This window comes from Pseudomonas fluorescens (genome assembly GCF_019212185.1).
Taxonomy (GTDB): Bacteria; Pseudomonadota; Gammaproteobacteria; order Pseudomonadales; family Pseudomonadaceae; genus Aquipseudomonas.
Map to the genome: position 1 here is coordinate 3,659,282 of NZ_CP078138.1, position 115,343 is coordinate 3,774,624.

The following is a 115,343-nucleotide window of genomic DNA, read 5'->3' on the forward strand; positions in this document are numbered from 1 at the left end:
CGCCCCCAGCTGAGTCCAGTCACCCCCTCAAGATATTTGCAAAATATAATGAGGGAATTTCTCATTCTCGCTCGACCTGTAAGGAAGGCCGGAATACAGGCCAGTCAGCCAACACCCTTCCTCGGAGCGAGAAAATGCGTTTGTCCCCGGTTCCACAGCGCCATCCATTGAGTCGAGCCCTGCAGGCGGCGATCCTCGGTCTGTTCGTCGGCAGCTACATGCTGCCGTCACTGGCGCAACCTTCGAGCGCCGGGCACAGCCGCCAGGTCCAACAGTGGAACATCGCGCCCGGCCCACTGGCGCCGGCGCTTGACCGCTTTGCCCGCGAGGCCGGCATCAGCCTGTCCTACGATGCGGCGAGCGTGGCCAACCGCACCACTCAAGGGGTCAACGGCGGCCTCGACACCTCGGCCGCCCTGTCCTCGTTGCTGCAGGGCAGCGAATTGCAGTTCGAGCAGCAAGGCCCGAACGCCTACCTGCTGACCCCGCGCCCCGCCACTGCCGGCCCGCTGGAACTGGACGCCACCGACGTCGAGGACTACCGCCTCGCGCCCGTGATCATCAACGCCAAGGTCCGCTCCGGCGCCGATGACGACGACCAATCGGTGGTCGCCAAGGAGCTCTGGGTCGGCGGCAAAGTCGCCACCAGCATCCTCAACACCCCCGCCTCGGTGTCGGTGGTGACCAACAAGGAAATGCAGCAGCGCAGCGTCAGCACCACCGAAGAGGCGCTGCAATACACCCCCGGCGTGGTCAGCGACTTCTACGGTTCGGACGATCGCAACGACTACTTCCAGATTCGCGGCTTCCAGGCCACCACCTACCGTGACGGCCTGACCCTGAGCTCGATGCGCGGCGTCCGCGAAGACCCGTTCGCCTACGAGCGCATCGAAATTCTGCGGGGCGCCAACTCCACTTTGTTTGGCCCGGCCGATCCCGGCGGCTCGGTGAACTTCGTCACCAAGCAGCCGCGCTTCGAGCAGTTTGGCCAAGGCTATGTGACCTACGGTTCCTTCAACCATGTCGAGACCGGCATCGATGTCGGCGACGCCCTGAACGACGAGAAAACCGTGGCCGGGCGCTTTACCGCCAAAGGCCAGAACAGCGACCGCGAGTACGACCACTCCCAGGACGACAACCAGTTGTTCATGGGCGGCCTGACCTGGGCGCCGACCGATTACACCTCGGCAACCCTGGTCCTCGACTACCTGAAAACCCAGAGCTCGCCCAACAGCGGTGGCTACCCGCTGGACAAGGAATACGACCGCAGCGATTTCTTCGGCGAGCCCAGCTACAACTTCCACGATGTAGAACGCACCAACCTCAGCGGCAACGTCACCCACGACTTCGACAACGGCTTCGTGCTGCGCAGCAACATGCGCTACAGCACCCTGACCGATGATTTCGGCTACGTGTACCTGAGCGATAGCCCGACGCGTGTCGGCACCACGGTTGACCGTTATCTGTTCGGAACGGACAGCGAAGCCGACCAGTTCAACGGCAACCTGATGCTGCAATACGATGCCCGCTTCGAAAACATCGACAGCAGCAGCCTGGTGGGCGTCGAGTACCTCGATTCGTCGACCAAAGAAAGCTCGTTCTACGCCCTCACCGCCCCGATCGACATCGCCAACCCGGTGTTCACCGGGGTTTCACGGGATCTCACGCCCTATGCCGTGAACAAGCGCGACGCGACCACCAAGGCGGTATTCCTGCAGCAGAACCTGTCGTTCTACGAGCGTTTCATCGTCACCGGCGGCATGCGCAACGACTCCATGGACCTGACCAGCAAGGGTCTGCAATCCAAGGAAAAAGACAACTTCTCGGAAACCTCCTACCGCGGTGCGCTGACCTACATCGTCAACGATGAAGTCTCGACCTACGTCAGCATGGTCGAATCCGTCTCCCCACCCCAGGTCGGCGTCACCCCACAGACCGGCCGTCAATACGAAGTCGGCGTGAAATACTCGCCGATGAGCACGGACGCCCTGTTCTCCGCCGCCGTCTACGACCTGACCCAGGAAAACGTCACCATCGCCGTGGTCCTGCCCAGCGGCATCATCGAACAGCAAACCGTCGGCGAATCCCGCGTCCGCGGCCTCGACCTCGAAGCCAAGGCGCAAATCACCCAGGACCTCAGCCTGATCGGCGGCTACTCCTACATGGAATCCGAAGTCCTGCGCGGCACCCTGTACGACGGCAGCTCCCTTAAAGGCAACGAATTCACCACCGCACCCAAGCACTCGGCTTCGCTGTGGAGCTACTACGACGTGCCGGGCACTGACGTCAGTGTTGGCCTGGGGGCGCGTTATGTTGGGGCTTATTACATGAATGCGGAGAACACCAGCAAGAGTAATGGGACTACCCTTTTTGATGCTGCCTTTAATTATCAGATTGCCAAGGGGACTGACCTGGCGGTGAACGTGAGTAATTTGCTGGATGAGCAGCATGTGGTGGGGTCGGGGACGGCGAACTACTACAACCCGGGGCGGGAGATTACGGCGAAGGTTAGTTATAACTGGTAGGTTTTTTACGATCAGGGTGGTGCCCGTTGTTTGGCGGGCACTGCGAGTTAGAAAGGGATCTCGCCCCCTTGACAACTTGGGTCGGTTTCAGCCTTTCAAGATAGGCTGAAATCGGCCAAATCGGTCGTTTGTTGTGCGGGGAAATCCAATGATTCACGACCTTTTGAGCTCACCAAAGGTTACGACAACACGATGTAGTCATTGCACTGAATAATGCCATTGTGTGCCCCCTCGACCAGATGAACATATCGTCCGTCTATGGCATCAATCGGCAAACAGTCGTCCACATTCAGCACGCCATCAGTATGGGGCTGGGCCCAGTGCTTTAATATCTGACGCTTACCGAGCCTCGCCGCTTCCCGCTTATCTTTCGCAACTATCAGCGCATAGTGATGCGCTTCGCCAAAGGTTCTACTCTCATAACCTCCCAAATTTATGAAGTACAGCCCCATAGAGCCCGGACGTGGAGCTACAGCGCTCAGCTCCAACTTCCACCCTTCAACCCCATCAATGGCCATCCATGCATCTATATGAAGGCCCGTAGGGGATCCAAACCAATGCTGTTTAAGTTGCGGGTACGCTTCCTCCAAGCTGTCAGCTATTACGAAGGCAATATCATGGACTTCAATTTTGGCTCTTGGATGTTTTCCGCCCAACATTACGACAAAAAGCATTATCCGCCCTTCTTTTACTAAAAAATGACACCACACATAAGATCGCAATCCCTGTTATCAATGGCCGAGAGGTTCACTGGTCGTTTGACATGGCGCTTCTCCCACTCTCTCGCTTTGAGCTGACAGTCCTCAAGGACCTGTGTAGGTGTGTCTGCGAGATTAGCGCCTTCGGTGATTGACTACTATGGGTCGAAAACGGGTGGTCTATAACACTGATTGGAACACCCTCCTCACAACCCAATATACCCTGCTATCCAATCCATCCACTCAGCAACGCTGCGCCCAACGCGACTAACGCGGTATTGAGACAGACCAGCATGAAGCCAAACCTGACCAGCTCGCCTTCCTCCCTGGCCTGGGTTTTGGCCAGTCCCAGGATCAGCATGACAATCGACAGCGAGCCCAGCGCTGCATGCCCTGCCGCGCTGTTCTGGACGGCAGCCAACAATAGGCGAGAGGATTCGGGCAGCATCGCGATGGCCGGCATGAAGATCGCGTTGCCGCCAACATTCGACCCGGTCATGTAGCCTGACAGCCCGCCAAACATGGCCACCAGCGACGTCGCGGCGATGGGCGACAGGCCTGCCAGCAGTTGCATCAAACCCGCGAGGAAGCCCGCCTTCACCATCATCTGCGACATCGCGAGAAAGAAGAAAATGGTCAACAACGGCCGCTTCGCCCGCGCCAGCAGCGCAGCAGGCATGCTGACGTCGAGTGCTGTCTGGCGTTGTGCGTTGCGCGTGTGAAATCCTAGCCCGATCAACACCAGAACCAGTGCCAGACCAGGTGAGGCGAGTGGCTTCCAGGTGACCTGGGCGCCCTGTACAACCCAGTGATCCTGCCAGGAGGTGATCGTCCACACCACTTTCAACGCGACGATGCAGGCAATCAGCACCAGATACGGCCATGCCTGACGCGGCCATTGCACCGCTCCGCGCTCGCTATCGTTGCGGCGCAGGCGCCACAGCCCGGCAGAGAGTACCGCGGCTGCCGTCACCAGGCCCGCGGCAACGCCGGCCATTTCCGGGCCCAGCCACCGACTGGCACAGTAAAGCACGCCCACAAACAGCAGCCAGAAAGCGCCCAACGCCCTCCATTCCCGCGCGTCACGAACGCCTGCAAGATAGAGCGCGATTGCACTGAGGGTGAAAAAAACCGGTGCGCTGGTCAGTGCCGAGGTCGATGCCAGCGCGGGGGCGTCCAGGTGAACCAACGAAGCACCAATGACCGATGCCAGGCCCAGCGTTCCCCAGGGCATGATTGCCATGCCGGTCAGTGCGATTCGTAGCGCGACCCGCCGTTCGAAAAGACTGAGCAGCAAAGGCACCGTAGCGATCAACGACACGCCGAAGCCGGTCATCGCTTCGAGCAACGGTGCCAGTCCAAGGACGATAAACACGACTTGATCGCCGCGTCCAAGCCCCAGTGACCGCACCCATTGGCTAAGCGCCAGATTGACGCCCATGCGCTCGATAAAAATCACGAAAAGCAGACCTGGAACGATCACGAAAGCCGTACTTGCAAACAGCACGGCCGTATCTTCAGCGGCGGCCACCATACTGCCCAGGCGCCACGCGTCGGCAGCGCCGGCGAACCAGAGCACCATGACCAATAGAGTGCCTGCAAGGGCGGCGTGAACAGGTGGCCGGCGCAGCACGACGAGCATGGCTGTCACCAACAGGACGGGGGAAAGATGGAACAGTGCGAGCATGCCAATAATATCCTGAGTGTGTTTGCGACTAAGGCTGCGTACGCAGACTGCCGGCAAAATAATATTTCGCTTGGCTAGATAAAGGGCCGCAGTTTTCTGATAGTTTTCGAGAAAATTTCTCACGGGTTGACCATGGCCAAAAACGACGCTGCACCTCAATCCTTGGACAAATTCGACCGTGCCATCCTCGACCTCGTCCAGCGCGACAACACCCTGCCGCTGCGCCTTATGGCCGAGCAGGTCAATCTTTCCACGGCCGCCGTTCAACGCCGCATCAAGCGAATGGAAGAAGTGGGCGTCATCACCGGCAACGTCGCCATCGTCGATCCCACCGCTGTCGGACGGCCGATCACGATCATTGTCGAAGTGATGGCAGAGCGCACCAGCATCGAGGCGCTGGAGGCGATGAAGGCACACTTCGCGGTGCCCGAAGTTCAGCAGTGCTACTACGTCACTGGCGAAGTGGATTTCGTCCTGGTGTTAACCGTTGCCAGCATGCAGGAATACCAGGCTTTGGCGCGGCGATTGTTTGCCGAAAACGCCAACGTGACCTGGTTCAAGACCATCGTGGCGCTGGACCGTGTGAAAGTCGGGCTTGGTGTGCCGAGTGTGCCGGGGTGATTGCTCATCGCTCATTGAAGAGCGTCTTGCGGATCGAACCGCTTGGAATGAGCCGAGACAGTCGTCTTGATAACGGAAGGGAACGGTACTATTTCGTGGTTGATTTTGGACGCTCTGGGTGTCCGCTATTGGCCGATTGTGTTGAAAACGTCGGTCTGCACAAACTGCCTGACCATTGACGGGTGAAAACGCCTTTTTCTGCACGCTGCTACGTGAAATCCGCGCCGGGAAGCCTCTGCCAAAAGTAAATATTTCAATCTCGGACGCATACTTTTCTACCGTGGAAACCATGGCCGACTTTTTCAACAGAATCGGCCGATTACTGCCCTTTGCGAGAGGCAGAAATCGGCCAGGAGCGGTCGCTCCCAAGCGGCGGCTTTCGACCCGGAGCTGCCTTTCGAGAAAGGTAGCTAACGGCCAGAAGCAGGCATAACTCAGTGGCGTAGTCAATCAACCGTCCTGTATTCGAGTGGTAGTCTAAATGTTTCTTGTAAGTACTCGATGTACGAAGACTCCTCCGAAGTCGCCACCGCAGAGCCGACGATAACTAATTTTGCGGCGCGCTGATGACCAGGCCAGAAAGAATATTCCATTATCTGTCCAAGTGCTTGTCGAATGCAGGCTCTGGCAGTAGATGCTGTCTTGATTTCGTAAAACCAATAACTTTCACCCTGTTTGACTACCAAATCTATGCTTAAGCCGTTAGCATATATTTCTGTACCAACATTATCCTCTCCGTGCAAGGCTGATAGTTCTTTATAGAGGCTGCTTTGATAGTCATTATGTCTCAGCCGAATATCCAATTCTCTTTGGGTAAGTAGGCCTGAAGTTTGCGATAGTTTTTTTGTACAGCCCGCAATAAATCTAAAATCGTGTAGCTTTTCCTCCAAAGCCATCTCAGGGAAATCTCCCTCTATGAACAAATAGATTGGAAGTAGTCGATCAAGAATTTCCAGTATCTTATCATAGTCGATAGTGCTCTTTCCTGACCTCGCGCCAAGGAATATAAAAACACCTTCTTTGACTCGTTCCTGAGGAATTGAGGAGGGCATGTATTCGGAGCTTCGGACACCATTTTCGTAATGCCACATACGCAAGTCAGAAAAGTTTTCGCAGAACTCGCTTAGGTACTCATTAAACCGCGATATCTTGGGAACGAGCATATCGATATTAGGAAGCGATTGACTGCATTCTAGGGAAAAGGCGACACCGTACCTTACGAACTCTCCCTCAATTCCGATGTTAAACTGAAGCTCTTTTCGTCCCCCGTAGTGCCACCCCCAATCTTCAAATACAGTTCTATGATCGAACAATTGGCTGGAGGGGATTTTTGAGAATTTATGGATTTTTTTTCGTACGCTTTGTAGTTTTCCGACTTTATATAATTTTGACTTTTTATTAATTTCTGCCGCTACTTGTGCCAAGAAGCTCATTAAAAGTGTTCCTTTGTTTTGTTGAATCGGCCTAGGTCAGTTTTATTCATGGTTCCACCTGCGCCGACGGCAGCACCTTATTTACTAAATAATTGCCCACAGTCGCGACTGTATACCTTCGGATTGTGGTTCGCCAACGTGCGGGGACTCTTGAGGTTCTGACCTCAGTTAGCGGTCTCCATCTGATCAGTTGAATGACCGCTATTGGCCGAAAGTAGCCCTTCCTCCACGGACACGATTCGCTCAAAACAAAGGCGTTAAAGTTAATCAGGATCTGAATTCACCAATCCAGCCCCCTGCTTCCCCTACCCATCCCCCGCAACAACAACTCCTCCACCTCCCCCTCAACCCCCATCACCCTAAACGCACTCACCCCCGCGCCCTCCCCGTATTCCCCACCGGCACCCAAATCCGCGAAAACACCAGCGCCGCGAAAATCCTCGGCACCTGCCCCGCCACTTCCCGCCAATCCCGATCCAACCACCCCACCCGCAACATCCACCAATGCGCCTTCGCGTGCGCCAACGGCATGCGCTGGGTCAACACATGCGCCCGTTCCAGCCAGCGATAGGCAACCGCAATATCGCGCAGTTGCATGGCAGTCCGGGCCTCGGCGAACGCTTGATCGATGGCCTGTTGCAGGCGTGTGTTCATGTTCACCTCAACGTAGTTATCGTGGCGCGCTTATTTCGCTGCGGATCAGGTCGTACAGCGGTTGGGCGCCGAAGTTGGTCAGGGGTTTGCCGTTGACGAAGAAGCTTGGGGTGCGGGTGACGCCGAGGGTTTTCGCGTCGGTGGCGCGTCGCGGGCGATGGTCGCGGTGATTTCCGCGGACATGAGGATTTCCCGGGCCTTGGCTTCGTCGAGGCCGGCCTGGATGGCGGCGGTCCAGGCGGCGGTGGCGTTGGCGTCGTCGTGCCATTGCGGCTGGGATTCGAGGACAGCTTCCAGGACTTGCGGGTAGACGCCTTGTTTGCGTGCGGTTTCCAGCAGGCGGATGGCTTGTTCGGAGCCGACGTGCAGGGGCACATCGCGCAGCACCAGGCGAATGTCGTCCGGGTGCTTGGCCATCATTTGTTTGACGATGGGGTAGAAGGCGCGGCAGCTTTCGCAGGACGGGTCGAAGAATTCGACCACGGTCACCGAGGCTTTGGCCGGGCCGAAGCTTGGCGAGTTGAAGCGTACCAGGGCGCTGCTGTCCTGCACGGGCGCAGTGACTTGTACCGGGGTGGTGGCGCGGTTGTAGTAGAACGCGGCGGCGCTGAAGCCGATCACCGCGACGGCGGTGATGGCGATGACGAGGGTGCGACGACTCATGGGGTGACTCTCCGGCGGAGGATTTCGAGAAGGATGAGCAACAGGCTGAAGACGCCCAGTGACAGCAACGGCAATGGCAGACCGCTGATGGTCATGTCGGCGCCCGAACAGGACGGGCCGGCGCCGCAGGGTTGCAGGCTTTCGGTGACAAAGCCGAAATACAGCAGGTTGTGAAACAAGGCGAGCAACCAGCCGGCGCCGGCCAAGGGCAGGCCGTAGCGCCAGACGCTGGTGTCGGAGACCCAGCAGGCGACGCCCAGCACACCACCACCAGCGGGAACATGAATGCCCGCTGGAACCAGCACAATACGCAGGGCGCCTGGCCCATGACTTCGCCAACGAACAACACGACCAGGCTGGACACCAGGGCCAGCAGCCAGGCAATCAGCAGCAGCGACCAGCCCTTGGGGAGAGGCTGTGAAGGGGACGGGGGCATCCGGTGAAATCCTTTTTCAAGAGGTAGGCGGACGCCATTCAACAGCCTGAAGCCACTACAGGGTCAAGGGTTGTTGGCGGTTTTTTGCGCCCACAGGCGGATCTGCTCCAGCGACGCCGTCGCCCCGCCGCCGCAGACCACCACCAACACATTGCTGAAGGACTTGAGCGCCGCCCCCTTGTAGACCACCGCCAATGCCGCGCCGCAAGCAGGTTCCACCAGGATCCGGTGATCGAACAGGAAGCGCTCGCAAGCGTCCAGCGCCTGCTGATCGCTGACCAATTCGCTGTGGATGCTATGGCTGGCGAGGTAGTTCACCGCCTGATCGCACACGCGTTTGGCGCCCAGTGAGGTGGCGATCGAAGTGATCTGATCCAACTGCACCGGCTTGCCCACCAGGGTCGCCGCGTGGAACGAGGCCGCACCTTGGGTTTCGACGGCGATCACCGGCACGTCGTGCCAGCCATTACGCTGCAAGCCCTCGACGACACCGCAGAGCAAACCACCGCCGCCGACCGAGAGCACCACCGCATCGGGTTTTTGTCCGCTGGCGGCGACTTCATCGATCAGGCTGGCGTGGCCGGTCCACAGCAGCGGGTCGTCGAACGGATGGATAAAGGCGTCGCTGCCCTTGATCAGCCCTTGCGCCAGTTGGTTGGCTTCCTGCCAGGAACTGCCGTGGACGATCACTTCGGCGCCTTCCAGCGCCAGCAGTTCCTTGGCCCGTTCGGTGGTGGTTTCCGGGACGACCACCACCACCGGCACGCCCATTTTGCGCCCGGCGTAGGCCACCGCCAGCCCGGCGTTGCCGCCCGACGACGAGATAAACCGCTGAGCACCGTTGGCCCGATGGATTTCGCAGGCGTGGCCGACACCGCGCAGTTTGAATGAGCCGCAGGGTTGCAGCGCGTCGAGCTTGAGGTTGACCGTGCAATGGGCGGCGATGCTTAAGGGGCGGGATTCGATCAGCGGGGTGTTGATGTGCAGGGGCATGAGGGTCGGGTCCAAAATAATGAAAAAGGATTCAGCGCTGCGCTGCGTTATCGCCGCGCAACTGATCGAGGTAGTTGTAAATGGTGAAGCGGGTCACCCCGAGGGGCGGTGGCAGCTTTTTCCACGCCGCCCTTGACGATGAACAGGCCGCGCTCCTGCATCACTCGCACGGCTTCGACCTTGGCTTTTTTGTTCATCTTGCCCAGGCCGAGGGTGGCCAGTGAGTCCTGGATGATCTGCGCCATCAGCACTTCCATATCCCCCGGTTCCGCAGCCGGTTCACCGGTGGGTTGGAGCATCGGTTGCAGCTGTTCGAGGAAGGCTTGGGCGACGCTCAGGCCGGTGAGGTCGGCGTTGATGCAGAGGCTGGCGAAGGGGGTTGCGTTGCGGTCGCGAAAAACCACGGTGGCGCTGCGCAGATGGCGGCCGTTGACCAGGGTCGGGTAGTCGGGAATGACCACCGGATCGCAGCCGTCGCTGGCGCAGTGGCTGCGGTGACGGCGGCAAAGCCCTTGTCCTGCTCCGGCCCGCCGAGGATCGGGCTGCCGACCTTGCGCCCGGAAATATGCCCGTTGGCAATCGCCAGCACGGACTGCTGCGGGCGCTCAAGGTCGTGCAGGAGGATTTCGGTGTTGCGCCCGATCACACTGGACAAGGCGCTGATGGCGGCGCGCAACACTTGCAGGGTGGTGTGGCGTTCTTGGGTGGTATCAAGCAGCATGTGAAGGCGACCAATAATTCAACATTATGTTGAAATATAGTCGCGCCGTTGATTTTCCGCAACCCTGGCCAGCCCCCAATTCCCCCCCATATCCCCCCCAATACCCGGCTTATGGCCAGTATTGATTGGATCCACTTTAGGGGGCTGCAACCCACGGACGTAAGGGCTCCGCAGTGCCGCAGAACAGGCCGAAAACCACGCTGGCACGGACTTTGCCCCATGCCCATTTAAAGGGCAAAGTGCCATCGACCCGGTAATGCCCTGTAGGAGCGAGCCTGCTCGCGAAGAACGTCAACGATTACGCGGACATTCAGAATGAACGCGGTGTCCGGAAGTTTTTCGCGAGCAGGCTCGCTCCTACAGGAAGTCATGCATTGCCATCGACACGAAGTATGCCCGGTACACACCCACGCAGGCAGTGAGGCGAACCGGATGAAAAGCAAACCCACCCCAACGTCCCCGTTCATGGAGCGTTCGCGCATTGCGTCAGCCATGTTCTATGCGCTGTACCTGATGGACGCCGGCGCATCGCCGATGGACGACGAGAGCCAGCCCTCTCCCACCGATCCGTCCTACTATCGGCCGCAGCCCGCCGACCCGGCCGCCGCGCTGCTGGAAATCAGGACCATGCCCGAGGCCAACCACGGCTCGCTGTCCTTGCCCAATGGCGGCCAGGGCGACCGCAACACGCCGCGCACCGACAACGTCTTGCCGCCGGCGCTGCAGACTTCGTTCAACTTCCCCACCAACGGCAAGCCCAGCCCGTTGTTCGGCGCCGAGCCGTTCACCCAGCAGATTCTGTTGTTCGAGGAATTCGGTCCGGAAAAACTCGACCCGCAAACCCCGCCGGCAACTATGACCTTCCCGGTGCCAACCCTGGGGCCAATGCCGGGCCAAGACCCCAACAGCATCGCCCGCAGCGGGCCGGCGGGCACTGCGCTGGAAGCCTTCCTGCGGCAACCGGGCCTGACCCCCTACCCCACCCAGTATTCCAACGTGCTGGATCGCAACCCGTGGAAGGCGCAGATCGAAGCCTTCCTCAACCGCGCCCCGGTCGGCTCGCCCGCCGAAGGCCGGCCCGGTGGCAAGGGCTGGTCGCACCAGCGCTGGAACGAGTTCTACCCGCAGGCCGCGTTCAAGACTGTGCAAGCCGGTGCGCGGCAGAACCTCGGCCTGCGCGACAACAAACAGATGCATGGCTATGCCAAGGGTGAGTTCGGCCCGGGCGGGCTCTACTACCAGACCTCGGATATCCCCACCACCAAGGGCACGACCAAGGGCATCGACATTCGTATCCATCCGAAGATGCCGATCCAGAACCACAACTCGGTGTGGACCTTCGACGGCACCCTGCCGCCGAAACTGTTGATGGTGCGCTACGGCCAGCCGCTGCTGATGCGGCACTACAATGCCCTGCCGATCGACCCAGCCGCCAACAACGGCTTCGGCCTGCACACCATCAGCACCCACGAACACAACGGCCATAACCCGGCCGAAAGTGACGGCTATGCCAACGCCTTCTTCTTCCCCGGCCAGTACTACGACTACCGCTGGCCGGTGCAGCTGGCCGGCTACGACACCATCAACACCAAGGCCGAAGACCCGCGCGCGGCGTTCCCCTGCTCGCCCGGCGAGACCCTGTGGGTCAACGACATGGCGCCGTCGAAGAAGACCTGCGAGAACGGCAGCATCAAGATTCGTGGCGACTGGCGCGAAACCATGAGCACCCACTGGTTCCACGACCACATGCTCGATTTCACCGCGCAGAACGTCTACAAGGGCAATGCGGTGATGATGAACTACTACAGCGCCATCGATCGCGGCAACGAGACCTTCGAAGACGGCGTCAACCTGCGCTTTCCCAGCGGCAGCGCCATGCCCTGGGGCAACCGCGACTACGACGTCAACCTGGTACTCGGCGACAAGGCCTGGGATGCCAACGGCCAGTTGTGGTTCAACCCGTTCAACACCGATGGCTTCCTCGGCGACCAGATGCTGGTCAACTGGCAGTACCAGCCATTTCTCAACGTGCGCGCGCGCAGCTACCGTTTCCGGATTCTCAACGGCTCGGTGTCGCGCTACTTCAAGCTGGCGGTGGTCCGCGAAATCAAGGGCACCAGCGGTGAATTCCAGGGGCCGTCCGGCTCGGGCGTGTCCTATGCGCGGGTGCCGTTCCACATGATCGGCAACGACGGCAACATCATGGAGCACGCGGTGCCGTTCGACGGCACCCTGGACCTCGATGGCGACGGCGACCTGAAGAACAACAACGCGATCCTGCCGACCCAGGCCATCGCCGAGCGCTATGACATCATCATCAATTTCGCCAAACACGGGATCAAGACCGGCGACAAGCTGTACTTCGTCAACGTGATGGAGCACAAGACCGGCAAGGGTCCGGAGAAAGACGCGGTGCCCTTGGGCGACGTGCTGTCCGGCAAGTACAAAGCCGAACTCAAGGACAGCAGCAAGGGCCCGAAATGGGACAAGGGTGACCCGGTGGTGGGCAAGTTCCTGCAACTGATCGTTAACGCCTACTCCGGCCAGGACCAGAGTATGGACCCGGTCGCCTACGAGCCCGCCAAACCCGGCAAGCCCGAAGGCAAGAAAATGATCCCGCTGACCATCAACCGCGACGATGCGGCCGACAAGGCCAAGCTCGAACTGGCGCGCCATCGCAGCTTCACCTTCGGCCGCTCCGACGGCACCGACCTGGCGCCCTGGACCATCAAGACCGATGACGGTTTCGGCTACAGCATGGACCCACGCCAACTCACCGCAGCACCGGCGCTGTCCACCGGGCCGACCGATGCCGGTTTCAGCGGCGACGGCACCCTGGAAGTGTGGAAGATCAAGAACGGTGGCAACGGTTGGAGCCATCCGGTGCACGTGCACTTCGAGGAAGGGGTGATTCTCGACCGTGACGGCAAGGCGCCGCCGGACTGGGAAAAATGGGCGCGCAAGGACGTGTTCCGCATCGGCCCGGAAGTCGACAGCTCGGTGGAAGTGACCATGGCCATTCGTTTCCGTGAGTTTGCCGGGACCTACATGGAGCACTGCCACAATACCCAGCATGAGGATTCGTCGATGTTGCTGCGCTGGGACATCGAGCACCCCGGCCAGTTCGAGCTGATGCCGACTCCGCTGCCCAGCTGGGACGGTGTCGAGTACGTCGCCACCGCTGCGCTGCCGACTTTCCGCAGCGGCGGCAAGGGCAGCGGCAACCCTGACGATGAAGAAGAAGGCGAAGGGGGCGATGACGGCAGCGAGAACAAAAAACCGATTGCCGGCGCCGACAATGCCAGCACTGCAGCGGGCGCACCGGTGACCCTCAACGTCCTGGCCAACGACAGCGATCCGGACAACAACCTGCCGCTGTCGGTGGTCGGTTTGAGTCAGCCGGACTCCGGCAAGGGCGTCGTCACCACCAACGGCACGACCATCACTTACACCCCACCGGCCACGGTCACCGAAGGCTTCACCGCGGTGTTCACCTATGACCTGCGCGATGCCAAGGGCGGTATTTCGGCAACGCCGGGCACGGTCACCGTCAACGTGCCGGCCGCCGTCACCAGCAACGAAGACCTGCAGGTGACCAGCGCCAGCGTCACGGCGCGCAGCAACAGCCGCTACACCTGGGACCTGGCCGGTACGACGTCGAAGACCGACTCGGTGTTGACAGTGACTGCCGCGACCACCGGTGGGCCGGTCAGCCTCGGCACCGCGCCCCTGTCGTCAGCCCCGACCGGCGCGCGCTGGCGGGTTTCGATCACCACCACCGGCAATGCCCCGGCGGCAGGTGCGAGCGTGACGATCAAGTCGTCTTCCGGCAAGACCATCACCGCCCCGGTCTCGGTGCGCTGAACGCGACGCTCTTGCACCCCGGCCCGGACGGTCGGGGTGCAAGGTTTTTTATCCGTAACCTGCACAGGACGCCCATCATGAGCACGTTATCCTGGACTGCACCGAACCCGCTGATCCGCCTGCTGCTGTTGTTCCTGCTCGGCCTTGCGCGCTGGGTCAGCGCCGCCGAGGACGGCGACCCGGGCACGCCCTGGGGCAAGGATTATTTCCCCAACACCGCGCTGATCAATCAGGACGGCCAGACCCTGCACTTCTTCGATGACATGATCAAAGACAAGGTGGTCGCAATCAATTTCATCTTTACCTCCTGCACCGACTCCTGTCCGCTGGAAACCGCGCGCCTGCTGCAGGTGCAGAAGATCCTCGGTGACCGGGTCGGCAAAGACGTGTTCCTCTACTCCATCAGCATCGACCCGGAAACCGACACCCCGGAAGTATTGAAAAAATACGCCGAGAAATTCCGCATCGGCCCGGGCTGGCAGTTCCTGACTGGCAACAAGGACGACATCACCGCCCTGCGCAAAAACCTCGGGCTGTTCATCGACGGCATCGACAACGGACGCAACAAGGACCACAACCTGAGCCTGATCATCGGCAACCAGAGCACCGGCCGCTGGATGAAATCCTCACCGATGGAGAACCCCTACATCCTCGCCGACCGCTTGAGCAAGACCCTGCAGAACTGGAAGCAACCGAGCACCAATACCCAGGATTACGCCAGCGCGCCGACCCTGCGTCCACCGAGTGCCGGCGAGCAGATCTACCGCACCCGCTGCTCGTCCTGCCACACCCTGGGCGACACGGCCAACGCCGGCCTGCGCGGCATCGGCCCGGACCTGATCGGCGTCACCCGCCAGCGCGACCCGCAGTGGCTCAAGCGCTGGATCCGCGAACCGGACCAGATGCTCAGTGAAAAAGACCCGTTGGCGATGCAGCTGTACGCGCAATACAACAACCTGGCGATGCCCAACCTGCGCCTTGGCGACATCGAGATCAACGCCCTGCTGACCTTCCTCGCCGAAGAAACCGAACGCGTGCAGCCGGAGCCGCCGGTGGCGGTGGAGAACCACGAGGACCACATGCAACACGCCGGGCACAAGATGGCGCCGCAAGGCGGTTGAGGTCCATCCCACGCCAGGCACGATCAATCAGTAGACGCTCCCCCTCGCCGATGGGGGGGGCAATGGTTTGGCAAGCGCCCCGCTCTCACCTGCGCGCCACCTTATACCTCACACAATCCCCATAAAAAATCTCACGCACTGAGGCCGGTTTCATACGCGATTTACTGTCATAGGTCTGCTCGGTAATCCCCAACGCCATCATGCGCATCCAAGGCTTGCTGAACTTGTAGGCCTGAATTTTCTGCCGCGCGGCATACAGCGACACTCCCGACAATTTCAGCTCCTGCGCCCGGGCCGCCGTGCCTGCGCCCCAACTGCAGACATAGCGGTCATTGGCCGCAAGCTCCTTGGCCTGGGCAGAAACCGCAACGCCGGCCAAGGCAAACGGGATCAATGCACTCATTACATTTCGCATTACCAGTTCCGTCTAACCGCCTGAATTTCGGCGATTTTGGCGAAATGTTTCAAGGACAGGGGCCAGCAATTTGCCTTATCGCTGGTTTTCCTGCTGCCACAAGGTCGGGAACAGCGGATGCTCCATCGGCACGTCTGCAGCCAGGGCTTCACGCAGCCCAGGAAACTCCGGCGAGGTGCTCCAGGGGCGTGGCGCGTGACGTACGTCATCACCCATCACCCGCACCGAAAACGCCCGACGACGGTTCTGCCCGCCGACCCCGGACGAAGCATGCAAGGTCAGCATGTTGAAGCACACCATGTCCCCGGGTGCCAATTCCCAGCCGAGAATCGGAAAATCCTCACGGTGATTTTCGATGTCCGGCAACTCTCCCAGCGAACCTTCGGCAAACCACTTGGCCTGGCTGTCGAGGAAGGAGCGCGGCATCAGCCATGGGCCTTTGTGCGAGCCGCCGATAAATTCCAGGGTCGAGGCCCGGGGCACCGGGTCCACCGGGATCCAGAAGCTGACCGTGTCCGAGCCGCTGATGTTGTAGTACGGCTGGTCCTGGTGCCAGGGCGTGCGCTGTCGGGTGTTGGGCTCCTTGACCAGCAGATGGTCGTGATACAGGCGCACCTGGCGGCTGCCGAGCAAGGCTGCGGCGATGGGGGCCAAGGCTGAGTTGAAGATGAAATCCCGATAGTCGGCGTTTTCCTGCCAGTTGCAGAAGTCCTCGAAGAACCAGCCCGGATCGCTGGCGCTGCTCGCCACTTTCGCCCGCGGACTGGGACTGGCCAGGTTGCTTTCGATGCCACGGGTCAACAGGCTGATCTGCTCGGGGCTGAAGGCATTGCGGATGCACACTGCGCCGTGGGTCTGGAAGGCACGCACCGCCTCGTCATCGATCGGGCAGGCGAAGCCAAGGTCATCGAGTCGGCTCATGTCACTCTCCATAGATGTCAAAGTTGAAGTATTTCTTCGCAATCTGGTCGTACTCGCCGGACTGACGAATGCTCGCCAGCGCCGTGTTCAGTTGCTCCTTCAACTGCGGTTCGTTCTTGCGAATGCCGATGGCCACGCCGTCGCCAATGATGCTCTTGTCGGTAATCGGCTCGCCGGCAAAGGCGAAGCCCTGGCCCTGGGGTGTTTGCAGCAAGCCGGCATCGGCCTGCACGGAAGCCTGGAAGCTGGCATCGAGACGGCCATTGATCAGGTCGGAGAACACCTGGTCCTGGGTCTGGTAGGTGTGAATGTTCACGCCTTTATTGCCCCACTGCGCCCGGGCGAAGCTCTCATGCAGGGTGCCCTGCACCACACCCACCGATTTCCCGGCCAGCGATTCGGCCGTCGGCAGCAGGCCGCTGTCCTTTTTCGCCACGAGGGACGACGGCGCGGTGTAGATCTTGTCGCTGAAATCCACCTGTTGACGGCGCACCGCAGTGGCGCTGAAGGCCGAGAGGATGGCGTCGAACTTGCGCGCCTTGAGGGCCGGAACCATGCCATCGAAATTCTGCTCGACCCAGATGCACTTGACCTGCAACTCGGCGCACAGCGCATTGCCCAGGTCGATGTCGAAACCGCTCAGCGATCCGTCCGGCTGTTTCTGCTCGAACGGTGGGTAGCTGGGGTCGACACCGAACTTGATCACCGGTTGTGCCTGGGCCAGCGGAGTGATGATCAGCCCCAGCAACAGGGCGCGAAAGGAGAGTCTGGATAGCTGCATGATGACCTCATTGTTATTGGTTTTTCGCGGTTTTCGGGTCGTTATTCAAGGGTTCAGCGGCAGGAAGGCTTCGGTCAACTTGACCCAGAAACCGGCGCCGCGCATCAGGATGTCGTCGTTGAAGTCGTAGCGCGGATCGTGGGCCATGCAGCTCTTCTCGCCGTCGCCATTGCCGATGATCAAGTAGCAGCCGGGACACTTCTGCAGGAAATAGGCGAAATCCTCACTGCCGTTGAACGGCACGATATCGTTCAACACTTCGCCCTCACCCAGCCAATCGGTGGCGACCTGGCTGGCGAATCGGGTCATCTCGGCGTCATTGATCAACAGCGGGTAGTCGGCACTGTAGTGGATCTCGGCGGTCGCCCCGAATGCCTGGGCCTGAGCATGGATCAACTGCTTGATCTGGCTTTCCAGCCGGTCGCGCACCGTGTTATTCAGGGCGCGCACCGAGATCAGCATCTGCGCACTGTCCGGAATCACGTTGGAGGCTTTGCCGGCGTTGATCGAGCCGACGGTGATCACGCTCATGTCCTGGGGCGAGACGTTGCGCGAGACGATGGTCTGCAAGGCCATGATGATGCTGGCGCAGACCACTACCGGGTCGACCGTCAGGTGCGGCATGGCGCCATGGCCGCCGACACCCTGAATGGTCACCGTGACCTGGTCGGCGGAGGCCATGAACGGTCCGGCGCGAAAGCCCAGTTTGCCGACCGGGTAACCCGGCATATTGTGCGCGGCGAACACCGCGTCGCAGGGAAACTGCTGCAATACGCCCTCCTCGATCATCCGCCGGGCACCGGCCAGGCCTTCTTCGGCCGGTTGGAAAATCAGGTGCACGGTGCCATCGAACGGGTGGTCGTGGGCCAGGGCATAGGCCGCCGCCAGCAGCATCGTGGTGTGGCCGTCATGCCCGCAGGCATGCATTTTTCCAGGGATCTTGCTGGCATAGGGCAAGCCGGTCTTCTCGAGGATCGGCAGCGCGTCCATGTCGGCGCGAATACCGATCACCCGTGAGCTGGTGCCTTTCTTCAAGGTGCCGATCACGCCGGTCTCGGCCAGCCCACGGGTCACCTGATAACCCCAGCGGGTCAGGCGTTCAGCTACCAGGGCGCTGGTCTCGACTTCCTGATACCCCAACTCGGGGTGGGCGTGGATCTGCTGGCGCAGTTCACGCATTTCCTGCTCGATCTCTTGCAACAACGGGAGGGTCTGGGACATGGCTGGCTCGATCCTTGTTGAACGCCAGGCAACTTTTGCGCAAAGTGCCCGGGCGTTTTCTGCTACGGTCTGGCAGCCCCTGGTCGATCTCGCGGGCTTGCTCGGTGTGGGTTCGAGCTTAAAGCGAGCGCGCAGCGGCCAACAGGCAATCGAAAGTCAACAGGGCAACCCAGGGTTAACAGCGGGGGCAAGCATGAAGTTCTACCAACTCAATGCACTGGTGGCCGTGGCGGATGCCGGCAGTATCCGTGGCGCGGCGAAACGCCTGGACACCTCGCCGGCCGCCGTGACCAAGGCCTTGCAGAAGCTGGAGGCCGATACCGCGACCCAGTTGTTGATTCGCAATACCTCCGGAATCGCCTTCACCGAGCTGGGCAAGAAGCTGCTGATCCAGGCGCGCCTGCTGGTGGCGCAGATGGTCAGCGCGCGCCAGGTGCTGGCCGACAGCAGCGGCGAGTTGGTGGGGCGCTTGTCGGTGTCCGTGACGCCCTGGCTGGCAATGACCCTGATGCCCAAGGCGATCGTGCGCTTTCGCCAGTTGTTCCCGCAGGTCCAGCTTGAGCTGTATGAAGGCCTGTCATCGGTGGCCTGCCCGATGGTCCGCGATGCCAGTGTCGACCTGTTCATCGGCCGCCTGGATACGCGCTTTTCCAGCAGCGACCTGACCTACCTGCCGCTGTTCACTGCCGACTGTGCGGTGGTTGCCCGCCAGCAACATCCGCTGGCCGACAGCCGGAGCATGGCGCAACTGGCGGCAGCGGACTGGATCATGACCTCGCAGCAGGACAGCACGATTTCTACTCAGGGCCATGTGCATTTCGCCCATTCGCTGTCGATCACCCTGAGTCTGCTGCGCGACACCGACATGCTCAGCGTCTTTCCCTGGCCGCTGGTGGAGTTTTGCGCCCAACGCGAAGGCCTCACCACGCTGCCCTTGCGCGAGCCGATCGGCAGCGCCGCGGTCGGCGCCATCAGCCGCAGCGGCCAGCCGTTGCGCCCGGCGGCGGAGCGCTTCCTCGAGTGCCTCGTCGAGACTATTCAATTCGAAATGGGCCACGCCCAGTCGCCGTATCGACGCATGTTGCAGACGGTCGATTTGCTGATTTGACAGCAAATGCCGGGTTAATCCGCCAAACACCGGACTCGGCACCTTGTCCCAAAGCAGCCAGCGTCTGCCGCCCATCGCCACGCGCCTGGACGCGCTGGGCCGCACCTTTCATCCTTGATTGACGCTGCATCGTCGGGCGCTCAACCAATACCGCAGCCTGCCGCTGACAGGAGGCGAGCATAGCCGAGCTGTTCCGATGCTACGCTTGGACTTCGGTAAACAGAGTCCACGCAATGCCATTTGAATCCTCAGTCCCCGGCTATTCGAGGGCGCGACCATGACGCGCAGGTTGATCGTGGGCGTCAGCTTGCTGGCGGTTGGCGTGGTGAGTTTTGCCCTGCTGCAGTGGATCGTGGTGGTTCCGCCCAGGCACGATGCGCTGTGTTCCGATGCCCGGCAGGCGCTCAAAGGGGTGGAAATTCGCGCGCGGGCGATGGCGGCAGGCTTGTCGCTGGATGATTACACCCAGGAGGAGGAAGCCAAGGTCGCGGCGCTGATCCGCGCGCTCGACAGCGCTCACAGCGAAGCGGAGGTCAATGCGGTGATCGACGCTCACGCGGCCGCCATCGAATCCCAGGTCGCGGCCCTGGATGCCGAGGTGGATACCCGTGGCGATCAAGTGTTTCTCGAGCAACGCCTGGTCAAGCAACGGATTCCGGTCGACGTCAAGCTTGAGCTGCAGCGTGCAGCCAAAGCAGTGAATCTGGCGTGTAATTAGCCGTTGCCCCACAGGTATTTACACGTAGAATTGGCGCCTTCATGACTACGAGTTCAGAAAATGGAAGTTCACTCGATCCTCGCGTATACCCTGGTCGCCGCGGTCTCCGTCGCCAGCCCTGGCCCCGCCACCCTGATGGCACTGCATAACAGCCTGGCCTACGGCACAAAATCCACCCTGTGGTCGACGCTGGGCAATATCAGCGGACTGTTCTGCATGTCCGCCGCCGCGATGCTGGGCCTGGGCGCCCTGATCGCCAGTTCCGAGTTGATCTTCAATGCAGTGAAAATCGCCGGCGCGGGCTATCTGTTCTATCTCGGCGCCAAACAGTTGCTGAAAAAGACCCCGCTGATCACTGAGCCTATCGAAGGCCAACCCGGCACCCAGGCACCCTCGCGCCTCAAGCTGTTCAAGTCGGCCTTTCTCACGGCGGCGACCAACCCCAAGGCGACGATTTTTTTCACCGCGCTGTTTCCTCAGTTCATCGACCAGAGCGCCGCACTGGTGCCTCAGTTCCTGGTGCTGACCCTGATTTTCATGGCGCTGTCATTGCTTTCCCTGAGCCTCTACGCCCAACTCGCCTCCCGCGCCAAAGGCGTGCTGACCCGCCCGCTGTTTTCCCGCTGGCTGAATCGGATTGTGGGTTCGACCTTCATCTTTTTCGGCACGGCCATCATGACCATGCGTCGACAAACGGCCTGACACCGCTCAGTTGGCCAGCGCCTCGGGAAAAACGCTGGCGCCCTGCTCCGCCAGCCGATTGCGCCCGCTCATCTTGGCGTCGTACAACGCCTGGTCCGCAGCCTCGATCAAACCTTGCAGTTGGGCCAAATGCGCGCCTTCGGCGGTGGCAATGCCGATACTGACGGTGACGTGGCCAAACGGGCTGGTAGTGTGGGGAATGTTGGCCTGCTGCATGCGATCGAGGATCAATTGCGCCACCACCCGCGCACCCTCACGGTCAGTGTTGGGCATGATCACTGCCATTTCCTCCCCGCCGTAGCGCGCCACCAGGTCAGAGGGACGGCGTACGCTCCCCTCGAGAACGCGGCTGACCGCCTGCAGGCAAGCGTCGCCGGCCACGTGTCCAAGGCTGTCGTTGAAGCCTTTGAAAAAGTCGATATCAATCATCAACAACCCCAGCGAGCTGCCATCACGCTGCGCTCGACGCGTCTCCATGAGCAAGGCTTCGTCGAAACAGCGGCGATTCGCCAGGCCGGTCAGGGCATCTTTCATCGCCAGCATTTCCAATTGCCGATTGGAGTCGAGCAACTGTTGCTGAGTGCTCAATAACTCGGACTCGACCTTGATCCGCCGGCGGATATGCAGAATCAGCAGCCAGCCAATGATGCCGGTGAGCGTCAGCAAACTGCCCGCCAGTCCAGCGGACATCAGGGATTCCCGGCGCCACGCGGTCAAGGCTTCGCGTTTGCCCAGCGCCACGGTGGTGACCAGCCCGAGACTGTCGCTCTTGCGAAACGCGTAGAGTCGATCCACGCCATCCAGAGTGGAAGTGAGGGACGCGGTCCCCATCGAGTGATCCACCAGGTACATGGCAAAGATCGGCGACTGCGAGAAGTTGCGGCCCATGTCCTGCTCACGGAAGGGATAGCGCACCAGCAGCGTGCCGTCAGCGTCTGTCAGGCTGATGGCGCCCTCCTGTCCGACATCGATCTGGCCGAATAGCCGCAGGAAGTTTTCCACGCCCAGGGTCACTGCCACCACCCCGGCGAAGGTTCCATCAGCGTCATTGAAACGCCGGCTGACGGTAATCACCCATTCGTTGCTGGAGCGGCTGCGAATGGGTGGACCGATAAAGGGCTCACGCGAGGGGTCGCTGCGGTGATGAATGAAATAAGCGCGATCGCTGCTGTTGGCACCGACCGGGATCGGTCGATTGGAGGACATCAACCAATGCCCATGCCTGTCATAGATGGTCACGCCGCTCAACTGCGGCATCAAGGGTTGCTGGCGTCCGACCAGCACGTTCAGCCGCTGGATGTGTGCAGGGTCGCTGCCTTCGGTTTCAAGACGTTCGACAAGCCCGAGCAACAGCAAGGAGCTCTGGCGGACGATGCCATCGCTGTAAGTGGACAGCGCCTGGGTGAGGTTCAAGCCATGGATATTCGCCTCATCCAGCACTCGCTCTCGGGAGTCCATGACTTTCCACAGGGTCAGCGACGCCAATGAACAGCCGACAATCAGTAGCAGCAGCACAACAAGATGAAGGTCACGTCTCACATCAGTACCCAATGGAAAATCCGGTTCCAGGCATAAACAGGCGTATGTCCTCGCCGTGCGTAAGGATACAAGCAGACCAGCGGGGAAGCAGCAACAGATTTGCGCCCGTGGAGCGGCACCGCATCAACTGATTGGCAAACCCAGTGCCACCGCTCAAAGCGCTCTGGAACGGCCATTTCAAGGAAAATGGAAATATGTGCCGCGCATCCTTCAGCACTTTAAACAACAATTAAACGACGAGCATTTTGCCAGGCGGTCCCTTTTAACTCTAGGTCTGAGATTATCTTTACGTCTATCATGGGAAAATTTTAATAATAATGAGTTCTTTAAACAGGGAGCGGGATGTCAACAATGACTTCACTCATGGAGCCGAAGACCTCTGCTGCCCAACCCCAGTTTGCACATCCTGAATATCGGCCGGACATTGACGGGCTTCGTGCAGTCGCGGTCCTGGCTGTCGTGTTTTATCACGCGTTCCCGGTCTGGCTCAAAGGTGGGTTCATCGGCGTTGATGTATTTTTTGTCATCTCCGGATATTTGATATCGATTATCATTTTCAAAAATCTGGAAAGCGGCTCATTCAGGTTTTCCGAGTTCTACGGACGTCGTATAAAGCGAATTTTTCCGGCACTGATTCTGGTTCTTGGGTCCTGTTGTTTGTTTGGCTGGTTCGTGTTGTTTCCTGACGAGTATTCTCAGTTGGGCAAGCATTTGGCCGGTGGTTCTGCATTCATTTCCAACATCGTATTGTGGGATGAAAGCGGCTACTTCGACACTTCCGCTGAAATCAAACCCTTCCTGCACTTATGGTCGCTCGGCATCGAAGAGCAGTTTTATATTCTCTGGCCGTTAGTATTGTGGTTGGCCTGGAAGAAACGGGCCAACGCTCTGTCTTTGATAGTCGTCGGCTGCTTGCTGTCGTTTGGTCTCAACATAAACAACATTCACAGCGACCCGTCCTCAACATTCTATCTACCGCAGACCCGGGCTTGGGAACTGCTTGCCGGATCGCTGCTTGCCTACTTGTCAATCTATCGAAGCCCATCGATAGACAAAATAGCGCACATCACAGACTCGGCTTTATGCAGAATCTTCTTCAACCCTGCGCCAAGTCCAAACGGCAATACGCTCAAAAATACGCTCTCCATTACCGGTATTGCCCTTATCGGCAGTGGCTTGCTGTATATCACCAAAGAAGACGCCTTCCCAGGTTGGTGGGCGAGTCTTCCGGTGGCAGGAGCATTTCTGATTATTGCGGCTGGGCCAGATGCCTGGATCAATAAGAACATCCTCGCCAGCAGACCATTCGTCTGGTTTGGCCTGATCAGCTTCCCGCTTTATCTCTGGCACTGGCCGCTTCTGGCATTCGCGCGGATCATTCAAGGCGAAGTACCCGCCAGAGAAATCAGAATCGCGGCTGTCGTCATTGCGATCGTTTTAGCCTGGATGACCTACCGGTTTCTTGAGCGTCCACTACGCAACAATAAAAGCCGATTCAAGACGCCGACTCTGATTATCCTGATGGCAAGCATCGGAGTGACCGGCCTTATCATTTTCAATCTGGATGGACTTCCGCGACGCGAGGCGGTTAAAAGCGCAGAGGCGTTCAATAGCCAATTTGTCGGACCGCTATGGAAGTTCACCAAAAACGACACCTGCATTAACCGCTACCCATTCAAAGAGGCGGAGTCATACGGCTGGTGGTTTTGCATGACCAATCGAGATGAAAAGCCGACGATCCTGTTACTGGGCAACAGCTATGCAAACCATTTATTTCCAGGTCTTGCGGCGAACAAAAAGACAAGCCATCAAACTATTCTTTCAATCGGCGCCTGCCCGCCCAATGTGGGCGAGCCTTCTGATGAAAATACAGAGCCGACGACAACTCCGTGTTCTGGCAATCGGGCCTACCATCAAAAACTCCTGATTAACAGCATCATTGAAAAAGACAAAACAATAAAATATGCCATCCTCGACGGCCTCGACAAGAAGCCCGATGAACGCGCCAAGGCTAGCGTTGAAGAACGGGTAGCCTACCTTGAAAAAAATGGCATCCACGTCATACTTTTCGTCCCGCACATTACGACAACGCACGACCTGAAAAGCTGTTTTTCTCGCCCACTCAAGCGTGGCCCGAGTGCTTGCGACGTTAGTCAACACGCTCGAGAAACGGCGATGAATGACTTCAAACCAATGATCGACAGTATCCTGAGCAAACACCCGAACGTACGAGTATTTGATCAGAATGAGCTGTTCTGCAACTTCCTCGGTTGCTCTCTTGTAAAAAACGGGATGCCTCTGTTCAGAGATGAATACAGTCATTACTCCGAGTACGCGAGCACCGAAGTGGCAAAGTTGTTTGTCATCTGGGCGGAGAAAAACTTACCGGGAATTCTGGAAAAATAATCAGCGACCAGGCGTCCGGGCAGGCTCGTAAAAGGGTGGTCTGCGCATTTTCGGCAACCCATCGTCAATGACTTGAATTGCGAGATGAGCAGTCTGCCCTCCACGGATGTTGCAGCCGGAGGGCAAACCGATTCAGTTTTAGCCGCTAAGGGTTATTGCACGCCTCCTCTAACTGCCGTTGGTCACGTCGAAACGATCCAGATTCATCATCTTGAAGGGCATCCATGTGTTGAAAAAGTCGGTCGTGGTTTCCACGGTAGAAAAGTACGCGCTTGAGATTAAAGTCTTTGCATTGAGCAAAAGATTCCAGGCTCAGATTTCGCGTAGCGACGCGCAAAACCGGCATTTTCAGCGGTCAGTATGCTGACGGTCTGGGAAAACCGATTTTTTCAACAGAATCGGCCAATAGCGGACAGTCAGCCGCGCTATTGACCAATCATCAGATCTTCACATACGAACGTTCAATTGACTTTGTTCAACTGCGGCAACTGCCACTTGCCGGACAATACGTCTTCTTTCGGCTGGTACAAACGCAGCAGTACATAGAAGCCGCCCTGCGGGGCCGGCAGCCAGTTGGCGGCATTTTCGCCTTGAGGTTTTTTGTGGGAAATTGGAATCGTGATCGAACCGTCCGACGCGACTTTCAAACCCTGCGTATCGGTGCCGACCTTGTAGCGATTGATCTCGTTATCGACCAGCATCTTGTCGCTGGCGTCGTACATGGTCAGTGACCAAAAGGCATTGACCGGCGGTGCCGAAGCCAGTTTAACCTCGTATTGATTGTCGCCGGTGAGGGGTTGGTTTTTGCTGTCGGTGAAGCGGATCGGGTACATCGCCTCATGCTCACCCTGGCCGCCGAGATACGGCCCCGCCACCATGGCGCGCAGCGGATAGTTGTAGCCAAAGCTATCCAGACCGGTCACCCAGTTCCAGCCGTTGCGGACTTCGGACGTACTGGCCAGCGAGGCAATCGCAACATAGGGCGCATCTTTCAAACCCTCCTCCAGCCCCTTGCGCGTGGCCGGGTTCAGTTTGTCGGGCGAAAAACCTTTCTCCGTCAGGCCGATACGGGCGAACTGGGCAAACAGTGCCTTGTCGTCAGGCTTGACCGGATTGTCCTTGAGCGCCGAAGCCAGTTCGGAGAAGAAACCCAGCGGGTCGTCGCCGGTCTGCGGCAACGCCGGCAAGGTGTCATCCTGGTGCGCCTTGCCGCTCAAGGGCACGACACTGAACTGTTTCTGCAAGGCGAGAATAGGTGCCACATCCTCACCCTGCTTGACGTGAATGCGCCCCCACAGCCAGATTTTTTTGGTCGATACGTCCAGACGCTTCGCATCCTTTGGCAGTTCGCCCTTCCAGCCCGGCGGCACCAGGACGAATTTCCCGGCCTGGGTACCGGTGGTACGCCGCCCTACGTAATGCTCAAGTTCTTGCCACATATTGAACACATCGACCACGTAATAACGGTCATGGGTGTCGGGCACGGTCAGCACGTAGGGCTCGGTCAGGTCCAGCACCGAGCTCATGTAGTAGGTGTCGTTGTTGGCGGTGGGCATGTCCTTGGCGGACGGTGACGCCAGCGAAGTGGCCCAGCCGATCTGGTTCAGGCCTGCCCGGTAACTGGTGTCGGGCTTGGGTGAGGGAACCTTGGTGTACTCACGTGCCACTCGTTCCATGCGCACCAGCGGATAACCCCAGTTGTAGGCCGAGATCGCCAGGCTGTAGCCATCGGCCTGCATGCCCTTTTCCACTGCATCGGGGGTTGCCGGCGTGGACAGCAATAAATCCGGTGTGGCGGCTTGGGCGTGCATGGCGCTGCCGAGCGCGGCACACAGGGGCAGAATACAAAACAGGAACTTGCGTGATGAGTTCATATCGAGCGTCCTTTCATAAGGCAGTGCGGCGGGCGCAACTCGTCTCAAGTGCCAGCCTGACGAGTGAATGTCTGCAAGAACCCTAGGCAGAGGGTTCCGGCTCGTCAAACCGGCGTGGGCAAATCTGCAAGCGGTGGCCGGATATCGGTTCCTCCAGCCATCAGCCTTTCACTGGGTCTGGTAATGCATGAACTTCTCGACCATCTGGTCGGCGGTGAAGGTGGCCGGACGTTGGCGCGGCGGGAATTGCTGGAAGGTGCCAAGGAATTGCTGGACCCGCACCAGGGCCGGCATGGCGACGATGCCGACTTTTTTGTCCCACCACTGGTTGTAGTTGTTGGAGTCAGTGTCCGCACGCTCGAACGGATCGCGTCGCAGGTTGAAAACCTTGGGGATGCGCAGCTCTACAAAAGGATCACGCCAGACATCGAACTGGTGCGCCCGCTGCTCGGCGAACACCAGCTTCCAGTCACCGTCACGCACGCCGAGCAATTTGCCGTCGTCGCTGAAGTAGTAGAAATCGGTGCGCGGGCCCTTGGCTTCCTGGCCTTGCAGGTACGGCAGGAAGTTGTAGCCATCCAGATGCACCTTGAAGTTTTTCGCGCCGGCCTTGTATCCCTTGAGCAACTGTTCCTTGACGTCGGTGACCCCTGCGGCGGCGAGCAAGGTTGGCATCCAGTCCTGGTGCGACATGACCTGGTTGGAGAGGGTGTCGGGCTTGATGTGGTTCGGCCAGCGGACGATGGCCGGTACGCGGAAACCGCCTTCCCAGTTGGTGTTTTTCTCGCCGCGGAACGGGGTGATGCCTGCGTCCGGCCACTGATTGAAGTGCACACCGTTGTCGGTGGAGTAGATGACGATGGTGTTATCGGCGACACCCAGTTCATCGAGCTTTTTCAACAACTGGCCGACCTGGTCATCATGTTCGAGCATCCCATCGTTGTACTCGCCCTGCCCCGACCTGCCGGCGACTTTGTCGCTGATGTGGGTGTAGTAATGCATGCGTGTGGAGTTGAACCAGACAAAGAACGGCTTGTCCGCCTTGACCGCCTTGTCCATGAAATGGGTCGAGGCCGCGAGGAATTCTTCGTCTATGGTTTCCATGCGTTTTTTCGTCAGGGCACCGAGGTCCTCGATCTTGCCGTCGACAGTGCTGTGAATCACGCCGCGGGGACGGAACAGCTTGTCCATCGCAGGGTTCTTGGTCCAGTCCGGGTCTTCCGGACCTTCTTCGGCATTGAGGTGATAGAGATTGCCGAAGAACTCGTCGAAGCCATGGTTGGTCGGCAAGTATTCATCGCGGTCACCCAGGTGGTTCTTGCCGAACTGCCCCGTGGTGTATCCGAGCGGTTTGAGCAACTCGGCGATGGTTGGGTCTTCCGGCTTCAGGCCCACAGCGGCACCTGGGATGCCGACCTTGGTCAGGCCGGTGCGCACTGGATGCTGGCCGGTGATGAAGGCCGCGCGCCCCGCCGTGCAGCTCTGCTCGCCGTAATAGTCGGTGAACATCACGCCCTCTTTGGCTAGGCGGTCGATATTGGGCGTCTGATAGCCCATGAGGCCGTTGCTGTACCTGCTGATGTTGGTGATGCCGATGTCATCACCGAAAATCACCAGAATATTCGGTTTGTCTGCGGCCATGGCCTGTGACGTAACGCCTGCCGCGAGCAATGCGATCGCACTGCACCAGCGCTTGAGCGTGGAGCTCGAATTCATCATCCCTATCTCCTGATTGTATTGGTTGTATGGGGGTATCTGTCAGTCCAGACGCACAGCGCCTGGCGGCGTCCATTCGCCGCTGAGCACCTCGGCCTTTGGCCAATAGGTGCGGATGGTCACTTCGAAATCACTGCTGGGCGCCGGGAGCCAGTTGCTTTCCTTGTCCTTGCCGGGCGAGTCGTGCTGCACATACAGAGTCAGCGAGCCGTCGGCGTTGTACTTCAGGCTTTTGCTGTTTTTTGTGCCCAGGGAATAACGGTCAAGGGCGTTGGGGGCGAAGAAGTGCTGAGGGTCGTACATGGTCAGCGACCAGAAGCCGTCCGCCGGCGGTGTCTGGCCTTTGGGAAAGGTCAGGGTGTATCGATGATCGCCCTGCAGACGCTGGCCTTTGTCGTCCACTTCAAGGAAGAAGTAGCGGGTTTCTTCGGGTTGATTGGTGTACATGTTCGACTTGGCGGTGGCCGTGCGCGTGAGGTAGTCATTGCCCCAGCGCGCCACGTTGGTCGGCGAGTTCCAGCCATTGGGCAGCCGTGAGCCATTGGTCTGGAACGAGAACAGCGGCGATACCACCTTTTCTTCAGTGTCGATGGCGGCCTTGACGATGGCGGCCTTGACCGCCGGGTCCTTGGCGGCGGCATCGAGCAGCGCCTTCATCATCGCGTAGCGGCTTTCTTCCCCGGCAAGCGGTGGCACCTTGGCGAGCACTTCAGGCAGCTGATCGAAGAAAGTCTCGGGGTTCACCCAGCGCACTTCCGCAGAAGTCTTTTGCGGCGCAGGGAAATGCGGCGTGGCCTTCCAGTCCTTGGTGACCGTCTTGCCGGTGTACCGGCTCAGCGGATAAACCACCACCTGGTTGAGGACCGACTGAATGGCCTGGCGGTCTTCGGCGCTGTCGTCCAGAAAGACACGCGGGCCAACGGCGACCAGTTCGGTAGGCGACTGGATGACCTGGGTGATGCCCTCGGGTACGGTGCCCTTCCAGTTCGGCCCGACCACCAGATAGTTGCCGGGTCGGGTGCCGTACTGTTTGCCCAGTCTGGAGAACTCTTCACTGCGGGCATCATAAAGCGCATACACCCAGTAACGATCAGCGAAGTCCGGCACCTGCAAGACCATTGGATCGTCGTCGGTGGCGCCATAACCAAAGCCATACACCACGTCCTGGTTGGGGTGCGCGATCCAGCGTTGCTCCGGCGTGATGTAGTCGGTGAGCATGCTGATATAGCCGGTCGGCGCCGCCGGCAGAATGCCGCCCACTAATCCCGGTTCCGGAGCTCGGGAGAAGGACGTGCGGCGGTTGAAGGCGTTGACGATCGGCCAACCCCACAGGTAGGCGTCCTGGGCGATGACTGTGGCGCTGGCAGGTGTGATGACAGTGCCGGCCGGGATGCCCGGGATCCCGGCGGCTGGTTGGCCGACATCAGCCTGGGCGCCGCCCGCCAGCACAACGACCATGGCAAGGGCCAGCAAGGAGTAGCTGAAGGTGTTCCTCATTGGATTAATGCTCCTTTTGGATGAAAAAAACCTGGCTCAACAATGAGCCAGGTATCTCGGCAATGACTCCGACAAGCGTCGATCAGAGACTTTAACGACGACGCGGAGCACCTGAATGCCCGCGTTGTCTGGTCCACCATCGCGAGCATGCTCGCTCCTACAGGGGGTCAGATTCGGCTGCCTGTTTTGCGGGGCAGCAGCCAGGCAGCCAGTGCTGGCAACAACAGGATGGCGCCGAGCATGTTCACCAGGAACATGAAGGCCAGCAGGATGCCCATGTCGGCCTGGAACTTGAGGTTGGAGAAGGCCCAGGTGGCGATCGACAGGGTCATGGTCACGGCGGTGAACACCGACGCCGTGCCGCGCTGTTTGAGGGCTTCGACGAAGGCCTCGCGCAGTTCCAGCCCGCCCTCGTGCATCTCGTGCTTGATGCGCTCGAACAGATAAATCCCGTAGTCCACGCCAACCCCCACGCCGAGCGCCACCACCGGCAAGGTGTTGACCTTGACGCCGATGCCCAGCAGCGCCATCAGCGCGTTGCACAACACCGTGACCAGCGCCAGCGGGATGATCACGCAGAGGGTGATGCGCCAGGAGCGGAACATCCACAGGCACAGCAAGGTCACCGAGGCAAACAGCGCGCTGTTCACCAGCCGGTCGCCGGCGTGCACCACTTCATTGGTGGCCGCCATGACCCCGACGTTGCCCGAGGCCAGCTGGAAGGTGACCTGGTCATTGTCATAAGCCGCCTTGAAGGCCTTGATCCGGTTCATCAGGCCAGAGATGGTCTCGGCCTGGTGGTCCTTGGTGTAGATGGACACCGGGATCGCATTGCACGCGCTGTTCATGTACTCGGTGCCGACCCGGGTCGCAAAGCCCACACCCTGGGCGATCTGCGCGGTGGGTTCGGGCAACACGCGCCACTTCAGGTCGGTCTCGGCATAGGCCTGGGTGATGTTGCCGACAAAACTGGCGAGGCTGCGCACCGAAGACACGCCGTCGTCCTGGCGCAAATACAGCTCCAGCTCGCTGATCGGGTCGAGCACCTCGCGTTTGACGCAGGGGGTTTCATCGCCCTGGGCCTTGACGATCACCTGCAGCAGGTCGACGCCAATGGCGAAGTCCCGGGTAATGACCGCCACGTCCTGGTTGTAACGCGAATCCGCACGCAATTCGGGTACGCCGGCGCCGATATCGCCGACATGCAGGTGCCGCGCTTCAAACAAGCCCCACCCCAGCAATACTGCCGCACACAGCAACGCCCAGGCGGCGCCGCGACGGGTCGCCAGCACACCCAGGCGCTCCCACAGCCCGGCGCCGAGGGTTTCCTTGCCGCGCAGTTTCTGCGCATCCGCCGCGGACAGGCGCATGAAGGACAGCAGAATCGGCAGCAGCATCTTGTTGGTGACGATCATCACCGACACACCCAGGGTCGCGGTGATTGCCAGTTCGCGCACCATCTCGATGTCGACCAGGGCAATGACGATAAAGCCCAGGGCGTTGGCCAGCAGCGCCACGGCGCCGGGCACGAAGAGTTTCTGGAAGCAGTTGCGCGAGGCGGTGACGCCGTCGGCGCCGTTCAGGGTCTCCAGTTTCCAGGCGTTGGTCATCTGCACCGCGTGGGACACGCCGATGGAAAAGATCAGGAACGGCACAAGGATCGACATCGGGTCGAGGGTCAGCTTCAGCAACGGCAGCAGCCCAAGCAGCCAGACCACCGGTACCATTGCGCAAATCAGTGCCCAGCCGGTCAACATCAGCGAGCCGCAATACCAGTACAACAGCAGCGCACTGATGACGAAGGCGATGATGAAGAACACCAGCACACCGGACGCGCCCTCGGCGATGTCGCCGATGGATTTGGCGAAGCCGATGATATGGATGCTGATGTCAGGGTTCTGGTTGTCCTGGCGAATCTTCTCCAGGGTGTTGGCGACTTGCTGCAGGTCCAGGCGTTTGCCGGTGACCGGATCGGTCTCCTGCAGGTTGGCCACGACCATGGCCGAACTCAGGTCATTGGAGACAATGCGCCCGACCCAGTCGGACTTGAGCGTACGTTCGCGGGCCTGGGCGACCTGTTGCGGAGTGCCGGCGTAACTGGAATCTACCAGGTTGCCACCGGTAAAACCGTCTTCGACCACCTCGGTGTAGCGCACGTTGGAGGTAAAGAGCGAAGTCACCGAACTGCGCTCCACGCCGTTGATGAAGAACACCTCATCGGACACTTTGCGCAGGACCGCCATGGCCTCGGGGGTAAAGATTTCGCCCTTGTTGCTCTTCACCGCCACCAGCACCTTGTTGGCGCCACCGAAATCCTTCTGGTAGTCGAGGAAGGTTTTCATGTACTCGTGGTGCAGCGGGATCATCTTGAAGAAACCGGCCTCGACCTTGAGATTGGTCGCGCTGTAGCCCAGAGCCACGGTGATCAAGATAAACAGCGCCAGCAGCGCTTTGCGCCGGTGGAAGATCCAGTAGGAAACCTTGCCGACCATGCCCTGGGCGAAATCCTTGCGCGCCAGTCCATCGGCATTCGTCACGTATTTTTCCTGAATGCTCATGACTTACTCCTGACGCTCGGTCACGTTCGCGCCGAGCGGCGTGACACCCCGGTCGCCGACCGTGAGCAGTTGGCCGTCGGCCAGTTGCAGCGCCTTGGCCAGGCTAGTGTGGGTGGATGGCTGGGGCTTGAAGCTGCGTCCCTGGTCGTCGCTGGCCAACAGCAGGCCGCTGTTGCCGAAGACCAGGACACGTCCGGATTTGAGCTGCACCGCGCCGTTGAAGGCGAAAGTGGTGGCGGTGTCGCGTTTGGTCCAGGTCTGGCCGTCATCGCTGGACAGCCACAGGTTGCCGCGCATGCCGTAGACCAGCAGGTCGCCGTTGTGCAGTTGCAGGGCGCCGAACAGGCTGCCGGCGTAAGGGCTTTGCAGGGCCTGCCAGGTTTCGCCGTGGTCCCGGGAGCGAGCCAGCGTGCCGCTCTCGCCGACCATCAGGCAATCGCCGCCCGCCAGTACCGTGACCTGGGAAATGTGCCGGTCGAAATCGTTATCCAGCACCGGTAGGCGCTCCCAGCTGGCGCCGTTGTCCTTCGACAGCAGGTACAGGCCGAACGCGCCCCAGGCGGCCATGCGCCCTTCCCCCAGCGCCGCGACGCCGAGCAAGGAGTCACCGTTGGCCTCGGTCTCGACTGACGTCCAGTGGCTGCCGCCATCTTCAGTGCGGATCAGTGTGCCGCCGTGGCCGACGGCGACGCCGATATCGGCACTGGCAAACGCCACGCCGGAAAGGGTTCGCGTGGTGTCCGAGCGCACCGAGCGCCACTCCCGCGAGCGCTCATCGGCAATCATCACCACCCCGCGCTCGCCGACGGCGACCAGATGCTCGCCGCTGTCGGCGATGTTGAGCAGGAACACGTGATTGGCACTGATCTGATAGTCGAGTTTGGGCGGTTCGGCGCGCAGTGAAGTGGCGAGCAGGCACAGGCCGACGCCCGCCAGCAGTTCCAGGTGGCGTAAGGACATAAAAGTATTCCGGTGTGCCTGCGAACCGCCAGAGGGCGGTTCGCAGCGGGGTTCAAGAAAAACGCGGTTCGATCACTTGCCCATGCGACGCAATGCATCGGGCTGGAAGTCGACGAAGCGCCCTTTGATCCCGAATTTCCACGGTTGCTGCTCTTCGTTGGCCAGACCCGCTAGGTAGTAACCGCCGTTGCTCAGGTCATGCCAGATGTTGGCGCGGTACCACGGCACTTGCGCGTCGTAATACTGGATCAGCGGATGCACGCCAACACGCCACAAGGTGCCACGGGTGTCGTAGGCATCGCTGGCCAGCACGGTCCAGGAATCCTCGTCGAGGTACATCACGCGCTTGCCGTAGACATGCTTGGCGTCCGGGCGCAGCGTCCCTTCCACCACCCAGACGCGGTGCAGTTCATAGCGCATCAAGTCGGTGTTGGGGGTATTGGCGGTGAGGATGTCCTTGTACTTGACCTGCTTGGAACCGAGCTTGTAGTCGTTGTAGGGCACATACATTTCGCGCTTGCCCAGCAATTTCCACTCGTAACGGTCCGGCGCGCCGTTATAGCCGTCGAAGTCATCGGTCACCCGCAGGCCTTCGGTGCCGTCGTTGACGTTGTCGTAGGCGAGGTCCGGGGCACGGCGCACGCGGCGCTGGCCGACGTTGTAGATCCACGCCGAACGCACTTCCTTGACCTGGTCGATCGGCTCCTGCACCAGTTGCACGGTGCCGGCCAGGGTGGCCGGGGAGATAAAGCGCGCCGAGTAGTTGAGCAGGCGGTTGTCCGACTGTTTGTCCATGTTGGTGTCGAAGACGCGGTTTTCCTCGATGCGCAAGGCGTAGTAGTCACCCCCGCCGCGCACCGGGAAGGACGCATAGGTGCGCTGCAAGCCACCGCCGAGGTAGCGCACGTTATGGTTCCAGATCGCTTCCAGGCCATTTTTCGGAATCGGGAAAGGCGTGGTCGAACCGTTCAGGTTATTCACGCCAAAGCCGTTGAGCTCGACGTGCACCGCTTGCTGTTTGACCTTGTCGGCGACCGCTGCCGGCACCATGGCGGTACGATGCGTCGGGTAGACGGGAATCGAATAGCTCGGGTACTTGGCCAGCAACGCCTGCATGCCCGGGGTGATCTTGTCCTTGTACTGCGCCATGTTCGCGGCCGTGATGGTGAACAGCGGTTTCTCGCTGGCGAACGGATCGATGTAGCCCTGATCAGGGCTCCAACCGGCCGGGGGTTGTGCCAGGCCGCCGGTGTACGCGGGAATGGAACCGTCGGCATTGCCGGCCATCTCGCCACCCAGCGGCGTCAGGTCCTTGCCCAGGCGGGCGGCTTGATCGGCAGTGATCTGGGCATGTGCCGGGCTGCTCAGGGCGAGCAGCAAGGCAGACGCCATGCCGCCCAGGCGCGCGGCATGAAGAATCGTGTTCATCGGACTTACCTCTTATTGTTCTGTCAGAAGCTGTAGCTGTAATTGGCGGAGTAGAAATCGCGGTCGTGCAGTGGGTCGTATTCGGCGCTGTTGTCGAAACTCACGTAGCTGAAATCGAGCTTGTGCTGCTTGTTGTAATCGAAGGTGATGCCCAGGGCGCTGGTGATCCGGCCTTCGTTGAACTGGCCGTCCATCGAGACCCCGTCGACGTCCTGACCGACGAAGGCGTAAGGCGATGCCGTGACGCTGGTGCCGAGGAAGTTGTTGTAATCAAGCTGGCCACGCAGGCGATAACCCCAGGCGAAGTCGGTGACATACCCATCGTTCTTGCAGCCGGCCGGACTGGAGTTGACCAGGCTAGGCACCGGGCTGGTACAGGTGTTGCCACCGGCGGGAATGGTCGGTGACGAACCCAGGCCGTAGATGAAGCCACGACCGTAGCGGCGGTCATCGTCATCCTGGGGAATGTTGTTCCACTGGAAACCGACTTCAGCGACCACCGTCAGGTTCTCGGCCTTGAGCACGTTGGGGAACACGTTCACGCCATTGACCTGGAACTGGGTTTTTTCATAACGATCCCAGCCTGCGGTAAACGACTGGCTTTGCACTTTGACCAGCTGCAGCAGGTCGGCCGCCGGGCCGACACCGGCCAGGGCGCCGTTGAGCAAATCGCCGCCATTGATCTGCGCCGGCTGGTTAGGCGAGTAGCTCAGTTCCGAGCCGATCGACCATCCGCCCAGAGTGGTGGTGAAGCTCAGGCCGTACAGGCGAATGTCTTCCGGGTATTCCCAACTGGGCCCGACGAACTGGCCCTGGGCGTTGCGTGCCACCGCTCCCGGTGTCCCGGCGTTGGGAAACTCCGTCAGCGCTGCGCTACCGGTGCTGCGCAAGCCCAGGTACGGCGTGCGCGAGTGATAGTTGAGGTAGTACAGGCCCAACTCGCCGTCGAGGGCATCCAGCGGGAAGCGGAACGCCACGCCCCACTGGCCGCTGTCGTGGGGCTCCTTGCCCTTGATCTCCGGCAGGTAGGCGCCGGCGGCAATCTTGGTCGGCGACGATGGATTGGTGCCACCGAGGAAGGTGCCCAGTTGGCAATCGCCAAAGTCCTGGCCAATGGCGCTCTCGGTGACCGACCAATAATGTCCGCAACCTTCGATGGCGGTGGCTTCGTACTTGAGCTGGTAGAACGCCTCCATGGAAATCCCGGCCGGCAGGCCGATGTTCATGTAGCCCATCCACACCGGGATCAGGGCTTCCTTGAGTTCGGTTCCGGGCCGGCGCAAGGCCGGTACGTCCAGCGGGTTGATCTGGTTGATGCCCTGGATGTAGGCACTCTCGCCCCAGTTCACCACCTGGCGACCGAGGCGCACCTGGACTGGCGTCTCATCGAAGTAGTAGGTGTTGTAGGCGTAGGCATCGAGCAGGTAGACGCCGCTGAATTTCTGCAGGTCGGCATAGCCATCGTCGTTCAGCGGCTTCTTGCGATAGCCGTTGGAGGCACTGCCGAAATTGACGTCCTCGTCTTTCAGCGCCTCGTCATACCAGCCCTTGACCCGGACCAGGCCGCCCATGTCGCCATTGCGCAGTGACAGGTCGGTGACGAACTTGGCGATGGTCGAGACGCGGTCGCCCTTGTCGTAGTTGAGGTTGCCGGCGTCTACCGACCCGCCGTTGCCGCCGGACTTGCCGAGCAAGGCGCCGTTGGCCGCGCTGTAGAGATCGTGGTCCTGATCCTCGGCACGCCATTGCGAACCCACCGACAGCGTGGTGTTCCACTCCCCTTCCCAGCCGTTTTCCAGCTGGAATGGCAGTGCTTGCGCCGCGCCCGCAGACGCCAGGGAAATGGCCACGGCCAGGGGTTTGACCAGGGTATGAACGTTGTAATTCCTGTTGTGCATGCAGACCTCCGCCATCGCCCTTACCGTGCGGAGTCAGTCTTGACCCCTTGGCTGAGCGTTCTTGTTTGTTTGCGCAAGCATGCAGAGGGGGGGCAAAATATCCTTTGTCATTTCACGTCAGAAGTTTGTCATTTGCCGTCACCGATCGAATTGACCTGTTCGTCGGTGGAAAATGCAGAGACGATGACACTGCTCGCCTTGCGGGATCGAACATGACCCGGCAAGGCGCCCGCTTCATAGAATAAGAGCCAGAAGCCTCGACCATGACTGCCTTGATCAAAACCACCTCCCTGACCGGGTTTCCCGAGCTTGTACGGGAACTGGGCGGTAATCCCGAGGACCTGCTGCGCCAAATGCAGATCGAACCCAGGCTGCTCGACAATGGCTCGGCGGTGATTCCGTACCGGGCGATGATCAACCTGCTCGAACTGAGTGCCGAACAGTTGCAATGCACTGACTTCGGCCTGCGTCTGGCCGAGCGACAAAGCATCACCATCCTCGGTCCGCTGGCGGTGATCGCGCAAAATGCGCGCAACCTCGGCGAAGCGCTGTCGGAGGTTACCCGCTACCTGCACACCTATAGCCCTGGCGTGCAGGTGAGCCTGGACACCGAGATCGACGCCACGCATCCGTACCTGATTTATGAGTTGCGTCTGCGCCCTGCTCCGCGCCAACGCCAGATCATCGAGCTGACGCTGGGGGTGATGTTCAAAACCTTGCAGATGCTCTACGGGCCGGGTTTCCGTCCGCATTCGGTGCTATCGCGCACCGAGGCACGATTGCCGCAGAGTCGTTACCAGCGCTTCTTTGGTGCCCGCACTTATTTCGGCCAGGCGCACAATGCCCTGGTGCTTATGCCGGATTGCCTGAGCAAGCCGATCGACCAGCACAACATTCAGTTGCACGACACCATGATGGATTACGTCAGCAACATGGATGTCGCCAACCCACTGGAAATCGGCAGCCAGGTCGAGGCCTCGATCCGCCGCCTGTTGCCCACCCAGCGCTGCGCCTTGCCGCTGATCGCCGAACAACTTGGCCTGCGTGAACGCTCGCTGCAACGGCGTCTGGCCGAAAGCGAACTGGTGTTCGAAGACATGGTCGAGCTGGCGCGCCGGGAGTTGGCCGAGCTGTATCTGGCCGAGGCGAACATGCCCATGGCCCAGATTGCCGGCCTGCTGGGCTATGCCGAGCAGAGTTCGTTCAATCGCGCCTGCAAGCGCTGGTACGGTGTGCCGCCGAGGGTACGCCGTACCCAATTGCGCGCCGACCCGCAGGCCGGCACGCAGTTCAGGGCGATAAAAACTCAGTCGTAGGTGATGATGATTTTCGCGTGCTCGTCGGGCTGGGTCAGGTCGGTGAAGGCACCGGCCACCTGGTCCAGCGACACGCGACCGGTAATCATCGGCGCGCCGTCGAGCTTGCCGTCGGCCAGGGCATGCAGGGTGTGGGCGAACTCTTCACCGGTGTAGCCGAAGGAAAAATGCACGTTCATTTCCTTGCTGATGCCCATCAGCGGCTCGATCCGGTCGCTCTCCATGCACACCCCGACCACAATCAGGCGCGAGCGCGGCGGCGCATTCTGCAGCACCTGCTGGATCAGCCCGGGAATGCCCACGCATTCGAAGACTACGCACGGCCTTGGCTGCGGGCCGAGACCCAGCAGCGCCATCGGGCCGTTGATGTCGTAGCCGACCGGCGCCGCCACTTGCAGCCAGGACTGGTAAGGCGACTGCTCGGCTGGATTGACCACCACATCGGCGCCCATTTTTTCCGCCAGCGCACGGCGCCCGGCAGAAAAGTCCGACGCCACCACCGGGCCAATACCACGGGATTTCAGTACCGCGATCAGGGCCAGGCCGATAGGCCCGCACCCGATGACCACCGGCACTTCGTTGCCCTCAAGGCGGGCGCGGTTTACGGCGTGGGCGGCCACGGTCAAGGGCTCGGTCAGCGCTGCAACGTCCGGCGGCAGATCGCCGGGCACCGGCATCAACATCTGTTCGGCCAGCACCATCTGCTCGCCGTAACCACCCGGATAACGATTGGAATAACCGATGTGGTGGAAATGCTGCGGCGTGATCACGAAGGGCAGCGAACACACCCGCGTCCCCACCTTGAGCGTCTTGTCGCTGCCCGGGCCGTGATCGAGGATCTCGGCACAGTATTCGTGGCCGAAGACCACGTCCTCGCGGTCATCAAAGGCAATCGGAATGTGGCCGCGCTTGAAGTTGGCCAATACATGCTCGCAGTGATGGAACATGTGCAGGTCCGAGCCACAGATCCCGCAGGCGAGCGTCTTGACCAGCACCTCGCCCGGCCCCGGCGTGGGCGCAGCGATGGAATCGACCAGCAATTGCTTGTCGCGCATGACAACAGCTTTCATGGAATTCTCCCTGTCAGGTTGGGCCGCCGGGACCCGGCGGCCCGCTCGCATCAGCTCAGTTGACCGACTTCGCGAAGCCACGCCTCGGAGCGCCGCAAGCCCTCCTCCAGGCTCACCTTCGGCGCATAGCCGAGCAGGCGCCGGGCCTTGTCGATCGAAATGCCGCCTGTGCGCGAAAACATGTACATGGTGTCGGGCGTCACTTCGTCGTGACGGCGTATCAGGCGATTGACGTTCCAGATCGCCCACGTCAGCGCCACCGCCACTCCCAGCGGCAGGCTGCGCGGCGCACCGCTGCGTCCGGCCCAGTGCCAGTGATGGCTGAAAAACTCGCGACAGCTGACCGACTCGCTCGCGCTGACGTGGAAAATCTGCCCGATCGCCTGAGGCAATCCGGCCGCCAGCATCACGCCGTCGAGCAGGTCCTCGATGTACACCGGCGTCCAGCGCCCCTCGCCGCCATTGGGCAGGATCAGCGCGCCGGCCTTGGCCATCTTCAGCGGCTCGCTGAGCCAGGCCCGGGAGCCCGGGCCGTAGACGTCGCCCGGACGGACGATGGTGCAGTCGATTTCACCCGCTGCATGAGCCGCCAGCACCACATGCTCACTCGCGCCCTTGGCAACGCCGTAGCGATAGTGATCACCGATGACCACGTCAGTGCGCTCGTCTGCCTGCTCGGGATATTCCCAGCCGAGGGCAGCGATGGAGGAAAACTGCACGAAGCGCCGGGCACCGCTTTGGATCGCCACGTCCAGGCAATTGCGCACACCGCGAACGGACACCTCGCGGTACTGTTTCCAGGGTGCCGCCAGGGACACCACGGCCGCGGTGTTGATGAACAACTCGCAGCCGTGGGCATGGCCGGCCCATTCCTGCGGGCGGGTCAGATCGCCGGCGACTACGCCGTTGGCCGCATCGGCCCGCAGGTCCATGCCGCGAACCTCGACCCCCAGCGCACGATAACGACGGGCCAGGGCCTGGCCGATAAAACCGCTAGCACCTGTAATGAACACCGAACGCGGCACGTCAGGCGTCTGCCCTTCGATGCCGGTTGGCATGGCAGGATGGCTCATTGAGCACTCTCCAAAAATTGACCGGATTGACGGGCGCCGTGGCGCCCGCCGCGAGTACTCAGCCGACGGTGTAACCGGCGCTGCCGGGACGGATGTACCTGGCAGGCTCCAGGCCGCGTTCCTTCACCAGGCGATCGATGATTTGCATGATGTCCGTGGCGTCCATGACGTTCACGAAGTTGCCGTCCTGGTCGAAGTTGATGTTGGCGCCATAGACCACCATGAAGGTGTCGGTGGGCTCGGTGTTGTCTTCGGGAACCATGAAGGTATGGATCGAGCCGCCCGGCTCATAGAGGTAGCAGCCCGCTGTCTGCGGCTGATCCGGGTACTCGACGTAGTGCCAGCGGCCCGACATCGTGAACAGATGAACAGGGCCGGTGTGGTAATGGCAAGGCAGGCGCACACCGGGCTGGAAGATCACCCGCAACGTCCAGATGCCCAGGTTCGGGTCCAGGTAGAGCGGTTGCACATCAACGCCGGGAAAATAAGGTGCCATGGCATCTTTGTAGATCGGCATCTCGTTGGTATTGAGGGTCAGCAGTTCCTTGTGATCGAAGAACGGTACGGGCATTGGCATTATTGTTTTCCTTTGGCAGGCAATGACGGGTAACGGTTATTACGTCAACGCCATATTGCGATTGTTGCTGGCCAAAGAATTGTCATTTGCCGTCAGGGGTTTGGCATTTGCCGCCAGCAGGGACGCCGTCGCGATGGGCAATTTACCCGCCGCGACCGACGTACGTTGAGCGCGCAGCTCACTCAACCCTTTCGACATCCGGCAGTTTGAAGCTCTTGTCGTTGAGTGCCTCAGTGCCGCCATAAAAACGCATGGCCGGTAACGGTCGCTTGCCGGCCGTTGGAATCCAGTTGCTTTGCAATCCTTCTGGCGGTTTGGGACCGATGTAAATCGTGACGCTACCGTCGGCATTTTTCTTCATTGCATCCAGATCGTACGAGGACAGCGTCGTGCGATTGGTATCGCTGTAGATGAACGACATGGTGTCACGGTTATAAACGGTCAATGCCCAGAACTGCTTGACCGGCATCTTTGCCGGTACATCGATCTTGTAGTTCTGGCCGGCTTCGAGCGGCTTGCCGTTTTTATCCGCCATGGCCATCAGGTATTGGGTGGCCGGTGAATCGCTCAATTCCTTGGGCATATAGGTACACCAGAAGTACTCCGCCGCCCGCCCGATCAGGTCAATGCTGTCAGCGTATTCAAAAGAGAAACGCTTGTTTCCATCGGTCATCAACAGCGAGGCATAGTGGCGATCGGGCCAATAGAACTTGTCTTTGGGCATGTTATCGAACCAGTGTTGCAGGTAGAACCAGGCGTCTATTGCGGCCTGGCGCATGGCTTTTTTTGTCACTTCATCCGGGGCAAACGGCTTGCCTTTCTCAATGCCCAGTGACCGCAGCATCCCGAGCATTACCTTGTCCTGTGGGCGCGCCGGTTCAGTGCTGATCACCGCATGCATATCGGCGAAGTGCCGCTCGTCATAGAAGGGCAGCGTCGGGTACACCTTGTCGATCGGGTCTATGAAGCGCTGCTGCGGGGGATTGCCCGCTTCTGCCAGGTAATACATGCGCAGTTTCTTTGCATACTGATAAGCGTCAGCGGCGCTCTTGCCGGGCGCGCGCACAGAGCGGAAAGCGAGGGCGATTCGATAATTGGGGGAAGGAACGTGAATGTAGCCAGCAGGGACATCGCCGGTATAACCCGGCGGCGTAAACAGCAATTTCCCGCCCTTGCCCTTGTCCAGACCCGACGGGCCAACGTCGGCGATTGTGAGCTGCCACGCATCCACCACCTGCCCGTATACGCTGCCCTCCTCGCTGGCGGCGGGTAACTCCAGGACAACCGGGTCTTTTTGCAGGTCGGTGAATGCCGTGATGTAAGGCGTGCTGCTATTGGCAGTGATGGCCTCCAGTTTCGGCGTCGCCGGCGCCGAGTAGGCAATGATGTCGTTGTCCTTGACCCCCAGGTTGTCAAAGGCTGCGCGCCTGAAACTGTAGATGGCGATCGCCGGCATGTTCCACAGCACGGCTTCGAATGCGCGCTGGTATTTGATCTGGTAGTCGAAGTCCTGAATGGAACTGCGCGACCCGGGAGGCGGTTGGCCGCCCTGGGTTTCCATGCCGTCCTGGGCAAGAACGACCTGGGAGCTGCCCAGCACCGCAATGGACAGGAGGTTGATGGTGATGTTTCTGATCCTGTGCATCCTTTGTACTCCCGCTGTTGGTCCCTGATTGGCAAGTCAGAGGTGAACACTATAGTCAAACGGTAGACCAACGCCCTTTGTGGGGCGACCTTCTCAAACAACCTGCATTTGAAGTGTCAATGTCAGTCATTAACGACCGTCCGCTTTGGGTCGGATAGCGACGGTCTAGCATCGACCTCGATTCCCAGGTATCTGACGGTGCTTTCAAGCTTCGTATGACCAAGCAGAAGTTGGACAGCTCTCAGATTCTTCGTCCTGCGATAGATCAGCGATGCCTTGGTTTTTCGTAGCGTGTGAGTACCGTACATGGCAGGGTCTAGGCCAATGGCTGTCACCCACGCTTTGACTACTCGAGCGTATTGTCTGGTGACCACGTCTGAATGCTGGACGATCATCTTTAAGGAGTGACCATGTACGACTACGCAATTCGTTTTGAGCAAGATACCAACGGCGTTGCTGTCTTCTGTCGAGACCTGCCAAAGCTGAACAGCTTTGGTGATGATCTCGCACACGCAATCCGCGAAGCAGATGACGCGATAGCGACCACACTCTCTATGTATGTAGATGATCGCGAAGCCATTCCTGAAGCAACTCCACCAGAAGATGGAGAACATGTCGTCAATTTGCCCGCTGCCACGGTTGCGAAGATTACTCTTTGGAACGAGATGATGAAGCAAGGCATGCGCAAAGCAGACTTATGCCGCGCACTTGGTGTTCACCAGGCACAGGGTGATCGCCTTGTAGACTTCCTGCATACCTCGAAAATGGAACAGCTGGAAGCAGCTCTTCACGCACTTCAAACATCGATCCGCGTTAGCCCATCCGAACCAGGCTGGATAGATCTTCCATATGGCGGCGGTATGGGTGGCCTATACATCGATCGATTGGTGGACGTATTCCACGAGGCTGCCGTAACTGAAATGCCAATCGGCAAAACCAAGGAAGGACTTGTGAAAGTCAAGCGCTATTCGCTGGATTTCATCCTACGCTCGCGCTACGCACGACAACCAAACACGATGCAGGCGGTAGATGCTGTTCTTGACCAGATTGTCGCGTCCGGTCGCTTCCGTCGCTCGTCAATGAAGGATCCGGTAACGGGAAAACCCGTTGAAAGCATCGCATTGATCGAATAGGTGCGAGGCTAATTCCCCCTGCTTACACCGAGCTCCTTACCAGCGTCGACACCCTTTTGCATCGATCTCGCCGCTCCAGTCTCGCGCCACCCCACAAGCATGTGAGATTAGGGCGCGCGGGCTGCCGGTGTTTTCCCGTAACTGAACTTGCCGGCTTTTCAGTGTCCAGGCCTTCCGCGAGGCTGAACTGGCTGCAGTAAATGGTTTCGAGGGCCGGATTCGAACCGACAACCTTCGGGTTATGAGCCCAACGAGCTGACCGCTGCTCTACCACACATCTGAAACGAAAAAGCCCAGCACGATGGCTGGGCTTTGTTTCAAAGTACTGTCCTGTACGCCGCTAAGCGGTACTAATGATTCTACGTTAGCTGTCCGAAACAAAAGCTATAACAACGTACTTTTGATTCGGATCAAGACCAGCAGGTAGCTTAGAGGTGGTACCGATATACAGACCATGTGCCCCCGCAGCGCCATCGCCGGATGTCACATCGATAACCACGTTGTCAGACAGATTATGGTACCAGTCCTTATCCGACGCCACGGCTCTTTGCTCGGCAATCCCAAAGGTAGGCTGAGGATAACCATCTGGAACAATTACTTGAAATTTCAGTTTGCCATTTTCTGGCGTGTTCCAGTTCGGAAAATTATCTGAGCTTCGGTACTTCTGTTTTACTTGCGGACCATAGCTGGCGGTGACTGCACTCATAATCCTGAAATTACTCATCTGCGTTCCTTCCATCCGTGTTGATGAGATGGAAATACTAGTTAGAGCTTTCTAAAATACAAGTGAGGCGGTCTCAATATTTCAGAGAATAAAGCGTATCTAAAATTTTGCACTTAAAAAGCAGTCTCAATAACTCAGAGTTCAGCAGTGAAAGAAAAACAAGAACCCCAATGAATCCATTGACTTATTATATTTAACTCAACTGCATTCAGCCGGACGTCAACCTTACGCCGTCAGGTGAAGGCTTGGCCGAGGCCATCACGTAGTGATTGCTGGATGCGCGCAAACTGGAAGCCGTAATACTGGTATCGGTCGATCCGCCCGTTCGCCACATGGCCCGGGTTAGTTCCTGTCGCTGCATCGCGACACCTTGCGGCTCGGCCACGACGTATACCGCACGGTACGCGCCGCTCAGCGGCTCGGCGAATGCCGACAGGGAAAACAGGACAGGCAGGCGGCGAGCGCCCCTACCAGAGTCGCCACACCTATGCCTCCATGATGCTATCCGCTGGCGAGAATCCAATGTGGGTAGCCAAGCAACTTGGCCACAAAGACCGGACCATGATCGCCAAGGTTTATGGTCGCTGGATGCCCTCCGCGGATGTAGGAGCCGGAGGGCGAGCCGAGGCACTTTTTGCCGGTAATGCCAGCGTTATGACAACATCTCCTCTAGACGACGCGGTTTAAGTCGAATCGATCCAGGTTCATCACCTTGCTCCACGCCGCCACAAAGTCCCTGATGAAACTTTCCTCGCCATCATCGCTGCCATAGAACTCCGACAGCGCGCGCAATTGCGCGTTGGAGCCAAACACCAGGTCGACCCGGGTACCGGTCCATTTCACTGCACCACTCTTGCGGTCTCGCGCCTCGAAGGTTTCGCCGGTGCCCGAGGTCGGTGTCCATTCCACGCTCATGTCCAGCAGGTTACGGAAGAAATCGTTGCTCAACACCCCCGGGCGCTGGGTGAAGACGCCGTGGGCTGTTTGCCCGACGTTGGTATCAAGCACGCGCAGACCGCCGATCAGCACGGTCATCTGCGGGGCGGTCAGGGTCAGCAACTGCGCCTTATCGATCAACAGCGCCTCGGCCGACACCCGATAGCGGCCCTTGAGGTAGTTGCGAAAGCCGTCGGCAATGGGTTCCAGAAAGCCGAACGACTCGACATCCGTCTGTTCCTGGCTGGCGTCCATACGGCCCGGCGTGAAGGCCACTGTCACGTTGTGGCCGGCATTTTTCGCGGCCTGCTCGATCGCGGCACTGCCGCCGAGCACGATCAGGTCGGCCAGGGAGATTTTCTTGCCACTGGCCTGGCTGTTATTGAACTCGCGCTGGACGTTTTCCAGTTTCCCCAGCACGTTGGCCAGTTGCTCGGGCTGGTTGGCTTGCCAGAACTTCTGCGGCGCCAGGCGCAGGCGTCCACCGTTGGCGCCGCCGCGTTTGTCCGAACCACGGAAGGTTGAAGCTGCCGCCCAGGCCGTCGACACCAGTTGCCCCACCGTCAGGCCCGAAGCGAGGATTTTGCCTTTGAGCACGGCGATGTCCTGATCATCGACCAGCGCATGATCCAGCGCCGGGATCGGGTCTTGCCAGAGTAACTCCTCATCAGGCAATTCCGGGCCGAGGTAGCGTGATAGCGGCCCCATGTCGCGGTGGATCAGCTTGAACCAGGCGCGGCCAAAGGCATCGGTCAGCTGTTCTGGATTCGCCAGGAAACGTCGAGATATTTCTTCGTAGACGGGATCGAAGCGCAGGGCCAGGTCCGAAGTCAGCATGGTTGGGTTGTGTCGCTTGGACGAGTCATGGGCGTCGGGAATGATCCCGGCGCCGGCACCGTCTTTCGCCGTCCACTGGTGCGCTCCGGCGGGGCTTTTGCTCGGTTCCCATTCGAAGCCGAAGAGGTTTTCCAGGTAGTTGTTGCTCCAGCGGGTCGGCGTGGTTGTCCAGGTCACTTCCAGGCCGCTGGTAATGGTGTCGGCGCCCTTGCCGCTGCCGAACGTGCTCTTCCAGCCCAGGCCCTGGGCTTCCAGGCCGGCGGCTTCCGGCTCGGCACCGACATGGTCGGCGGGGCCGGCGCCGTGGGTCTTGCCGAAAGCGTGGCCACCCGCAATCAGCGCTACGGTTTCTTCGTCGTTCATTGCCATGCGCGCGAAGGTTTCGCGAATGTCCCTGGCCGAGGCCACTGGATCAGGATTGCCTTCAGGACCTTCCGGGTTGACGTAGATCAGGCCCATTTGTACCGCGGCCAAGGGGTTTTCCAGGTTACGCCCCTGGTCGGTGCGACTCTGTTCCTCGCCATGCAGGGCGGGCTCGGCCACCAGGGGACCATCGCCGGGTGGCTGGGTGATCTGCTGATCCTTGCCATAGCGATTGTCGCCGCCCAACCATTTGCTCTCCGAACCCCAATAGACATCCTCATCAGCTTCCCAGACATCGGCGCGACCACCGGAAAAGCCGAAGGTCTTGAAGCCCATGGACTCCAGCGCCACGTTACCGGTCAGCACAATCAGGTCAGCCCAGGACAGGTTGCGCCCATACTTTTGTTTGATCGGCCACAGCAGCCGGCGCGCCTTGTCGAGGCTGACATTGTCCGGCCAACTGTTAAGCGGGGCGAACCGTTGCTGGCCGGACCCTGCTCCACCGCGCCCGTCAGCGGTGCGATAGGTGCCGGCGGCATGCCAGGCCATGCGCACGAACAGCGGCCCGTAATGGCCAAAATCGGCTGGCCACCAGTCCTGGGAGTCGGTCATCAGTGCGGTGAGGTCGCGCTTGACGGCCTCGAAGTCGAGTTGCTTGAAGGCCTGGGCGTAATCGAAGTTCGGATCCAGAGGATCGGACAGCGAGGAATGCTGGTGCAGGATGTGCAGATTGAGTTGGTTCGGCCACCAGTCGCGGTTCGTCGTGCCACCGCCAGCCGCGTGATTGAACGGGCATTTCGATTCAGTTGCCATGTCAAATTTACCTCGGGTCGGGTTCATCCGGCTGGCGGGCCCGCCTTGTGAACGTCGATCCGGGTGGGCTGCCGTCAATGCACGATTCAGGCTAGCCCCGGGTCCCGAAGACAGCAAATAGGCGCAGTATTCCCCGATAATAGAGAGATTCTCTTATTCCAGGTGCGCGGTCGAATCAGCCTTGATCGGCCACCAGACCCTGTTCGACTGCATTGGCGATGATCTCCTGGGCCGGAACGTTGACCCAAGTATGGCCATCGATATCTCCCGCCGCTTGCAACCAGTCACCGACCATCTGATAGCCCAGCGAGTAACCCAGCCATTTGGGCTGGTCGCTGCCGCCAAAAAACCAGGCATTGTGATCGTAGTAGCTGGACTCCAGCGCCTTGAGCCCAGCCGGTGCGTGCAGTAAGTGCTCGCGGGCGATGGCCTGTTCCCAGGGCTCCGGCTCGCTACCGAGCAAGTGCCGGACAAACTGCCCGGCCAGCCCCTCGCTGACCAGCGCCTCGCCCAGCGTCCAGCCATATCCCGGCCCGCCCATGCGCAAGCAGTGATGGACCTCGTGCACGATATGCCGATGCAGCGCACCGTCACGCAGGCTCGCGGGGAAATTCGGGTTATCCGGATCGAGCGTCATACTGAACATGCTGCTGCGGTAAGCCCGGCCGACCAGGCCCATTTCCGGCAGCGCTTCGCCGGGCAGGCACTGGACCAGGATATCGAGGCGCGGTGGCGCAATCAGCGTCGCAATGCTCTGGTGAGCGGCGGCAAATGCATCGCTCACCTCACTGCGCACCTCGGCCAGGCTACCGCCGGCTTCGAGCCAGTGCAGGGTCCAAGCGTCCATGCCGACTTCGCCAGCATCGTCGCGTACAGGTGAAGCGGACGGCGGCAGAGTCTGCGCCATTGGATTACCTCCTTGTTGGATCGAACGGGTTTTATAGCATGGTGCCTCCTACAGGCACTATCAGCTACGTCCGACAGAGCTGTACGCAACGGCAATAGCTACTGACAAATCCCCTGTGACGCTCAGTTGTAGCAGCTCCTCAGACTGCTCATCCTCACCGCCCCTGCCTGTGTTTTTTGCCTCTTGCCAAACAGTATCCAAGTGGATACATTGAGGGCCTGTGACTTACGAAATCCAGCAAACCCATACCTTCGCTGACTGGCACCACTCACTCCGCGACCTGCGCGCCAGGATCGCCATCGGCCGGCGAATAGACCGTGCCCATACCGGCAACCTGGGCGATACAAAATCCGTTGGGGAAGGCGTATCTGAGATGCGCGTGGACACAGGTGCGGGCTACCGGGTGTATTTCATCGTACGCAATCGAGTCGTCATCGTCCTGTTGGCCGGTGGTGACAAGTCCTCACAACAGACCGACATCCAACTGGCCAGAAAACTGGCAAGGGAGTTTTGAAAATGAGCCAACTGCTGACGCCCTTTGATATGGCTGCATTACTCGACAGCGACGAAGCCATCAGCGAATACCTGACCCAGGTACTCGCCGACGGCGACCATGAAGAATTCCTCCGCGCGGTCGGTTACGTCGCCAAGGCCCGTGGCATGACCCACGTCGCCAAGGCCTCGGGCATGGGCCGTGAAAGCTTGTACAAAGCGTTTGCACCTGGGGCCAAGCCACGCTTCCATACCGTACTCAGGGTGATTCACGCGCTGGGTATCGATCTGTGCGCCCAACCCGGGCATCCGTCCGACACTCCGGTTCTGGTGTAACGGTGCCTGCTTGCCAACACAGCAAGCGGGTACTCGATCACTCCAACCCTTCCTCCAGCAGCGCCCTTCTCACTGCCGGCCGCTGATAAACCCGTGCATACCAGGCCTCCAGATGACGCAAGCCGTCAAAGTGAATGTCGGCCTTGTACCAGGAGCGCAGCCACTGCGCCTGCCCCCAGCCAATCAGCGCGAACAGGTAGGCGTCGGCCACGCTGAACTGCTCACCCAGCAGGTACGGACGCTCCGCTAGTTGTTGGTCAATCCAGGCAAAACGCTGGGCCAGTTTGGGCTTGACGGTGTCCACATACTTGCCCGCCAGACCGGCGTAAAGCAGTGGAATAAAGCCCTTGTGAATCTCCGACGTCAGAAAGCTCAACCATTCCTGCAGGCGATAACGCTCGAGTGTGCCCTGGACCGGGGCCAATCCGGCGTCCGGCTGCAAATCCGCCAGGTACTGCACGATCACCGGGCCTTCGCGAAAGCGTGTGCCGTCATCCAGTTCGAGGATCGGCACATAACCCAGCGGATTGACATCGTAGTAGTCGCCCCCGCCTTCCACGCGGTGCTGGCGGTGATCGACCTTGAGCAAACTGACGTCCAGTCCCAGCTCATGGATAACGATGTGGGGCGATAGCGAGCAACTGCCGGGGATGTAATAGAGCTTCATGACCCTCTCCTGAAATGTCTGAAGCGCTATTCTTGTGGATCAGGTATATAAACGGAAGAAGGCACTTTTTTATCATCTAGGTACATAAAATATACCTAAACCAAGAGGCGACGCCATGAAACATAACGTGACCGGTTGCTCGGTTGAAGAAGCCATGCGCTTGCTGGGTGGTCGTTGGCGCCTGCTGCTGGTGTCGTACCTGCTGGAGGGGCCCAAGCGCTTCAATGAACTGCGTCGGGATGTGCCAGGCATTTCCCAGCGAATGCTGACCCTCGACCTGCGTGCCCTGGAGGAAGTCGGGCTGATCAAGCGCACGGTCTACCCGACAGTGCCGGTCAAGGTCGAGTACGAGTTGACCGAAGACGGCAATCGCATGCGCCCGGTGGTCGACGTGATGCAGGAGTTTGGTGTCTGGCTCAAGCAAAGCGGGCGGGCGCGAATGCCAGAGGCGTGACGCCTATTGACCCTGAAAGGTCTGCAGATAGGCCAGCAGGTTGTCGATTTTTTCCTCGTCGCTCAAACCCCAGAAAATCATCCGGGTCCCGGGCACCACAGTCTTTGGCGCTTCAAGGTAGGCCACCAGGGTTGGTCGGTCCCAGACCAGGTTGGCTGCCTTCATCGCGTCCGAATACTGGTAGTCAACGGTGCTCGCGGAGTGGCGGCCAATCACTCCGTTGAGCTGCGGGCCAAACGAGGCACGGGCCGCTTCGCCGATCTGATGACAACCGCTGCACATGCGCTTGAACACCTTTGCCCCGGCCTCGACATCACCCGCCGCGGCGGGCAGGCTGAAAACGGCCAGGCTGAGCATCCAGGCCAAAGTGAGGGGAACGGTGTATTTCATCGGCAGTTTCCAGATCGAGTCGGGCGCGGGCGCCATTGGAACATGCAGTCGGTGATCCGCCCAGCCTCGGCTGAGATTTCCTGGGCAACAGCCGGCCGTCCTGCTGCTCAAGGAAGAACAATCGAATTTCGTATACCCTATAAGCACCTCATTCTGAAGATTTGCCGCCGTGACCCAATCCAGACTTAACGCCCCCGACCTCGGCAACACGCCGTCGACTTCGGAGATCATCACCCGCCATCTGCGCGACGCTATCGTCGCCGGGCATTTCGCCGAAGATGAGCCGATTCGTCAGGATGACATCGCCCGCCAATTCAACGTCAGCAAGATCCCCGTGCGCGAGGCCCTCAAGCGTCTCGAAGCCGAGGGGCTGGTAATGTTCCAGCGCAACCGCGGGGCGATGGTTACGCGTATATCCGACGCCGAACTGGCGCAGATGTTCGAGGTGCGCATGCTCCTCGAAGACAAAGTGCTGCGCCTGGCCATTCCCAACATGACCGAGGCCACCTTCGCCCGTGCCGAAGCGATCTGCCAGGAATTCATCGGCGAAGACGACGTCGGACGCTGGGCCGAACTCAACTGGGAGCTGCACGCCTGTCTCTATGAGCCGGCGCAACGGCCGTTCCTGGTCAGCCTGATTCGCTCGGTCAACGACAAGCTGGAGCGCTACCTGCGCATGCAGATGAGCTTGTCCGCCGGCAAGGATCGCGCCGATCATGAACACCGGGAAATCCTTGCGGCCTGCCGCGCCGGCGATGTCGACCTGGCGGTAAAACTGCTCGACGAACACATCGCCGGCGTCTGCCAGACACTTTTCGAGCACCTGCCCCACGCCCACTGACTGTGCTGATTTCGTCATCGACGTCAGATAAATCCATCAAGCCGCCACCCCCCTCCCCGGGCCACTCTTTCGTTCACTTATCTGAACGGACGTGGCCCTCCCATGAAACGCATCACCGTGATCGACTCCCACACCGGCGGCGAACCTACCCGCCTGGTGACCGCTGGTTTTCCTGACCTGGGCACCGGCAGCATGGCCGAGCGTCGCCAACAGTTGGCCGAGCAACACGATCAATGGCGCGCCGCCTGCGTACTCGAACCTCGCGGCAGCGATGTGCTGGTCGGTGCCCTGCTCTGCGAACCGGTGGACCCGAGCGCCTGTGCCGGGGTGATTTTCTTCAACAACACCGGTTACCTGGGCATGTGCGGCCACGGCACCATCGGTCTGGTGGCGTCGCTGGCGCACTTGGGCAAGATTGGTCCCGGCGTGCACAGCATCGAAACCCCGGTGGGCACGGTCCAGGCGACCCTGCACGAGGACCATTCGGTGAGCGTGCGTAATGTCCCGGCCTATCGTTACCGCAAGGCCGTCGAAGTGCAGGTCCCGGGCGTCGGCCAGGTGGTTGGCGATATTGCCTGGGGCGGTAACTGGTTTTTTCTGATCGCCGATCACGGCCTGCGGGTCGCCGGCGACAACCTCGACGCTCTCACCGCCTACACCTATGCCGTGCAACAGGCGCTGGAGGTACAGGGCCTGCGCGGCGAAGACGGCGGCTTGATCGACCATATCGAACTGTTCGCCGATGACCTGCAGGCCGACAGCCGCAACTTCGTCCTGTGCCCGGGCAAGGCTTACGACCGCTCCCCGTGCGGCACCGGCACCAGTGCCAAGCTGGCGTGCCTGGCTGCCGATGACAAGCTGCAACCCGGACAGCTGTGGCGCCAGGCCAGCGTGATCGGCAGCGAGTTTGAAGGCTCCTATGAATGGCAAGGCGAACGGATCATCCCGACCATTCGCGGCCGCGCGTTCATCAGTGCCGAAGCCAGCCTGATCATCGAACAGGATGATCCGTTCGCCTGGGGTATACGCCCATGACCGAGGGCCTGGTGGCCGATGTGATCGTCATCGGTGCCGGCATCATCGGCGCCACCTGCGCCCAGGCCATCGCCCGGCGTGGCCTGCGGGTGCTGGTGCTGGACGCCGGGCTGCACGGGGCGACGGCGGCCGGCATGGGGCATTTGCTGGTACTCGACGACAACCCGGCCGAACTGTCCCTCAGTCAATACTCCCTGCAGCGCTGGCGCGAGATGGCGCCGAAATTGCCCGACGCCTGTGCCTACCGCAGCAACGGCACGCTGTGGCTGGCGGCCAATGCCGAGGAAATGGCAGTGGCCCACAGCAAGTTCCTCAACCTGCAGGCCCAGGGTGTGGCCTGTGAACTGGTCTGCGCTAACGCCCTTCGTCAGCGCGAGCCGCAATTGCGGGAAGGTCTGGAGGGCGGTTTGCTGATCAACGGCGACGGCATTCTGTATGCGCCGGCCACCGCCCAGTGGATGCTCGCCACACCGAACATAGAGCAGCGCCGAGCAAGGGTCAGCGAAGTCGATGGCAACCGCGTGCGCCTCGAAGACGGCGAATGGCTGCGCGCCGAAGCCGTGGTACTGGCCAATGGCATCCAGGCCACCGACCTGTGCCCGGAGCTGCCGATCGAGCCGAAAAAAGGCCACCTGATGATCACCGACCGCTATCCCGGATTGGTCAAGCACACCCTGGTGGAGCTGGGGTACGTCACCAGCGCCCACAATGCCAGCGGCCCCTCGACCGCGTGCAACATCCAGCCGCGACCGACCGGGCAACTGTTCATCGGCGCGTCACGCCAGTTTGGTACCACCGATCCGGAGGTCGAAGGCTGGATGCTCGCGAAAATGCTCAAGCGCGCCGCCGAGTACATGCCCGGCCTGGCCCAGCTCAACGGCATTCGGGCCTGGACCGGCTTCCGCGCCGCCAGCCCCGACGGCCTGCCGCTGGTGGGTCAACACCCGCAGCGCAAGGGCCTGTGGCTGGCGGTCGGGCACGAAGGACTGGGCGTGACCACCGCCCCCGGCACTGCCGACCTGCTGCTCGCGCAACTGCTTAACGAAGCTGCGCCGCTGCCCACCGAGGCCTATTTACCGCAACGTTTTCTTGGGGAGCCGCTGTATGCCTGAATTGACCCTTGATGGCCGCGTCCTGCGCGTCAACGCCGGCACCAGCGTCGCCGCCGCCCTGGCCCTCGGCGGCGATGGCTGCAGCCGCACCTCGGTCAGTGGACAGCGCCGCGCACCGCTGTGCGGCATGGGCATCTGCCAGGAATGTCGGGTGACCATCGACGGCCGTCGACGCCTGGCCTGCCAGACCCTGTGCCAGGACGGCATGCACGTGGAGACCCGCCCATGATCGAGTACGCCGACCTGCTGATCATCGGTGCCGGTCCCGCAGGCCTTGCCGCTGCCCTCGCCGCCGCCCCCAGCGACGCGCGCATTGTGCTGCTCGACGACAATCCGCTGGCTGGCGGCCAGATCTGGCGCGACGGTCCCCAGGCCAGCCTGCCCGCTCAGGCCCGTCGCCTGCGCCAACGCATGGCGGCGTGCAGCAATATTCGCCATCACGCGCAGACCCGAGTCATCGCCTGTGTCGCGCCGAAACAGCTGCTGGTGGAAAGCCCCGAACAAGGCTGGCAGATCCGCTACGACAAACTGATCCTGTGTACCGGCGCCCGCGAGCTGCTGCTGCCCTTCCCCGGCTGGACCTTGCCTGGGGTCACCGGCGCCGGTGGTTTGCAGGCCTTGATCAAAGGTGGCTTGCCGGTACAGGGCGAACGCCTGGTGATCGCCGGCAGCGGCCCCCTGTTGTTGGCCAGTGCCGCCACCGCAAAAAAACACGGCGCTCAGGTCCTGCGCATCGCCGAGCAAGCCTCCCGTGGCGCGGTGGCCGGCTTCGCCGCGCAACTGCCGCGCTGGCCGGGCAAGTGCCTGCAGTCGCTGCGCCTGTTCGACCCTCACTACCGCACTGGCAGCCACGTGCTGGCGGCGCTGGGCAGCGATCGCCTCGAAGGTGTGCGCCTGCTGCAGCAAGGCAAGATCGTCGAACTGGAATGCCAGCGCCTGGCCTGCGGCTTTGGCTTGATCCCCAATATTCAGCTGGGCCAGGCCCTGGGCTACGCGCTCAATGGTCAGGCCCTGGCCGTCGATGCCTGGCAGGCCAGCAGCCTTGCCGATCACTTTGCCGCCGGTGAATGCACCGGTTTCGGTGGCAGTGAACTGGCGCTGGTGGAAGGCGCGATTGCCGGACACGCCGCTGTCGGCGATCAGCAGGCCGCGCGCCAGTTATGGTCACGACGGGCGCGCTGGCAAGGATTCGCCGACACCCTGAACCAGGCGTTCCGCCTGAATCCCCAACTCAAGGCGCTGCCCGCAGCCGACACCCTGATCTGTCGCTGCGAAGACGTACCCTATGCCGCCCTCGCCGACCAGCAGGGCTGGCGCGCCGCCAAGCTGACCAGCCGCTGCGGCATGGGTGCCTGTCAGGGCCGGGTCTGTGGCGCAGCGTTGCACCATTTGTTCGGCTGGCAACCGGCGGCGCCGCGCCCGCCGTTCAGTCCGGCACGGATCGAAACATTGATGAGCCTGGACGAGACCCCACCCGCCTGATTCCGCCCCGGGACTTTCGGCGATCGCGGTGAGTCACTATGATCCCGAGGTCGCCAACGGACCCTGAGCGCCATGTACCCCTCACTCAACAGCTTCCAGCCCTGTGACCTGCCGACCCTGCTCGGCAGCCTGCAAGCCATCGCGCCGCTGCTCGACACCCTGGCGGACGTGGTGTTCTTCATCAAGGACTGCGAGGCACGCTACGCCTTCGTCAACCAGACCCTGGCCCGCCGCTGCGGTTTCAAGCAGCGCAGCCAACTGCTCGGACTGACTGCCGAACAGGTGTTCCCGGAGCGTTTCGGCCCGTTGTACACCGCGCAGGATCGGCGGGTCCTCGACAGCGGTCGCGAACTGGCCGATCAACTTGAGTTGCACCTGTACTACGGCAATCAGCCGATCTGGTGCCTGACCCACAAGCTCGCCCTGCGCGATCAGCAGGGACAAATCGTCGGCCTCGCCGGCATCTCCCGCGACTTGCAAACGCCGCAGTCCAGCCACCCGGCCTATCAAAAACTGGCAGCGGTCGATGCGCATATCCGCAGCCATTTTGCCCAGCCCATCAGCCTCGCCGAACTGACCGCGATTGCTGGCTTTTCCGTGGCGCAACTGGAGCGCCACTGTAAACGGGTGTTCCAGCTCACCCCAAGGCAGATGATTCACAAGGCCCGGCTGGAAGAAGCCTCGCGCCTGCTGCTCGACAGCGACCTGCCGATCACGGAGATCGCCCTGCGCTGCGGCTACACCGATCACAGCGCCTTCAGCCGGCAGTTCCGCGCCCTCACCAGCCTGTCGCCGAGCCACTATCGCGATAACCCGCGCTGATCCGCCCAGCCGGGTGTTCCTTTAAGGGGCACCCGCGCCCCCACTGCTCCCATATGTAACACCCCTCCCAGCGCCTCCAGGCACCTCAGTCGCAAACAGCATCGACGTAGGACGTCTACGGCAAGGCCTGAAAGAAAAATCCAACTATCGACTGGAAACGGGCACGCTGCTTGCTATTGTTAATATCGTATACGAAATCCTCAATACGATATCCAACAGCATCTTCACCACCACGAGGCCTCTATGAAAAACCCAGCATTTGCCGTAGCCCTCAGCGCTGTTCTCGCTTCCACCTTTGTCGCCACCGCCCAGGCCGACAAGCTCGACGACATTATCGGTTCCGGCAAGCTGCGTTGCGCCGTGACCCTGGACTTCCCGCCCATGGGCTTCCGTGATGAAGGGAATAACCCGGCGGGCTTCGATGTGGACTACTGCCGCGATCTGGCAAAAATCCTCGGGGTCGAGGCCGAAGTGGTGGAAACCCCTTTCCCTGACCGCATCCCGGCGCTGGTCTCGGGGCGTGCCGACGTGATCGTCGCCTCCACCTCCGACACCCTGGAACGGGCCAAGACCGTCGGCCTGACCGTGCCCTACTTCGCCTTCCAGATGGTCGTGCTGACCCGCGACAACACCGGCATCAACAGCTTCGACGACATCAAGGGCAAGCCGGTCGGCAACACCAGCGGCACCTATGAAGCGATTGCCCTGGAGAAAGACGTTAAGAACTGGGGCAGCGGCAGTTTCCGCGCCTACCAGTCGCAGAACGACACCCTGCTGGCCGTCGCCCAAGGCCACATCGACGCCACCGTGGTGACCAATACCGTGGCCGCCGCCACCATTAAGTCGGGCAAATACAAGAACCTGAAAATCGCCGGCAATGCGCCGTACGTCATCGACTACGTATCGCTGGGGGCCAAGCGTAACGAGTACGGCCTGCTCAACTACCTCAACCTGTTCGTCAACCAGCAGGTGCGCACCGGGCGCTACAAGGAACTCTTCGTGAAGTGGGTCGGCACTGATATTCCGCCAACCAACCTGACCGTGCCACAGGTCTACTACTGAGGTGCCTGGCATGCCTGGGTACACTGCCATGACCGGGCGTAGCCTGGTCGCGGGCGCCGCGCAAGGCGCCCTGCTGTTCGCCGATGTCGGCTTGAGTTTCTGGGGCGGGGTCGACCCGTACAGCGGTGAGGTCATCGACCGTCACCACCCCTTGAGCGGCGATCAGTTGGCCGGACGGTTGCTGGCCATTCCCAGTGGCCGCGGCTCCTGCACCGGCAGCAGCGTGATGATGGAGCTGATCAGTAACGGTCATGCTCCGGCGGCACTGGTGCTGGCCGAGCCGGACGAAATCCTGACCCTGGGTGTGCTGGTCGCGCAGACCATTTTCCAGCGTTCCCTGCCGGTGCTGTGCATCGGCAGGGAGGCCTTCGCCGCTTTGCGCGGTCAGGCCTTTGCGCGGGTCGATGGCGCATCCCTGAGCCTGTTCGAACAACGTCCCGACGACGGCTGGCACCCCTCCGCCGAGGCGTTACCCGATGCCGGCCACGCCAGTTCCATCAATCTCAATGAGGTCGATCAGGCTCTGCTCGACGGCCAACACGGCAAAGCCGCGCAAGTGGCGATGCAGATCGTCCTGCGCATGGCCCAACTGCAAGGCGCACCGAGCCTGGTGGATATCACCCAGGCGCACATTGATGGCTGCATCTATACCGGCCCCGCGAGCCTGCGCTTTGCCGAACAACTGGTGCAATGGGGCGCCCGGGTGCGGGTGCCGACCACCCTCAATTCAATCTCCGTCGACCAACGTCGCTGGCGTGAACTGGGCATCGATCCGGCACTCGGCGAACCGGCCAGTGCCCTGGGCGATGCCTACATGGCGATGGGTGCGCAGCTGAGTTTCACCTGCGCACCCTACTTGCTCGACACTGCACCCAAGGCCGGCGAGCAAATCGTCTGGGCCGAATCCAATGCGGTGGTCTACGCCAACAGCGTGCTCGGCGCGCGCACCCTGAAATACCCTGACTACCTCGACATCTGCATCGCCCTCACCGGTCGCGCCCCGCTGATTGGCTGTCACCTGGACGCACAACGCAAGGCCCAGGTGCAGATCGAATTGCCCGACCTTGCGCAGCTCGACGACGCTTTTTATCCGCTGCTCGGTTACCACATCGGCACGCTCACCGGCAGCCGCATTCCACTGGTGCTCGGCCTGCAACGCCACACCCCAAGCCTGGATGACCTCAAGGCTTTCGGTGCGGCCTTCGCGACCACCTCGGCGGCGCCGCTGTTTCATATCGCCGGGGTCACGCCGGAGGCCATCGACCCGACGCAAGTGCTGCAGTCCGGCGTCGAGATCGAGGTGCAAACCATCAGCCTGCCGGACTTGCTCGGCAGTTGGCGCGAACTCAACAGCGCCCGCGAGCCGAAGGTGGACGTGGTGTCGCTGGGCAACCCGCACTTCTCGCTCACCGAGTTCGCGCAGTTGGCGCGCCTGTGCACCGGCCGGCGGATTCATCCGCGAGTGGTGCTGGCGATCACCTGTGGTCGCGCGGTGCTGGAACAGGCGCGGCAGGCCGGGCACATCGCGCCGATTGAAGCCTTCGGCGCGACCCTGGTCACCGACACCTGCTGGTGCATGCTCGGCGAGCCGGTGATTCCTCCTGCCGCCACAACCCTGATGACCAACTCGGGCAAGTACGCCCATTACGCACCCGGCCTGGTCGGACGCAAGGTGCACTTCGCCAGTCTTGCCGAATGCGTCGACGCCGCCTGCAGCGCCACGGCCAGCGGGCGCCTGCCGGCCTGGCTGCAACCCGCCACCCTCCTTGAGAACCCTGCGCATGTTTGACTACAGCTTCCAATGGCGCGCAGCCCTGCGCGCCCTGCCCGATATGCTGGCCGGGGCCCTGGTGACCTTCGAGACCGCCGCACTTTCGATGATCTTCGGGGTGCTGATCGCCCTCGCCCTGACCGTCATGCGTGAAGCGCACAACCCGTTCCTGCGGGGCGTGGCCAACGGCTGGGTGTCGATTGCGCGCAATACGCCGTCCCTGTTCCAGATCTACATCCTGTACTTCGGCCTGGGTTCCCTGGGGCTGCACGTCAGCTCCTGGCTGGCGTTGCTGGCGGGGATCACCTTCAACAACGCCGGCTACCTTGCGGAGAACTTTCGCGGCGGTCTCAAGGCGGTACCCGACACCCAGGTGCGCGCTGCCCGCTCCCTGGGCATGAGCGCGTTCCAGGCCTATCGCCTGATCATCGTCCCGCAGCTGCTGCGGATCGTCTTCTACCCCCTGACCAACCAGATGGTCTGGGCGGTGCTGATGACCTCACTGGGGGTGATCGTCGGTCTGAACAATGACCTCACCGGCGTGACCCAGGACTACAACGTCAAGACGTTCCGTACCTTCGAGTACTTCGCGATTGCCGCCGTGCTGTATTACCTGATTGCCAAGGCGATCGTCGCAGTAGCCCGGCTGATGGCCTGGCGGCTGTTCCGTTACTGAGGACGTGCCCATGTTTACCACCAGCTTTTCCTGGAATGATCTGCTGTTCATGCTCGACGGTGCCTGGGTCACCCTGCAACTGACGTTCTGGTCGATCATCCTCGGCTCGGTCGCCGGTCTGCTCTTCGGTCTGCTGCGCGCCCTGCTGCCACGGGCCAGCCTGCCCCTGGCCTGGGTGCTGGACGTGTTCCGCAGCGTGCCGTTGCTGATCCAGTTCGTGCTGTTCAACTCGTTCAAGAGCATCGTCGGCCTCAACATCAGCGCCTTCAGCGTCGGCTGCATCGTACTCGGCGCCTACACCGCCGCGTACTTCACCGAGATCGTGCGCAGCGGCGTGCTTTCGGTGCCGTTCACCCTGCGCCGGGCCAGTCGCTCGCTGGGCCTGAGCTACCTGCAGGACCTGCGCTGGATCGTCCTGCCGATCGCCACCCGCGTGGCCTTCCCTGGCTGGCTCAATCTGGTACTCAGCGTGATGAAAGACACCGCACTGGTGATGTGGATCGGCATCGTCGAACTGCTGCGCGCCTCGCAAACCATCGTCACCCGCATTCAGGAGCCCTTACTGGTTCTGTGCATCGCGGGCCTTATCTACTACGTCATGAGCCTGGTGGTCGCTCGCCTGGGCGCTCGTCTGGAAAGAAGGTGGCAAGAAAATGATTGAGATCGACAACGTACACAAATCCTTCGGCGATCTGGAAGTGGTCAAGGGCGTCAGCCTGACGGTGAACAAGGGCGAGGTGGTGTCGATCATCGGCGGCTCCGGCTCCGGCAAATCCACCTTGCTGATGTGCATCAACGGCCTGGAACCGATCCAGAAAGGCAGCATCCGTGTCGACGGCGTCGAGGTCCACGGCCACGGCACCGACCTCAACCGTTTGCGGCAGAAGATCGGCATCGTGTTCCAGCAGTGGAACGCCTTCCCGCACCTGACCGTGCTGGAAAACGTCATGCTTGCGCCGCGCAAGGTGCTGGGTAAAAGCAAGGCCGAAGCCGAGGCGCTGGCGGTGCAGCAACTGACCCATGTCGGCTTGGGCGACAAGCTCAGGACTTTCCCCGGCAAGCTTTCCGGCGGCCAGCAACAACGCATGGCCATCGCCCGCGCCCTGGCCATGTCGCCGGATTACATGCTGTTCGACGAAGCCACCTCGGCCCTCGATCCGCAACTGGTGGGCGAGGTGCTGGACACCATGCGCATGCTCGCCGAAGACGGCATGACCATGGTCCTGGTGACCCACGAAATCCGCTTTGCCCGGGACGTCTCCGACCGCGTGGCGTTCTTTCGCAACGGCCTGGTGCATGAGATCGGCTCGCCGGATCAGGTGATTGGTAATCCGATGCAGCCGGAGACGGCGGCGTTTCTCAAGTCGGTGAAATAGCCGATGCCAGCGAAGAGACCCTGACAGACACAACACGAACAAGGAGCAAACCATGCGCTCATCCAAGATCATCCACATCGTCAGCTGCCACGCCGAAGGCGAGGTCGGTGATGTCATCGTCGGCGGCGTCGCGCCCCCGCCCGGCGCCACCCTATGGGAACAATCACGCTGGATTGCACAGGACAACACCCTGCGCAACTTCGTCCTCAACGAACCACGCGGCGGCGTGTTCCGCCACGTCAACCTGCTGGTCCCGGCCAAAGACCCACGGGCGCAGATGGGCTGGATCATCATGGAACCGGCCGACACTCCGCCGATGTCCGGCTCCAACTCGCTGTGCGTGGCCACCGTGCTGCTCGACAGCGGCATCCTGCCGATGACCGAGCCACAAACCCGACTGGTGCTGGAGGCACCCGGCGGTTTGATCGAAGCGGTTGCCGACTGCCGCGACGGCAAGGTCGAACGGGTGGAGATCAAGAACGTGCCGTCCTTCGCCGACCGCCTCGACGCCTGGATCGAAGTCGAGGGACTGGGCTCGTTGCAGGTCGACACTGCCTATGGCGGCGACAGCTTCGTGATCGCCGATGCGCAGACCCTGGGCTTTGCGATTCGTCCGGATGAAGCGGCGGATCTGGTGGCGACCGGGCTGAAAATCACCCGCGCGGCCAACGAGCAACTGGGCTTCGTGCATCCACTGAACCCCGGCTGGTCGCATATTTCGTTCTGCCAGATCGCCGCGCCCATCGTTCGCGAAAACGGCGTGGCCACAGGCGCCAATGCGGTGGTGATCCAGCCCGGCAAGATCGACCGCTCGCCCACCGGCACCGGCTGTTCGGCGCGCATGGCGGTGATGCACGCCAAGGGCCTGATGGGGGTTGACGAACGTTTTGTCGGGCGCTCGATTCTCGGCTCCGAGTTTCACTGCCGCATCGACTCGCTGACTGAAGTCGCCGGCCGCCCGGCGATCTACCCGTGCATCAGCGGCCGCGCCTGGATCACCGGGACCCATCAACAGCTGCTCGATCCGAGCGATCCCTGGCCCCAGGGCTATCGCCTGTCCGACACCTGGCCCGGCGCCTGAGCGCAAGCGCTGACCAACGGCACCTGAAACCCCTGTTTATTTTGCAAAAAGCACTATCACAGCATTGTCATTTCAAATATCGTATACGAAATACAAAACACACAACGGAGGCAACAATGAGCAAGCGCATTAACTGGAGCGGTGTATTCCCTGCGGTCACCACCCAATTCAACGATGACTTTTCGATCAACCTGGAAAAAACCCACCAGGTGATCTCCAACGTGATCCGTGACGGCGTCTCGGGCCTGGTGGTCTGCGGTTCGGTGGGGGAAAACACCTCGCTGACCGCTGAAGAAAAAATCGCCGTGACCGAAGTCGCGGTCGATGCCTCCCGCGGTCGGGTGCCGGTGATCTGCGGCGTCGCCGAATTCACCAGCGTGCAAGCGGCAAAAGTCGCCAACGCGGTGCGCAAGGTCGGTGTCGACGGCGTCATGCTGATGCCGGCGCTGGTCTACGGCTCCAAGCCGTTCGAGACCGCCGAGCACTACCGCTACGTGGCAAAGAATGCCGACGTGCCGCTGATGGTCTACAACAACCCGCCGATCTACAAAAACGACGTCACCCCGGACATCCTGATTGCCCTGGCCGACTGCGACAACGTGGTGTGCTTCAAGGACTCTTCTGGCGACACCCGGCGTTTCATCGACATTCGCAATGAAGTCGGCGACCGTTTCGTGCTGTTCGCCGGCCTCGACGACGTCGTGCTGGAAAGCCTCGCGGTGGGTGCCGAAGGCTGGGTCTCGGGGATGTCCAACGTGTTCCCGAAAGAAGGCGAAACCATCTTCCGCCTGGCCAAGGCCGGCCGTTACGCCGAAGCCATGCCGATCTACGAATGGCTGATGCCGATCCTGCACCTCGATGCCCGCGCCGACCTGGTGCAATGCATCAAGCTCTGCGAAGCCATTGCTGGTCGCGGTAGCGCACTGACCCGTCCACCGCGCCTGGCCCTGCCGGAAGCCGACCGAGTGTTCGTCGAGCAGATCATGGCCAAGGCCCTGGCCAATCGTCCGCAGTTGCCGGACGTCGGTCTCTGAGTGAGTGCCGGGCGGACCCTTGCAGGTCCGGCCCGGCTGCCTGTTTTTGCGCCCCTACAGGAAACGCCAGCATGCCCAACGCTCAACCCACAAAAAGCGCAACCAGCCCCTCGGGACTCAAACGTGTCGTCGCCGCCGCCATGGCCGGCACCGTTGCCGAGTGGTACGAATTCTTCCTCTATGGCACCGCTTCGGCACTGGTCTTCGGACAGTTGTTCTTCCGCCAGACCGACAACCCCGTCGACGGCATCATCGCCGCCTTCGCCCTGTATGCCGTGGGCTTTCTCGCTCGGCCGCTGGGTGGCCTGGTGTTCGGTCACTATGGCGACAAATTCGGCCGCAAACGCCTGCTGCAACTGAGCCTGGTGGTGGTCGGCATCACCACCTTCCTGATGGGTTGTTTGCCCGGCTTCGACCAGATCGGCTATGCCGCGCCGATATTGCTAGTGCTGCTGCGGTTGATCCAGGGCTTCGCCTTTGGCGGCGAATGGGGCGGCGCGATTCTGCTGGTGTCGGAACACTGCCCGGACAATCGTCGCGGCTTCTGGGCCAGTTGGCCACAAGCCGGGGTGCCGGCCGGTAACCTGGTGGCGACCGTGGCGCTGCTGCTGTTGTCGTCGAATCTGTCGCAAGAGGAATTTCTCGCCTGGGGCTGGCGCGTGGCGTTCTGGTTCTCGGCGGTGGTGGTACTGATCGGCTACTGGATCCGCACCAGTGTCGACGATGCGCCCATCTTCAAGGAGGCCCAGGCGCGTCAGGCGCAGACCAAGCAACAACAGTTGGGCGTGGTTGAAGTGCTGCGTCATCACTGGCGCGCGGTGTTGGTGGGGATCGGCGCGCGGTTCGCGGAAAACATTCTCTACTACACCGTGGTCACGTTCTCCATCACCTACCTCAAGCTGGTGGTGCACAAGGACACTTCGCAAATCCTGCTTCTGATGTTCGGTGCGCACCTGCTGCACTTCTTCCTGATTCCGCTGATGGGTTATCTGTCGGATCTGGTGGGACGCAAACCGGTGTACCTGGTCGGTGCCGTGCTGACCGCGTTCTGGGGTTTTGTCGGCTTCCCGATGATGGACACCGGCAACAACTGGCTGATCATGGCCGCGATTACCCTCGGTCTGGCAATTGAGTCGATGACCTATGCGCCCTACTCGGCACTGATGGCCGAGATGTTCCCGACCCACGTGCGCTACACCGCCTTATCCCTGTGCTACCAAGTCGCGCCGATCTTCGCCGGCTCGCTGGCACCGCTGATCGCCATCACCCTGCTGAACAAGTACCACAGCTCGACACCCATCGCCTGGTACCTGGTGGGCGCCGCACTGATCTCGATTGTTGCCGTCGGCCTGACCCGTGAAACCCGCGGCAAGTCGCTGCATCAGGTGGATGCCGAGGCGGCGGCGCGGATGGCCGCACTGGAGCCTGCAAGCACCAACCCGCGTCGGGCTGATTCGTTGGCTTGATTTTCTTGATATGTCCGTTCCCCTGTGGGAGCGCTGCCATGCAGGACCACAAAATTCAACCGGAGCTTCCCCATGCCCGACATCCTCGGCCACAACTACATCGGCGGCACCCGCAGTGCCGCTGGCACCCTCGCCCTGCACAGCCACGACGCCCACACCAGTGAAGCGCTGCCGTACGTTTTCATCCAGGCCAACGCCGCTGAAGTCGATGCCGCCGCCCAGGCCGCCGCAGCCGCCTACCCGGCCTTTCGTAATCTATCGGCCAGCCGCCGCGCCGATTTCCTCGACGCCATCGCCACCCAACTCGACGCCCTGGGTGATGATTTCGTCGCGCTGGTCACCCGGGAAACCGCATTGCCCAACGCCCGCATCCAGGGCGAGCGCGCGCGCACCAGCGGCCAGATGCGCCTGTTCGCCCAGGTCCTGCGCCGTGGCGATTTCTACGGCGCGCGCATCGACCGCGCCCTGCCCGAGCGACAGCCGCTGCCACGGGTCGACCTGCGCCAATACCGGATTGGCGTCGGCCCAGTCGCGGTGTTTGGCGCGAGCAACTTCCCCCTGGCCTTCTCTACCGCCGGTGGCGACACCGCCGCCGCGCTGGCCGCCGGCTGCCCGGTGGTGTTCAAGGCCCACAGCGGCCACATGGGGACTGCCGAACAGGTGGCCGATGCAATCATCCGCGCCGCGGAACAAACCGACATGCCAAAGGGCGTGTTCAACATGATCTACGGCGCCGGCGTCGGCGAGCAGTTGGTCAAGCACCCGGCGATCCAGGCCGTGGGTTTCACCGGGTCGCTCAAGGGTGGCCGTGCCCTGTGCGACATGGCAGCGGCCCGACCACAGCCGATCCCGGTATTTGCCGAGATGAGCAGCATCAACCCTGTGCTGCTGTTGCCTGAAGCCCTGCAGGTACGCGGCGAGAAAATCGCCAGTGAACTGACGGCTTCGGTGGTGCAAGGCTGCGGACAGTTCTGCACCAATCCGGGCCTGGTGATCGGCCTGCACAGCAGCGAGTTCAGTGCGTTCATCGAACAGCTCAGCGCGCGGATGGCCGAGCAGCCGGCGCAGACCATGCTCAACGCCGGGACCCTCGCCAGCTATGCCAAAGGCGTCCAGGCGTTGCACGCTCATCCGCAGATCAAACACCTGGCCGGCCGCGAGCAACAGGGCAATCAGGCACAGCCCCAGCTGTTCCAGGCCGATGTGAGCTTGTTGCTCAAAGGCGATCCGCTGTTGCAGGAAGAAGTCTTCGGCCCGACCACGGTGCTGGTGGAAGTCGCCGATCAGGCTCAATTGCTGCAAGCGCTACAAGGTTTGCACGGGCAGCTCACCGCGACCTTGATCGCTGAACCTGGCGACCTGAACGCCTACGCGATGCTGCTGCCGCTGCTGGAGCAGAAGGTCGGTCGGATCCTGTTCAACGGCTATCCCACCGGCGTCGAAGTGTGCGACGCCATGGTCCATGGCGGCCCCTACCCGGCCACCTCCGACGCCCGTGGCACCTCGGTCGGGACCCTGGCGATCGAGCGATTCCTGCGCCCGGTGTGCTACCAGAACTGCGCGGATGAGTTGTTGCCCGAGGCACTGCAGAATGCCAATCCGTTGGGCATCGAGCGGTTGGTCGATGGGCGCAAAGAGCGTGTGGCTATCAACCTCTAACGGCTTTCCACAAAACCTGTGGGAGCGAGCCTGCTCGCGAAAACGTCAGCACATTCAACCCTTCCGTTGACTGATGCACCGCTTTCGCGAGCAGGTTCGCTCCCACAAGAGCAACCGAGATTCAAACAGGGTTTTTCACCCCAACATCGCCCTCAAATCGTTATAAAGCGCCTCTGGAATCTGCACCCCCTCCTCCAAACTGCGAACTCGCGCCTGGTAGCGCCGTTGCGATGGCAGCCGCGCGCCCTGCCCTTCAATGCCCGCGAACAGCAACTCAGCCCGAGCCAAATGCTGTTCCGTGGCATCGCCGAGAAAGCGCCGTGGATCCAGGGCAATAATCAACTCGCCATGGTACGGCGATGACTTGCTACCGGCGTCATAAGCCAGCGACTCGGCGCTGGTCAGGTCGCCGATTAAGGGTCCTGCGATCAGTTCAACCATGGCCGCCAATGCCGAGCCCTTGTGCCCGCCGAAGGTCAGCATCGCCCCAGTATCGAGAACCACATTGGCGTCGGTGCTCGGCTGGCCCTCGGCGTCCACGCCCCAGCCTTCGGGGATCGCCTTGCCGGCGCGCCGATGCAGTTCGATGTCGCCACGGGCAATGGCGCTGGTGGCGAAGTCGAAGACAAAGGGGTCTTTGCCGGCACGTGGCCAACCGAAGGCAATCGGGTTGGTGCCGAACACCGGCTGGCTGCCGCCGGCAGGCGCTACCCAGGCGTGGCTGGGGTTGCAGGCCAGGGCCACCAGGCCCGCCGCCGTCAGTTGCTCGATCTCTACCCAGAGTGCGGAGAAATGCACGCATCGATTGATCGCCAGCGCCGCAATGCCGTTGGCCCGGGTCTTTTCCTCCAGCAGCGGCAAGCCGGCCTGGAACGCCAGTTGCGAGAATCCACCGCCGGCATCGACCCGCACAATCGACGGCGCCTGGTCGATCACCTTCGGCTCGGCATCGGCCGAGACTTTGCCGGCACGCAGTGAATTCACGCAGCCAAGAATCCGGTACAGTCCATGGGACGCGCAGCCATCGCGCTCGCCAGCAATCACCGTGGCGGTCACCGCCGCAGCGTGAGCAGGATTGAAACCGTTATGCAGCAGAATCGATTCGGCCAGCTCGCGAGCTTCAGCCAGGGACAGTCGGATCATAGTCAGCTCCTTGAACAGACCGTCCAGCCTCGCCCATTGCCACCCGCAAGGCTTGATCGGTTTAGCTCAAGTCGATGACGAATTCAGCACAGTCAACGGATCAGGTCGATCAACTGCTCACGCTGCGCCCCGGTCAACATCGGGCCGAACCCGGCACCTGCGTTGTCGCTCATGGCTCGCGGCCGATGGGTACCGGGAATCACGCAGGTCACCGCCGAATGGGACAGCACGAATTTCAATGCCAGTTGCGCCCATGTGCTGACCTGCACCTGCCCGGCCCAGCCCGGCAGCGGCTTGCCGTTTAGCCGCTCCAGCAGGTCACCACCACCAAACGGCCGATTGCAGATCACCGCCACCCCGCGCTCGCGACACAGCGGCAACAGGCGTTTCTCTGCAGTCCGATCATCGAGGGTGTAGTTGATTTGCAGGAAGTCCAGGCGCTCGGTCTTGAGCAGCGCTTCGATCTCGTCGTAGGCCGAGGCGCTGTAATGACTAACACCGATGTAGCGAATGCGTCCGGCGGCCTGCCACTCACGCAAAGTCGGCAGGTGGCTTTGCCAGTCCAGCAGGTTATGGATTTGCATCAGGTCGATGCGCTCGGTTCGCAGGCGCTGGAACGATTGTTCCATTTGCGCGATGCCCTGCTCGCGGCCACGGGTCCAGACCTTGGTGGCCAGGAATGCCGGCGAACGTGGCTCATGAATCGACAGCAGCTCACCACTGGTCTGTTCGGCGTGACCGTACATCGGTGAGCTGTCGATCAGGGTGCCGCCCTTGGCGAACAGCGCTTCGAGCACCTCAGCCAAGGGTCGATAGCCGGGGTCGGCGCGCTCGACATCAAACCCGCGATAAGTGCCCAGACCGATGATAGGCAACGGCTCGCCGCTGCTGGGAATGGCGCGGGTCAGCATGGGCATGCCTCCTGGTCCGGTCGCTGGAGTGACGTGGCGGGCTGTTTCTCTTCCTTAAAGTAGTTGAATGTTGCGGCCGCTGACGAATTTCAGCGGCCGCAATGGCTTGGCACTCAAGCCTTGCTGAGCAAGACTCGGGTTACCCGCCGCTCTTCGACCTCGACCACCTTGAGGGTCCAGCCCGCCCAGGTCAGGGTGTCGCCAATCATTGGCAGACGATCCAGCAGGCTCATCACCAGCCCGGCCAGGGTCTGATAATCATCCGTGGCCTTGGCCTGGAAACCGGTGTGCTGGCGAACCTGATTGAGGTTCAGCGCACCGCTGACCAGGAAGCCGTCGTCCTGGGTGACGATGTTCGGCCCCTCGATTTCGCTGGCATCGGGCAGCTCACCGGCGATCGATTCGAGGATGTCAGTCATGGTCAGGATGCCGATGAAGTCACCGAATTCGTTGACCACAAAGGCGATGTGCGTCGACTCCTTGCGCATCTGCTCCAGGGCGTTGAGGATCGAGAAGCTTTCCAGCAGGTTGATTGCCTTACGGGCCATGGCCTCCAGGTCCGGCTGGTGACCGGCCAGCAACTCTTTCAACAATTCCTTCTTGTGCACGAAGCCCAGCGGCTCGTCGACGCGCCCCTCGCGGATCAGCGGCAAGCGCGAGTACGACGAGTGCATCAGCGTGGTGCGGATGTCCTCGGCGCTGTCACCCAGGTCAATGTGATCGACCTCGGCACGCGGGGTCATGACGCTGCGGATCGGCCGTTCAGCCAACTGCAGCACGCCGCTGATCATGATCCGTTCGCGACGGTCGAACACCTGCGCTGGCTCATCACCTTCAAGCATGTCGGCGATTTCCTCGCCCACTTCATCGGCGCTGATGCTGCGCCCACCCATCAGGCGCAACACCGCATGTGCAGTGCGCTCACGCATCGGTCGATGGCCCTGCAGGCTCTTCTTGCGACGCGAACGGGCCAACTGGTTGAACAGCTCGATCAGGATCGAGAAGCCAATGGCGGCGTACAGGTAGCCCTTGGGAATATGGAAACCCAGGCCCTCGGCCGTCAGGCTGAAACCGATCATCATCAGGAAGCCCAGACACAGCATGATCACGGTCGGGTGGCTGTTGACGAAACGGGTCAGCGGCTTGCTGGCGATGATCATCAGGCCGATGGAGAACACCACCGCAATCATCATCACCGACAGGTGCTCAACCATGCCCACCGCGGTAATCACCGCGTCCAGCGAGAACACCGCATCAAGCACGACGATCTGCGCGACGATCGGCCAGAACATGGCGTAGGCCGCATTGCCCGAACGCACGGCGACATGGCCTTCGAGGCGTTCGTGCAACTCCATGGTGGCCTTGAACAACAGGAACACACCACCGAACAGCATGATCAGGTCGCGACCGGAGAACACCTTGTCGAACACTTCGATCAACGGCTCGGTGAGGGTCACCATCCACGAGATACTGGCCAGCAGGCCCAGACGCATCAACAACGCCAGGGACAGGCCGATCACCCGGGCACGGTCACGCTGATGGGGCGGCAACTTGTCGGCGAGAATGGCGATAAACACCAGGTTGTCGATACCGAGCACCAACTCCAGCACGATCAGGGTCAACAGGCCAAGCCAGGCCGTGGGATCCGCAATCCATTCCATAGGGATTATTTGCTCTCTCGAATCAGGTTGAACGATTGACGCGCACGACAATGCGACGCCCTGCTACGCAACGTAGGGACGGTCTTCGTCTGGATAAAGGGGGGTATGTGCGAGCGGCACAGATTCAACGTGAGCGGGTCAGGCCTGTGGGCTATGACCGGGAAAGGCAGATTGAGCGGGTGAAACGCGGGACTGGGAGGCTCCAGGAGGGTGTTCATACGGACCTTTGATTTATTTCGGCCCATGATCCTACAGTGCTATCAGTCGTTTCTGACAGCAGAGTTATTACAAGATTTGACAGCCGGCCCCTCGCGCAAGGTGCCGGCCAGACGCTGGTTATACCGGGGAGATGGTGGCCAGCGCGCCGATCAGGACGGTCAACACCAGAAATCCACCGAGGAACATCGACATCTTGAGCATGTGGCCTCCACACAATTGATCGCAGGTTGCCCGTGCAGTGTGAGGCTTGGGCTGTGTTGAAAACAGCGGCAGGTGCGCTGGAAAAAAGCGTATCAGATGCGGCCGGGGCGCAGGTCTGACGGCCGCAATCCGATCACCAGCGCCAACACCATCAACCCCGCCGCCAGCGCAAACGTCCAGTGCAACCCGGTGGCTAGCGCGGTCGGCGCGGCCGTGATCAGTTCGCGGGTGCCGGCGCCCAGGGCAAAGACGCTGCCCATCACCGCCGTCCCGCTGATCAACCCCAGATTGCGCGACAGGCTGAGCAAGCCGGCCACCACGCCGCGCTGCTGCGAATCAATCGCGCCCATGATTCGGCTGTTATTCGCGGCCTGGAACAGTGCATAGCTGGCGGTTAGCAGCAAGATCGGCGCGAGGTAACCGATGATCCCGGCCTGCAGCGGCAACAAGGCCAGCAGGCTCGAAGCGCAGGCCATGCCGAGCAATCCGGCGCGAGTCATGGTTGCTGCGCCACGGCGATCTACCAGGCGTCCCGCTGGCGCCCCGCAGAGCGCCGCGACGCACGGCCCTGCCGATAACGCCAGGCCGACCGCCAGTGGACCGAGGCCCAGGCCCTGGCTGAGGTAGAACGGGCCGACCACCAGCGTTGACATGATCACGGTCGACACCAACAGCGTCATGCCCAGACCGGCACTGAGTGGGCCGCTGCGCAGCAGTTGGAAGCGGATCAGCGGCGCCTTGGCCTGCGCCTGGCGCCAGATAAACAGCGCAGTCCCCACTGCCGCTGGCAACAACAGAGTGCCCTGCCCCCAGGTTATGGCCAGCGCGAAACAGCCCAGTGTCAGCGCCAACAGCAGGGTTCCGGGCAGGTCGAAGCCCGTCGACGTTCGCGGCCCATCGACCGGCAAGTAACGCCACACCAGCAGGGCATTGAGCAACCCCAGCGGCAGGTTGATCAGGAATATCGCCTGCCAGCCTACACTGGCAATCAACACCCCGCCCAATGATGGCCCCAGCGTTGTCCCCAGCGCCGACATCGACCCCAGCAGGCCCATGGCACGGCCGCGCCGCGTCTCAGGCACCGCATCGCCGACCAGCGCCATGCCCAGCGCCAGCATGATCGCCGCGCCCAGCCCCTGGATCGCCCGCCCGGCCAGCAGCCAGCCAAGATTCGGCGCCAGGCCGCAGAGCAACGAGGCGGCACTGAACAGACCAACGCCGATCAACAGCAGGCGCCGCCGCCCCATGAGATCGCCCAGACGACCAACGCCGACGATCAGCGCGGTGATGCTCAGCAGGTAGGTCAGGACCACCCATTGCACCTGAGTGAAGGAAGCGTCGAATGCGCGGGCCAGCACCGGCAATCCGGCGTTGGCGATGCTGGTGTCGAGGGACGGCAGTAACGTCGAGAGTCCGAGGCTCACAAGGATCCAGCGGCTGGAGGGTGTCAGTCGCGCGACTTCAGCGGGATGCACTGAATTGATGCTGTTCATGCCAGAAGACTCCACAAAGACGTTCAACCACAGCCTATGCCCGGCACTCATCAGGCGGAAGACGCAGCAGTTGCACTAGATAGCTGCATACAACGCCATGTCACTCGTAAGCGTGCTACCGTTGCGTAATGTCCACTCCCGACCTGAACCTGCTGTTCACCCTCGATGCCCTGCTCGCCGAAGGCAGTGTCGCGCGCGCTGCCCAGCGCTTGCACCTGAGCCCCTCGGCCATGAGCCGGGCGTTGGCACGTCTGCGCAAGGTCACCGGCGACCCACTGCTGGTGCGCGCCGGTCGCGGTCTGGTGCCGACGCCTCGGGCCATCGAGCTGCGCGAACGGGTGCAACGACTGGTGGACGAAGCACAAAGCCTGCTGCGGCCTGTCGAGCAACTGGACCTCAGTCAGTTGGTGCGCACCTTCACCCTGCGCACCAGCGACGGCTTCGTCGAAAATTTCGGCCCGGCGCTGATCCAGCGTCTGCGTCAGAAAGCGCCCGGCGTGCGCCTGTATTTCCGGCAAAAGCTGAACAAGGACAGCGCGCCGTTGCGCGATGGCAGCGTCGACCTCGATACCGGCGTTGTCGTTCCCGCGACCCGCCCGGAACTGCACAGCCGCATCCTGTTCGAGGATCGCTTCGTCGGCGTGGTGCGCAACGGTCACCCCTTGAGCCAGGGCGAAATCACTGCCGAACGCTACATCAACGGCCAACACATTCAGGTCTCCCGGCGGGGACTGGCCACCGGCCTGCTGGACGAGACATTCAACCAGCAGGGCTGGCAGCGCGAGGTGGTGAGTCTGGTCAGCGGATTTTCCGCGGCGCTGGCGCTGACCCGCGATACGGACCTGATCGCCACATTGCCCGAGCGCCACACCCGACACCTGCGCAATGATTGCTTCAGCTTCGCCCTGCCCCTGCCGACCCCGACCATTCAGCTGTCGATGATCTGGCACCCACGGATGGACGCCGATCCGGCGCATCGCTGGTTGCGCGCCTGCCTGCGGCAAGTCTGCAACGAGGTGCTCGGCCTCTAGAGCAGCGCCCCGAGCCAGGCCGACAGCAGCAACAACAGCGCCAGGCCATGGTTCATGCGCTTGAACGCTGCGGGCGAACTGAGCACTCGGGCGCTGCCCACGCCGAGCAGTGCCCAGACTGTCATGCACGGCAGGCAGACCATCAGGAACAGCGCCGACAACAGCAGCAGGCGCGCCGTCTGCTCACCGTCGCCAGCGAACACACTGGCCACCGCCACCGCCATCATCCACACCTTGGGATTGATCACCTGCAGCCCCGCGCCCGCCAACACACTCAGGCCCCGGTCCGGCGCGTCTCCGGCCTCCAGCGACGGCGGCGGACTGCGGAAAATCTGCCAGGCCAGCCAACTCAACCAGAGCACCCCGGCCCAGGTCATCGCCTGCTGCACCCGGGGGAAACGCAACAGGGTTTCCCCCAAGCCCAACCCGACCACCAGCACCACCAGCGCCGCCGAGACGCAGGCGCCGAGAATCAACGGCAGCGTCGCCCCCAGGCCGCGTCGGGCGCTGTGGCTGAGCACGAGGATATTGGTCGGGCCGGGGGTGATCGAGGCCACGAAGGCAAACAGCAGAAATGGCAACAGTGACAGCATGGCAGGAACTCCTTGAGCAGACAGGGGTCCATGGTCACCGCCGGCGGCGCTTCAGTCTGGAAGGTTTGAGCAGCGCTTGCGGTAATCCGCCGGGGTCAGCCGATAGGCTCGGCGGAACCAGCGCCCCAGGTGGCTCTGATCGGCAAACCCCAGGGCACTGGCGACCTGCGCCGGGGTTTCGCCACGGGCCAGCCACAGGCGCGCCTTGGCCAGGCGAAGCTGGATCAGGTAGGCATGGGGCGCCAGGCCGAAGGCGGCCTTGAATGCACGGCTGAGGCGGAAACGATCGACCCCGCAGACCTGCGCCAGTTGATCGAGGCCGATGTCTTCAAAGGCATGGGCCTGCAAGTAATCGCGGGCCACCTGCGCCACCCGAGGCAAACGCGGGTCGACCGGCAGGCGCTGGCGCCAGTCGAGATGCCGGGTCAGCGCGCTCAACAGGTTGTCGGTGGCGCTCTGGCGGACGATGCGCAGGTCGCCCTCATGCAGCGCCTGGAACGCCTGAGTAATGGCGCCCGCCAGTGGCGGGTCCTGGCTCAGGGTGTCGGCGAAGCCCAACTGCGCGCTGGCCGGCGCATGCTCGAACAAGCTGCGCAGTTCGCGCTCCAGCCAATCCGGATCGAAATACAGCATCGAGTAGGTGAAGCCTTCCTCGGTCGGCGCATGGCCGTCGTGGATCTCCCCAGGCTCGAGCATGAACACCTTGCCCGGCGTACTCAGATGCTTCATCCGCCGGCAGTTGAACTGCTGCACGCCCTGCTCGGTGACGCCCACCAGGAAGCTGTCGTGCCAGTGCGGGTCGTAAGCGTGGCCTTGGAAATGGGCACGGATCGACTCGATCCCGGTATCGGCATCTTGCGACAGTTCGATCCAGTGCTGATCGTTCACGGTAATGCCACCCCAGGTCCTGCGCGGCCAATGCGCCTGGCCAACTGTGCCTGATTTGTGCGGTGGCGTTTAGAACATTTGTGCAGCGCCTTGGGCCGCCCACTGATGTGGCGGCCTGGCGCGCGGAGTTACTTGTCGGACTTGATGCTGGTCCAGACCCGGGTCCGCACGCGCTCAATTTTCTGCGGCAGCGGCTGCACCACGTACAGTTTTTTCAGCGCCTCGGGAGTCGGAGTCAGGTTCGGATTGCCGGTGATTTCTTTGTTGATCAGCGGCAGCGAGTCCTTGTTGGCATTCGGGTAGCCGAGGAAGTCGCTGATCGGCGCGATGACTTTAGAATCTAGTAAATTGTTAAGAAATTCATGGGCTTCAGAGACGTTCTTCGCGCTCTTTGGTATGGCAAAAGTGTCAAACCAGATCGGTGCACCTTCCTTCGGCAGCCGGTAGTCCACCACCACGCCGTTGCCGGCCTCCTTGGCCCGATTGCCGAACTGATAGAAGCTGCCCGAGTAACCGATGGCGACGCAGATATCGCCGTTGGCGATGTCGGTCATGTACTTGGCCGAGTTGAAATAGGTCACGTACGGGCGAACCTTGAGCATCAACTCCTTGGCTTTTTCATAGTCGTCCGGGTTCTGGCTGTTGGGGTCCAGGCCCAGGTAATGCAGGGCCAGCGGCAGGATTTCGGTGGGTGAGTCGAGCATCGCTACGCCGCAGGCCTTGAGCTTTTCCATGTTCTCGGGCTTGAACACCAGGTCCCAGCTGTCCACCGGGGCATTCTCACCCAGCGCCGCCTTGACCTTGGCCGGGTTGAAGCCGATCAGCACGGTGCCGACCATGTAGGGCACGCCGTACTGGTTGCCGGGGTCATTCTTGGCCAACAGCTTGAGCAGTTCCGGGTCCTGGTGCTGCCAGTTCGGCAGCTTGGATTTGTCGAGTTTCTGGAACACCCCGGCCTTGATCTGGGTCTCGAGGAACTGGTTCGACGGCACCACCAGGTCATAGCCGGAGTTGCCGGTGAGCAGCTTGGCCTCCAGCGACTCGTTGGTATCGAAGGTGTCCCAGGTGACCTTGATCCCGCTCTGTTTGGCGAAGTCCTTAGGCACCGAGGGCAGGATGTAATCCGCCCAGTTGTACACCCTCAACTCCCGTTGTTCGGCTTGCACGGCGCTGGCCAGCAGCGTCAGCCCACAGAATGTGGCGCCCAGAATGCGTTTGATCGTGACCATGAATGGCTTCCCCAAGTGCGGCGTCAGTTCGACGGTTTTTATGTTCTATGAACGGCAGCGGGTTAAACGATAGCCAAGGGCCGGGCATACGGTTTGTTGTTGTCACGCGTGCGCATGCTCGAATCGGCCACTTGGGTCTGATTCTTGCCGAGGCTGGCACGGGAACACAGTGGGGGGTTGGCCAAAAGGGGATCGAAATGGCCATTATTGTTGGCCGGATGGGTGGTTGTGGGTTGGGCCTGTAGGGCCCCCGCATCGAGGTGAAAAAAGCCTGGAGCGCCGCGCCCCTTCAGATAGAGCCTGTAGGAGCGAGCCTGCTCGCGATGGGGCATCAGCCACACCGCATCAACTTCATCGCCAGCAGGCAGGCTCCTACAGGATTAGTGTGGCGCGCGGGGAATGGTCTTGAGCAGGTCGTCCGGGCTGATATAACCAACCACGCTGCCGGGCTGCGGCAGGTCGAGGATATGGCCCTTGATCTTGCCCACCACGTGCATTTCGCAGGGTTTGCAGTCGAACTTGAGGGTCAGCACTTCGTCGCCGTGGATCAGTTGCATCGGCGCGACCTTGGTCTTGACGCCGGTGACGCCCTTGGCCTGTTTCGGGCACAGGTTGAAGGAGAAACGCAGGCAATGCTTGGTGATCATCACCGGTACTTCGCCAGTTTCCTCGTGGGCCTCGAACGCCGCGTCAATCAGCTTGACCCCGTGACGATGGTAGAAATCCCGGGCCTTCTGGTTGTAGACGTTGGCCAGGAACGACAGGTGCGACTCCGGGTACACCGGTGGCGGCGAGGTCTCGGCCTTGCGTCCACCCCGTGGATGGGCAGCAACACGGGCGGCGGTCAGCGCCTCGATGACCTCGCGGCGCAACGCCTTGAGCTGCGAGTTGGGCACGAAGAACGCCGTCGGCGCATCGAGTTTGACGTCGGTGGCGTGGTACTCGGTGGTGCCCAACTGGCCCAGCAGGTCGCGCAGTTGTTCCAGCGCCTGCTCCGGCTTGTTGGCGGCGCCAAACGGCCCTTCCAAAGCGACGCTGGCACGGATGCCCTCTTCGCTGGTGGCGGTCAGTTCCAGACGCTCTTCACGCAGGCGTGCCACCCACTCCAGGCCGATACGTCGCTCGGCGGAGGTCTTGAGCAGGGCTTGCTGCCAGTTGTGGTCGAGGTTGCGGCTCAGCGGATGGTTCGGTCGCAGGTTGTGCAGGCCGACCGGCATCTCGTTAGGCTCGACCCGATAGCGATAACGCTTTTCGCCGTCATCGAGGAATTCGCCACGGGCTTCGGCGATGTTGGCGCGGAACCCCACCACTTCGCGCTTGACCAGCACATTGAGGCCGTCACCATTGGACAGCGGCTCGTGGGTCACCACCTGCATGTCGCGCTTGCCGACTTTCTCCACCACACCCACCGGCAGGCCGGTGAAGGTCGGGGTGTCGAAGGCGCCGATGTCGATCTTGCGGTCGCTGACGAAATAGTCGGTGCTGCCACGGTGGAAGGTCTTTTCCGGGTCCGGCAGGAAAAAGTGCGCGGTGCGGCCGCTGGACGCGCGGGCCAGGTCCGGGCGGTCTTCGAGCACGTCGTCGAGGCGCTGGCGGTAGTAGGCGGTGATGTTCTTCACATAGCCCATGTCCTTGTAGCGCCCTTCGATCTTGAACGAACGCACGCCAGCCTCGACCAGGGCGCGGATGTTGGCGCTCTGGTTGTTGTCCTTCATCGACAGCAGGTGTTTCTCGAACGCGACGACACGCCCCTGGTCATCCTTGAGGGTGTAAGGCAGGCGGCAGGCCTGGGAGCAATCGCCACGGTTGGCGCTGCGGCCGTTTTGCGCGTGGGAGATGTTGCACTGGCCGGAGAAGGCCACGCACAGGGCGCCGTGGATGAAAAACTCGATGGCGGCATCGGTTTCGTCGGCGATCGCACGGATTTCTTGCAGGTTCAGCTCGCGGGCCAATACCAACTGCGAGAAACCGGCCTGGTCGAGGAACTTGGCCCGGGCCAGGGTGCGGATGTCGGTCTGGGTGCTGGCGTGCAGTTCGATCGGCGGAATGTCCAGCTCCATCACACCCAGGTCCTGGACGATCAGCGCATCGACGCCGGCATCGTACAACTGGTGGATCAGCTTGCGCGCCGGCTCCAGTTCGTTGTCGTGGAGGATGGTGTTGATGGTGGTGAAGACCCGGGCGTGATAACGACGGGCGAACTCCACCAACTGGGCGATATCGCTGACTTCGTTGCAGGCGTTGTGACGCGCGCCGAAGCTCGGGCCGCCGATGTACACGGCGTCGGCGCCATGCAAAATGGCCTCGCGGGCGATGCTGACATCGCGGGCAGGGCTGAGCAATTCCAGGTGATGCTTGGGCAAGGACATATTTTTTTAGTCAGGCTGTCACGGTCGAATCGCGCATTGTACCGGTGAATCGCCTGGCCGGCACCCGTACGCTGCCCGGTGGTGTGAACCGGGCGCGAATGGGTTTTCCTCAAACCTTGGGTTGATGACTGGTCACGCAATGAATCCCGCCGCCACCGGCGCTGATTGCGTCGATATTCAGCTGGACGATTTCGCGGTCCGGGTACAGCTCGGACAGCAGGTCATAGGCCGCGGTATCAGCCTTTTTGTCGCCAAACTCGGGGGCGATCACCGCGCCGTTGATGACAAAATAGTTGATGTAGCCAGCGGCGAAGTCCGGGTTGTTTTTGCTGAAGCGACTGTTGCGCGGCTTGAGCGGCGGCGAAACGGTGTGCACCTGCAGCTTGCGGCCATCGGCGTCGGTGGCCTGCTTGAGAATCTCCAGGTGGGCCAGGGTGACCTTGCGGTCGTATGAGTCGGGATCGGTGTCAAGGTTGGCGATCACCACCCCGGGGGCGACGAAACGCGCATAGAAATCGACGTGGGCATCGGTGATGTCCTTGCCCTTGATCCCCGGCAACCAGATGATCTTGCGCAGGCCCAGGCGTTCTTTCAGTTCCTGCTCGACTTCGGCCTTGCTCCAGTCCGGGTTGCGATTGCGGTTGATCCAGCTGCTTTCGGTCATGATCCCGGTGCCGTGACCATCGACCTCGATACCACCGCCCTCGCCCACCAGCTCGGTGCTCAGGTAACGCGCACCGACCGTATCGCTGACCAGTCGCGGCACTTGCGCGTCGTCGTCATGCTGCTGCTTGTTACCCCAGCCGTTGAAGTTGAAATCCACCGCCCCCAGCCCGCCCTGGCCGTCGACGACAAAGTTGGCGCCGATATCGCGCATCCAGATGTCGTCCAGCTCGGTGATGACGTAGGTGACGTTGTGGCTGCCGCAATATTCTTCGGCCAGCTCCCGTTCACGTTTACGGCAGAACACGGTCAGCGGTTCATAGTCGGCGATGGCCCGGGCGATCCGTCCGAGGGCCGCTTGCACGTCGCCGGTGAAATCTTCCCAGATCGCGTCCTGGGCGCCAAAGGCGATGAACGCCTGCTGGTGGCGCTCGCCTTCGTCGGGCATGTACCACTTACGCCCTGTAGCGGCCAGCACCGAGCGGGGCGCCAGACCGAGGCCGCTGGCCGCCATGGCGCCGAGCCCGGCAACGACCGAGACCTGTTTGATGAAGTGTCGACGCGTCGGCATCTGTTGTTCCCTTGACTGTTGATCGATGTTCACTGGCCGGTGGCCGTCTTGAATTTGGTCCAGGTGCGCATGCGCGCGCGCATGTCGGCCTGGGGGATGTCCTGGCCAGGAATCAGCCGCCCATAGGTGGCCTCATCGAGGTAGATATCCGGGTTGTTGCGCATGCTTGCATCGACTTGGGGGCGGGCCTTGGCGCTGGACGTCGGGTAGCCGGTGAAGTTACTGATGGCCGCCATGTTTTCCGGGCGCATCACGAAGTTGATAAAGGTATAGGCGTATTCCGGGTGTTTCGCGTCCACCGGGACGGCCATGGTGTCCATCCACACCGTGGTGCCTTCGCGCGGCACTCGGTACTGGAAGTGCACCGGTTTGCCGGCGCTGTCTGCGGTGCGCTGGGCCTGGGTCATGTCGCCGCTGTAACCCAGGGACAGGCACAGGTTGCCGTTGACCAGGTCGGTGACCGGCTGCGACTGAAACTTGCGCACGTACGGCCGCAACTTGCCCAGCAGCTCACTGGCCGCCGCCAGGTCCTCGCGCTTGCCACTGCGCGGCTCACGGCCCAGGTAGTGGAGGACCACGGCCAGCACTTCGTCCGGCGAGTCGATGATCGAGATCCCACAATCGGCGAACTGTTTGGCCAGCTCCGGTTTGAACAACATGTCCAGACTGTTGACCGGCGCGTCGGGCATGCGCTGCTTGATCTGCTCGGCGTTGTAGGTCAGGCCGATGGTGCCCCAGGTGTAGGGCACCGTGGCCTGGTTCGAATGCACGTAATGGCTGCGCAGCTTCTGCAAGCCCGGCTCGATGTCGTTGAGCGCGGTGAGTTTGGCCGGATCCAGGGGCATCAGGCTGCCGGCGCGCATCAGCCGCTCGGCCACGGTGTCACCGGGGAAGATCAGGTCATAGCCGCTGTTGCCGGCGAGCATCTTGGCTTCCAGGGTCTCGCTGCCGTCCATCACGTCGTAGATCACCTTGATCCCGGTTTCGCTGGTGAAGCGGCTCAGGGTGTCCTCGGCAAAATAGTCGGCCCAGTTGTACAGGCGCAGGGTTTTCTCATCGGCGTGCAAGGTCGGTGCAGCGGCGATCAGGGCCGCCAGCAATAGCGTGTGGGTCATGCGCATATCAAACCCCCTGGGTGTTCCAGCGTGCGTTGAGTTGACGACCGTCGTGACTGAGTAGCGCGCCATACATTTCCGGTCGGCGGTCGCGGTAGATGCCCCAGCTCAGGCGTTCTTCGCGCATCGCCGCGAGGTCCAGGCTGTGCAACAGCACGCCGGTGCTGTCGCGGTCGGCGCCGACGAGCAGCTTGCCCTTGTGGTTGCAGATGAATGACGAGCCGTAGAACCTCATCTGCAGGCCGGCATCGCTGGTCGCCACTTCATTGCCGACCCGGTTCGACGCCACCACCGGCAAGAGGTTCGCCGCCGCATGGCCGCGCATGGTCATCTGCCAGTGATCGCGGGAATCGAGGTCGGCGCAACCCGGTTCCGAGCCGATGGCAGTGGGAAACAGCAACACCTCGGCGCCCAGCAGGGCCAGGCAACGGGCGGTCTCGGGAAACCACTGGTCCCAGCAGATGCCCACGCCCAGGCGTCCGAACGCGGTGTCCCAGACCCGAAAGCCGGTGTCGCCGGGACTGAAGTATTCCTTCTCCTGGTAGCCGATGGCGTTGGGGATATGGGTCTTGCGATAGACCCCCAGCAGGCGGCCATCGGCATCGGCCACGCTCAATGAATTGAAATAGGCGTTGCCGGCCTTCTCGAACCAGCTCAACGGCAGCACCACGCCCAACTCTTTGGCCAAAGCCGCGAAGCGCTGCAGGATCGGGCTGTCGCCGTACTCCTGGGCCAGGGCCAGGTGTTGATGGCGCTGTTCGATGCAGAAGTACGGGGTGGCGAACAGCTCCTGCAGCAGGATCACCTGGGCGCCCTTGGCCGCAGCCTCGCGCACCAGCTGTTCGGCCTGGTCGAGGTTGTGTTGCAGGTCCCAGGAACACGGCATCTGGGTGGTAGCGATGGTCAACAGGCTCATGGCATCAACCCTCCAGTGGCCAGGCTGGCTGTTGCTGGGTAATGCAATGCACCCCGCCGCCGCCATGGGCCAGATGGTTGATCCGCACCGGGACGATTTCGCGACCCGGGAAGGCCTGGGCCAGTACCTCGGCTGCCGCATTATCGGCTTCGATACCGTAGGCCGGCATGATGATTGCGCCGTTGGCGATGTAGAAGTTGGTGTAGGAGGCGCAGAACACTTCGGCCTCGGTGTCCACCGCTTCGCTGGCTTCATACAGTTCGATCAATTCAAACGAGCGGCCCTTGGCATCCCGGGCCAGTTGCAGGGCGCGGCGGTTTTCGTGCACCACTTCGGCGTACACCGAGCTTTGGTCGCGGGTCGCATCCACCAGCAACACGCCGGGACGAGCGAAGGCGCAGACCCCATCGACATGGCCGTCGGTCATGTCGCCGGTGACATAGTCCGGATCGCCCGGCAGCCAGATGGTCTTGGTCACGCCCAGCAGACGACTGAAGATTTCTTCGATTTCGGCCTTGCTCACGCCGGGGTTGCGATTGGGGTTGAGCAGCACCGATTCAGTGGTGATCAGCGTGCCTTCGCCATCAACGTGAATCGCCCCGCCTTCGTTGCTCAGCGCAGTGCCGAAGCACTCCAGGCCCAATTGATTGAGGGCGCGACGGGCGAGGCTTTCGTCGAGGTCGTGGGCCGACTTGCCGCCCCAGGCGTTGAAGCGCCAGCTGACCCCGGCCAGACCCCGTTGCGGGTGGCAGACGAAGCTCGGGCCGGAGTCGCGGCACCAGCTGTCGTTGACGGCCAGTTCGATCAGCTCGATGTTCGGCCCGCACAAGGCCTTGGCCCGGGTCACCGCCGAGGGATCAACGACCATTTTCACCGGTTCAAAACGGGCAATCGCATTGGCGACGCGAGCGAAATCTTCCTGCACCTGGCTCAGGGTCACGCCCCAACCCGACTCCCACAAGGCCTGATTGTGCGGCCAGACCATCCAGGTCGCGGCGTGTGGAGCCCACTCGGCGGGCATCATCCAGGCGCTGTTGTGATTGTTGTTGTGCTGCATGACAAGTACCTTTGAGTTAAGTCATTGTGTTCAATGAAAAGAGTCTGCTGGGTGCTGACATGCATGCTACGGCGCTAAAAACCGGCAAACAAACGATGGATTTAGTAGCAAAGTGATTAGAGGAACTTATCAATATGCTCAAGCACTGGCCGCCGCTCAGCTCCCTGCGCGGCTTCGAAGCCGCTGCCCGCCTCGGCAGTTTCCACAAGGCCGCCGCCGAGCTGAGCCTGACCCAGTCGGCCATCAGTCAGCAGATTCGCAGCCTCGAGGCCTACCTCGAACAACCGCTGTTTATCCGCAGCGGACGCGCGGTGTACCTGACCGATGCCGGCCACGACCTGTTGAGCACCACCCAGGCCCTGCTGCAGCAACTGGCGGTGGGCATCCGCCGCCTGGGCCAATACCAGAAACCCAACCAACTGGTGCTCAACACCACCCCGGCCTTCGCCCGCCACTGGCTGCTGCCGCGCCTCGGCGATTTCCGCCGTCAGCATCCGGAAGTCGATCTGTGGATTTTCAGCACCGATGAAGTGCCCGAGATGAGCAGCCAGACCATCGACCTCGCCGTGCGCGATGACATCAGCTCCCAGGCCGAATGCAGCTTCAAAGTGCTGCACCACGACCGCCTTTACCCGGCCTGCCACCCCAGCGTGCTGGCCCAACCCCGTGAGCAGCGCACCACCCTGCACGGCGAGCGGGAGATGGATTGGAACCACTGGGCGGTGGAAGCCGGCGTCGACGTCGGCCAACAGGAACAGGGCCTCAACTTCTCCGACCCCGGCCTGCTGCTGGACGCCGCCTGCAGCGGTTTGGGCATCGCTCTGGTCAGCCAGTTATTGAGCCGCCAGGCGCGGGACAGCGGGCTGTTGCAGCCGCTGGTCGATCAAACCATCCGCGGCCCGAACTGGGCGCTGCTGACCCATCGCGACAGTGAGAGCAATCCGCTGGCGAGGAGTTTCAGTGAGTGGTTGGTGGAGAACCTGTAGGAGCCAGCTTGCTGGCGAAGAACGTCAACGATGACGCGCGCTGGACGAATAACTCGCCCACGACCCACAGAGCGGATCACCCGCTCTGTGGGCCGAGAAACCAACTATCGTCTTGATTGAGCGCAACGCACGTGCGCTCATCCCTGTCAGTCTGCGGATGACCGACGATGACCAAACACGCGAAAATCCCCCAGGACCTCGCCACTGCGCCAGCACCAGCGCGCCATGGCCTGTGGCACCGCTGGTTCAGCGGCCGGGCGCAGAAGCTCAGCCACTCGACCCAGTTCGTCATCGCGGCAACCGTGATCCTCGGCCTGACCATGTTCTTCGTCGGCAAGCTGGTCAGCGAACGCATCGAAAATGCCGCGGTGCAGAGCGCCGCCGAGGCCGGTGCGCAGTACATGGACACCTTCCTCGAACCCTACGTGCAGGACATGACCGATGACAACCTGCTGTCGCCGGAAAGCATCCAGGCCCTGGACCGCGTGACCCAGAGCCGGGCCATGAAACAGCACATTGCCTCGATCAAGATCTGGCGCGCCGACGGCACGGTGGTCTACAGCACCAACAAAGCCATCACCAATCACAAATTCGCACCCGATGAAATTACCGAGGCGCTCAAGGGCAAAGTGGTCACCGACCTGGAAGGGCTGACCCAGGATGAGAACGAGTACGAGCGCAAACTGGAGATGCCGCTCTATGAGATCTACGCACCGCTGCGCGATTCCAACTCGATGAAAGTCATTGCCGTCGGCGAATTCTATGAAAAAGCCAGCAGCCTCAAGCGCGAGATCAATCGCGTGCGTCAACAAGTCTGGGCGGTGGTCGGCGCCGCAACCTTGGCGATGCTGACCCTGCTGTTTTTCATCGTCCGCCGCGGCGACAAGATCATCCAGCGCCAGCAAGTGGCCCTGCAGGCGCGATTGCAGGAGCAAACCCGCCTGCACGCCAGCAATGCCGAACTCCAGCATAAAGTGGCGACGGCGACCCAGGAGTTCTCCCGGGTCAACGAACTCACCTTGCGCCGCATCGGGGCCGACCTGCACGACGGCCCGGCGCAACTGCTGACCTTGATCCTGATCCGCCTCGATGATCTGGCGGAAAACTGCTCGGCGGTCGACCAGGAATCCATGGAAACCATTCGCGGCGCCGCCACCGACGCCCTGCGCGAGGTCCGTGACCTGTCACGCGGCCTGGCGCTCCCGGAAATCAACGACCTGAGCCTGGTGCAAGAGTTGCAACTGGTGGCGCAACGGCACGAGCAACGCACCGGCACCGGCGTCAAACTGATCCTGGGGCCGCTGCCTAAAGTCGCTCCACTGCCGCTCAAGCTGTGCCTGTACCGTTTCGTCCAGGAAACCCTGAACAACGCCTTTCGCCATGCCAATGGCGAAGGCCAGGTGATTCAGGCGCGTTACGTCAACGGCGTGCTGGACATCAGCGTGCACGACAGTGGTCCGGGCATGATGGAGGACGCGATGCAGCCGAGGACGGCCGGCCGCACCCGCCTGGGTCTCGCCGGCTTGCGGTATCGAGTGGAGTCCCTGGGAGGCCTGTTCAACATCGATTCCGGTGCCTCGGGCACCTCGGTCAGTGCCCAGTTCAGGCTCTAGTTGCGGGTATCGGCACCCAGGTGCAGGCGTCCGATCGCTTCGTGTTCCCAGTAGCGGCGCAGGGCGGTAACGGCCTCTACGCGATTGCGCGCGTTGAGTTTCTGCATCACGCAGGACATGTGGTGCTTGACGGTTTTCTCACTGATCGCCAGGTTGTCCGCCACCTCTCGATTGGTCAGCCCCTTGGCTACTTCGCGGATGACCTCCTCTTCCCGTGGCGTCAGGTCGAACTTCTGCACGTCCGCTTCATGCTTCTTGATATGGCTCAGCAGCTTGTCGGCCAACTCGGGGGTGACGAAGGTCTCGCCCTTGGCCACCGAGCGGATCGCCTGCACCAGCTGCGGACCACTGATGCCTTTCAGCACATAGCCACGCGCCCCGGCCTCCAGCGCCAGGAACGCATCGTTTTCCGACTCGGAAACCGTCAGCATCAGCACCTTGATATCCGTAAGCTCGGTCGCAATGAAGCGCACCGCGGCAAACACGTCGCCGGGCATATTGACATCCATCAGCATCACATCCGGACGCTCGCGCTGGGCAATATCCATCGCGTCCTGGGCACTGGCACCCTGCTCCACCACCTGCAGGTCCGCACGTTTTTTCAGGGTATTGGCCACGCCCTCACGCAACATCGGATGATCGTCGACGATACCGATGCGAATGGATGGACTCATGAGGCGCTCCCGATTGAACTCGAACACCCATTGATTAATAGCAGGGAACCCGCAATGACGCCGGGCACCCGTCGGATCCCGCGCCCGGGTTTCAGATCAACAAGTCTTCGTAGAAGGCGCCGTAGGGCAACTGCGGATGGGCGATCTGGATTTCCAGAATCCACAGCCCGGTGTTCGGGTATTGGCCGAAATCACCCAGGTCACCGCCGCGATAAATGGCATGGGGGAAATCACTGACGCGATGGCCCTTGATGTCCAGATTGAGGCTCCAGCCCATGGCCTCGGCCTGCTCGTGGGCATAGCGATACAGCGCCACGCCATCGACCTGCGCCTCCCGCCATTGCCGCTCGACCCGCCGGAACAGCTCACGGGCGGCTTCGGCACAGGCGATCATGTGTGGATCATTGCCGGTGGTGAACGTCTGCCCAGCATCGCCTTCATGGCCCTGCCAAACCACGCCCATGTCGATAAAAAAGATGTCGTCCGTGCCCAGCACCGGATCGCCCTCCGAGCGCTGCTTGAAGGTCTTCAGGGTGTTGGCGCCAAAGCGGATCAGCAGCGGATGCCAGATCCGGTCCATGCCCAGCTCGCCAAGGATCTGCTTGCCCAGCGCCACCGCCTCCGACTCGTGCATGCCCGGGACAATCCCGCAGGCAATCTGCTCGATGGCTTTCCAGGTCATCTGCTGCGCATGGCGCATCGACTCCAGCACGTAGCGCTCACCGACGGCTTCTTTGTTGCTCAGGGCTGCTGTCACGGGTCATTCCTTTGAGTAGGGAGTTTCGCTGTATAGTTTTGTATATTGCGATAGGTGTAGGGAAAAGTCTAGTCGTGCTCAAAATCCTGTAGGAGCAGTCGGTCGACGCTAATTTTTTGTGAGCAGCCAAGATGGCTGGGTCTATGACACCAACCTCAAAGACACCAATCTCAAGAGTTGCAGGCCACGAGATCTTCGAGCACCGAACTGAGTGAATTTACAACGTGATTGGATATCCATCAGTCAGCGCCTTCGTAAACAACGGCCAAACTCGCCCACCCCACACCATAAATAGTTGCAAATCGATCAATTCACCGGCACGGAGCTATTAACTACACAACGTACAGTTTTATCCCCTAAAACCACAAAATCATCTTCATTTATATAGCCATGCGGCTCCGCCGAAGTTCTGTAAACATTCACTCCACCGCCCCACGCAGGATCAGCAAACGCCTGGCCACGAACGACCTTAGTGCCGCGACCAAAGTAGTCCTTGGTAACAGCCACACTCGGCCCTTGCGGATTATTTACAGGAGAATAATTATAGTAGTCCTCATCATACCAATCACTAACCCACTCCAAACCATTATCTGACATTGAGTACAAACCCAAAGAATTAGGCTGAAAGTAATCTACTGGCAATGGAGTAAGTCCTTCAGTCGCCCAATTCATTTCATCCGCAAATGCGCGACGATTCCATGTCGAAGATATATTTAGCCCTCTCAGGCCGTATTCCCCCTGAACTCGCTCATGGGCGACCCTATAAGTCCCATCATCGGTAGACACCATCAAAAATCGACCACGACTTCGCGCCGCATATTCCCATTGAGCCTCCGTCGGCAGAGCGAACGGGAGGCCACTCACTACCGCTAGCCACCCACAATACCTTTCCGCCTCAAACCAATCCATATGCGCTGGCGTTCTCGGCGCACTATTCATATCACTCCAATCTTTTTGATTACCTGCATCAACAACCCTTAACTTCAAACCATTGAACTTCAGATAAAACTGATAAGCCTGATTGGTGACTTTTATTTTTTGAATAGAATAATTATCCAATCTCACCTTGTGCAGGGGCTTACTGTCCTTGTCAGCGTCATAAGGTAAATTCTCAGGACCATAGTCTGCGCCAAAATCCCCCATTAGAAAATCACCTCCCTCGACAAAAACCAGATCAATCTTCAAGTCATCAATATATTGCATCAGCGCTTGATTACTCTCGTTTCGGGCTAGACTGCCCTTCGTCTCCGACGCGCCCTCACACCCTACCAACAATAAAAAACAAACAATACTGGCGATTACTCGAGTCAAACTAATACCCATTAAACACCTTTAAACATAATCAACTAATTGATCCTTACAGGGCCCAAAGCTGCAACGATCCGGATAATAAAAATTAGATGCAGAGTTTAGCTGGTAATAGGCTGTATCATTCATGGCAAGCGCATAACCCCAAGCTATTTCGCTTTTTAAACCTTGGTAAATCGCGACAAGCTCAGCCTTAGCTTTGTACATATCATCATCGCGACTGATCCCCTCTTGAAGAAACCTCTCCAAATGCCTCTCACTCTCCACAACCGCTACACGCTCACCATCTTTACCGGCCAGAACCCTTCCATCCCGAGTCATTCTACACATGACTTTGCGCCACTCTGAGACCGTCTGAATACTCTTAAGCACCCAAATTACGGATTCTTTCCGCTCACTGTAAATGTCAAGAACAAAGCCATCTCCATGACTCTCATAATCCAGATGATCCCAGACACCGTGACGAGTTAGTAGGTAAAGCAACATCCCTTTAGACTCCGGGGTATACCTCAGCAATCTTTCAGGACCAGAATTTACATGCCTGGCGAGGTGATTCCTTCGCTTAGACGCTTCCATCCCCTTAGTGCTTTCACCTAAAATATCCTCCATAAAACTTTTATACTCAGTGGCAATCGACGTAAAACCACTCTTTTTTCGACCATACAACTCATATAAGTCCTCACTCATACTCGCCATCTGCATTACACAATACTGGCTATAAGCTTTAAAAGCTTCTACATCCACCAAATCAAAAAACCCAAAATCCAACCGATACAACTGATAAATCAACCAGGCCCCAAACTCCGCAATCGTATTAGTCCCCACCTCACAAATAACCCCGCCCTTCGCCCCGACGCCCCAGCACAAACTGGCGGCGACGTGGAAGCAGAACTTGCCGTTGATAAAGGTGCAATAGAACTTGCCGCCGGCACCCGCGCCCGCCAGGCCGGCGATGCTGCTGCCGATGGTGCAGAAGTCGGTGTATATTTGCCGGTCGATTGCAACAGGCCGGCGACGTTGGGATTGAGGTCGCGTGGTGGGGTGGGTTTCAGCCATTGCAAGCTGCCCTTGAGGCTGCCTTCGACACGGGCGCCGGCGAAGGCTTGGGCGGTGACGCTGAGGCCTTCGTCTTCGGCGGCCATTTGTTGATGGAACACACCGCGCCCCTGGTTTTTCGTTCATGAAAACGCGGTAGGCGTCCGCCGGGTTGGCCCATCAGCACTTGCTGGTCGCCGCTGCGGGCGATCTGTAGCTGGCCTTCAATCTGCACCGAGGCGCCGACGAAGCCGGTCAATTCGGGGGTCAGGCACAGGCGCAGCAGGCCCATGTTGAAGTCATTGCCGCGGTCGTCGGTGTAGCGCAAGGCCCAACCCAGGCGGTCGGGGACGTAGGCGGTGTAACTGACCTTACCCGAGGCCACTGTCAGCGCTGCATTGGCTTCGCCCTTGAATGCGCCGGTGCCCTTGGCAACGTCAAACTCGCCACTGGCACCGACATTGGAGGCAAAAACGCATGAACTGCGCGCCACGGCTCAGGTCGAGACTGTCGGTCAGCTCCTTGGTGCCGATGAACTGGCTGTGGTTCCAGCTCTCGGCCCAATCGAACAGCACGAAATCGCTTTTCAGTTTATCCAGATCGAAATCCGAGCCGGCCCACTTGAGTACGTCGCGCAATTCCAGTTTGATCTTCGGCCACTCCAGGGCCGTCAACTGTTCAGCCAGTGTGCTGCTCGATATAACGGTTTTTCCGTTTTTATCCTTGCTGTAGATGCTGGCTTGCGCCGAGCGTTTGTCCTTGCCTTTCAGGGAAACGTTATGCAGTTTCCGGCCGGCCTGGGTCTGGCTGAAGTAGCCTTTCTTGACGTAGGCATAGGGTTTCGATTTGCCGTTGCGGCCACCCTTTCCCTGTACGACCGGGATCAGTTCGATCACCTCGTCGTAACTCATCGAGTCCAGGGAAAAATCGCCGAGTTCTTTCTTGATCGCGGCGCGGCTTTTTTCCAGCGCTTGCTCAGCTTCGGTGAGCGCCATCTGGCGCTTTTCTGTTTCACCGGGAGGCAGTGCCACCTTCGACGAAGCGCTGGCATAACGCTCCAGCGCGGTGGAATAGTTGGCGTTGGCACGATGAAAGGCGTCCATGCGCGCATTCATTTCCTGCCAATGAAGTTCAAACTTGCCGGCGTGGTCGTCATCAATGAAGATCAACTCTTCCGTGTCCGGGCGGAAGTAGCACTGCGCGGATTGATGACAGACAACGGCGACAGGATCTTTCCTGCTGCAGCGCAGTGTAGCGACGGGCAATTCAGGCTGGCTCATGAGTCAGGCTCCTCGACTACTCGGAAGACCGCTGTTTGCGTTGCGGATCGAGGCCGTGATAGCGCTGGGTGTGACTGAATAATCTGGCGGTACTGTGAGCAAGATGCATCCCTCCTGGACTTTTCAAGGTACTCGGGGAGGACTTATCCCACCCAAGATCGAGCGCCAGGAGGCTTTCATGAAGGCGATACGGAAGGAAATAAGAAGAATCAACGCGCAAAGTAGGAGGTTTCTTAAAATTGGTTCGCGGCAGCTAAAGAACGAGTAGCGCTTGCGGAAGAAATCAAGTCGACAACCGTCAGTCGGTCTCAACCCCGCTCCTTGCTCACACAGTCGATAATTCGCTCCACCCCACCGCCATAGGCCTACCGGGATGAACAAGCGCGCCCCCTCGTCATGGCTCATCCTGCTGGCCCTCAGCCTGGCGTTCAGCGCCGGCTGTTCCAGCAAAAAACCGTCAACCCAATACGCCTCCGCGTCCAACTGCTATACCAAGGCCGTGCCCACGGTCGGCGAAGGTGGGCTGGCCTGGGGGTCGAGTCTGGGGGTGGCGCGCAGCAAGTCGATGAACAACTGCATCCGTTATGCCGGGCGCTCCGGGGGCACGCCGAACACTTGCAAGGTAGTGTTGGCGCAGTGCAAGCGCTAGCTCAGCCGAGTACCGGAATCACCCGCGACGGCTTGACCGACTTGAAGGAAAAGCTCGAGTAGATTTCCTTCACCGCCGGCAGGGTTTGCAGGACTTCGCGGGCGAATTCGCCGAAGGATTCCAGGTCCTTGGCCACCACTTCGAGCAAAAAGTCGTAGCGTCCGGAGACGTTGTGGCAGGCGACGATCTCGGGGATTTCCAGCAGCCGCTGTTCGAAAGTGCGGGCCATTTCCTGGTTGTGGGATTCCATCATCACGCTGACAAAAGCCGTGACGCCGTAGCCCAGGGCCTTGGGCGAGAGGATTGCCTGATAACCGGTGATCACCCCGCTTTCCTCGAGGATTTTCACCCGCCGCCAGCACGGCGACGTGGTCAGTGCGACCTGGTCGGCCAGTTCGGCGACAGTCAGGCGGGCGTTGCCTTGCAGGGCGTTGAGCAGGGCTTTGTCGGTACGGTCCAAAGCATTGGGCATGTTTTGCCTCGAATTCTTGTTGTTCTGTAGATTCATGCCAAATAGGCGTTTATTTCGCAGGATATTTGGAATTTATCGCGTTGAATTTGAGCATAGCATTGTAGGAAATCAGGGAGCGTTCAGCATGAACAATAAAAACAATGAACTAGGATTTTCGACTCGTGCCATCCATCACGGTTACAACCCGCAGGACCACCACGGCGCGTTGATTCCGCCGATCTACCTGACCTCGACCTTCACCTTCGCCACCGCCGAATACGGCGCCGGCTGTTTTGCCGGTGAAGAAAGCGGGCACTTCTATACACGCATCTCCAACCCGACCCTGGCCCTTCTGGAATCGCGCATGGCGACCCTGGAAAACGGCGAAGCGGCGGTGGCTTTCAGTTCCGGGATGGGGGCGATTTCCGCGACTTTCTGGACCCTGCTGCGGCCCGGCGACGAAGTGATCGTCGACCGCACGTTGTACGGCTGCACCTTCGCCCTGCTGCATCACGGCATCGCCGAGTTCGGGGTCAAGGTGCGCCACGTCGACCTGTCCAACCTCGCCGCGTTGCGCGATGCGATCACCCCGGCCACGCGGATGATCTACTGCGAAACCCCGGCCAACCCGACCATGCAACTGGTGGACATCGCCGCCGTGGCCGCAATCAGCCGCCACCATCCGGACGTGACCCTAGTGGTCGACAACACTTACTGCACGCCTTACCTGCAACGCCCGCTGGAACTGGGTGCCGATCTGGTGGTGCACTCGGCCACCAAATACCTCAGCGGCCACGGCGATATCACCGCCGGCATCGTCGTCACCTCCCAGGTCCTGGCCACTCGTATTCGCCTGCAAGGGCTCAAGGACCTGACCGGCGCGGTGATGTCGCCGCAAGACGCGTTTTTGCTGATGCGCGGGCTCAAAACCCTGGCGCTGCGCATGGAGCGTCATTGCAGCAACGCCCAGGTCATCGCCGAATACCTGCAAGCCCATCCGGCGGTGGCCTGGGTCACCTATCCCGGCCTGCCCTCCTTCGCCCAGTACGAACTGGCGGCGCGGCAAATGAAGCTGCCCGGCGGGATGATTGCCTTTGAGCTCAAAGGCGGCCTGGCCACCGGCCGGCAATTCATGAACGCACTCCACTTGTTCAGTCGAGCGGTCAGCCTTGGCGACGCCGAATCCCTGGCGCAACACCCGGCGAGCATGACCCACTCCACCTACACCCCGGAGCAGCGCGCGGAACACGGCATCTCCGAAGGTCTGGTGCGCCTGTCGGTGGGTCTGGAGGACATCGCCGACCTGCTGGCCGACGTCACCCAAGCCCTGGATGCCTGCGCATGACCACACCCAATGCGATCAACAACGGCCCGGGCGCGCCCCAGGACCAGGACCCCGAAGAGACCCGCGAGTGGCTCGACGCCCTCGCCTCGACCCTCGCCGCCTGCGGCCCGGAGCGCGCCCGTTACCTGCTCAAACGCCTGGAAGAATACGCCAGCGAGCACGGCATCCACCGCGACGCCCAAGCGTTTTCCGCGTACCGCAACACGCTGTCGCTGGAGCAACAGGGCACCTACCCCGGCGACCTGCAACTGGAGGAGCGCATCACTGGCCTGTTGCGCTGGAATGCCCTGGCCATGGTGGTGCGCGCCAACCACGCCTACGGCGAACTGGGTGGCCATATCGCCAGTTACGCCTCGGCGGCGGAGATTTTCGAAGTCGGCTTCCAGCACTTTTTCCGCGGCGATGGCGACAGCGGCCAACGCAATGCCGACCTGGTGTTTTTCCAGCCCCATTCGGCCCCCGGGGTGTATGCCCGGGCCTACTTGGAAGGACGTCTGAGCGAGGCGCAACTGGCCAACTACCGCCAGGAAATCAACGGCCCCGGCCTGTGCTCCTACCCGCACCCGTGGCTGATGCCGGACTTCTGGCAGTTCCCCACCGGTTCCATGGGCATCGGCCCGATCAGCGCGGTGTATCAGGCGCGGTTCATGCGTTACCTGCAGCACCGTGGCTTGGCGCAAACCGAGGGCCGGCATGTCTGGGGGGTATTTGGCGATGGCGAGATGGACGAGCCGGAGTCCATCGCCGGACTGTCCTTGGCGGCCCGCGAGCAACTGGACAACCTGACGTTTATCGTCAACTGCAACCTGCAACGCCTCGATGGCCCGGTGCGTGGCAACGGACAAATCATCCAGGAACTGGAAGCGCTGTTCGCCGGTGCCGGCTGGAATGTGATCAAGGTGCTGTGGGGTTCGGAGTGGGATGGGCTGTTCGCCCGCGACACCGACAACGTCCTGCTCCGGCGCCTGGCCGCGACCCCGGACGGTGAGTACCAGACCCTCGGAGCCCATGACGGCGCCTACAACCTCGAACATTTTTTCCAGAAGGACCCGCATGTGCGACGCCTGGTGGAGCACATGAGCGTCGAGGAGATCAACGGCCTGAAACGTGGCGGCCATGACTTCAGGAAACTCTACGCCGCCTTCGCTGCCGCCAAAGCCTGCAAGGGCCGGCCGACGGTGATCCTGGCCAAGACCAAAAAAGGCTTCGGCATCGGCGCTGCCGGTGAGTCGCGGATGACCGCGCACCAGGCGAAGAAGCTCGATGTCGCTGCCCTGCTGACCTTTCGCGACCGCTTCAAGCTGCCGCTGTCGGACCAGGATGTGGAGCAACTGCGCTTCTACCGGCCGCCGGAAGACAGCGCGGAAATGCGCTACCTGCGCGCGCGCCGCCAGGCCCTGGGCGGACCGCTGCCGGCGCGCAAAAGTACCGCGCCGGTGATCCCTGTGCCGGCGCTGGAGCAGTCCGGCGGCTTTGCGCTGCAGGCCGAGAACAAAGAAATGTCCACCACCATGGCTGCAGTGCGCATCCTCAATGCCTGGCTCAAGGCGCCACAACTGGGGCCAAGGGTCGTACCCATTGTCGCCGACGAAGCGCGGACCTTCGGCATGGCCAGCCTGTTCCGGCAGATCGGCATCTACTCGCCCCACGGTCAGTTGTACGAACCGGAGGACAGCGGCTCGATCCTCTCCTATCGCGAGTCGCGCAGCGGCCAACTGCTGGAGGAAGGCATCACCGAGGCCGGCGCACTGTCTTCCTGGGTGGCTGCGGCGACTTCTTACTCGGTGCATGGCGAGCCGATGCTGCCGGTCTATATCTACTATTCGATGTTCGGCTTCCAGCGCGTCGGCGACCTGATCTGGGCTGCCGCCGACCAGCGTTCGCGGGGCATTCTGCTGGGCGCCACGGCCGGACGCACGACCCTGGGCGGCGAAGGCTTGCAGCACCAGGACGGCTCGAGCCTGGTGATGGCCTCGATGGTGCCCAACTGCCGGGCCTGGGATCCGTGCTTTGCCGGCGAACTGGCAGTGATCCTCGACCACGCCGCGCGGCGCCTGCTGGAGGAGCAATGCGACGAGTTCCACTACGTCGCAGTGATGAACGAAAACTACCCGCAGCCGAGCCTTGATCCGGTGCACCACGCCGATGTCCTGCGCGGCCTCTATCGCTATTCGCGCAGCGGCGAAAGCGCGCCAATCCGCCTGCGCCTGCTGGGCTCCGGGACCATCCTGCGTGAGGTGATTGCTGCCAGCGCGTTGCTGGCCGAGGACTGGGGCATCGCCAGTGAAGTGTTCAGCGCCACCAGTTTCAGCGAGCTGGCCCGTGAAGCCCGCGAGATCGAGCGCGACAACCGCCTGGACGCCCACGAGCAACGCAGCGGGCAACTGGACAAATACCTCGCGGGCAAGCAACCCATCATCGCCGCCAGCGACTACATCCGCGCCTGGCCGCAACTGATCGCCCAGTACCTGGCGGCACCCTACACCGTGCTCGGCACCGACGGCTTTGGGCGCAGTGACAACCGCCAGGCGCTGCGGCAGTTCTTCGAGGTCGACCGGCACAGCATCGTCCTCGCCGGGCTGAAAAGCCTGGTGGACCACGATGGCCTCGACCCGCAGATACTCGCCGAGGCGAACCGCCGCTACCGCCCCGATCCTGCGCCACATGCGCCGTGGAATCGCTGAAAAATCCGCAACACCTTCATGAGTCATTACCCACAGGAGTGGAACCCCATGAGTCGCATCAACAACAAGACCAGCCAACTGTTCGGCGCAATGATCCTTGCCGGGCTGTCCTGCCAGGTGCTGGCCGCCGACACCATCAAAATTGGCATCGCCGGCCCGAAAACCGGGCCGGTGGCACAGTACGGCGACATGCAGTTCAGCGGCGCGCGCATGGCCATTGAGCAGATCAACGCCAAGGGCGGTGTCGACGGCAAGCTACTGGTGGCTGTGGAATACGACGATGCCTGCGACCCCAAGCAGGCCGTAGCGGTGGCCAACAAAGTGGTCAACGACGGCATCAAATACGTGGTCGGGCACCTGTGCTCCAGCTCCACCCAACCGGCCTCGGACATCTATGAAGACGAAGGCATCGTGATGATCACCCCGGCCGCCACCAGCCCGGAACTGACCGCGCGCGGCTACAAGATGATCTTTCGCACCATCGGCCTGGACAACGCCCAGGGCCCGGCGGCAGCACGCTACATCGTCGGCCTGAAACCGGCGAATGTCGCGGTGCTGCACGACAAACAGCAATACGGCGAAGGCATCGCCAGCTCGGTGCGCGAGATCCTTGGCAAGGAGGGCATCAAGGTCGCGATGTTTGAAGGCATCAACGTCGGCGAGCGCGACTACTCGTCGATCCTGACCAAGCTCAAGCAGGCCAATGTCGACTTCGTCTACTTCGGCGGCTACCACCCGGAAATGGGCCTGCTGTTGCGCCAGGCCAAGGAAAAGGGTCTGAGCGCGCGCTTCATGGGCCCCGAAGGTGTGGGCAACGACTCGATCTCGCAGATCGCCAAGGATGCCGCCGAAGGCATGCTGGTGACCTTGCCCAAGTCGTTCGACCAGGATCCGGCCAACCAGGCGCTCGTGGCCGCCTTTACCGCCAAACAGGAAAACCCCAGCGGTCCGTTCGTCCTGCCGACCTATTCGGCGGTAGACGTGATTGCCGGAGCGATCGTCGCGGCCAAGAGTGAAGACCCGGAGAAAGTCGCCGAAGCGATCCACAACGGCACCTTCAAGACCCCCACCGGCGACCTGAGCTTCGACGAAAAAGGCGACCTCAAGGACTTCAAGTTTGTGGTCTACGAGTGGCATTACGGCAAGCCGAAAACCGAAGCCGAGCAAAGCGCCGGGCTGTGACGGGTTAGCCACACCGCATCAATTTCATCGCCAGCAGGCTGGCTCCTACAGGATCTGTTGTCGATCACAGTATCTGTGGTCACTGCAAATCCCTGTGGGAGCTAGCCTGCTAGCGATGCAATCACCTCGGTACACCAGACACACCGCCTGCCGCTAATTCGGATCCAGCAACCCACCCCGCCAATTGCGCGACACCCGGCTGCCGGTGAATTTCGCCACCGCCATGCCCTGGGCGATCAATCGATCGCGGTAGCGGGTGACCAGGCGCCCGGCTTGCTCGGCGTACAGCACCACCTCCGATGAGGGATCACCGGGGCGCTGCAGGATTCGCGCAAAGCGCTGCCCCTCTTCGACAAAATCCCCCAACTCTCTTTCAAACACCAACACGCCAGGCTGCGGCGCGAGGATGGTTTCCATCTGACCCATTTCCAGCACCTGCACCGGCCAGTCAGCGGCAACCTGCGCCTCATCGATCACCCCACAGGCACAGAGCCAGGCGTACAGGCCATTGGCGTCCTGTTCGGCATAAGGGTCGCTGACATCGCCCTGGCCGCGCAGCTCCAGGGTGGCCGCCATCTGCCGCGAATTGACCCCCGCACGCAGCCAGGGGGCGATCACGGTTTCCTCGAAGGAACCGTCACCCCCTTCATCCCAGATAATCGCCACGTCCATGCGCATCGCCGCGGCCAGTTCACGCCCGCGGGGCCAGAAGCTGCGGTGCACGTAGAGATAGGGCAAGGCTTCGTCATCGGTATGGAGGTCGAGCACGATGTCGGCGCTGGCGGCCAATTGCACCAGGCTTTTCTGCCAGTGCTGGATCACACTGCCAGGCCCCTCCGACGCCGCCGACTGATCGAAACCACGGTTGAAGTTGTGCCCGGTGGCGTCATGAAAACGGCCGAGGATACGCCCTTGGCGAAACTGCCCGATGCCCAGGGGATTGGCCTGGGGCACCAGGGTCACCGAACCCTTGAGCCGCCGCGCGTCCTGTGCCTGTTGCAGCTTGGGCATCAGCAGATGCAGGACCAGCATCCCGGCGATTTCATCGGCATGCACCCCGGCCTGCAGGTGCACGGTCGGCCCCTCGCCGCTGCCGTCGAAGCGCCAGGCACCGACCCGCAGCGGGTCGCCATTGTTGTTGCGCACATTGAAGGAAATATCCCGTGCCATCCGCCCGTCTCCCCATTCAAGTCATCGTTATCAGCCTCGCGAACGTGGCTCCACGGCCTCGGACTCCACACCCCCATCGCCACCCTGCGGCGGATACAGCGGTTGCGACACCGAGCACTCGGCGCCCACCACATCCTGCTCGGCGTGACGACCGAAGATCATTGCCAGGGTGCCGCTGACCGCAATCAGCCCAGCGCCGATGATCAGCGAAGTGTCCATCAGCGTGCCCCAGACCAGGCTCGACAGGGCGAACGCCCAGATCAGCCCGGTGTACTCGAAGGGCGCCAGCAGGGTCGCGGTGGCCCGCTGAAAGCTGGCGAACAGCAGGAACTGACCAATCCCGCCCACCAGCCCGGCGGCCAGCATGCCCAGCCAGGCTGGGGTCGGCGCCGGGGTGTGGGTCCAGGGCAGCGCCAGCAGCATGCACAGCACAAACACCACGTTGGTGATCAGCATTTGTTCCAGTACCGAAGTCTGCTCATCGACCTGGCGCAACTGGATATAGGTAAACGCCCAGCACATCGCCGCCAACAGGGTCAGGACGATGGGCAACGGGTTAGTAATGTCGCTGGGTCGGCAGGCGATAATCACCCCGACAAAGCCGATGATCAGGCTGAACCACTGCCAGCCGCTGGCGCGCTCCTTGAGAATCAACGCCGCCAGCACCGTGACCATGATCGGCGCCGAGAAATACAGGGTGGTCATCTCTGCCAGGGTCAGGTCGCGGGCGGCGGTGTAGTACAGCAGCCAGGCGACAATCGACAGCAGCCCGCGTACCACCAGCAAGCGTCGGCTCGGCGAGCGCCAGGCCCGCCGGACCAACTGACTGCGACCCACCAGCAGGCAGGCGACAACCACCACCAGGCTGCGCCAGAACAGAATGCTGACCACCGAATAATCGGCCACCAGCCACTTGATCGCGGCATCCTGCAGGGCGAGGAACGCGTAGCCCAGGGTGCACAGGCCAATGCCTTGCAGCGAGCGGTCGACCCGCGACACGGTCATCAGACTGACCTGCGCAGCGGGGTGCCGCGGCGTTCGGCAAAGGCGAACAACGCTTCGATCAGGAACGTCAGGCAGACATAGACTCCGGCCACCAGCAGCAGCGGTTCGTAGACTTGCAGGGTCTGCGCACGCACCACGTTAGCGGCGCCGAGCAGGTCGATCACGGCGATGGTCGAGGCCAGCGCGGTGGACTTGAGCAGCATCACGCTCTCGCCGGCCAGAGTCGGCAACAGCAAGCGCATCGCCCGTGGCAAGCGCACCCGCAGCAGGGACTGGCGGGCCGTCATGCCGAAGGCCGAGGCGGCTTCCATCTCGCCCTTGGGCACGGCCAACAGACCACCACGGATCACTTCGCCAACATAGGCGCCCACCGACAGCACCAGGGCGAACACGATGTACCAGTAGCCGTCGCGCAAATAGGGCCAGAACAGGCTGCCGCGAATCAGCGGGAACTGGGCGAACAGGCTGCCCAGGCCGTAATAGAAGATGTAGATCTGGATCAGCAACGGCGTGCCCCGCCACAGGCTGGTGTAGAACAGACTGGCCTTGGCGATCACGCGGTTTTTCGAGATCCGCGCCAGCGCCACCAGCACCGCCAGGGCGAAACCGATCACGCTGGAAATCAACAGCAGGCTAACGGTGGTTTGCAGGCCTCGGCCCAACAAGGCCGCGTATTCGACAATCCATGCTGGAATCATTGCATTCACTCAGCCAAAGGCATCCAGCGACGAATCCGTCGCTCAAGCCGTCCCGACAGGTAGTTGGACAGCAGCGTCACCGCGTAGTACAGCGCGGCAGCCGTGAGGTAGAACAGCAGGTAATGCCGGGTCGAACCCGCGCCCTGTTTGGCGGTGTACAGCAATTCATTGGTGCCGACCACGCTGATCAGGGCGCTGTCCTTGATCAGGTTGATCCACAGGTTGGCCATGCCGGCCAGCGCGTACGGCGCCATGATCGGCAGCGTGACGCGGCGGAACAGGGCAAAGCCGTGAAGGCCGAAAGCCTTGCCCGCCTCGATCTGACCAAAAGGAATGGCCTGAATCGCCGCGCGAAAAATCTCCGAGGCGTAGGCGCCTTGTACCAAACCCAATACCAGGATTGCCGCCAGCGGTCCGCTGAGGTCCAGTGGCGGCTGACCCAGATGGGCGAGCAGCGCGTTGAGCAGCATCGAGCCGACGTAGTACAGCAGCAGGATCAACAGCAATTCCGGTACGGCGCGGAACAGCGTGGTGTAGGTGCGCATCAGCGCCGCAATCGGCTTCGGCGCACCGAGCTTGAGACAAGCCACCACCAGGCCAATCAACATACCGACCACAAAGGCCCCGGCCGATATCTGCAGGGTCATCCACAGCCCCCGCAACAACGCACCACCCCAGCCTTGATCGCCGAAGCCGATTAACTCGAACATTGCCGGCATTACCGACTCCCTCTCAGCACAGCTCAATCATTGTGTAGGAGCGAGCTCGCGATGGACGCCAGGACACCGCAGCTAAACAGACATAGCGCGTTGTCGTTGGCGTTTTTCGCGAGCAAGCTCGCGCCTACAGAAGCCCAAGCCGAGTCGCACTCAAAACGCCGGCTTCACATTGATCCCGAAATACCGCTGCGACAGATCGTCATAGTCCTTGCTCGCCAGCAGGGTCTCGATCGCCTGGTCGAGCTGCGCCTTGAGTTCGGTGTCGTCCTTGCGCAGCCCCGCGCCGACGCCTTTGCCGAAGATCGGGTCATAGGGCACAGTGCTGAGGAACGCGAGGTTCTGCGCGTCAGGGGTTTTGACGAACTCGGTCATGGCCGTGCCGTCGGCCATCATCAGGTCGATGCGCCCGGCGATCAGGTCGGCATTGGCCGAGTCCTGGGTGTCGTAGTACTTCACGTCGGCGATTTTTTCGTAATAAGCCTTCAGGTAGCTGGCACTGACGGTGGAGTTCTGCACGCCGATGACCTTGCCCTTGAGGTCATCCGGGTACTTGCTCACGGTCGTCCCCTTGGGCCCAACCACGGCAATCGCCGAGTCGTAATAGGCCTTGCTGAAAGCGATCTGTTTCTCGCGTTCGGCGGTCACCGACATCGAGGAGAAAATCACGTCGATCTTCTTCGCCAGCAGCGACGGAATGATCCCGTCCCAGGCCACTTCCTTGATCTCGCACTCGGCTTTCATCTGCGTGCAGAGCTTGTGGATCAGGTCCACCTCGAAGCCCTTCCACTCACCGTTGGCCTGCTTCTCGGTGTACGGCGGATAAGGTTCGGCAGCCACCGCGAACCTGATCGGCTGGGCTTGCGCCGCGCTCATGCCGGCCAGCAATACGCAGGCCACGCCTGTCATCCAGTTTGCCAAACGTCGATTTCCCATGATGTTGCCCCGTGTTTTTTATTGTTGGTCAGCGAGTCTGATGAGCATTGACGAACTGTCGGCAACGCTCACTGCGTGGGTGTACGAACACTTCGTCCGGCGCGCCGGTTTCCTCGATCAGCCCCTGGTGCAGGAACGCGACCTTGGATGAGACATCGCGAGCGAAGGCCATTTCATGGGTCACCAGGATCATGGTCCGGCCTTCTTCAGCGAGCGAGCGGATCACCCGCAGCACTTCGCCGACCAGTTCCGGGTCGAGTGCCGAGGTGGGTTCATCGAACAGCATGACCTTGGGCCGCATGGCCAGGGCCCGGGCGATCGCCACCCGTTGCTGTTGGCCCCCGGAGAGAAACGCCGGGTACTCGTTGCGCTTGGCCGCCAGGCCGACACGTTCGAGCAGTGCTTCGGCCCGTTCGGTGGCCTCGGCCCGGCTTTCACGCAGGACCTGAGTCGGCGCTTCGATGAGGTTTTCCAGTACCGTGCGATGGGGCCAGAGATTGAAGTTCTGGAACACCATGCCGAGGCTGGACCTTATACGAACAAGCTGCTTGGTGTCGGACACCAACGGCGCGCCAGGGCGAGTGTGGTTGAGACGAATGCTTTCGCCGTCTACCAGGACCCGCCCCTGGTCGGGCACTTCGAGCATGTTGATGCAGCGCAGCAAGGTGCTCTTGCCCGAACCGCTGGCGCCGATCAGTGAGATCACCTCACCTTCGCGAGCAGTCAGCGAGACGCCCTTGAGCACTTCGATATTGCCGAATTTTTTATGCAGGCCATCGACCTCGATCATGGTCCGGCTCGATGCGGGCGGCTCGACACTGATCCGAGGCGTGGCCGGTTTCGGCGGCTCATCGAACCGCACAACCGGCAGTTCGTGGCCCAGACTCAGCAACACCTGTTCGGCATGGGCCAACAGCGCCGGATCAGCGACCAGCCAACCCATTCGCTCACCGTTCAGGCCCTGACTGCCGATCACCACGCAGCGCTCGGCCATGCCCGGCAGCGCTGCCAGTCCCTGGGGCTCGCCGTCGTTTATCTGACCTGCATCGCCGACGTCAAGCACCACCCACAGGTCATGGGCGATGGCCAGGTCGGCGATGGCTTGCAACGTCTCAGGGTTAAACAGAACGCCGCTGTTGGGCTGCCGATTGGCCAGGACAATCGCCCGGCTGCGCGGGGAAATGGCCTTGGCCAACAGCGTGGCGTCGAACGTTGAAAATTCCTCAGCGCTACACGCCACCCGCACCAACGTCGCGCCGCTGGCCTGGAGAGCGGCCTGATGTTGCAAGGGCATGGGATCGAGGGCCAGCACTTCGTCGCCGGCCGTGAGCAGGCAAAGTGCGGTGGCGAGCAGCGCATTCTGCGGCCCCGCCACGTGCAGCAGATTAGTTGCCCGAGATTCACCACCAGCGTCATCGTGCGTCGGAGGATGGAGTTCCCGGGCAGTCACACCCTGACCACGGATTCGCTCAACGAAGGGTGAAAACCGCATGCCAGTGCCTCGTTCAAGATGAAGAAACGCAAGCCCGCAACCAGCCGGGAAGAAGGTCGGAACAACATAATTGAGACTGAACAGTCGTTCAACAGAAAAGTGTGGGGCTTGCGCAATTAGGGTAAACAGGTCGTTTTTACGACAGTCTTGACGCTTTCAAAACACCCCAGCCGAATCGGCTGTGGCGCTGTCAATTTCGACCGCCGCGGCTGCGCAAGGGCCACGCAATGGCCGAGATAGACGGTCGTAAACGCCGACAATAGAGCCATCAGCACACCTTGCGCCCTACCCTCAACTGCCAATAAAAAGGTACGCCCATGACCCGTTATGTTGATGTCCAAGACCTGAGCCGCCTGGTCCAGGAGAAAGGCCTGGCCACCTGCCTGAGCGAAATGGCCGAGTACATTCGCCAGGACTACCTGCGCTGGGAAGACTTCGAGAAATGTGCGCGCCTGGCCAACCATTCGCCGGACGGCGTGATCGAATTGATGCCGGTCTCGGACGCGACGCTGTACGCCTTCAAGTACGTCAACGGCCATCCGAAGAACACGCATCACGGCATGCTCACGGTCATGGCCTTTGGCGCCCTGGGTGACGTAGGCACCGGCAAGCCGGTGCTGCTCAGCGAAATGACCCTGACCACGGCGATCCGCACTGCCGCCACTTCGGCCCTCGCCGCGCGCTACCTGGCACGCCCCGAGAGCCGACGCATGGCGCTGATCGGCAACGGCTCGCAGAGCGAATTCCAGGCCCTGGCCTTCCATACCCTGCTGGGCATCACTGAGTTGAGCCTGTATGACATCGACCCGGCGGCGAGCGCCAAACTGGCGGCCAACCTCAACGCCTTCCCGGCCCTCAAGGTGAGCATTGCCACCAGCGTCGCCGACGCGGTGCGCGGCGCCGATATCGTCACCACGGTGACCGCCGACAAGACCTACGCCACCATCCTCACCCCGGACATGATCGAGCCAGGCATGCACCTGAATGCCGTGGGCGGCGACTGCCCGGGCAAGACCGAGCTGCATCGCGAGATCGTCGAGCGTGCCCGGGTGATCGTCGAATACGAACCGCAAAGCCGTGTCGAAGGGGAAATCCAGCACATGCCGGCCGACTCGCCGGTGACCGAGTTCTGGCAGGTGGTCAACGGCCAGGTGCAGGGCCGCCAGAACCCCGGGCAAGTGACTCTGTTCGACTCGGTGGGTTTCGCTCTGGAAGACTACTCGGCACTGCGCTACGTGCTGGACGTGGCCAAGGCCCTGGACATCGGCAGCGAGATCGAGCTGGTGCCGGAGTTGCAGGACCCGAAAAACCTCTTCGCCCTGCTGCAACCGCACAAAGCCGGCGCGCAATTGCGCCGGGCCTGATCAAACGGCGCACCCTACGGGGCGCACGTTCTCAAGGATCGACCTGGCCCATCAGTTCGCTGACCGACTCCGGGCGTTTGGCGTAACGCTGGGCCAGCACCGCACAGACCATCAACTGAATCTGGTGGAACAGCATCAACGGCAGGATCAGCACGCCGATGGTGCTGCCGGCGAACAACACCTGGGCCATTGGCACGCCGGTGGCCAGGCTTTTCTTCGAACCGCAGAACAAAATGGTGATGCGGTCTTCCTGATTGAAACCGAAGGCCTTGCCCAACAAGGTCGCGGCCACCAGCACCAGCGCCAGGACGATGCAGCAAACCACCACCAGTCCTAGCAGATCGAGCACGGGGATCTTGTGCCAGATGCCCTCGATCACCGCCTCGCTGAACGCGCCGTAGACCACCAGCAGAATCGAACCCTGATCGACAAAACGCAGCCAGCTCTTGTTGCGGCCCACCCAGGCGCCGATCCAGCGTCGGGCGATCTGCCCGGCGATGAATGGCAGCAGCAGTTGCACGCTGATTTTCAGGATTGCATCGAGGGTCGAGCCGCCGTCGCCGTGCACGTCCAGCAGCAAGGTCACCAGCAACGGCGTGAGGAAGATGCCGAACAGGCTGGAGGCCGCCGCACTGCAGATGGCCGCCGGGATATTGCCCCGGGCCAGGGAGGTAAACGCAATCGCCGATTGCACGGTGGCAGGCAGCGCGCACAGGTAGAGCATGCCCATGTACAGCTCAGTGCCGATCAGCGGCGAAAGCAAGGGCTTGAGGGCCAGGCCAAGCACCGGGAAGAGCACGAAGGTCAGGCCGAACACCAACAGGTGCAGGCGCCAGTGACCGGCACCGGCGATGATCGACTCGCGGGACAGTTTGGCGCCGTGGAGGAAAAACAGCAGGGCAATGGCGATGTTGGTCAGCCAGCCAAAACCGACCGCGACCTGGCCGCTGGCAGGCAGGAAGCTGGCGAGAAGCACCACGCCGACCAGCGTCAGGGTGAAGTTGTCGGGGAGGAAACGGGGACGGGTCATGGGGATTTATCCGGGGGTTGCAAGTACATGGGGTTGACTCTAACGTGCCTGTCGATGACCGACTAACGCCAAAGAGCCAGCCGATGCCGCCTAAAGGACAGGAAAAAAGCTACCGCCGCAGCGTGCCGGGGCTGCCGAGCCTGCCGCGACCGGTCTACGGGCGCACCGAATCGCTGCCCAATCGGGCCTTGACCCGCCGTCACAGCCATCCCTGGGTACAGCTGTCCTACGCGATTCAGGGCGTTCTTGAGGTGCAGACCAGCGTCGGCCGCTTCGTCGCCCCGCCCCAGCGCGCGGTGTGGATTCCAGCCGGCGTGCCGCATCGGGTGTTCAGTTCGGCGCGCACCGAAATGCGCAGCCTGTACCTGGATTGCAGCGTCACCGCCTGGGCGCCACCGCGTTGCCATGTGCTGGGGGTCAGTGATCTGCTGCGCGAACTGATCCGCAGCTTCAGTCAGTTGCCGGTGGAATATCAGCAGGACGGCGCCCACGGGCGGTTAGTGCAGGTGCTGCTCGATCAACTGGCCGAAGCGCCGCCCATCGACCTGATGCTGCCGCTGCCCCAGGACAGTCGCCTGCGGCAGATTTACCAGAGCCTGCAAGCACACCCGGAACAACAGACCACGCTGGCGCAGTGGAGCGAGAAATTCGCCGTGGCCGAGAAAACCCTCAGTCGCCTGTTTGTGCGCGACACCGGCCTGACCTTCCGCGCCTGGCGCCAGCGTTTGCGACTGTTGGGCGCGCTGACCCCGCTGGAACAGGGCGAGCGCGTCACCGATGTGGCCCTGGCCTGCGGCTACGACTCGACCTCGGCCTTTATCGCCGCCTTTCGTCAGCAACTGGGCGCCACACCCGGGGAGTTCTTCCCCTGAACCGCAGCGCCTGCCTGCGACCAATTGTCCAGTGTGCGGCACTGCGTCGCGGCATTTTGTTAGGATGCTCGCATTTTTTACGCTGACTACCTGCCAGGTCGTGTCGCCTGCCAGGCTGCCAAAGGGCGCTAACGCATGAGTGTTTTGTTGAATCGCCGCCAGGTGATTGCGGGAATGGGGTTGTTGAGTCTGGGCCTGCTGACCGGCTGTGACAGTCGCGGCGAGCTGTCCTACAAGTACGGCAAGGACCTGAGTGACAAGATCCTCGGACGCACGTTCAAGTTGAAAAACACCGACGGTGAAGTGCAAACCCTGTCGAGCTTTCGCGGCATGATGCCGATGGTGTTCTTCGGTTTCACCCAATGCCCGGCGATCTGCCCGACCACGCTTGCCCGTGCGGCGAAAATCAAGAAACTGATGGGCCGCGATGGCGACCGCCTGCAAGTGATCTTCATCACCCTGGACCCGGAACGCGACACGCCGCAGGTGCTCGACGCCTACGTCAAAGCCTTCGACCCGTCGTTTGTCGCGCTCTACGGCACCCTCGAAGAAACCGCGGCCACGGCCAAAGAGTTCGACGTGTTCTACGAAAAAGTTCCCAGCGGTTCGACCTACACCCTGTCCCATACCGCCACCAGCTTTGTTTTCGACTCCCGGGGCACCTTGCGCCTGGGCCTGTCGCAGTCGCTTTCGGCACAAGAGTGCACGGAAGACCTGCTCACCGTCATGGAGGTCTGCTAATGACCGCAACGTTCGCCAAATCCCGTTTCAGTCCACTCCTGCTTGGCGCCGCCCTGCTCGGCCTGGCCTTCCAGGTGTCGGCCCAGACCCAGGTCGATGACGCCTGGGTCCGCGCCACCGTCGCCGGCCAACAGGCCACCGGCGCGTTCATGACCCTCACTGCCAGCACTGACAGCAAGCTGGTCGAGGTGCAATCGCCAGCGGCCAAGCTGGTCCAGGTGCACCAGATGAGCATGCACGACGAAGTGATGAGCATGAAGGAAGTCAAGTCAGTCGAACTGCCTGCCGGTAAGGCGGTGAGCCTCGATCCCCACGGCTACCATGTGATGCTGATGGAGTTGGTGGCGCAAGTGAAGGAAGGCGACAAAGTGCCGCTGACCCTGATCATCGAGAACGCCAAGGGTGAGAAAGAGTCGGTCCAGGTAGAAGCGCCGGTGCGGGCGCTGAACATGGCTGACCATAAGATGTAAGCACCCTGGAAAAACGACCGCAGGAGCTGGCTTGTTGGGTCGCCGCATCGCAGCGAAGGCGGCGGAACATCCAATACAGACGGTGACAGATAGACCGCTTTCGCTGGCAAGCCAGCTCCTACAGGGCTTGTGAACGACACACAAACTGTAGGAGCTGCCCGGGCGGCGTTCCGCTGCTCGCGATTAGACCCTCCACAACCGCCATGCAGTGAATGCCCGCAAAGATTGCAGTCTGGATCCTCTCAACGCTACTATTGAGAACGATTCACACTAACATCTGGAAAGCCGACCGGTGCAATCCCCTCCGAGCAGCAAGCTGGGTTTCTTTTTCAGCGATCATCACCGTTGGCTGTTGCAGCATATCCAGCGCCGCCTGCGCAATCATGCGGACGCCGAGGACACCGCCGCCGATACTTTCTGCCAGATGCTCGCAGCGCGAGTCGATCCGGACAGCATCGACCAACCGCGCGCCTACCTGTCGACCATTGCCCGACGGTTGATCTTCGACCGCCATCGCCGGCGCAAGCTGGAGTTGGCCTACCTCGAACGCCTGTCGGCGCTGCCGGAACTGCTCGCGCCCTCCCCCGAAGAACAACTGCAACTGATCGAAGCGCTGGTGGCCATCGACCGCGCCATCGACGGCCTGCCGCTGATCGTCAAGGCGACCTTCCTCTACAGCCAACTCGACGGCCTTAGCTACGTCGAGATCGCGCGCAAGCTCGATTTGTCGGAGCGCACTGTCAGCCGCTACATGAAACAGGCGCTGCGCCAGTGCTACCTGAGCGAGATGGGCTTATGAGCGCGCCACGCCTGGACCCGATCAGCGAGCAGGCCATCGACTGGATGGTCAAGCTGCGCGCCGGCCAACCCGATCCACTGTTGCAGGAGCGCTTGAATACCTGGCTGGCGCAGGACCCGGCGCACCTGCAGGCCTGGAATATCTTGCAGGACCGCCTCGGTGGCTCGTTCAACACCCTGCGTGCCCTCGACCGACGCGTACCTGGCCAGGCTGGAGCCGCCCGCCAGTTACTGTTGCAGCCCCAGGGCACCCGCCGCGACGCATTGCGCGTCATTACCGGCCTTGGCCTGCTCGGGGGCGGCCTCTGGCTTGGCGCCCGCAGCCCGCTGGGCGACAGCCTGCTGGCGGACCTGCACACCGGGCGCGCTGAACGGCGCAATTTCACCCTGGCCGACGGCAGTCGTCTGAGCCTGAATGCCGAAAGCGCGGTGGACTTGCTATTCGACCAGCGTCAGCGCCTGGTGCTCCTGCGCCATGGCGAACTGCTGATCCAGGTCGCCGCCGATCCACACCGCCCGCTGCGGGTGCGCACCGCCCAGGGCGAAGTGCAGGCCCTGGGCACGCGCTTTCTGGTGAGCCAGGAGCAAGACGCCACCCGCATCGTGGTGCTGCAGCACTCGGTGCAGTTGCGGCTGTTCGATGGCAGCCAGCGGGTCCTCGAAGAAGGCCAGGCCGCGCTGCTCTACGATCGGCAGATCGTCGCCCTCGAGCGCGATCAACGCCAGCGCGCCGACTGGCTCGACGGCCGATTGAACGTGCTCGATGAACCGCTGGAACAGGTGGTCGAGGCCTTGCGCCCCTACAGCCGTGGGCTCGTGCGGGTGGATCCGCAGATTCGCGACTTGCGCGTGCAAGGCGTATTCCCCCTCGACGACCCGCAGAAATCCTTCGCCGCGCTGGCCGAAACCCTGCCGATCCGGGTCGAGCGCTACAGCCCGTGGCTGACCCTGATTCGGTCGCAATAAGCCGGACGCAAAAATATTTATGAAAAAGATTCTTATTTGTGTCCGGTTTTCATTTCTCATCCCACCTATCTCCTGAACACTTCCACACGATCAGGAGAACGCTGTGTTTAACCCGCTGCCCACTGCCCTTTCCGCCGCTGTTACTTTGGCTACCCTGGCCAGCCCCGCGCTGGTGCAGGCGCAAGACCTGTCGTTCAACCTGGCGACCGGTCCCCTCGCTCGCACCCTGAACGCCATCGCCAGCCAGAGCGGGCAGATTCTTTCGCTGAACCCTGCGCTGGTGCAGGACAAACAGGCCCCCGCCGTGGTCGGCCGGATGTCCGCCGAGCAAGCCCTGAACACCGCCCTGTCCGGCAGCGGCCTGCAATTGCGGGTGACCGCCCAGGGCAATTTCAGCGTCGAGCCGGCTGCCGACAACAGCGGCGCGGTGCAACTGGGGGTCACCAGCATTGTCGAGCAGAGCGCCGACGCCACCACCGAGGACTCCGGTTCCTACGCGGCGCGCGCAGTGACCATCGGCAAGGGCAGCCACAGCCTGCGGGAAACACCCCAGTCGGTCAGCGTAATGACTCGCAAGCAACTGGACGACCAGGGCCTGACCGACCTCAAGGATGCGGCCAACCAGACCACCGGGCTGGTGGGTGTGCAAGGCGTCGGCAAGGGCATGATTCTGACCTCGCGCGGCTTCCAGATCGATGACTGGCAGTACGACGGCGTGCCGATCCCGCGCAACACTTACGCCCTGGGCAACTGGGCGACCCAGGACCTGATCTTCTTCGACCGCATGGAAGTGCTGCGCGGCGCTTCCGGTCTGTTGCAAGGCGCCGGCAGCCCCGGCGGCGCGATCAACCTGGTGCGCAAGCGCGGCCAGAATGTGCCGACCGTGGCCCTCACCGCCAAGGCCGGAACCTGGGATCACTACGGCCTGCAACTGGACGCCGGCGGCCCGCTGAACAGCAGCGGCACGGTACGCGGTCGCTTCGTTGCCGACGAGGATCAGAGCAACTCGTTTATCGACTACGACTGGAGCAAGACCCATTCGTTGTACGGCGCCCTGGACTTCGACTTGCGCGACGACACCACCCTCGGCCTGGCTGTCAGCAACTCCGACGCCAGCGCCCGGCCGATGGTTCGCGGCCTGCCACGCTACGCCAATGGCAAGACGGTGGATCTGTCGCGCTCGACCTTCACCGGTTCCGACTGGAACCGTTCGCACATCGACGTGACCACGGTCTATGCCGACCTCGAACACCGCTTCAACGACGACTGGAGCGCCAAGGTCGGCGCGGTGCGTATGAGCGAGAACAACGACTCGACCCAACAACGGGTGCAGAGCAGCGGCGATGGCCTGAACCTCGATGGCACTGGCGTGCAGTACGCCGACTGGGTCACCGATTTCGACTCAACCAAGGTTGGCGTCGACGCCAACCTGGTCGGGCATTTCGACGCCTTCAACATGGCCCAGGAAATCGTCGTCGGCGGCAACTATTCCAAGTTCACCTCCGATGACCGCATCGCCCGGACTTTCAACGACAGCAGCGACAGCATCTTTGACATTGATCATCACCGCCCCGCCATCAGCTACGACAGCCTGCTCAACACTCCGGGCGGGCGCGGCACCAGCAGCAAGTACGACATTCGCCAGAAAGGCCTGTACGGCACCTGGCGAGTCAAGCCGATCGAGCCGTTGACCCTGATCCTCGGCAGCCGCGTCAGCTGGTACGACTACCGCTACACCGCCGCCAACGAGTTCGCCATCACCCATGACATCGCGGTGCAAAACCCCAGCACCATGAGCGAAAACGGCGAAGTCACGCCGTTCCTCGGCGCCATCTACGACCTCAACCGCGAGTGGTCGGTGTACGCCAGCTACACCGATGTGTTCCAGCCGCAGAGCGAGCGCGATGCCAGTGGCAGCGTGCTCAAGCCGGTGGTGGGCAGCAACTATGAAGTCGGCCTCAAGGGCGAATTGCTCGACGGCCGGGTCAATACTTCCTTCGCGCTGTTCCGCTACGACCAGGAAAACCGCGCGGTGAATGACGTCGCCTCGGGCTTCGCCTGCGACGGCTGGTACTGCTCGACCGCCTCGGGCAAGGTGCGCAGCCAGGGCCTGGATGCGGAAGTCAGCGGCGAAGTGCTCGACGGCCTGAACCTGTTCGCCGGCTACACCTACAACACCACCAAGTACCTCGATGACCCGGTCAATGAAGGTCGAGTGTTCAGCCAGTGGACGCCCAAGCACATGCTGCGGGTGTGGAGCGACTATCAGTTCAGCGGCGACTGGAGCCGGGTCAACGCCGGCCTGGGCTTTACCAGTCAAAGCCATACCCTGGGTTACGAGCGAACCTATGAAGTGCCTGGCTATACGGTGTGGAACGCACGCCTGGGCTACAAGCTGAGCGAGGAAGTCGACCTGGCGCTGAACGCCTACAACCTGTTCGATAAACATTACTACGTCGCCGGCTACAACCAGCTCGACGGCAACAACAACTTCGGCGACCCGCGCAACCTGATGTTCAGCGTCAAGTACACCCCGACCTTCTGAGCCTTTGCTCGTCACCCACTGCAGGCGCCAGCCTGCTGGCGATAGCGGTAGGCCAGTCAATATTATTGGCGGCTGACACACCGCTATCGCGGGCATGCCCGCTCCCACAGTGGGTGTGTGGAAGCCTGTCGACTCGTGGCGATGAAGTTGACGCGGTCTGGCCAATGTTCACCTAAGCTCAAAAGTCATGGCATGCCGCCATCAACGGACAGTGATGCAGGGTGTTCGTCATGAATCTGAAATCCGTGTGGTCGACCGTCCTGCCTCGCGGATCGGTCGACGCGATTGCCCCGACCCGACGCTTCGACCTGCTGCGCTGGTTCTCGCTGATCAGCTTTGTCCTGATCAGCGCCATTGCCTTCGGCCTGGGATCGATCTCCACACGCTTCCTGATCAACGAGAGCCTGGAGCGCGACGCCCTGCTGTCAGCACAGTTCATTCAGAGCCTGGCCAAGGGCGAAGTCCGGCATCACGGTTTATCCGGGATGCGCATGGGCGACATCCTCGCGCCGGTCGACTACGCCATGCTGGCACCGGACATCGCGCAGAATCGCCTGCGCGCGCGCTCGGAGTTCTTCGATCACCTGGCAAACCTGCCTGACACCCTGCTAATCAACATCTACTCGGCGCAACGCCGGGTGATCTGGTCGAGCAACCCGCAACTGATCGGGCACAGGATTGACGATGACCCCGCCCTCGATGCCACCTTCAGCGCCAGGGAACCGGTGCTGGTGCGCTACAGCGAACTGAATGAACAACGCCCCGAACAGAAATTCCTCCGTGAACCGGAAATGTTCTACATCGAGAACTACATTCCCCTCAGCGACGACCGCGGCAACATCCTCGCCGTAGTGGAAATCTGCAAGGAACCGGTAGACCTGATCGAACGGGTCAACCGTGGCTATGCCTGGATCTGGCTGTCCACCGCGGTCGGCGGCCTGCTCCTGTACTTCGGGCTATTCTGGATCGTGCGCCGGGCGGCGATGCAACTGGCCGCGCAGGAAAACCAACTGGTCGCCAACAAAACCTACGTCGGCCTGGTGGAAATGTCCTCCGCCGTCGCCCACAACCTGCGCAACCCGCTGGCGGTCATTCGCAGCAGCGCCGAACTGGCCCATGACACCCCCGGCCAGCCAGCCAAAAACAACATTGGCGATATCATCGGCCAGGTCGATCGCATGGCCGGCTGGGTCCACGACTTGCTGGTGTGTCTGCGGCCTCTGCGCGGTGAACCGCAACCTCTGGCTCCGCTGCCGATCGTCCAGACGGCGCTGACCCAGTTCAGCCAACAGTTGACCCTGGCGCAGGTGCGGGTCGAGTTCAAGCCAGAACCGCTGCCGCTGATCATCAGCCACCCGTTGCTGCTGTCACAGATCCTCAACAGCGTGATTGCCAATGCCATGGAAGCGATGCACGGCGGCGGAACCCTGAGCATCAGCGCGCGCCTCGACAAGTCGCGGCAATGGCTGGACCTGATCATCGCCGACAGCGGTGAAGGCATGTCACGGCAACAGGAACTGCTGGCGTTCAAATCTTTCTACACCACCCGACAGGGACGGCTGGGCATCGGCCTGGTGATGGTCAAGCAGATCATGCAGAGCTTTGGCGGCGAGGTCAGCCTGAGCACCTTCGAGCAGCAGGGCACGTCCGTGTGCCTGCGGTTCAAGGTGGCGCAATGAGTCAGTCTTTATGGAGGATTCAAACTTGTACCGACACCCCCTGAACACTGCGGTAATCATCCATCTTGTCGAGAGAAGCATTATACCTGGCCATGGCATTTATCCTTTTTACGCACGCTAAGGAAAAGCTGATGAGCAACGCCTCCGCGCCCTCCGCACTATTGCCCCCGTTGACCTCCAATAACTGGATGCAGTGCTTCAAGTCCTCAATAATCCCTGGTGAATAAAGTTTGCCATGCTCGTCCATATGCTCAAATGCAGCCCATGCCTCAAGGACCAGTTTGGTTCTGTAGGCTTTTCTTTCATCCCGCAGACCTCGCTCATACCCGGTTCTTTCGGCGCCCCGTTGTTCATCCAGATGTTGATTTGCCAAGACCCGCGCGGCCAGTGCCTGATGAGTTTGCAGAGCATGCAATTGCTCGGCGCCGCGTGCGCATTTGTTTTTCCAGAATGACCTGACTCGGCGGACCCAGGCGGGATAAATCGACAGACATTGCGCAGAAGTCACGCGGGTTTGCGCTGCTACTTCCTCGAATGTGAGCACCGCCACCGGCAATCGGGTGCCCTTGCCAAAAAGGGCATCGAACAACTTCCCGAGCGTTGTATAAGTCGAGAGCTTCGGCAGACAAGTCCACTGAGTAAAACAATCGACCTGCTGTGAGTTCAACCCAGAACAGTCAACCAACAAACTGTAATGTTCAAATAGTCGGATTTGTATATTTACGGTCGTGATCATTTTCAACGTCCCCATCGCACTTGGCTGCTTTCGATGTGGGCATGTAACCATATGAAAATGCGCAAGAAAACACCAAAAATATATATTATTGGTTTTGTCAATATTTTATTTAATTTTATTGTTTGCTAATCTAACCCTTATCTCGCGCTTAAAAAAAAGCACTCACGGCATAAGGGAAGTTAAATACCCCTTTAGTCGCGCCTGTGCGCCCCTCATACGACTATTTCACCACTGCTGTCCCGCCTCTTTACCCCCTACTTGAATCGCGCTGGCAACTGCTCGGCAAACGGATAAAAACCAAAATACGGCTTGGCCTCTTCGATCACCCGTGCGAACGAAGGCCGGCTGGCCAGGCGCTCGAAATAAGCGCTCAAGCCAGGACACTCCGCGGAAAACGGCACCAGGGTGCTGGCGTAGAACAGCGCCGGGGCAGCGGCGCAGTCGGCCAGGCTGAAATCGTCACCGACGATCCAGGCATGGCCGGCGAGTTGGCGCTCGATCATGCCGTAGGCGGTGGCCAGGGTGGTGCGCGCAGCACTCAAGTCGGCATGGGTGCCACGCAGACGGTCGGCGACGATTTCCTGCATCGGGCTGTGCACGTAGTTGTCGAAAAAGCGGTCCCAGAAACGCACGTCCAATGCCCTGCCCCAATCGCTTGGCAACAACGGATGCAGCCCGCCGTAATAGTGGTCGAGGTATTCGATAATCACACTCGACTCCGCCACATCACGCTTGCGCAGTTGATCATGGAGCACCGGAAATTTTCCCATTGGCCACAGCAACTGCAGCTCCAGGCGGTCAGCGTCGTTACCCAGATTGATGATCCGGCGTTCGAATTCAACGCCGCACTCATTCAACGCGATCAGCACCTTGTGGCAGTAGGACGACAGCGGGTGGAAGTACAGAGTCAGTGACATGTCAGGCCCCTCGATGTAACAAAGTTTTTCTATGCGCAACTTGCATCTTCCAACTATAGGCTAGGCTTTGAGCAGCTCATTGCTCACGATGCTCGTATCTGCAGGGTTGGATGGTTTTCTGGAGAGCGTCTGCAACAGCTGCCTCAGACAGGACTAATCCGTTCGCGCAGGATTGACCAGATGACCGAGCCTCTTCTCAGCTTTGATGCACTCAAGCGCGCCGCGGCCAACGGCGAAATCGATACCGTACTGGTGTGCATGGTCGACATGCAGGGCCGCCTCGTTGGCAAGCGCTTCCAGGTCGAATTCTTCATCGACAGCGGCTACCAGGAAACCCATTGCTGCAACTACCTGCTGGCCGATGACATCGACATGGAGCCGGTACCCGGCTACGCCGCCGCCAGCTGGAGCAAGGGCTACGGCGACTTCGTGCTCAAGCCCGACATGTCCACCCTGCGCCGCGTGCCCTGGCTCGAAGGCACCGCCCTGGTGCTGTGCGACGTGCTCGATCACCACCACCGCCAGGACCTGCCCCACAGCCCACGGGCAATCCTCAAGAAGCAGGTCGAGCGCCTGCGTGCCCGAGGCTACACCGGTATGTTCGCCTCGGAACTGGAGTTCTACCTGTTCGACGAGAGCTACGCGGACATCCACCGGCGCAACTATCAGGCACCGAAGACTGCCGGGCACTACATCGAGGACTACAACATCCTCCAGACCACCCGCGAGGAACCGGTGCTGCGGGCGATTCGCAAGCACTTGCAGGCCTCGGGGATTCCCGTGGAAAACTCCAAGGGCGAATGGGGCCCGGGCCAGGAGGAGATCAACATTCGCTACGCCGACGCGCTGACCATGGCCGACCACCATGTGATCATC

At 61.2% G+C, this 115,343-nt stretch carries 98 protein-coding genes and 7 pseudogenes (2 of these 105 running past the window's edge); 46 read left to right on the top strand and 59 right to left on the bottom strand.

The features are described 5' to 3' along the window. Nucleotides 1-13, top strand: the 3' end of a protein-coding gene (locus KW062_RS16385; protein ID WP_105755430.1) for a FecR domain-containing protein. 956 nt of this gene lie to the left of the window's left edge; 13 of the gene's 969 nt are visible here — the last part of the coding sequence; its start codon lies beyond the left edge, outside the window; its stop codon occupies nt 11-13. A 121-nt stretch (nt 14-134) separates the two neighbouring features. Continuing rightward, nucleotides 135-2,525, top strand: coding sequence for a TonB-dependent siderophore receptor (locus KW062_RS16390; protein ID WP_105755429.1), 2,391 nt, complete (start codon nt 135-137; stop codon nt 2,523-2,525). A gap of 179 nt (nt 2,526-2,704) precedes the next feature. Here KW062_RS16390 and KW062_RS16395 read toward each other — a convergent pair whose 3' ends face one another. Both KW062_RS16395 and KW062_RS16400 read right to left on the bottom strand, forming a co-directional pair. Next, the gene (locus tag KW062_RS16395; RefSeq protein WP_105755428.1) at nt 2,705-3,199 is read right to left on the bottom strand and encodes a DUF1543 domain-containing protein; all 495 of its coding nucleotides are present in this window, start codon (nt 3,197-3,199) and stop codon (nt 2,705-2,707) included. A 250-nt stretch (nt 3,200-3,449) separates the two neighbouring features. Beyond that, entirely contained in the window at nt 3,450-4,910 is a 1,461-nt protein-coding gene (locus tag KW062_RS16400; protein WP_105755427.1) for an L-lactate permease, read from the bottom strand. A 132-nt stretch (nt 4,911-5,042) separates the two neighbouring features. Here KW062_RS16400 and KW062_RS16405 point away from each other — a divergent pair, with 132 nt between their 5' ends. Next, nucleotides 5,043-5,531 carry an Lrp/AsnC family transcriptional regulator gene (locus tag KW062_RS16405; protein ID WP_105755426.1) on the top strand — a complete coding sequence of 163 codons (489 nt, stop codon included), beginning with the start codon at nt 5,043-5,045 and terminating at the stop codon, nt 5,529-5,531. 446 nt (nt 5,532-5,977) lie between these two features. Here KW062_RS16405 and KW062_RS16410 read toward each other — a convergent pair whose 3' ends face one another. From KW062_RS16410 to KW062_RS16435, 6 genes and pseudogenes are all read right to left on the bottom strand, one after another. Further along, on the bottom strand, nt 5,978-6,964 hold the full coding sequence (locus KW062_RS16410; RefSeq protein ID WP_105755425.1) for a hypothetical protein: 987 nt from the start codon (nt 6,962-6,964) through the stop codon (nt 5,978-5,980). A gap of 369 nt (nt 6,965-7,333) precedes the next feature. Beyond that, nucleotides 7,334-7,618 carry a DUF3703 domain-containing protein gene (locus tag KW062_RS16415; RefSeq protein ID WP_327191993.1) on the bottom strand — a complete coding sequence of 95 codons (285 nt, stop codon included), beginning with the start codon at nt 7,616-7,618 and terminating at the stop codon, nt 7,334-7,336. A 16-nt stretch (nt 7,619-7,634) separates the two neighbouring features. Continuing rightward, nucleotides 7,635-8,281, bottom strand: a pseudogene (locus KW062_RS16420) (DsbA family protein). Then, nucleotides 8,278-8,717: pseudogene (locus tag KW062_RS16425) on the bottom strand (disulfide bond formation protein B). Before KW062_RS16425 ends, KW062_RS16420 begins: the two co-directional pseudogenes overlap by 4 nt. Before the next feature lie 63 nt (nt 8,718-8,780). Continuing rightward, the gene (locus KW062_RS16430) at nt 8,781-9,710 is read right to left on the bottom strand and encodes a pyridoxal-phosphate dependent enzyme (RefSeq protein ID WP_218424787.1); all 930 of its coding nucleotides are present in this window, start codon (nt 9,708-9,710) and stop codon (nt 8,781-8,783) included. Nucleotides 9,711-9,741: 31 nt separating this feature from the next. Then, nucleotides 9,742-10,431, bottom strand: a pseudogene (locus KW062_RS16435) (helix-turn-helix transcriptional regulator). Between the two features lie 465 nt (nt 10,432-10,896). Between KW062_RS16435 and KW062_RS16440 the strand changes: the two are divergent. Further along, on the top strand, nt 10,897-14,295 hold the full coding sequence (locus KW062_RS16440; protein ID WP_256351131.1) for an Ig-like domain-containing protein: 3,399 nt from the start codon (nt 10,897-10,899) through the stop codon (nt 14,293-14,295). 77 nt (nt 14,296-14,372) lie between these two features. Next, entirely contained in the window at nt 14,373-15,416 is a 1,044-nt protein-coding gene (locus KW062_RS16445) for an SCO family protein (protein WP_081786326.1), read from the top strand. A gap of 85 nt (nt 15,417-15,501) precedes the next feature. On the opposite strand, the gene KW062_RS16450 is transcribed toward KW062_RS16445, so the two are convergent. The 4 genes from KW062_RS16450 to KW062_RS16465 form a co-directional block, all read right to left on the bottom strand. Beyond that, nucleotides 15,502-15,831 (bottom strand): hypothetical protein, encoded by a 330-nt coding sequence (locus tag KW062_RS16450; RefSeq protein ID WP_027618202.1) that lies wholly within the window; start codon nt 15,829-15,831, stop codon nt 15,502-15,504. A 75-nt stretch (nt 15,832-15,906) separates the two neighbouring features. Then, a complete protein-coding gene (locus tag KW062_RS16455; RefSeq protein ID WP_105755521.1) occupies nt 15,907-16,752 on the bottom strand; it encodes a phytanoyl-CoA dioxygenase family protein in 846 nt (281 codons plus the stop codon). A 1-nt stretch (nt 16,753) separates the two neighbouring features. Next, the gene (locus KW062_RS16460) at nt 16,754-17,533 is read right to left on the bottom strand and encodes an ABC transporter substrate-binding protein (RefSeq protein WP_105755520.1); all 780 of its coding nucleotides are present in this window, start codon (nt 17,531-17,533) and stop codon (nt 16,754-16,756) included. Between the two features lie 45 nt (nt 17,534-17,578). Further along, nucleotides 17,579-18,754, bottom strand: a complete 1,176-nt coding sequence (locus KW062_RS16465; protein WP_105755519.1) for a M20 aminoacylase family protein — start codon at nt 18,752-18,754, stop codon at nt 17,579-17,581. A gap of 193 nt (nt 18,755-18,947) precedes the next feature. Here KW062_RS16465 and KW062_RS16470 point away from each other — a divergent pair, with 193 nt between their 5' ends. The 3 genes from KW062_RS16470 to KW062_RS16480 all read left to right on the top strand — a co-directional run bounded on the left by KW062_RS16470 (nt 18,948) and on the right by KW062_RS16480 (nt 21,282). Further along, complete coding sequence (locus tag KW062_RS16470; RefSeq protein ID WP_027618198.1) at nt 18,948-19,862, top strand: LysR family transcriptional regulator; 915 nt, start codon at nt 18,948-18,950, stop codon at nt 19,860-19,862. Nucleotides 19,863-20,139: 277 nt separating this feature from the next. Next, entirely contained in the window at nt 20,140-20,580 is a 441-nt protein-coding gene (locus KW062_RS16475) for a hypothetical protein (RefSeq protein ID WP_027618197.1), read from the top strand. A 60-nt stretch (nt 20,581-20,640) separates the two neighbouring features. Beyond that, on the top strand, nt 20,641-21,282 hold the full coding sequence (locus KW062_RS16480; RefSeq protein WP_027618196.1) for a LysE family translocator: 642 nt from the start codon (nt 20,641-20,643) through the stop codon (nt 21,280-21,282). Nucleotides 21,283-21,288: 6 nt separating this feature from the next. On the opposite strand, the gene KW062_RS16485 is transcribed toward KW062_RS16480, so the two are convergent. Beyond that, entirely contained in the window at nt 21,289-22,821 is a 1,533-nt protein-coding gene (locus tag KW062_RS16485) for a sensor domain-containing diguanylate cyclase (protein WP_105755518.1), read from the bottom strand. Between the two features lie 351 nt (nt 22,822-23,172). Between KW062_RS16485 and KW062_RS16490 the strand changes: the two genes are divergently transcribed. Then, entirely contained in the window at nt 23,173-25,227 is a 2,055-nt protein-coding gene (locus KW062_RS16490; RefSeq protein WP_105755517.1) for an acyltransferase family protein, read from the top strand. A 461-nt stretch (nt 25,228-25,688) separates the two neighbouring features. On the opposite strand, the gene KW062_RS16495 is transcribed toward KW062_RS16490, so the two are convergent. The 7 genes from KW062_RS16495 to KW062_RS16525 all read right to left on the bottom strand — a co-directional run bounded on the left by KW062_RS16495 (nt 25,689) and on the right by KW062_RS16525 (nt 37,158). Continuing rightward, complete coding sequence (locus KW062_RS16495; protein WP_105755516.1) at nt 25,689-27,101, bottom strand: DUF1254 domain-containing protein; 1,413 nt, start codon at nt 27,099-27,101, stop codon at nt 25,689-25,691. A 168-nt stretch (nt 27,102-27,269) separates the two neighbouring features. Next, complete coding sequence (locus KW062_RS16500) at nt 27,270-28,817, bottom strand: arylsulfatase (protein ID WP_105755523.1); 1,548 nt, start codon at nt 28,815-28,817, stop codon at nt 27,270-27,272. Between the two features lie 42 nt (nt 28,818-28,859). After that, nucleotides 28,860-30,314 (bottom strand): DUF1254 domain-containing protein, encoded by a 1,455-nt coding sequence (locus KW062_RS16505; protein WP_105755515.1) that lies wholly within the window; start codon nt 30,312-30,314, stop codon nt 28,860-28,862. 167 nt (nt 30,315-30,481) lie between these two features. Continuing rightward, nucleotides 30,482-32,872: an efflux RND transporter permease subunit gene (locus tag KW062_RS16510; RefSeq protein WP_105755514.1), complete on the bottom strand. Its 2,391-nt coding sequence runs from the start codon at nt 32,870-32,872 to the stop codon at nt 30,482-30,484. A 3-nt stretch (nt 32,873-32,875) separates the two neighbouring features. Next, complete coding sequence (locus tag KW062_RS16515) at nt 32,876-33,832, bottom strand: WD40/YVTN/BNR-like repeat-containing protein (protein WP_105755513.1); 957 nt, start codon at nt 33,830-33,832, stop codon at nt 32,876-32,878. Nucleotides 33,833-33,904: 72 nt separating this feature from the next. Next, nucleotides 33,905-35,260, bottom strand: a complete 1,356-nt coding sequence (locus KW062_RS16520) for a DUF1329 domain-containing protein (RefSeq protein WP_105755512.1) — start codon at nt 35,258-35,260, stop codon at nt 33,905-33,907. Between the two features lie 23 nt (nt 35,261-35,283). Then, nucleotides 35,284-37,158 carry a DUF1302 domain-containing protein gene (locus KW062_RS16525; protein ID WP_105755511.1) on the bottom strand — a complete coding sequence of 625 codons (1,875 nt, stop codon included), beginning with the start codon at nt 37,156-37,158 and terminating at the stop codon, nt 35,284-35,286. Nucleotides 37,159-37,421: 263 nt separating this feature from the next. Between KW062_RS16525 and KW062_RS16530 the strand changes: the two genes are divergently transcribed. Next, nucleotides 37,422-38,474 carry an AraC family transcriptional regulator gene (locus KW062_RS16530; protein WP_105755510.1) on the top strand — a complete coding sequence of 351 codons (1,053 nt, stop codon included), beginning with the start codon at nt 37,422-37,424 and terminating at the stop codon, nt 38,472-38,474. Here the strand turns inward: KW062_RS16530 and KW062_RS16535 are convergent. The 5 genes and pseudogenes from KW062_RS16535 to KW062_RS16555 form a co-directional block, all read right to left on the bottom strand. Continuing rightward, nucleotides 38,465-39,544, bottom strand: a complete 1,080-nt coding sequence (locus KW062_RS16535) for a zinc-binding dehydrogenase (RefSeq protein ID WP_105755509.1) — start codon at nt 39,542-39,544, stop codon at nt 38,465-38,467. The two genes, KW062_RS16530 and KW062_RS16535, sit on opposite strands and share 10 nt — an antisense overlap. Nucleotides 39,545-39,594: 50 nt before the next feature. Continuing rightward, nucleotides 39,595-40,617 (bottom strand): NAD-dependent epimerase/dehydratase family protein, encoded by a 1,023-nt coding sequence (locus tag KW062_RS16540; protein ID WP_218277063.1) that lies wholly within the window; start codon nt 40,615-40,617, stop codon nt 39,595-39,597. 58 nt (nt 40,618-40,675) lie between these two features. After that, entirely contained in the window at nt 40,676-41,194 is a 519-nt protein-coding gene (locus tag KW062_RS16545; protein WP_105755507.1) for a 2,4'-dihydroxyacetophenone dioxygenase family protein, read from the bottom strand. Nucleotides 41,195-41,372: 178 nt separating this feature from the next. Then, the gene (locus tag KW062_RS16550) at nt 41,373-42,755 is read right to left on the bottom strand and encodes a DUF1254 domain-containing protein (RefSeq protein WP_256350796.1); all 1,383 of its coding nucleotides are present in this window, start codon (nt 42,753-42,755) and stop codon (nt 41,373-41,375) included. A 206-nt stretch (nt 42,756-42,961) separates the two neighbouring features. Continuing rightward, nucleotides 42,962-43,213: pseudogene (locus KW062_RS16555) on the bottom strand (tyrosine-type recombinase/integrase); the annotation flags it as partial. Nucleotides 43,214-43,249: 36 nt separating this feature from the next. Between KW062_RS16555 and KW062_RS29290 the strand changes: the two are divergent. Beyond that, a complete protein-coding gene (locus KW062_RS29290; protein ID WP_327192048.1) occupies nt 43,250-43,972 on the top strand; it encodes a type II toxin-antitoxin system HicB family antitoxin in 723 nt (240 codons plus the stop codon). Nucleotides 43,973-44,336: 364 nt separating this feature from the next. Here the strand turns inward: KW062_RS29290 and KW062_RS16565 are convergent, their stop codons facing one another. Beyond that, complete coding sequence (locus tag KW062_RS16565) at nt 44,337-44,696, bottom strand: hypothetical protein (protein WP_105755504.1); 360 nt, start codon at nt 44,694-44,696, stop codon at nt 44,337-44,339. A gap of 459 nt (nt 44,697-45,155) precedes the next feature. Between KW062_RS16565 and KW062_RS28950 the strand changes: the two are divergent. Then, nucleotides 45,156-45,383: pseudogene (locus KW062_RS28950) on the top strand (site-specific integrase); the annotation flags it as partial. Here the strand turns inward: KW062_RS28950 and katG are convergent. Together katG and KW062_RS16575 are read right to left on the bottom strand one after the other, a co-directional pair. Continuing rightward, a complete protein-coding gene (gene katG, locus KW062_RS16570) occupies nt 45,366-47,645 on the bottom strand; it encodes a catalase/peroxidase HPI (RefSeq protein ID WP_027618166.1) in 2,280 nt (759 codons plus the stop codon). The pseudogene KW062_RS28950 and the gene katG sit on opposite strands and share 18 nt — an antisense overlap. Before the next feature lie 175 nt (nt 47,646-47,820). Further along, nucleotides 47,821-48,552 (bottom strand): DUF2268 domain-containing putative Zn-dependent protease, encoded by a 732-nt coding sequence (locus KW062_RS16575; RefSeq protein WP_256350797.1) that lies wholly within the window; start codon nt 48,550-48,552, stop codon nt 47,821-47,823. A 220-nt stretch (nt 48,553-48,772) separates the two neighbouring features. Between KW062_RS16575 and KW062_RS16580 the strand changes: the two genes are divergently transcribed. Then, the gene (locus KW062_RS16580; RefSeq protein ID WP_027618164.1) at nt 48,773-49,066 is read left to right on the top strand and encodes a type II toxin-antitoxin system RelE/ParE family toxin; all 294 of its coding nucleotides are present in this window, start codon (nt 48,773-48,775) and stop codon (nt 49,064-49,066) included. A 2-nt stretch (nt 49,067-49,068) separates the two neighbouring features. Continuing rightward, on the top strand, nt 49,069-49,380 hold the full coding sequence (locus KW062_RS16585; protein ID WP_027618163.1) for an addiction module antidote protein: 312 nt from the start codon (nt 49,069-49,071) through the stop codon (nt 49,378-49,380). 37 nt (nt 49,381-49,417) lie between these two features. Here KW062_RS16585 and gstA read toward each other — a convergent pair whose 3' ends face one another. Continuing rightward, nucleotides 49,418-50,047, bottom strand: a complete 630-nt coding sequence (gene gstA, locus KW062_RS16590) for a glutathione transferase GstA (protein WP_105755503.1) — start codon at nt 50,045-50,047, stop codon at nt 49,418-49,420. Nucleotides 50,048-50,162: 115 nt separating this feature from the next. On the opposite strand from gstA, the gene KW062_RS16595 reads away from it, so the two are divergent. Beyond that, nucleotides 50,163-50,501, top strand: a complete 339-nt coding sequence (locus KW062_RS16595; RefSeq protein ID WP_105755502.1) for a winged helix-turn-helix transcriptional regulator — start codon at nt 50,163-50,165, stop codon at nt 50,499-50,501. 3 nt (nt 50,502-50,504) lie between these two features. On the opposite strand, the gene KW062_RS16600 is transcribed toward KW062_RS16595, so the two are convergent. Continuing rightward, the gene (locus KW062_RS16600) at nt 50,505-50,891 is read right to left on the bottom strand and encodes a c-type cytochrome (RefSeq protein WP_105755501.1); all 387 of its coding nucleotides are present in this window, start codon (nt 50,889-50,891) and stop codon (nt 50,505-50,507) included. 169 nt (nt 50,892-51,060) lie between these two features. On the opposite strand from KW062_RS16600, the gene KW062_RS16605 reads away from it, so the two are divergent. From KW062_RS16605 to KW062_RS16675, 15 genes are all read left to right on the top strand, one after another. After that, nucleotides 51,061-51,732: a GntR family transcriptional regulator gene (locus KW062_RS16605; RefSeq protein ID WP_027618159.1), complete on the top strand. Its 672-nt coding sequence runs from the start codon at nt 51,061-51,063 to the stop codon at nt 51,730-51,732. 102 nt (nt 51,733-51,834) lie between these two features. Continuing rightward, nucleotides 51,835-52,767: a 4-hydroxyproline epimerase gene (locus KW062_RS16610; protein WP_105755500.1), complete on the top strand. Its 933-nt coding sequence runs from the start codon at nt 51,835-51,837 to the stop codon at nt 52,765-52,767. Beyond that, complete coding sequence (locus KW062_RS16615) at nt 52,764-53,879, top strand: NAD(P)/FAD-dependent oxidoreductase (RefSeq protein ID WP_105755499.1); 1,116 nt, start codon at nt 52,764-52,766, stop codon at nt 53,877-53,879. Before KW062_RS16610 ends, KW062_RS16615 begins: the two co-directional genes overlap by 4 nt. Then, nucleotides 53,872-54,108 carry a (2Fe-2S)-binding protein gene (locus KW062_RS16620; RefSeq protein WP_027618156.1) on the top strand — a complete coding sequence of 79 codons (237 nt, stop codon included), beginning with the start codon at nt 53,872-53,874 and terminating at the stop codon, nt 54,106-54,108. Before KW062_RS16615 ends, KW062_RS16620 begins: the two co-directional genes overlap by 8 nt. Then, nucleotides 54,105-55,361, top strand: coding sequence for an NAD(P)/FAD-dependent oxidoreductase (locus KW062_RS16625; protein WP_105755498.1), 1,257 nt, complete (start codon nt 54,105-54,107; stop codon nt 55,359-55,361). Before KW062_RS16620 ends, KW062_RS16625 begins: the two co-directional genes overlap by 4 nt. 72 nt (nt 55,362-55,433) lie before the next feature. Continuing rightward, nucleotides 55,434-56,183, top strand: a complete 750-nt coding sequence (locus KW062_RS16630; protein ID WP_105755497.1) for an AraC family transcriptional regulator — start codon at nt 55,434-55,436, stop codon at nt 56,181-56,183. 243 nt (nt 56,184-56,426) lie between these two features. Continuing rightward, nucleotides 56,427-57,245 (top strand): ABC transporter substrate-binding protein, encoded by an 819-nt coding sequence (locus tag KW062_RS16635; RefSeq protein WP_027618153.1) that lies wholly within the window; start codon nt 56,427-56,429, stop codon nt 57,243-57,245. Nucleotides 57,246-57,255: 10 nt separating this feature from the next. Beyond that, nucleotides 57,256-59,034 (top strand): cis-3-hydroxy-L-proline dehydratase, encoded by a 1,779-nt coding sequence (gene lhpI / locus KW062_RS16640; protein WP_105755496.1) that lies wholly within the window; start codon nt 57,256-57,258, stop codon nt 59,032-59,034. Beyond that, nucleotides 59,027-59,692 carry an amino acid ABC transporter permease gene (locus tag KW062_RS16645; protein WP_105755495.1) on the top strand — a complete coding sequence of 222 codons (666 nt, stop codon included), beginning with the start codon at nt 59,027-59,029 and terminating at the stop codon, nt 59,690-59,692. Before lhpI ends, KW062_RS16645 begins: the two co-directional genes overlap by 8 nt. A gap of 10 nt (nt 59,693-59,702) precedes the next feature. Beyond that, nucleotides 59,703-60,353 (top strand): amino acid ABC transporter permease, encoded by a 651-nt coding sequence (locus tag KW062_RS16650; RefSeq protein WP_027618150.1) that lies wholly within the window; start codon nt 59,703-59,705, stop codon nt 60,351-60,353. Then, on the top strand, nt 60,346-61,068 hold the full coding sequence (locus KW062_RS16655) for an amino acid ABC transporter ATP-binding protein (protein WP_027618149.1): 723 nt from the start codon (nt 60,346-60,348) through the stop codon (nt 61,066-61,068). Before KW062_RS16650 ends, KW062_RS16655 begins: the two co-directional genes overlap by 8 nt. Nucleotides 61,069-61,120: 52 nt before the next feature. After that, complete coding sequence (locus KW062_RS16660) at nt 61,121-62,149, top strand: trans-3-hydroxy-L-proline dehydratase (RefSeq protein WP_105755494.1); 1,029 nt, start codon at nt 61,121-61,123, stop codon at nt 62,147-62,149. A gap of 116 nt (nt 62,150-62,265) precedes the next feature. Then, nucleotides 62,266-63,183, top strand: a complete 918-nt coding sequence (locus KW062_RS16665; RefSeq protein ID WP_027618147.1) for a dihydrodipicolinate synthase family protein — start codon at nt 62,266-62,268, stop codon at nt 63,181-63,183. A 71-nt stretch (nt 63,184-63,254) separates the two neighbouring features. Further along, nucleotides 63,255-64,649, top strand: a complete 1,395-nt coding sequence (abaF, locus tag KW062_RS16670) for a fosfomycin efflux MFS transporter AbaF (protein WP_105755493.1) — start codon at nt 63,255-63,257, stop codon at nt 64,647-64,649. Nucleotides 64,650-64,721: 72 nt separating this feature from the next. Further along, entirely contained in the window at nt 64,722-66,308 is a 1,587-nt protein-coding gene (locus KW062_RS16675; RefSeq protein WP_105755492.1) for an aldehyde dehydrogenase (NADP(+)), read from the top strand. Between the two features lie 135 nt (nt 66,309-66,443). Here the strand turns inward: KW062_RS16675 and KW062_RS16680 are convergent, their stop codons facing one another. The 4 genes and pseudogenes from KW062_RS16680 to KW062_RS16695 all read right to left on the bottom strand — a co-directional run bounded on the left by KW062_RS16680 (nt 66,444) and on the right by KW062_RS16695 (nt 71,936). Beyond that, nucleotides 66,444-67,451 (bottom strand): Ldh family oxidoreductase, encoded by a 1,008-nt coding sequence (locus tag KW062_RS16680; protein ID WP_027618144.1) that lies wholly within the window; start codon nt 67,449-67,451, stop codon nt 66,444-66,446. Between the two features lie 92 nt (nt 67,452-67,543). Continuing rightward, nucleotides 67,544-68,374, bottom strand: a pseudogene (locus tag KW062_RS16685) (aldo/keto reductase); the annotation flags it as partial. Between the two features lie 101 nt (nt 68,375-68,475). Beyond that, a complete protein-coding gene (locus tag KW062_RS16690) occupies nt 68,476-70,023 on the bottom strand; it encodes a TerC family protein (RefSeq protein ID WP_027618142.1) in 1,548 nt (515 codons plus the stop codon). A gap of 512 nt (nt 70,024-70,535) precedes the next feature. Then, a complete protein-coding gene (locus tag KW062_RS16695; protein WP_105755490.1) occupies nt 70,536-71,936 on the bottom strand; it encodes an MFS transporter in 1,401 nt (466 codons plus the stop codon). A gap of 128 nt (nt 71,937-72,064) precedes the next feature. Between KW062_RS16695 and KW062_RS16700 the strand changes: the two genes are divergently transcribed. Beyond that, on the top strand, nt 72,065-72,967 hold the full coding sequence (locus KW062_RS16700; protein ID WP_105755489.1) for a LysR family transcriptional regulator: 903 nt from the start codon (nt 72,065-72,067) through the stop codon (nt 72,965-72,967). On the opposite strand, the gene KW062_RS16705 is transcribed toward KW062_RS16700, so the two are convergent. The 8 genes from KW062_RS16705 to KW062_RS16740 all read right to left on the bottom strand — a co-directional run bounded on the left by KW062_RS16705 (nt 72,964) and on the right by KW062_RS16740 (nt 82,368). Further along, nucleotides 72,964-73,560, bottom strand: a complete 597-nt coding sequence (locus KW062_RS16705) for a LysE family translocator (protein ID WP_105755488.1) — start codon at nt 73,558-73,560, stop codon at nt 72,964-72,966. The genes KW062_RS16700 and KW062_RS16705 overlap by 4 nt on opposite strands. 51 nt (nt 73,561-73,611) lie before the next feature. Further along, complete coding sequence (locus tag KW062_RS16710) at nt 73,612-74,448, bottom strand: AraC family transcriptional regulator (RefSeq protein ID WP_105755487.1); 837 nt, start codon at nt 74,446-74,448, stop codon at nt 73,612-73,614. Between the two features lie 128 nt (nt 74,449-74,576). Next, the gene (locus KW062_RS16715) at nt 74,577-75,677 is read right to left on the bottom strand and encodes a polyamine ABC transporter substrate-binding protein (RefSeq protein WP_105755486.1); all 1,101 of its coding nucleotides are present in this window, start codon (nt 75,675-75,677) and stop codon (nt 74,577-74,579) included. A 380-nt stretch (nt 75,678-76,057) separates the two neighbouring features. Further along, nucleotides 76,058-78,046, bottom strand: coding sequence for a peptidase U32 family protein (locus KW062_RS16720; protein ID WP_027618135.1), 1,989 nt, complete (start codon nt 78,044-78,046; stop codon nt 76,058-76,060). 109 nt (nt 78,047-78,155) lie between these two features. Beyond that, a complete protein-coding gene (locus KW062_RS16725; RefSeq protein ID WP_105755484.1) occupies nt 78,156-79,280 on the bottom strand; it encodes an agmatine deiminase family protein in 1,125 nt (374 codons plus the stop codon). A 29-nt stretch (nt 79,281-79,309) separates the two neighbouring features. Continuing rightward, nucleotides 79,310-80,401 (bottom strand): extracellular solute-binding protein, encoded by a 1,092-nt coding sequence (locus KW062_RS16730; protein WP_105755483.1) that lies wholly within the window; start codon nt 80,399-80,401, stop codon nt 79,310-79,312. Nucleotide 80,402: 1 nt separating this feature from the next. Then, nucleotides 80,403-81,311: an N-carbamoylputrescine amidase gene (aguB, locus tag KW062_RS16735; protein ID WP_105755482.1), complete on the bottom strand. Its 909-nt coding sequence runs from the start codon at nt 81,309-81,311 to the stop codon at nt 80,403-80,405. Nucleotides 81,312-81,315: 4 nt separating this feature from the next. Beyond that, nucleotides 81,316-82,368: an agmatine deiminase family protein gene (locus KW062_RS16740; protein WP_105755481.1), complete on the bottom strand. Its 1,053-nt coding sequence runs from the start codon at nt 82,366-82,368 to the stop codon at nt 81,316-81,318. Between the two features lie 134 nt (nt 82,369-82,502). Between KW062_RS16740 and KW062_RS16745 the strand changes: the two genes are divergently transcribed. Together KW062_RS16745 and KW062_RS16750 are read left to right on the top strand one after the other, a co-directional pair. Beyond that, nucleotides 82,503-83,354, top strand: coding sequence for a LysR substrate-binding domain-containing protein (locus KW062_RS16745; RefSeq protein ID WP_105755480.1), 852 nt, complete (start codon nt 82,503-82,505; stop codon nt 83,352-83,354). 167 nt (nt 83,355-83,521) lie between these two features. Beyond that, entirely contained in the window at nt 83,522-84,967 is a 1,446-nt protein-coding gene (locus tag KW062_RS16750; RefSeq protein WP_105755479.1) for a sensor histidine kinase, read from the top strand. Here the strand turns inward: KW062_RS16750 and KW062_RS16755 are convergent. From KW062_RS16755 to KW062_RS16780, 6 genes are all read right to left on the bottom strand, one after another. Next, the gene (locus KW062_RS16755; protein ID WP_027618128.1) at nt 84,964-85,641 is read right to left on the bottom strand and encodes a response regulator; all 678 of its coding nucleotides are present in this window, start codon (nt 85,639-85,641) and stop codon (nt 84,964-84,966) included. The genes KW062_RS16750 and KW062_RS16755 overlap by 4 nt on opposite strands. Nucleotides 85,642-85,732: 91 nt before the next feature. Then, on the bottom strand, nt 85,733-86,398 hold the full coding sequence (locus KW062_RS16760; RefSeq protein WP_105755478.1) for a M24 family metallopeptidase: 666 nt from the start codon (nt 86,396-86,398) through the stop codon (nt 85,733-85,735). A 306-nt stretch (nt 86,399-86,704) separates the two neighbouring features. Further along, nucleotides 86,705-87,721 (bottom strand): formylglycine-generating enzyme family protein, encoded by a 1,017-nt coding sequence (locus tag KW062_RS16765; protein ID WP_105755477.1) that lies wholly within the window; start codon nt 87,719-87,721, stop codon nt 86,705-86,707. Nucleotides 87,722-87,730: 9 nt separating this feature from the next. Next, a complete protein-coding gene (locus KW062_RS16770) occupies nt 87,731-88,762 on the bottom strand; it encodes a hypothetical protein (protein WP_218424789.1) in 1,032 nt (343 codons plus the stop codon). Continuing rightward, nucleotides 88,755-89,234, bottom strand: a complete 480-nt coding sequence (locus tag KW062_RS16775) for a hypothetical protein (RefSeq protein WP_218424790.1) — start codon at nt 89,232-89,234, stop codon at nt 88,755-88,757. Before KW062_RS16775 ends, KW062_RS16770 begins: the two co-directional genes overlap by 8 nt. Then, nucleotides 89,179-90,021, bottom strand: coding sequence for a hypothetical protein (locus KW062_RS16780; RefSeq protein ID WP_218424792.1), 843 nt, complete (start codon nt 90,019-90,021; stop codon nt 89,179-89,181). The genes KW062_RS16775 and KW062_RS16780 overlap by 56 nt, the downstream gene beginning before the upstream one ends. Nucleotides 90,022-90,394: 373 nt before the next feature. Here KW062_RS16780 and KW062_RS16785 point away from each other — a divergent pair, with 373 nt between their 5' ends. Beyond that, on the top strand, nt 90,395-90,670 hold the full coding sequence (locus KW062_RS16785; RefSeq protein ID WP_105755361.1) for a hypothetical protein: 276 nt from the start codon (nt 90,395-90,397) through the stop codon (nt 90,668-90,670). 1 nt (nt 90,671) lies between these two features. Here KW062_RS16785 and KW062_RS16790 read toward each other — a convergent pair whose 3' ends face one another. After that, entirely contained in the window at nt 90,672-91,142 is a 471-nt protein-coding gene (locus tag KW062_RS16790; protein WP_027618125.1) for an Lrp/AsnC family transcriptional regulator, read from the bottom strand. 124 nt (nt 91,143-91,266) lie between these two features. Here KW062_RS16790 and KW062_RS16795 point away from each other — a divergent pair, with 124 nt between their 5' ends. The 3 genes from KW062_RS16795 to KW062_RS16805 are packed head-to-tail and all read left to right on the top strand — an operon-like array spanning nt 91,267 to nt 96,332. Continuing rightward, on the top strand, nt 91,267-92,466 hold the full coding sequence (locus tag KW062_RS16795) for a methionine gamma-lyase (protein WP_105755362.1): 1,200 nt from the start codon (nt 91,267-91,269) through the stop codon (nt 92,464-92,466). Continuing rightward, entirely contained in the window at nt 92,463-95,150 is a 2,688-nt protein-coding gene (gene mdeB, locus KW062_RS16800) for an alpha-ketoglutarate dehydrogenase (RefSeq protein ID WP_105755363.1), read from the top strand. Before KW062_RS16795 ends, mdeB begins: the two co-directional genes overlap by 4 nt. A gap of 48 nt (nt 95,151-95,198) precedes the next feature. Then, entirely contained in the window at nt 95,199-96,332 is a 1,134-nt protein-coding gene (locus KW062_RS16805) for a branched-chain amino acid ABC transporter substrate-binding protein (protein WP_027618122.1), read from the top strand. Nucleotides 96,333-96,485: 153 nt separating this feature from the next. Here KW062_RS16805 and KW062_RS16810 read toward each other — a convergent pair whose 3' ends face one another. The 7 genes and pseudogenes from KW062_RS16810 to KW062_RS29300 all read right to left on the bottom strand — a co-directional run. After that, on the bottom strand, nt 96,486-97,502 hold the full coding sequence (locus KW062_RS16810) for a succinylglutamate desuccinylase/aspartoacylase domain-containing protein (protein ID WP_027618121.1): 1,017 nt from the start codon (nt 97,500-97,502) through the stop codon (nt 96,486-96,488). Nucleotides 97,503-97,532: 30 nt separating this feature from the next. After that, on the bottom strand, nt 97,533-98,507 hold the full coding sequence (locus KW062_RS16815) for a DMT family transporter (RefSeq protein WP_027618120.1): 975 nt from the start codon (nt 98,505-98,507) through the stop codon (nt 97,533-97,535). Then, nucleotides 98,507-99,205: an ABC transporter permease gene (locus tag KW062_RS16820; RefSeq protein WP_105755364.1), complete on the bottom strand. Its 699-nt coding sequence runs from the start codon at nt 99,203-99,205 to the stop codon at nt 98,507-98,509. Before KW062_RS16820 ends, KW062_RS16815 begins: the two co-directional genes overlap by 1 nt. 5 nt (nt 99,206-99,210) lie before the next feature. Next, on the bottom strand, nt 99,211-99,924 hold the full coding sequence (locus KW062_RS16825) for an ABC transporter permease (protein WP_027618118.1): 714 nt from the start codon (nt 99,922-99,924) through the stop codon (nt 99,211-99,213). 150 nt (nt 99,925-100,074) lie between these two features. Next, complete coding sequence (locus KW062_RS16830; protein WP_027618117.1) at nt 100,075-100,857, bottom strand: transporter substrate-binding domain-containing protein; 783 nt, start codon at nt 100,855-100,857, stop codon at nt 100,075-100,077. 28 nt (nt 100,858-100,885) lie between these two features. Beyond that, entirely contained in the window at nt 100,886-101,647 is a 762-nt protein-coding gene (locus KW062_RS29295; protein ID WP_256351132.1) for an ABC transporter ATP-binding protein, read from the bottom strand. A 114-nt stretch (nt 101,648-101,761) separates the two neighbouring features. Then, nucleotides 101,762-102,349: pseudogene (locus KW062_RS29300) on the bottom strand (aminotransferase class I/II-fold pyridoxal phosphate-dependent enzyme); the annotation flags it as partial. Between the two features lie 317 nt (nt 102,350-102,666). On the opposite strand from KW062_RS29300, the gene KW062_RS16840 reads away from it, so the two are divergent. Beyond that, nucleotides 102,667-103,713 carry an ornithine cyclodeaminase gene (locus KW062_RS16840; protein WP_105755366.1) on the top strand — a complete coding sequence of 349 codons (1,047 nt, stop codon included), beginning with the start codon at nt 102,667-102,669 and terminating at the stop codon, nt 103,711-103,713. Between the two features lie 31 nt (nt 103,714-103,744). Here KW062_RS16840 and KW062_RS16845 read toward each other — a convergent pair whose 3' ends face one another. Next, nucleotides 103,745-104,743, bottom strand: coding sequence for a bile acid:sodium symporter family protein (locus tag KW062_RS16845; RefSeq protein ID WP_105755367.1), 999 nt, complete (start codon nt 104,741-104,743; stop codon nt 103,745-103,747). An 83-nt stretch (nt 104,744-104,826) separates the two neighbouring features. Here KW062_RS16845 and KW062_RS16850 point away from each other — a divergent pair, with 83 nt between their 5' ends. From KW062_RS16850 to KW062_RS16880, 7 genes are all read left to right on the top strand, one after another. Beyond that, the gene (locus KW062_RS16850) at nt 104,827-105,615 is read left to right on the top strand and encodes an AraC family transcriptional regulator (protein WP_027618113.1); all 789 of its coding nucleotides are present in this window, start codon (nt 104,827-104,829) and stop codon (nt 105,613-105,615) included. Nucleotides 105,616-105,750: 135 nt separating this feature from the next. Beyond that, complete coding sequence (locus tag KW062_RS16855) at nt 105,751-106,356, top strand: SCO family protein (protein WP_027618112.1); 606 nt, start codon at nt 105,751-105,753, stop codon at nt 106,354-106,356. Beyond that, entirely contained in the window at nt 106,356-106,826 is a 471-nt protein-coding gene (locus KW062_RS16860) for a copper chaperone PCu(A)C (protein ID WP_027618111.1), read from the top strand. Before KW062_RS16855 ends, KW062_RS16860 begins: the two co-directional genes overlap by 1 nt. 292 nt (nt 106,827-107,118) lie before the next feature. Continuing rightward, a complete protein-coding gene (locus tag KW062_RS16865; RefSeq protein ID WP_105755368.1) occupies nt 107,119-107,625 on the top strand; it encodes a sigma-70 family RNA polymerase sigma factor in 507 nt (168 codons plus the stop codon). Then, nucleotides 107,622-108,590 carry a FecR domain-containing protein gene (locus KW062_RS16870; protein ID WP_027618109.1) on the top strand — a complete coding sequence of 323 codons (969 nt, stop codon included), beginning with the start codon at nt 107,622-107,624 and terminating at the stop codon, nt 108,588-108,590. The genes KW062_RS16865 and KW062_RS16870 overlap by 4 nt, the downstream gene beginning before the upstream one ends. Before the next feature lie 103 nt (nt 108,591-108,693). Continuing rightward, on the top strand, nt 108,694-111,135 hold the full coding sequence (locus tag KW062_RS16875; protein WP_105755369.1) for a TonB-dependent siderophore receptor: 2,442 nt from the start codon (nt 108,694-108,696) through the stop codon (nt 111,133-111,135). Nucleotides 111,136-111,365: 230 nt separating this feature from the next. After that, nucleotides 111,366-112,814: a sensor histidine kinase gene (locus KW062_RS16880; protein WP_105755371.1), complete on the top strand. Its 1,449-nt coding sequence runs from the start codon at nt 111,366-111,368 to the stop codon at nt 112,812-112,814. Between the two features lie 19 nt (nt 112,815-112,833). On the opposite strand, the gene KW062_RS16885 is transcribed toward KW062_RS16880, so the two are convergent. Next, complete coding sequence (locus KW062_RS16885) at nt 112,834-113,550, bottom strand: hypothetical protein (protein ID WP_146118238.1); 717 nt, start codon at nt 113,548-113,550, stop codon at nt 112,834-112,836. Between the two features lie 254 nt (nt 113,551-113,804). Next, on the bottom strand, nt 113,805-114,467 hold the full coding sequence (locus tag KW062_RS16890) for a glutathione S-transferase family protein (RefSeq protein ID WP_027618105.1): 663 nt from the start codon (nt 114,465-114,467) through the stop codon (nt 113,805-113,807). 180 nt (nt 114,468-114,647) lie between these two features. On the opposite strand from KW062_RS16890, the gene KW062_RS16895 reads away from it, so the two are divergent. After that, nucleotides 114,648-115,343 carry the 5' portion of a glutamine synthetase family protein gene (locus KW062_RS16895; protein WP_105755373.1) on the top strand. The gene runs 678 nt beyond the window's last position, so only the first 696 of its 1,374 coding nucleotides appear in the window; its start codon is at nt 114,648-114,650; its stop codon lies off the right edge, out of view.

Excerpts from the sequence above, each read along its gene's own strand:
- KW062_RS16770 (WP_218424789.1), bottom strand. The coding sequence starts at position 88,762 with ATGGCTGAAACCCACCCCACCACGCGACCTCAATCCCAACGTCGCCGG.
- KW062_RS16455 (WP_105755521.1), bottom strand. The coding sequence starts at position 16,752 with ATGAGCCGACTCGATGACCTTGGCTTCGCCTGCCCGATCGATGACGAG.
- KW062_RS16675 (WP_105755492.1), top strand. The coding sequence starts at position 64,722 with ATGCCCGACATCCTCGGCCACAACTACATCGGCGGCACCCGCAGTGCC.
- KW062_RS16520 (WP_105755512.1), bottom strand. The coding sequence starts at position 35,260 with ATGAACACGATTCTTCATGCCGCGCGCCTGGGCGGCATGGCGTCTGCC.
- KW062_RS16395 (WP_105755428.1), bottom strand. The coding sequence starts at position 3,199 with ATGCTTTTTGTCGTAATGTTGGGCGGAAAACATCCAAGAGCCAAAATT.
- KW062_RS16695 (WP_105755490.1), bottom strand. The coding sequence starts at position 71,936 with ATGAACAGCATCAATTCAGTGCATCCCGCTGAAGTCGCGCGACTGACA.
- KW062_RS16470 (WP_027618198.1), top strand. The coding sequence starts at position 18,948 with ATGAAGTTCTACCAACTCAATGCACTGGTGGCCGTGGCGGATGCCGGC.
- KW062_RS16600 (WP_105755501.1), bottom strand. The coding sequence starts at position 50,891 with ATGAAATACACCGTTCCCCTCACTTTGGCCTGGATGCTCAGCCTGGCC.
- KW062_RS16870 (WP_027618109.1), top strand. The coding sequence starts at position 107,622 with ATGAGCGCGCCACGCCTGGACCCGATCAGCGAGCAGGCCATCGACTGG.
- KW062_RS16730 (WP_105755483.1), bottom strand. The coding sequence starts at position 80,401 with ATGCGCATGACCCACACGCTATTGCTGGCGGCCCTGATCGCCGCTGCA.
- KW062_RS16585 (WP_027618163.1), top strand. The coding sequence starts at position 49,069 with ATGAGCCAACTGCTGACGCCCTTTGATATGGCTGCATTACTCGACAGC.
- KW062_RS16860 (WP_027618111.1), top strand. The coding sequence starts at position 106,356 with ATGACCGCAACGTTCGCCAAATCCCGTTTCAGTCCACTCCTGCTTGGC.
- KW062_RS16795 (WP_105755362.1), top strand. The coding sequence starts at position 91,267 with ATGAACAATAAAAACAATGAACTAGGATTTTCGACTCGTGCCATCCAT.
- KW062_RS16805 (WP_027618122.1), top strand. The coding sequence starts at position 95,199 with ATGAGTCGCATCAACAACAAGACCAGCCAACTGTTCGGCGCAATGATC.
- KW062_RS16465 (WP_105755519.1), bottom strand. The coding sequence starts at position 18,754 with ATGTCCCAGACCCTCCCGTTGTTGCAAGAGATCGAGCAGGAAATGCGT.
- KW062_RS16625 (WP_105755498.1), top strand. The coding sequence starts at position 54,105 with ATGATCGAGTACGCCGACCTGCTGATCATCGGTGCCGGTCCCGCAGGC.
- KW062_RS16495 (WP_105755516.1), bottom strand. The coding sequence starts at position 27,101 with ATGAACTCATCACGCAAGTTCCTGTTTTGTATTCTGCCCCTGTGTGCC.
- KW062_RS16815 (WP_027618120.1), bottom strand. The coding sequence starts at position 98,507 with ATGACCGTGTCGCGGGTCGACCGCTCGCTGCAAGGCATTGGCCTGTGC.
- KW062_RS16635 (WP_027618153.1), top strand. The coding sequence starts at position 56,427 with ATGAAAAACCCAGCATTTGCCGTAGCCCTCAGCGCTGTTCTCGCTTCC.
- KW062_RS16700 (WP_105755489.1), top strand. The coding sequence starts at position 72,065 with ATGTCCACTCCCGACCTGAACCTGCTGTTCACCCTCGATGCCCTGCTC.
- KW062_RS16660 (WP_105755494.1), top strand. The coding sequence starts at position 61,121 with ATGCGCTCATCCAAGATCATCCACATCGTCAGCTGCCACGCCGAAGGC.
- KW062_RS16665 (WP_027618147.1), top strand. The coding sequence starts at position 62,266 with ATGAGCAAGCGCATTAACTGGAGCGGTGTATTCCCTGCGGTCACCACC.
- KW062_RS16850 (WP_027618113.1), top strand. The coding sequence starts at position 104,827 with ATGCCGCCTAAAGGACAGGAAAAAAGCTACCGCCGCAGCGTGCCGGGG.
- KW062_RS16620 (WP_027618156.1), top strand. The coding sequence starts at position 53,872 with ATGCCTGAATTGACCCTTGATGGCCGCGTCCTGCGCGTCAACGCCGGC.
- KW062_RS16610 (WP_105755500.1), top strand. The coding sequence starts at position 51,835 with ATGAAACGCATCACCGTGATCGACTCCCACACCGGCGGCGAACCTACC.
- KW062_RS16480 (WP_027618196.1), top strand. The coding sequence starts at position 20,641 with ATGGAAGTTCACTCGATCCTCGCGTATACCCTGGTCGCCGCGGTCTCC.
- KW062_RS16615 (WP_105755499.1), top strand. The coding sequence starts at position 52,764 with ATGACCGAGGGCCTGGTGGCCGATGTGATCGTCATCGGTGCCGGCATC.
- KW062_RS16840 (WP_105755366.1), top strand. The coding sequence starts at position 102,667 with ATGACCCGTTATGTTGATGTCCAAGACCTGAGCCGCCTGGTCCAGGAG.
- KW062_RS16565 (WP_105755504.1), bottom strand. The coding sequence starts at position 44,696 with ATGAGTAATTTCAGGATTATGAGTGCAGTCACCGCCAGCTATGGTCCG.
- KW062_RS16490 (WP_105755517.1), top strand. The coding sequence starts at position 23,173 with ATGACTTCACTCATGGAGCCGAAGACCTCTGCTGCCCAACCCCAGTTT.
- KW062_RS16830 (WP_027618117.1), bottom strand. The coding sequence starts at position 100,857 with ATGGGAAATCGACGTTTGGCAAACTGGATGACAGGCGTGGCCTGCGTA.
- KW062_RS16790 (WP_027618125.1), bottom strand. The coding sequence starts at position 91,142 with ATGCCCAATGCTTTGGACCGTACCGACAAAGCCCTGCTCAACGCCCTG.
- KW062_RS16755 (WP_027618128.1), bottom strand. The coding sequence starts at position 85,641 with ATGAGTCCATCCATTCGCATCGGTATCGTCGACGATCATCCGATGTTG.
- KW062_RS16410 (WP_105755425.1), bottom strand. The coding sequence starts at position 6,964 with ATGAGCTTCTTGGCACAAGTAGCGGCAGAAATTAATAAAAAGTCAAAA.
- KW062_RS29295 (WP_256351132.1), bottom strand. The coding sequence starts at position 101,647 with ATGATCGAGGTCGATGGCCTGCATAAAAAATTCGGCAATATCGAAGTG.
- KW062_RS16430 (WP_218424787.1), bottom strand. The coding sequence starts at position 9,710 with ATGCCCCTGCACATCAACACCCCGCTGATCGAATCCCGCCCCTTAAGC.
- KW062_RS16575 (WP_256350797.1), bottom strand. The coding sequence starts at position 48,552 with ATGGCGCAGACTCTGCCGCCGTCCGCTTCACCTGTACGCGACGATGCT.
- katG (WP_027618166.1), bottom strand. The coding sequence starts at position 47,645 with ATGGCAACTGAATCGAAATGCCCGTTCAATCACGCGGCTGGCGGTGGC.
- KW062_RS16820 (WP_105755364.1), bottom strand. The coding sequence starts at position 99,205 with ATGATTCCAGCATGGATTGTCGAATACGCGGCCTTGTTGGGCCGAGGC.
- KW062_RS16765 (WP_105755477.1), bottom strand. The coding sequence starts at position 87,721 with ATGGGTATTAGTTTGACTCGAGTAATCGCCAGTATTGTTTGTTTTTTA.
- KW062_RS16405 (WP_105755426.1), top strand. The coding sequence starts at position 5,043 with ATGGCCAAAAACGACGCTGCACCTCAATCCTTGGACAAATTCGACCGT.
- KW062_RS16415 (WP_327191993.1), bottom strand. The coding sequence starts at position 7,618 with ATGAACACACGCCTGCAACAGGCCATCGATCAAGCGTTCGCCGAGGCC.
- KW062_RS16510 (WP_105755514.1), bottom strand. The coding sequence starts at position 32,872 with ATGAGCATTCAGGAAAAATACGTGACGAATGCCGATGGACTGGCGCGC.
- KW062_RS16525 (WP_105755511.1), bottom strand. The coding sequence starts at position 37,158 with ATGCACAACAGGAATTACAACGTTCATACCCTGGTCAAACCCCTGGCC.
- KW062_RS16890 (WP_027618105.1), bottom strand. The coding sequence starts at position 114,467 with ATGTCACTGACTCTGTACTTCCACCCGCTGTCGTCCTACTGCCACAAG.
- KW062_RS16655 (WP_027618149.1), top strand. The coding sequence starts at position 60,346 with ATGATTGAGATCGACAACGTACACAAATCCTTCGGCGATCTGGAAGTG.
- KW062_RS16725 (WP_105755484.1), bottom strand. The coding sequence starts at position 79,280 with ATGCCGACGCGTCGACACTTCATCAAACAGGTCTCGGTCGTTGCCGGG.
- KW062_RS16390 (WP_105755429.1), top strand. The coding sequence starts at position 135 with ATGCGTTTGTCCCCGGTTCCACAGCGCCATCCATTGAGTCGAGCCCTG.
- abaF (WP_105755493.1), top strand. The coding sequence starts at position 63,255 with ATGCCCAACGCTCAACCCACAAAAAGCGCAACCAGCCCCTCGGGACTC.
- KW062_RS16690 (WP_027618142.1), bottom strand. The coding sequence starts at position 70,023 with ATGGAATGGATTGCGGATCCCACGGCCTGGCTTGGCCTGTTGACCCTG.
- KW062_RS16460 (WP_105755520.1), bottom strand. The coding sequence starts at position 17,533 with ATGCAGCTATCCAGACTCTCCTTTCGCGCCCTGTTGCTGGGGCTGATC.
- KW062_RS16715 (WP_105755486.1), bottom strand. The coding sequence starts at position 75,677 with ATGGTCACGATCAAACGCATTCTGGGCGCCACATTCTGTGGGCTGACG.
- KW062_RS16535 (WP_105755509.1), bottom strand. The coding sequence starts at position 39,544 with ATGAAAGCTGTTGTCATGCGCGACAAGCAATTGCTGGTCGATTCCATC.
- KW062_RS16515 (WP_105755513.1), bottom strand. The coding sequence starts at position 33,832 with ATGTCCTTACGCCACCTGGAACTGCTGGCGGGCGTCGGCCTGTGCCTG.
- KW062_RS16545 (WP_105755507.1), bottom strand. The coding sequence starts at position 41,194 with ATGCCAATGCCCGTACCGTTCTTCGATCACAAGGAACTGCTGACCCTC.
- KW062_RS16785 (WP_105755361.1), top strand. The coding sequence starts at position 90,395 with ATGAACAAGCGCGCCCCCTCGTCATGGCTCATCCTGCTGGCCCTCAGC.
- KW062_RS16885 (WP_146118238.1), bottom strand. The coding sequence starts at position 113,550 with ATGATCACGACCGTAAATATACAAATCCGACTATTTGAACATTACAGT.
- KW062_RS16540 (WP_218277063.1), bottom strand. The coding sequence starts at position 40,617 with ATGAGCCATCCTGCCATGCCAACCGGCATCGAAGGGCAGACGCCTGAC.
- KW062_RS16810 (WP_027618121.1), bottom strand. The coding sequence starts at position 97,502 with ATGGCACGGGATATTTCCTTCAATGTGCGCAACAACAATGGCGACCCG.
- KW062_RS16740 (WP_105755481.1), bottom strand. The coding sequence starts at position 82,368 with ATGCAGCACAACAACAATCACAACAGCGCCTGGATGATGCCCGCCGAG.
- KW062_RS16445 (WP_081786326.1), top strand. The coding sequence starts at position 14,373 with ATGAGCACGTTATCCTGGACTGCACCGAACCCGCTGATCCGCCTGCTG.
- KW062_RS16645 (WP_105755495.1), top strand. The coding sequence starts at position 59,027 with ATGTTTGACTACAGCTTCCAATGGCGCGCAGCCCTGCGCGCCCTGCCC.
- KW062_RS16440 (WP_256351131.1), top strand. The coding sequence starts at position 10,897 with ATGGAGCGTTCGCGCATTGCGTCAGCCATGTTCTATGCGCTGTACCTG.
- KW062_RS16650 (WP_027618150.1), top strand. The coding sequence starts at position 59,703 with ATGTTTACCACCAGCTTTTCCTGGAATGATCTGCTGTTCATGCTCGAC.
- KW062_RS16680 (WP_027618144.1), bottom strand. The coding sequence starts at position 67,451 with ATGATCCGACTGTCCCTGGCTGAAGCTCGCGAGCTGGCCGAATCGATT.
- KW062_RS16880 (WP_105755371.1), top strand. The coding sequence starts at position 111,366 with ATGAATCTGAAATCCGTGTGGTCGACCGTCCTGCCTCGCGGATCGGTC.
- gstA (WP_105755503.1), bottom strand. The coding sequence starts at position 50,047 with ATGAAGCTCTATTACATCCCCGGCAGTTGCTCGCTATCGCCCCACATC.
- KW062_RS16530 (WP_105755510.1), top strand. The coding sequence starts at position 37,422 with ATGACTGCCTTGATCAAAACCACCTCCCTGACCGGGTTTCCCGAGCTT.
- KW062_RS16780 (WP_218424792.1), bottom strand. The coding sequence starts at position 90,021 with ATGAGCCAGCCTGAATTGCCCGTCGCTACACTGCGCTGCAGCAGGAAA.
- KW062_RS16720 (WP_027618135.1), bottom strand. The coding sequence starts at position 78,046 with ATGTCCTTGCCCAAGCATCACCTGGAATTGCTCAGCCCTGCCCGCGAT.
- KW062_RS16475 (WP_027618197.1), top strand. The coding sequence starts at position 20,140 with ATGACGCGCAGGTTGATCGTGGGCGTCAGCTTGCTGGCGGTTGGCGTG.
- KW062_RS16745 (WP_105755480.1), top strand. The coding sequence starts at position 82,503 with ATGCTCAAGCACTGGCCGCCGCTCAGCTCCCTGCGCGGCTTCGAAGCC.
- KW062_RS16705 (WP_105755488.1), bottom strand. The coding sequence starts at position 73,560 with ATGCTGTCACTGTTGCCATTTCTGCTGTTTGCCTTCGTGGCCTCGATC.
- KW062_RS16630 (WP_105755497.1), top strand. The coding sequence starts at position 55,434 with ATGTACCCCTCACTCAACAGCTTCCAGCCCTGTGACCTGCCGACCCTG.
- KW062_RS16500 (WP_105755523.1), bottom strand. The coding sequence starts at position 28,817 with ATGAATTCGAGCTCCACGCTCAAGCGCTGGTGCAGTGCGATCGCATTG.
- KW062_RS16750 (WP_105755479.1), top strand. The coding sequence starts at position 83,522 with ATGACCAAACACGCGAAAATCCCCCAGGACCTCGCCACTGCGCCAGCA.
- KW062_RS16450 (WP_027618202.1), bottom strand. The coding sequence starts at position 15,831 with ATGCGAAATGTAATGAGTGCATTGATCCCGTTTGCCTTGGCCGGCGTT.
- KW062_RS16400 (WP_105755427.1), bottom strand. The coding sequence starts at position 4,910 with ATGCTCGCACTGTTCCATCTTTCCCCCGTCCTGTTGGTGACAGCCATG.
- lhpI (WP_105755496.1), top strand. The coding sequence starts at position 57,256 with ATGCCTGGGTACACTGCCATGACCGGGCGTAGCCTGGTCGCGGGCGCC.
- KW062_RS16845 (WP_105755367.1), bottom strand. The coding sequence starts at position 104,743 with ATGACCCGTCCCCGTTTCCTCCCCGACAACTTCACCCTGACGCTGGTC.
- aguB (WP_105755482.1), bottom strand. The coding sequence starts at position 81,311 with ATGAGCCTGTTGACCATCGCTACCACCCAGATGCCGTGTTCCTGGGAC.
- KW062_RS29290 (WP_327192048.1), top strand. The coding sequence starts at position 43,250 with ATGTACGACTACGCAATTCGTTTTGAGCAAGATACCAACGGCGTTGCT.
- KW062_RS16825 (WP_027618118.1), bottom strand. The coding sequence starts at position 99,924 with ATGCCGGCAATGTTCGAGTTAATCGGCTTCGGCGATCAAGGCTGGGGT.
- KW062_RS16855 (WP_027618112.1), top strand. The coding sequence starts at position 105,751 with ATGAGTGTTTTGTTGAATCGCCGCCAGGTGATTGCGGGAATGGGGTTG.
- KW062_RS16550 (WP_256350796.1), bottom strand. The coding sequence starts at position 42,755 with ATGGAAACCCAGGGCGGCCAACCGCCTCCCGGGTCGCGCAGTTCCATT.
- KW062_RS16595 (WP_105755502.1), top strand. The coding sequence starts at position 50,163 with ATGAAACATAACGTGACCGGTTGCTCGGTTGAAGAAGCCATGCGCTTG.
- KW062_RS16505 (WP_105755515.1), bottom strand. The coding sequence starts at position 30,314 with ATGAGGAACACCTTCAGCTACTCCTTGCTGGCCCTTGCCATGGTCGTT.
- mdeB (WP_105755363.1), top strand. The coding sequence starts at position 92,463 with ATGACCACACCCAATGCGATCAACAACGGCCCGGGCGCGCCCCAGGAC.